Raw genomic sequence first — 113,303 nt, 5'->3', positions numbered from 1 at the left:
TGGGCGCGCGGGGGCAGGCGAACTACGCCGCCGCCAAGGCCGGCATCCAGGGCCTGACCGCCACCCTGGCGATCGAGCTGGGCCCGTACAACATCAACGTCAACGCGGTGGCGCCCGGCTACATCGCCACCTCGATGACCGCGGCCACCGCCGAGCGGGTGGGCTCCACGCCCGAGGACCACCAGGCGGAGGTCTCGGCCCGGACGCCGCTGCGCCGGGTCGGGCAGCCGGAGGAGATCGCCGCGGTGGTGGCCTTCCTGGCGAGCGAGGACGCCTCGTACGTGAGCGGCCAGACCCTGTACGTCAACGGCGGGGCGCGCTGACAGCCGCACGGAAGGCCCGGCGGCAGGGGGATGTGACTACTTGTCGACATGACCGTGCGTCGGCCTGACTGTCACACAAATGGCTGGTCCCGGTGGTCCATGACCGAACCCGGGGCCAGCCTTTACCTAGTCCGGTGGCCTGGAGCGGTCATGCCAGGAGTACCAAATGACTATGGCATGATCATGTTCTGATCGATGGGATGGCCGGACCGACCCCAGCAGGCCGGACCCTCCGTCCCAAGGAGTTCCATGGGCACCTCCCCCGCCACCGCGGGCACCCGCCGCTCCGCCACCGTTCGCGCCCTCGCGCTGCTCGCCGTCGGGGCCACCGCCCTCGGTACCGGCGGCGCCGGAGCGACCGGCCTCGCCGCCGGCCCGGCCGCCGGGAGCCGGCAGCCCTCCCCGCACGTCCGCCCCGCCTCCAGCGGCCACATCACCGCCGCCGGCCGGGTCGCCCCGCTGCCGACCTCGCAATGCGTCACCGAGATCGGCATCCACTGCTACTCCCCGCTGCAGTACCGCACCGCGTACAACCTCGAGCCGCTCTACCGGCAGGGGATCACCGGCAAGGGCCGGACGATCGTGATCGTGGACTCCTTCGGCTCGCCGACCATCCAGCACGACCTGGAGGTCTTCGACCAGCAGTGGGGCATCCCCGACACCCAGGTCGAGGTGGTGAAGTGGGGTGAGGTCCCGCCGTTCGACCCCACCAACCCCGACCACACCGGCTGGGCCGGCGAGAGCACCCTGGACGTCGAGTACGCCCACGCCGTCGCCCCCGACGCCCACATCATCCTGGTGGAGACCGGCGTCGCCGAGACCGAGGGCGTCACCGGCCTGCCCGAGATGATGGACGCCGAGAAGGCGCTCATCAAGGCCGGGAAGGCCGATGTCGTCTCGCAGAGCTTCGGCGCCACCGAGAACACCTTCCCCGGGTACGACAAGGGCGACTTCAAGTCGCTCACCGACCTGCGGTACGCCTTCCAGTACGCCGCCGCGCACGACGTCACCGTGCTGGCCGCCTCCGGCGACGCCGGCGCCACCGACTACCAGGCCAACGGCCAGGACCTCTACCCCTACAAGGTCAACTCCTGGCCGTCCTCGGACCCGCTGGTCACCTCGGTCGGCGGCACCCAGCTGACCCTGGACGACACCGGGAAGCGCACCGCACCCGACAAGGTCTGGCACGACGACTACGGCGCGGCCGGCGGCGGCGTGTCCGGCGTCTTCTCGCGCCCCTGGTACCAGACCGGCGTCGCCAAGGTCACCGGCAACCACCGGGGCACGCCCGACATCAGCATGAGCGCCGCCGTCGACGGCGCGGCCTGGACCTACGAGTCCTACGACCCGACGCGGGTCGGCTGGCACCTCACCGGCGGCACCAGCGAGGCCACCCCGATCTTCTCCGGCGTGGTCGCCCTGGCCGCCCAGCTGGCCGGGCACCGGCTCGGGCAGCTCAACCCGCGGCTGTACGGGCTGGCGCTCGCCCCGCAGCAGTTCAGCGGCATCGTCGACGTGGCGGCGGGTGACAACTCCTGGGACACCGTCACCGGGTACCAGGCCGCCAAGGGCTACGACCTCGCCTCGGGGCTCGGCACCGTCGACGCCACGCGCTTCGTGCACGCCCTCGCGGGGCGCTGACCACGCCCGTCGCGGGACGGCACCCCGTCCGACGGTACGGCACACCGTACGACCGGCCCGGCCGGGTGGCTCCGCGCCGCCCGGCCGGGCCCTCGTGCTGCGCGGCCGGGCTGCCGGCCGGTGAGGCCGCCCGCCTGTCACTCGGCGGGCGACGCCGCCAGCTGGGCCAGGTAGCGCTCGGCGGCGCGCAGCTTGCGGCCGTCCGGGCCCGGCAGGTAGGCCCGGAGCTCGATGATCTCCGGTGCCACTTCGAGAGCCTCGGCACGGTCCGGGATCGCCCGCCAGCAGGCTTCGGCGTTGGTCGCGGCCTGCTGGGTCTCGGGGTGGTCAGCGCCCTGGGACCGCAGCAGCACCAGCGCGACCGCCCGGTACAGTTCGGCCGCCTCGCCCGGACGGCCCGCCAGCCGGGACACGTGCGCCCGTACCTGACGGACCTGCAGCACCGGCGCCGCGGTCGGCCCGTGGGCCACCACCGTCCGCTCCTCCAGGGCCAGGGCGAGTTCGGCCGCGGCCGCGTGCTCGCCGGCCTCGGCGCTGCGGACGATCCGACCGATCGCCTCGCGGTAGTCGTCCGGCAGGGCCGGGCGGTCCTCGGCGGGGGCCTCCGGTGCGGGGGCCTCCGGTGCGGAAGCCTGCGGTGCGGAAGCCTGCGGTGCGAGGGCCTCCGGTGCGGCGGGTTCGGCCGGCGCCGGGGCCACGACCGGCGCGGCGGGGGGCGCGGGGGCGGCCTCGGGCGCCGGCGTGCCCCAGAGCGAGTTCTGCGGCGCCGCCACGGGCTCCGGCGGGGGCACGGCCAGCCCGGTCAGGGTCGGCTGAGCGGTCGCCGCCGGGTCGACGGCCGCGGCTGCCCAGGGCGAGGCGGTCTCGGACACCGGCTCGGCCGCCGCCGACAGTGCCTCCAGCAGGACGGCGCCGGGCCCGCGCTTCGCCAGGGTGACCGGCCGGGCGGCGGGTTCGGGGGCCTCGTCCACCGAGAGCGGGACCTCGGCGGGGACGGCGGCCACCGGCTCGGACTCGGCCGGCTCGGGCTCCGTAGCAGCTTCGGGGGCCGCTTCCGTGACCCGTTCCGGCACGACGGCCGGCGGCGCGGTGGCTTCCGTGGCCGGGACATCGGCCACCGGGGCATCCGCGGCGGGAAGCTCCGGGGCGGGACCGGCCTGCGCCGGGGCGTCCTCGGGCGTCCAGGTGGTCCTCTTCCGGAGCGTCACCGGCCGGGTCCCGGCGGGGGCCACCGGTGAGCCGTCCCCCTTGCTGAGGCTGACCGGCGGCGCGTCCGTCGGCACGCGACCGGCCGCCCCGCCGGGGCCGGGCACGTCAGCCGTGGCCCCGGGCGGACCGGCGACGTCGTCCGGCGGGCCGGGCCGGGTGCCGGGCTTGTCCAGCACGACCCGCGGGGTGTCCGCGGGCACCCCGGCCTGCTCGGGGAGCGGCTTGTCGAGCCGGACCCGCACGTTCGGCGCGGGCGGCGGCGCGGACGGCGCCGCCTCGGGGGACGTCCCGCCGCCGGGCGGCACGGGGGCGTCCCGGCGGGCCGCCGGGCGCGGCTGGACGGCGGCCGGGCGCGGGCCCTCGTAGGCCACCGCGTCGATCGCCGGGGCGTTCTCCGTCCGGCGGGCGGTGTTGCGGAACACCGGCCGGTCGGGGGCGTGCGAGCTGAGGATCACCACGTCCGGGCGCAGCACCGAGTAGACCTGCTGGCGCAGTTGCTCGGGGGCCAGCACCGCGTCGGCGCCGGGCCGGCCGCCGTGCAGGGCCTCGATCAGGGCCCGGGTGAAGGTACCGATCTGCTCCGGGTCGGGGCTGACCACCGCCCACAGCGGAATGCCGTCGGTGAGCGGCGAGATCTGGGTCTGCAGCTGCGGCCAGGCCTGCTGGTCGGCGCTCAGGTCGGCGATGACCAGGGTCTGCCAGTCACGCGGACGGTGCTGCAGCTCGGTGGCCACGGCCTGCCAGGACAGGCCGTCCTGCCGCACCGAGCCCGGCTTGGAGTCACGCAGCGTCAGGTAGAGCTGGCCGCCGCGCTTGTCGGCCACCAGATGGCCGCCGAGGTGCACCAGGAGCGGGCCGGGGTGCCGCGAGGCGGCGCGCAGGTGGGCGAGCACGGTCTGCGGGTCGTTGGCCCCCGGCAGGTGCACGGCGTCCACGGCGTCGGCGGCGAGCAGAATCTGCGGGGACACGGCGGCCAGCATCGCCGACAGGACGGGTGCCTGGTTGGCCCCACCACGTCCCCAAGGGCGTCGGCCTGACGTGCCGTAGCCGCCCTCGACGACCAGGATCCGGCCACGCGGCGCGGCGCCCAGGCCGCCGGGCGCCGGCGCGGGCCCGTTCGACCAGGGGGCCGGGCCGGACACCGGCCCGCCCGCCGGAGCGGGCGCGGGGGCGCCGCCCACCGGCCCGGGCGCGGGAACGGGCGCCGGTACGGGACCGGGCGCGGCCACCGGTCCCGGCGGCGAGGCCGGGTTGATGACCGGCATGGTCACCGTCCAACCGGTGGAGGGCTGGGCGGGCGGCGCGGCCGGGGGCGGCGGGGCCTGCCCCGGCAGGCCCGGCTGGTGGGCCTGGGCGGGACCGGCCGGGGCCGGCTGCGGCTGCGGCTGGAACTGCCCGGGTACGCCAGCCGACTCCGGCGCCTGGTCGAACGGGCCCGGCCGGGCCGTCCGGCCGGGCCCGTCGAACGGACCCGGTGCATCGAAGGGCCCCGGTGCGTCGAAAGGGCCGGGTGCGTCGAAGGGCCCGGGAGCGTCGTGGGGGCCGGCCGACGCGGCCGCCGGCACCCCGGCGGTCTCCCGCCCGGCAGCGCCGATCCGGGGCAGCCGGGCCGTGCGCTCCGCCTCAGGATCGTCGTCCGTGAACGCGGGCATCCTCGTGGTCTCCTCCACGGAGGCCGGGCCGCCGGCCCACGGGCCACCGCCTCCCGGACCGTCCGGACCGCCGGGCATCACTGTTGCGTCCGACACCGCTGGTCACCACCCCGCCCCGCCGCTGCCGCGGCGTCAGCCCGTCCACCGTGGTGCCGGTCGTCCACCACTCCCGTTGCGCCACCCTACGGCGTCCGGGCTCGACCGATCCAGGCCGGGTCGGCGATGGCGCAGGCCGGGCCCGGTCACGGTGCCCCGAGTCCCGCCGGCCCGCGCCCTGAAGGGCCGGAAGGGCCCGCACGGAGTCACCCCGCCGCGGACCCGTCGGCCGTCCGGTAGTGCAGCAGCACGACGCCGTTGCCGAAGGCCTTGGTGTCGATCAGCCGGAGCCCGATCCGGTGGCCCGGGTCGTGGATGAACCGCCGGCCCTGCCCGATGACGACCGGGTGGACGTAGATCCGGTACTCGTCGACCAGGCCCAGCCGGACGAACTCGGCGGCGAGGTCGGCGCCGCCGAGCACCAGGTCCCCGCCCGGTTCGGCCTTGAGCACCCTGATCTGCTCGGCCGTCACCTCCCGGCGGATGGTGGTGTTCCAGGCGGCCTGTTGCAGCGTCCGGGAGAACACGATCTTGGGCATGTCCCGCCAGATCGCGGCGAACTCGGCCGTCGGGGCGCTCACCGACGGGTCGGCGTCCGCGGTCGGCCAGTAGCCGGCCATCAGTTCGTGGGTGACGCGCCCCTCCAGGAAGCCGCCCATCACCTTGAGCTGCTCGTTGAAGTGCCGGTGCAGCTCGTCGTCGACCAGGTGCCAGTCGATCTCCCGGTCGGGCCCCTCGAAGTAGCCGTCGAGGGAGACCGAGACGAACAGGACGATCTTTCTCATCGCGGTCCTCACCGGGGGGTCTGGGGTCGTGGGACGTACCGGCTCGCGGGTACCGGCTGCGGAACGTACCGACTGCGGGACGGGCCGGCTCGCGACCCGCAACCCCGCGGCCGACCGGCTCCCTCGCGCCGCGACCGGCTCGCGCGGTCGGTACCGGGCCACGGCCGCGACGATACGCCGGGCCGGCCGGCGTGACCGGCAGGGAGCAGGTCCGACACGCCAGGCCGGGGCCGGACGCGCCGTCAGAGCATCCCGACCACGGCGGCGGCCGCCGCGCCGAGCCCCGCGCCGGCCGCGGTCTGCGCCACCGTGTGGTATTCCAGCGCCACCCTGGTCCAGCAGACGACGGCGACCACGGCGTACCCGGCGAGCCACCAGGGCGAGTGGACGACGGCCAGCATCCCGACCACGGCGGCGGCCACCGCGCAGTCCACGCTGATCTTCCAGACGGTGTTCACCGCCAGCAGCACGACGGTCATCGCCCAGAGCGCCAGCATCGCGGCCCGGATCCCGCCGGGCGCGCCACCGGCCGTCATCAGCGCCGTCCCGCTGCCGATCGAGCCCAGGACGACCAGGAAGATCGGCGCCCGCTGGGTCCGGTCGACCACGTGGCGGTCGCCCCAGGTGCCGCGTCGGCGCTCCCACTCGATGTAGGACGCCGGCACGATCCCGGCGCACAGCGCGCCGAGCAAACCCCACGGGACGCCCGTCCAGTCCCCGGCCGCGGCCAGACCGACGGCGGGCATCCCGGCGAGCAGGACGTTCCGGGGCTGGAGCACGTCGGTGACGACGCGCGCGGTGGTGGTGTCGGTCATGGGCAGGACCATCTCAGAACCGGACCGCCCACCGGCCGCGAGGGTGGGGTCCAGGACTTCCCGTGGCGCGGGCGAGGCCGGCCCGGCGCCGGGGAGCGGTCACCGCTCCCCGGCGCCGGGGCGTCACGAGCCGGAGAGCAGGTCCCGGAGCAGCGCCACGGTGTCGGCGTCGAGCTCGCGGCCGGTGCGGCGGCTGAGGGCGTCGAGGCGGTTGACGGCGCGGACCAGCTGGTCCCGGGCGCCGGCCGAGGCGTACGCGTAGAACAGGTCCCGGTGCAGGAGTTCGACGTCCGGGGCGACCGCCAGGCCCCGGAAGACGGCTGCCTCGGCACTGCGGTGGTCGCCGTACTGGAGCCGGCGGGCGGCGAGTTCGTGCGCGGTGTCGACGATCGCGGCGATCATGTCCTGGCGCTCGGCCTCCGCCCAGCCGAAGGCGGCCGGCGGTGCCTCGGCGAACGGCGCGCCCCGGACCAGGGCCAGCGCGTGGGCGAGCGCCGCGTCGGCGGTGGCGCTGGTGCTGCGCATCCCCCGGCGGTAGAGGCTGCGGAACTCGTCCCAGTCGCAGGTGACGGTCGGGGCGAAGGCGTACCCCTCGGCGGTGTCCGTCCGCAGGAAGGCCCGGCCGTCCTGCGAGCTGCCGAACCAGGCCGCCAGGTCGGCGAGTTTGGCCGGCAGCGGGGTGCTCGGGCCGTCGCCGTGGCCGCCCGCGGGGTGCGGTTCGAGGTGGGCGGCGCCCGGGTGCAGGTCGTGGTCGAGGGCGGTGTGGTCGGCACCCGGACGCAGCGCCAGGTAGGCGGCCAGCTCGGTGAGCCGCAGCAGCGCGGCGGGCTCGGCGGGGCCGGCCGCGCCGATGACGTCGGCCGGGCCGAGCAGGCGGATCCGGGGCGCGGTGCGGGTGGCGTGCGCCTCCGGCGAGCGGAGGATGGCCAGCAGGTCGTCCGCGTCGGAGCGGACCGAACCGGGCCCCGGACGGGCCGGGGTGTGCGGCTCGGAGGCGGCGGGTGCGGGCGCCGGGTCGTGCGTGGGCGCGGGCTCGGGCTCGGGCTCGGCCGGGGCGGCGCCCGGATCGGCGGGGGCTGTCTGCCCCATGGGCAGCGGAGCGGTGGGGGGCAGCGCGGCCGTGGGCGGCAGAGCGGCGGTGGGCGGAGCGGCGGCCGGGAACGTCCCGGGGCCGGGCGGTTGCGGCGAGGGCGCGGGAGCTTCGGGCGCCGCCGGCGGCACCGGGAGGACCGGCTGGACGGGAGGCGTCTTGTCGAAGCTGGGCCCGGCGGCGGGTACCGGGTTCGTGCCCTGGGCGGGCACCGGTGCGCCGGCGGTCGAGGGTCCGGCGTTGCTCACCCGGCGGCCCCGGCCGTTGATCCCGGCGCGGCCGCCCTGCGCCGGGGGGACGGTCCCGGGCTCGCCGGGTGCGAAGGCCTGGCCGGGGCCGGGCGGCGCGAAGGCTCGACCGGGCCCGGGCGGGACGACGGGCAGCGAGGCGCCGGTGGCGAGCGGCGCGGCCGGGTCGGTGCCGGCGAACGGGCTGACGCCGGTGCCGATCACCCGGGCCAGCAGCCGCGGGCCGGCGGCGGCCTCGCCGGAGCCGGAACCGGCCCCGACGGCGACCAGCACCGGTACCGGCAGCGGCAGTTCGGTCGGTTCGAGGTCGACGCCGGGGCCGTCGATGGTCCAGGCGGGCGCCGGGTGCTGGGTCTCGTCGCAGGAGGAGCGCAGGAGTTCCGCGACCTGGTCGTACTGCCGGCCGGTCAGGCGCTGGAGTTCCAGGCCGAGGTGCAGCCCCGGCAGGGTGGTCTGGCCGGTGCTCGGCAAGGTCCAGCGGGCGACCGGGCCGGTGCCGCGCTCGGGCGCCCGGGTGATCACCGCGACGCAGGTCCGCGGCCGGGCGTCGAGCAGCCGGCCCAGCTCGGCGGGGATGTTGCCGCCGGGCTGCTGGGCGCAGAGCACGATCTCCGGGATCCAGGACTCGTCGGCGGCGCCGCGGCTGCGGGCGTCCCGGGGGCTGGTGGCGTCGGCCGCCACCAGGGTGGCGCGGGCCTTGGCGGTCCGCGGGCCCAGGGCCGTCAGCGCGGCCTCCAGGCTCGGGTGCCGGTGGATCCGCTCCGCGGCCGGGCCGGCGATCGGCAACTCCTCCGCGAGGTCGACGAGATGGAGGTGGAGGCGGTCGGCGAGCGGGCTGTGGGCCAGTTCGAGCGCGAGGGTCCGCAGCACGTCGCGGGCGTCGTCGGGGTGGCCCGAGAGGTGCAGCAGCCGGACGGTCTCCAGATCCGCCAGCACCACCGACCCGTCCGGGGAGGTGCCGAGGGTGACCAGCGCCGGGTACGGCGAGGCGGTCTTGCCGGCCTGGCCGGCCGAGAGCAGGTCGGAGGCGTCCTCCGGGCACCACCAGACGTTGGCGGCGTGCGCGGCCCGGAACGGCGCGATGGGGGTGGCGGGGGCGGAGAGGTGCAGTTCGACGGTGCGTCCGGGGGTGACCCGGGCGGCGACCAGGGCGGGCAGCCGCTTGCCGGACCGGACGGTGTTGCGGGCCATGGTGCGCAGGGCGCGGTTGAGCAGGTCCAGCCCGGTGGCGTCCTGGCGGGCCTTCAGTTCGGCCTCGAAGGCCGCGGCGGGGGCCGCGGGCAGGGCGACCCGGTGGCGCGGGCGGCGGGCCCGCTGCTGGCCGCCACGGCGACGGGCCACCGTACCGATCATGATCGCGGCGAGCAGGACGCTGACCGTCGAGGTGGCGAGGGCGACGGTGTAGTCGTCGCTCGGGGCCGGCGCCTTCTTCGGGTCCGCGTCGGCCGCCGGGGCCTGGGCCGGGGCTCCCGGGGCCTCCGCGGCCGGGCTCGCGGTGGCGGGAGCCGGGGTCGCGGGGGCCGGGGCCGGCGGGGCCTCGGCCGCCGGGGTGGTCGGAGCCGGCGCGGCGGGGGCCGGCGTGACCGGGGCAGGGGGCGCCGGGGCGGGCGCCTGCGGGGTGGGTGCGGTCTCCAACTCCGGTGCCTGGGAAGGCGGCTGGACGGGCGCGGGCTCGGGTACGCCCGGCACCACCAGGACCATCCCCGGCACGACCTCGTCGGGGTCGCTCAGCCGCTCGCCGTCGGGAGCCTGGACGCCCTTGTTCGCCTCGAAGAGCTGCGGCCAGGCCTCGGCGCTCCCCAACTCCCTTTCCGCGATGGCGGAGAGGGTGTCCCCCTCGGCCACGGTCACCCTGGCGTGCCGCCCACCGCCCGGCTGCGCGCCCTCCGCCGCCGGCTGCGCGGGGGCCGGCGCGGCCGCGGGGGCCGGCGGGGACTGCTCGTCCGCTTTGGCGTCGGCCGGCATCAGCAGCTTCCAGCCGGGCTGGATCGGCCGGTCCGCGTCGAAGCGGAGCCCGGAATCGTCCATCACCCGGCCGTCGTTGAGCTTGGCGATCTCCGTCCAGCGCGAGCCGGAGCCGAGCTGGCGCTCGGCGATGGACCAGAGACTGTCGGCCGGCCGGCTGTCCCGCACGGTGTATCCGGCCTGCGGCTCGGCGGCCGGCGCCAGGGCCGGCGCGGCCTGCGCGGCCGGCAGCGCCGCGTACTGCGGCCCGGCCGTCAACTGCGGTGCGGAGACCACGGCCTGGGAGCGGTCGGGGGTGGCGGCGAAGGCCGAACCGGCCACCGGCAGCAGGGCGATCACCGAGCCCACGAGTCCGGCGGCGATCCGCTGGCTCCAGCCGAACGCCGGGATCCGGCGGGCGATCCGGCCGCGCAGCTGCGCCGGGATCTCCAGCAGCACGGAGAACGCGAAGCAGGCCCAGCCGAGCCAGCCGACCACGACCAGCAGCCAGAGGAACAACCGGCCGTCGTCGGGGCTGGTCAGCGCCTGCCCGAGGCCGTCGGGCGCGAGGTCGCCCATCCCGGCGACCGCCGTGGTGCCGTACAGCAGCACGGCCGGGAGGCCGAGCAGCAGGACGACCAGGGTGAGCAACGCCACGAGGGCGCCGGCCACCGCGCCGACGCCGCCCCGGCGCCGGCCGCGGGACGGGGGCGCCGGCCTTCGGCCGGGCGGTGCCTGGCGGTCCGTACGGGCGTGGTTCTTGGCACGTGGCGCGGCCATCAGCCGTTCTCCGCTTCCTTGACTCCGTGGACGAGGAGTGCGCTGCCCCTGCCCGTGATCCCCCAGCCGCCGGACGGCACCAGGTCGAGCAGGGCGGGTTCGTAGGTGGCGTTCACCGTGACCACCACCCTGGTTCCGCCGTCGGCGAGTTCGGCGTGTCCGCTGCCGCCGACCAGACGGCAGGTGCCGAGGTAGGCGTCGGCGGCCCGTTGGACGTACTCCTGGCGGACCTTGAACCCCTCGCCCTCAAGGACACCGGCCTCGTCCAGCTGCTGGCCGGCCGCCCGGGCCGCCTCCTGGGCACAGGCGTCGGTCCGCTCGACCGCGCGCAGCCGCCCCCCGGCGTCGACCACGATGCCGATGACGGTGACGAACCCCGTGGCGACCACGGCGACGAACAGCGAGATGCTGCCGACGTCCGGCCCTCCCCCGCGGCGGCCGCGCCACGGCCCGGTCCGCCGCTCGCGGCCCGGCACACCCTGACCCGCCTGCCCACCCGGTCTCCCCGGCTTCCTCGGTCTCTCCGGTCTGCGGAGCATCGTTTCCCCACCCCCACGTGCGCTACACACTTCTGCCTACTGTCCTCGGTACCGGTCGACGACCGAGGTGAACTCACCGCGCAGGGCCTTGGTGCCGGGCAGGCCCGGCACCAGCACGTCGCGCAGGCCGATCTCGCACGTCACGGTCGCCACCATGGTGGCGACCGGGCCGGCCGGCGTCTCCAGGACGCCCCGCTCCAGGTCGATCCCGAGCACCTGGCAGGACACGCCGTCCTGGCGCAGGACGCGGTCCGCCGCGGCCCGGGCGGCGGTGTCGACGCCCCCGGGCTCGCGGGTGATCGAGGCGGTCCGAGCCGCCGCGCGCGCCGCCGCCTCCACCGTGCTGCCGGCGGTCTGGATCCGTCCCGCCGCGATCGCCAGCAGGATGAAGGTGAGCAGCGCCGGGACGAGGATCGCCGCCTCGATGGCCGCGCTGCCCCCGTCCGGCCGGCGGCCGCTGCGGCCCGCCGGCCCGTACCGGAACGGCCGTGGGCCGCGGGGGCGGCTCACGAGGCACCCGGCCGCGGGACGAACCGCTCGCGCGGCGCGGAGGCGTGCTGGGTGAAGTCCGGCGTGGGGACGCCCGGGATCAGGAAGCGCGGCGTGACCACCACGGTGACCTGGATCAGCTCGGGCGAACTCCCGTCCGTGCTCACCGACCAGCTGCCGAGGACGCTCCCCTCCCGGCCGAGGAAGTCCCTCGCCTGGCGCACGGCCGCGTCGTTCTTCGCCTCGTCGGTGGCGGGGCCCTGCAGCCGCCCGGCGTCCACGCCCTCGCGGGCCGCGACCAGCGCGACCTGTCGGGCGTACCACCACATCGATCCCTGCACGACCAGCATGACAAGGAACAGCACGACCGGGAAGACGACGGCCAGACTGAGGCTCATCGCTCCCCGGTCCCGCTGCGGTGGGACGGACGGCGGGCGGCGCGGGCTTCGGATCACTTCACCGGGTCCGTGGTGGGGATCTTCTTGGTGACGTCGGAGGCGAGGGACTTGATGGCGACGATGACCCCGCCGGCGATCAGCATCAGGGCGATCACGGCCAGGGCCAGCTCGATGCTGATCGCGCCGCGGTCGCCCGCGGCCCGGGCCGCGCGCAGCCGGCCGGCCCGGTAGTGCAGCAGCATCGAGGCCAGTTGGAGGGGCAGCAGGAAGGGCAGGAGCAGGGCACCGGCCAGTAGGCGAAGTCGAGCGGTCATCGGGACTCCAGGTGTCGATCGGGGGACGTACCGGGATCGGATGCCTCCGCCGGTCCGTCAGGACGGGTTGAGCATCTGGTAGAGCGCGGGGAAGACGATCAGGGTGGTCATCAGCAGGGTGAGCGCGGAGCCGGGGGCGACCATCCGCTCGCTGTCGGTGTTGGCGCGGGCCAGGTCCTCGGCGAGGAGTTCGCCGCGCAGGCTCTTGGCGCGGGCCCGCAGCGTGTCGTACACCGCGGCCCCGTCCGTACCGGAGATCCGCATGATGTCGGCGACGTCCTGCAGGGGCGTCAGGCCGAGTTCGACGGAGAGCGCGTCCAGGCCGTCCCAGGGCGGCAGCCGGTCGGTCGCGGCTCGCTCCAGGGCGTCGCGGATGCGCCGGAAGACGGTGCCCCGGCCGACCGCGGCGGCCCTGCGCAGCGCCTCGGCCGGGCCGCAGTCGGCGGCGCGTTCCAGGGCGACGAGTTCCAGGTAGGTGGCGATACCGTGCAGGTACTCGGTCCTGGCCTCCTTGGCCTCACCGCGCACGATGCCGTCGGGGACGAACCAGAACAGCCCGGCGAGCAGCGGCCCGACGACGAACGGCACGGCCAGCGGCAGGCCGCTGTCCGCGAGCGCGGCCATCGCGGAGACGTAGGCCGGCAGCAGCAGGCCCAGGACGGCGAACAGCAGTTTGTGGGCCATGAACCGGGCGGGGGTGCGGCCGATCAGCGCGAGTTCGCGCTGCGGGATCCGCAGTCCGGGCAGGCCGATCGCACCGGCACCGAGCCGGTCGAACCAGCGCGGGGCCTCCTGCGGGTCCTCGGACAGGCCTCCGCTGGGGGTGCGGTGGAGCCGGTCCAGGGCCTGGCCCAGATCCGGTGCGGCCGGCCGTAGTTCGGAGACGAGCAGGGCGATTCCACCGGCTGCGACGGCGCCGGCCAGGACCGACCAGGGCGAGATCACCGGACCTCCTTGGACAGCGGGTCGAGGGGTTCGGCGCCCTGCTCGTCGGGGTCGCGGTCGGTGGCGAGCCGGCCGGCCTTGCTGCGCCGGTCGGGCTCCAGGACGCGGGCCAGCGGCGGGTGCGCCGCCAGCGCGCGCATCCAGGCGATCACCGCCACGAACAGCGCCGCGAGCACGCCGAGCACGACCTGCCCGACGAAGGTGCTGTAGGGCGCGGTGTAACCGGTGTTGAACGAGCCGACCACGACGACCAGCAGGATGATGCCCACCAGCCAGCGGATGGTGGTGCGGTGCTTGGCCCGGTCCGCCTCGATGGAACGGCGCTGGCGGACCTCCTCGCGGACCGACTCGGCGAGGTCCGCGAGGGCCCGGGCCAGGCCGGGGCCGCTGTCGCCGGCGCGCAGCAGCAGCGCGCCGAGCACCTTGTCGGCGGTGGCGTCGGCGAGGGCGTCCGCGAAGGCCCGCAGGGCGTCCTCGGGCCGCCAGCGGGACTGCAGCCGGGCGGCGAGTTCGGCGATCTCCGGCTCCAGCGCGGCGGGCGCGGTCCGGCGGCTGGTGACGATGGCCTGGTTGAGGCCGACGCCGAGCAGCAGCACGTCCGCGATCCGCTGGGTCCACTCGGCGAGCGCCTCCAGCTGCTCGACCCGGTGGGTGTCGGAGCGGGTGGAGTCGAAGAGCCACGGCAGGCCGAACACGGCGAGCGGGACCATCAGGGCGACCAGCGGGATGCCGGTGAACAGCCAGCCGAGCGGGGCGCCGGCGAGGGCCAGCGGGAGCTGGACCCGGCGCTGGCGCGCCACCCGGGGGGAGGCGGCGCCGGGGCCGCCGTGCCAGAGGACGTGCAGGCGGCCCGGCGGCGGGTCGCCGGCGGGCTCCTCGGCGGGCTCGCTGCCGCGCAGGCCGACCACCAGGGCGGCCAGGCCGCCGGCCACCAGCAGGCCGCAGAGGGCGTAGAGCAGCATCATCGGGCGCCGCCGATCCGCAGGTGCAGGGGCGCGGCCCAGGTGCCGTACCGGGACTGCAGGAGGGAGGCGTCGAAGCCGGCCCGGCGCAGGTCGTCCAGGCAGTTCGGCTGGGTGTGCGGGACGGCCCGGGGCTCTCCCTGCTCGGTGCGCGGCCCGAACACGGTGTTCAGGGCCGGCCGGCCGTGCTCGCCGAGGCCGGCGACCTCCAGGACGTGCGAGACGAACCGGTGCCGCCGGCCGCCGACGGCGGTCTCGTCGACCATGGTGACATGCACGATCAGGTCGATCGCGTTGGCGGTCAGGCGGTACGCCAGGCTGTCGGTCATGTGGGAGCCGTACTCCAGGCACAGTTCGGCGATCCGGTCGACCACCATGTGGGGGCCGCGGGCGTGCAGGGTGCACATCGAGCCGCCCTCGCCGTTCGTCATCACCCGGAGCATCGGGACGACCTCGCCGGAGCGGACCTCGCCGACGATGATCCGCGACAGGGTCATCCGCAGCGCGGCGGGGATCAGTTCACCGATCGTCAGTTCGCCGGCCATCCTGCCCTCGACGCGCTCCCCGTTGCCCTCGCGGGCCTCCATCGGGACGACCTGGCGCAGGTGCCCGAGGGTGTGCAGCCAGAGCTCGAACTCCGACTCCAGGGTGCCGATCCGCTCGTCCGGCGGGATCTCGGCGGCCATCGCGCGCAGCAGGCTGGTCTTGCCGACGCCCTGGGTGCCGGTGATCATCACGTTCTTCCTGGCCCGGATCGCGGCGGCCAGGAAGGCGGCCAGGGTCGGGTCCACCGTGCCGAGCTGGACCAGGTCCGAGAGGGTCGCGGAGGCCACCCGGTGGCGGCGGATCGCGACGTAGGGGCGCGGGGTGACCTCGGTCATCGCCTGGAGGCGCATCCCGCCCTCCAGCCGCAGCGCCAGGGTCGGGCTGGCGGTGGAGAGGCTGCGCTCGCCGCCGCCGTGCTGGCGGGCCAGGTCCTGCAGCAGTTCGATGAGTTCCTCGTCGCTGTCGGCCACCGGCGGCACCTGGCGCAGCGGCTGGTGGACCCGCGAGATCCAGACGTCGTCGCAGCCGTTGATCAGGATGTTCTCGATGTCCGGGTCGTCGAGGTAGGGCTGCAGCCGCCCGGCCCGGAACAGCAGGTCGAAGACGGCTTCCGAGAGCGCGCGGTCCTGCTCCCGGGTGGGCGGGATGCCGTGGGTCTGCGCGTACGCGTCGGACCACCGGGCGACGGCCTCCTCGATCAGCGCCCGGCCGCGCTGGCGCCGGGTGGCCCGGTCCGCGTCGGTGCCTGAGGTGGCCGCCAGGCGGGTGAGCTGCTGGTGCAGTTCGGCCGCGACCTGGCGCTTGAGTTCCCGGGCGACCTGCGGGTCCACGGCGGGCCGGGTCGCCGAGCCCCGCTTGTCGAGCGAGGGCAGCGCCGAGGGGACGGCGGTGGGCGCGGTCGCCGCCGGGTGGGCGCCGGCCGGCACCGGGCCGGGCCGGACGGGACCGGTCGCGGCCGGGCCGGGCACGCCGGGGCCGCCCGGGCCGGGCAGCGGCGCCGCCCACGGCGGGGCGGCGGGGTCGGCGGCGGGCCGCTGGTTCAGGGGGCTACCGCGCACGGAGCACCTGCCCGTACTTGATCTGCGGGGTCTGCGACTGCGGGGTCTGCGGGTCGTCGGGGCTCCCGGTGCCGGGCTCGCCGGCGTCGGCCGGCCCGCCCCGGTCCACCCGGCCGGCGCCCGCCCCGCCCGCGGCGGACGGCGTCACGGCGGACGGCGTCAGCGGGGACGGCGTCTGCGTGGACGGCGTCTGCGGCGGCCGGGCCCCATCCGGCTCCTGCGACCAGTACCCCGGCGCGGGCTGGGGCCAGGACGGCTGCCCGGTCTGCGGGTACGCCTGCGACCCCGGGGGCCGGGCCCCGGACGACTGCGGAGCGGACGGCTGCGGACCGCCGTACCCCTGGGCCGCGCCGGACTGCGGTGCGGCCCAGGTCTGCTGGGGGTGGGCCTGCGGCGGCGGCTGCTGCCCGGGGAACGGCGCGGGGGCGGCCGGCTGCGGGGCGAGCCCGGCCAGCGGCGCCGTCCCGTACGAGGACGTGGTTCCGTGCGCGGGAGCGGCGCCGTACGCGGGCGCCGTCCCGTACCCGGGCGGCCCGGGCTGCTGCGGGTAGGCCAGGGGATGGCCGGTGGGGCCGGACTGCCAGGAACCGCGCGGCGGCTGGTGTTCCACCGGGAGGCCACCTGGCACCGGGAGGCCCTGCCCGGGCGGCACCGGCGCGGCCGGCGGCCGGACCTGCGCGGGCCGGGCGTCGGCGGACCGGTCCTGGACGGGCTGGTCCTGAACCGGGCGCGCGTACGCCGCCTGCCCGTACGGGACGTGCTGGGCGTGAGGAACCTGCGGGACGGGCGGGGCCTGCGGGCCGGCCGGCTCCGGCGCCCCGCCCGCGGCGAGCGGTGCGGCCGCGGCCTGCGCGGGCGACCCCCCGGGTGCCAGCCGGCGCCGGCGGCTGCGGGTGAGCAACTGGATCTGGTCGGCGGCCGAGCGGGCCGTGCGCATCAGCTCGGAGCGGATGAACCGGCGGTCGGTGCTGTCCCCGCCGTCCGACAGCACCCGCGCCGTCCGCGGCGCGTGCGGCAGCAGGCCCAGGGTGGGCAGGCCGAACTCGCGCGAGACCTCGGAGGCGGAGTAGGGGCCTTCGGCGACCAGCAGCAGCCCGAGGGCGTCCGCGCCGCTGCCGGCGTTGTCGAGGTCCTCGCGCAGGGCGGCCAGCCGCGGCCGGGCGGCGCTGAGCCCGCGCAGGGTGGTCCGCAGGGTGGCCACGACCACGTCGGCGCGGCGGGCCAGCACCGCGCTCGGCCCGGTGGCGCCGGAGCGTCCGAGGTCCAGGAGCACGTCGTAGCCCTGCTGTTCGAGCCCGTGCAGGGTCTCGACCAGCGGCTCCCAGGTGTACGCCAGCCCGGGGGCCTGGGTGGGGTCGGTGAGGCCGGGCAGCAGCAGCCGCTCGGTGGTGCCCTCCGGGGAGAGGTCGATCAGCTGGTCCCAGAGGGTCTGGGCGAGCAGTCCCCGCCGGTCCGCGACGGCCAGGTTGCGCAGCCCGTAGACCGCCTCCACCCGGCCCTCCAGGGCGCCCGCGAGGACGGCTCCGCCGTCCGGGTCGCACTCGACCAGCAGGATCTTGCGTCCGGGCTCCAACGGCCAGGCGAGCAGCAGGGCGAGGGCCGCCGTGGTGGCGCCCGGCGCCCCCGGACCGCCGACGACCGCGATCACCGCCATCAGGTGCCGCTCCTCTGCGTCGCGCTCCCCGACGGCGCGGGCCCGGAGGCACCGGTGGCCGGTGCGCCGCCGGTGGCGGGGGCGGACGGTGCCGCCCCGGACGGTGCGGCGGCCGGGGCCTCGCCGCGCGGGGCCAGCACCACCTGGAACTTGGTGCTCGCCACCCAGGCCGCCAGCCGCACGCCCTCGGCCGCGGCGACCGCCACGTCGATCACCTGGCTGCCGTCCGTGTCGGCCTTGCCGACGGCCGTGACCACGGCCGCCAGCGCCTCCGGTGTCCGGGTGGTTCCGCCGCCCTGACCGGAGCCCGGGTCGGGGGTGGAGACGACGATCACCGCCACCCCCGGCTGCAGCTTGGTGGCCGGCAACTGGGTGCGCTTGGCCGCGATGCCGACGACCAGCTGGCCCGGCTGCAGGGTGAGGCCCTGCGCGATGTCCGCCTTGACCAGCAGCGCGCCCTGCTTGAGGTCGGTGGCGGCGCGCATCCCGACGACCCGCGCCTGGTCGGCGGCGGACAACGGCTTGATCGCGGGGTCGCCGGCGATCCTGGCCACCACCAGGTCGTTCGCCGTCAGCACCTGGCCGAACGGGACGTCATGGGCAAGTGCCAGCACGGCGATCCGCTGACCGGTGCTGTTGTAGAGCACCGCGCCGCCCAGCCCGCCGGCCGCGATCAGGGCCACCGCCATGGCCAGCACGGCCGGCCGGCGCCGCCGGGCCCGCAGGGTGCGGGGCGGGGTGTGCGGGGTGCCGCGGGCGGGCTCCGGCACGAGCGTGGCCGTGCCGGTACCCGGCGTCGGATAGGTTCGGTTCTCCACCGGGTTTCGGCCTTTCGTGCGGGTCGGTACTGGTACGGGAGGGGTGGGCGGCGGCGGTCAGTTCAGGACCTGGACCTCGCCGACCTTCAGTTCGAACGGCGCGCTGGTGGTCGACAGCAGGATCGGCTGCCCGACCTTCGTGCCCGCGCCGACGATCACCGAGTCGGTCTGCCACACCACCGTGACCGTCACCGAGAACGAGCCGTTGGCCCTGAGCGCGGAGCTGGCCGTGAAGACGTAGGGGCAGTCGGGGGACGGCCCGGTGGCGCCGGGCGGGTACGGCGTGCCCGGTCCCTTGCACTCCACGGTGTGACCGTCGCCGAGGTCCCAGATCACCTTGCGGACCGAGGGCGTGGCGGTGACCGAGATGTAGTTGCCCTTCACCGTCACGGGCTGCGGCGGCTTCGCCGCGCCGCTCCAGTCGTACCAGAGCCAGACCGGCAGGCCGACCAGGGCCTTCTCGGCCGGGGCGATGTGCGGCTGCGGGGCGGTGAAGACGATCCGGTCGCGGGCGTCCTTGGCGAGGGTGGCCGGGTTGTCCGGCGGCGGGCCGCCGGGGGCCTGGGCGAGGAAGACCGGGTCCTGCGGCAGCAGACCGCCGGCGGTCTGCCGGCAGTTGACCTCGTAGACGGCGCCGTCCGCCGGGTCGTGGCCGGCCCAGTCCTTGCTGCCGGCGGGCGGCTGCGGGCTGGAGCGGTGGTAGTAGCAGCCGTTCGAACTGTCGAACCAGCCCAGGTCGTTGTCCCAGCACGGCCACTGCTGGCCGTTCCAGGTGCAGGTCTGGACGCCGCCGCCGTTGTTCGTACCGGTGCCTCCGGTGGTTCCCGGTGTCGGTGTCGTCCCCGGTTCGTGCACATCGGTGCAGATGGTGGTCACCTCGCACTGGTGCACATCACCGTCCGGGCCCTCCGCCCAGGCGGGGCCCGCGGGGGTGAGCAGCAGCCCGGCCGCCAGCATCACCCGAATCGTCAATCGCCCAATAGACTTCAGCACGTTCGGTCCACCTCGCGTTTGAACTCGACGATCAGCCAGCGTGCATCGGACTTGCGCAGGGAAACGGTCGCGATGTACCGCGTCAGGCGCTTCTGTGGATCCTTTGTCGCACGGGTGGTGGCATCCGCCTGATGCCAGTCGGTCACATCCAGGCAGTCCTCGACGACGGCGGTCTGCGGATCCGCCTTCAGATCAATGACCTTCACCACCGGGGAATTGCGTGGACTTCCGATCATCACCAACTTCGCCTCGTGCAACTGGTGGAGGTTGGCGACCGCTTCGGTGAGGGCCTTCCCGCTCGAGTAGGCCTGAAGCTGGGAAGCGTCGGAATCGGACCGGCCGAAGGCGTCCGTCTGCGCGGCCCACCAGTCCTGATACGTCCTCAGGGCGGCCCGGCCGATGGCTCCTTCCGGGCCCTCGGTCGGCGCGATCCCGTCCGTGCCGGAACCACCCGAAGGTGTTACCGGAGTCACTGCCGCAACACTGGGTGCGGAAGTCCCGAGCCGATCAGCAGAACCGGCTCCACCACTGGCCCCACAGGAGCTCAGCAGCATCACCAATACCGCCCCACCAACCCCAACCGCCCCAGGACGCAACACATTTCCGCGCTGCCGCATCGCCCCACCTCGTCGCGACCGACCCCGTCCGTGGTCACTGGCCGCCGATAAAAATCCGCTGTCCCCGCCGTGTCTGCCGCCAGAGCATCGATTCTTCGCCAAACCGGCCCATCTCGGCAACACCTCGGGCCCCCTGACCTTACGCGGACGGCGGATCCGTCGGGGCATTTTCTCGCCACAGAACGGCCAACAGTTCTTCGGAAAGCGACAATCCGGCCAATGCGCCCCGCACCGCCGCCCGATTGCGCATCAACAACCTTCCGCCCTGCGGCGGTACGAGCACCCGGGCGGCGGCCGGGCCGGCCGCCGCCTCCGCCTGCTCCACCTGCGCGAGGACGGCCGGCTGCAGCTCCAGCGGGCCGACCGCGGCCGGCCCGCCCGGCACCCCGTGCTCCAGCACCCGGACCAGCGAGCGGCTGAACGAGCCCTCGCCGCCCGGCAGGACGTCCGTCCGGCCGCGTCTGCCGCCCGAGTGCCGTGCGACCCGGCCCCACAAGGGCACCCGGGAGTAGCTGAGCAGCTCTCCCACCCCGTCCTCGCCGCCCCCGCGTTCGAGTGCCGTCCAGGTGTCCCGGTCGGTGACCGCGTCGACCAGCAGCAAGGTCTCCTCCTGGTCGCCGTGGACCATCGCGCTGACCACCCAGTCCCAGGCCAGCCCGCGCCGGTAGGCGTTGTCGGGCGTACTGCCGCCCGTCACCAGGGCCAGCCGGCGGCCCTTCGGGTCGGTCACCAGCTGGCCGATCAGGCAGACCACCAGCCAGCGCCCGCCGCGCCCCGCCGCCTCGCGCAGGGCGGTCAGCATCCGGTTGGCGTCCGCCTCCGGCTCCAGCAGGGTGACCCGGCAGCCCGCGGCCCCGGCGTCGAAGCACATCCCGGGCAGCACCTCGGCCAGCAGCCGCGCCCCCTGCGCCGCCATGGCCGAGCCGCCGTAGCTGCGCTCCGGCCCCCCGTCCGCCCCGATCACGACCAGATCGACTCCACCGACCATCCGCGCACCCCTCCTTGCCGGCCCCGCCGTACCAGGGACCGCTGCGCCGTACCGCGTACGGAACGCCCCGTACCGCCGCCAAGCTACCGCCGCGGGGGCCGCCGGAAGGACGGCGTCCGGAATCCGACCCCTAATCGCTCCCGGGCGCCTTTCGGCCGGCGGGCGCGGCGCCGCCGCCGGGGCCGCCCGTCCGGACCGCCCCGCCGGCCCGGCCCGGCCGTCCGTCCCGGCGGTCCGGGACCATGGGCCCTATGGCGCGGCCGCCCGGAGGGGGACCATTCACCACATGGACCGTGACAACCGTGTGGAGTCGCTGAGCGAGGAGGAGTGCCTCCACCTGCTCGGCACCGTGCCCGTCGGGCGGGTGGTGTACACCGCCCACGCGCTGCCCGCCGTGCTGCCGGTGGCGTTCGAGGTCACGGCGGACGGCCCGCTGGTGCTGGCCCTGCGGCAGGGCGTGACCGTCCGGCGGGCCCTGGACGACACCGTGGCCGCCTTCCAGGCCGACGTCCTGGACGCCGCCACCCGGACGGGGTGGAGCGTCCTGGTGCACGGACGGGCCCAGGTGGTGTCCGACCCGGCGCTGCACGAGCGGCTGCTGCGGACCGGCCCGCGCCCCTGGGAGGACTGCGCCGGGGCCGCCGAGCCGATGTTCGTGCTGATCCTCCCGGAGCTGGTCAGCGGCGAGCGGCAGCTGCCGCTCGGCCGTTCGCTGCAGAAGAGCTGAGCAACCGGGCGGCCGAGGGCCGGGGCGGGAGCGCCGGGGCCCGGCGGACCGGCCGCGGGGAGTGCCGCTGACAGGTGACCGGTGAGTAGGCATACTCTGCGGAGGCACCGGCGGCCCGCGTCCCGCGCACCCCGGGCCGCCCCACCACCCCGGAGCATCCCCGCCCCCTGGAGCGCACCTTGACGATCTTCGCCTCCCTCGCCGACCTGACCGCGGCCGTCGGCACCGTGCTGGGCACCAGCGAGTGGCACACCGTCGACCAGGCCAGGATCGACCTGTTCGCGGAGGCCACCGGCGACCACCAGTGGATCCACGTCGACCCGGCGCGCGCCAAGGAGAGCCCGTTCGGCTCGACCATCGCGCACGGCTACCTGACGCTCTCGCTGATCCCGGTGCTGGCCAAGGAGTGCTACGGCGTCGAGGGCGTCCGGATGGCGCTGAACTACGGCTCGGAGAAGGTCCGGTTCCCGGCGCCCGTCCCGGTCGGCACGGCGCTGCGGGCGACGGCCGAGCTGGTCTCCGCCACCGAGGTGCCGGGCGGGGTGCAGGCGGTGGTGCGGTTCACCGTCGTCAGCGAGGAGAGCGCCAAGCCGCACTGCGTCGCGGAGACCATCACCCGCTTCTACCTCTGACACCTCCGAGGCCTCCGAGGCCTCCGAGGCCCCTGCCGCCTCGGGGAGCCGGGGCACCGCCGCGGGGCCCGGCCCGTCCGGCCCCGGCGGGCGGTACGCCGAACGGCGTCCCGCGGGCGGTTCCACCGGGTCGGGGCCGCCCCCGGCCGGTATGGTCCGACGAGATGGTTGTCGTACGGCAAGGGCTCCCGCGTCGCTGTCGTGCGGCCCTCGGCATGCCGGTATTCGAACCGCAACAGTTGGGCAATAGACGCTCGTACGACGGCCGTACGACGGCAACCCCGCCGGTGCGGCCCGGATGCTCCCGTCCTTGGAGGTACCGTGCCCAGCTCCCTCCCGTGGTACGCCCGCGTCACCGGTCTGACCTCGCAGTTCTCCTCCCCTCCTCGGTTGTCCGGGCTGCCGCGCACCGCCTGGCACCAGATCCGGACGGAGGCCTTCGGCGCCGATCCGCGCGGTGAGCGGCTGGCCCGGATCCACCGCTCACCCCAGTTCGTGGACGGTGCGTTCCGTAATCCGGTGCCGACCCGGCGCCTGGTCTACGAGAGGTCACCGCTGGAGGTCACCCACGCCCAGCTGACCGCCGACCGGGTCCGCCGGATGCCCGCCGCGGCCGTGCCGCTGCACCGGCTGCTGCCGGGCGAGCTGGCCGAGCCACCGGCCTCCGGACTACGGCTGACCTGGCTGGGCCACGCGACCGTGCTGGCCGAGCTGGACGGCCGGCGGGTGCTGTTCGACCCGGTCTGGGGCGAGCGCTGCTCACCGTTCGGCTGGACCGGGCCCAAGCGGCTGCACCCCGTCCCGATCCCGCTCGCCGAGCTGGGACCCGTCGACGTGGTGGTGGTCTCGCACGACCACTACGACCACCTGGACATGGCGACCGTCCGAGGCCTGATCGGCACCGGCGCCACGTTCGCGGTACCGCTCGGCGTCGGCGCGCACCTGGAGCACTGGGGGGTCCCGGCCCGGCGGATCGTCGAACTGGACTGGTGGGAGTCGGCGGAGGTCGCCGGGCTCACCCTGACCGCCACCCCCGCGCGGCACTACTGCAGCCGGGGGCCGCGCACCAGCCCGCTGTTCCTCTGGGCGTCCTGGGTGGTGGCCGGCCCGCGGCACCGGGTGTTCCACAGCGGCGACACCGGCTACTTCCCCGGCTTCGCCGAGATCGGCCGGCGGCTCGGGCCCTTCGACGCCACCATGATGCAGGTCGGCGCCTACAGCGACTTCTGGCCCGAGGTGCACATGACGCCGGAGGAGGGCGTCCGGGCGCACCTGGACCTCCGCGGCGAGGTGATGCTGCCGATCCACTGGTGCACCTTCAACCTCGCGCCGCACCCCTGGGAGGAGCCGCCGGAGCGCAGCGTCGCGGCCGCCGAGGCGCTGGGCGCGACGCTGGCGGTGCCGCGGCCCGGCAAGCCCTTCGAGCCGGCCGACCCGCCCCCGCTCAAGCTGTGGTGGCGGGCCGTCGCCTCGATGCCCGCCGGCGCCGACCTGGTCGTCCCGGACTCGCTGGCCGGCGAGGAGCCGGCCGCCGAGGTCACCGGGGCCGCAGCGGCCGCCCAGGCCGGGCCGGGCACCCGGGCCACGCAGGCTGGGCAGTCCGGGCAGGCCGCGCACGGCTCGCAGGGCGCACCCGCGGTCGCCGCCGGACCGCAGGTCGCGGCGGCGGAGGGCGACGGCGTCACCGTCTGATCCGCCGCCGCGACCGGCCGGCCCCCGTCCCCCGGCAGCCCCGGCGGGACGGGACGACCGGGGCCGGCGACCCCGTCCGGCCGGCCGTGGTTCAGCCGCCGGCGCCGGGCCGCACGGCCGCGCCGCCCCGACGCCGGGTCAGCCACCAGGCGCCCCGCTGGACCGTCAGGGTCAGCATCCCCGCCAGCAGGATGCCGGCCGTGTTGAGGGCCAGCTGGGTGCTCGAACCCCAGAACTGCCCCAGATCGTCGTAGGCGAGCGCGACGGCGGCGTTGGCGGCCGCGGGCACCGTGGTCACCGAGATGGCGACGCCGACCAGCATCCCGGCCTTGGCCGAGGTCAGTGAGAGCAGGCCGGCGATGCCGGCCAGGAAGGCCACCACGAAGGACGTCGCGTCCGGCTTCCAGATGAAGGAGGTGTTGGGCCGCGCGGCCTCGAAGGCCTCGTGACTGAACAGGCCGAGGGCGTCCATCAGCAGCGTGAAACCGGCGGTCAGGGCCATCGCCACCGCGAACCCCACCACCAGCGCCAGGAGCGAGCGCAGGGCGGGCCGGGCCCGCCGCTGGACGAGCGCGACGCAGAGTCCGGCCAGCGGGCCGAACTCGGGCCCGACGGCCATCGCGCCGACCACCAGGATCGCGCTGTCCAGCACCGCGCCGCAGGCGGCCAGCATGGTGGCGACGGCCAGAAAGGCCAGGTAGACGCCGGTGAGGGTGGACTCCTCATGGGTGATCTCGGAGACCTCCTCCCAGACCAGGGCGTCGGCGCCCTCCCCCGGTGCCAGCCGCTCGGCCTCGTCGGCGGCGGCCGAGAGGGTCAGCTCGACCTGCTCGACGCCGATGGCGCCGCGCTCGGTGATCCCGGTCGCGCGGAGCGCCCCGAGCACCTCGTCGGCGGCCTCGCGGGCCACGTCGCACAGCACCACGTCACCCGCGGGCCGGACGGCCGCGTCGGGCAGCGTGATCAGGTGGGTCACGCCGACCGAGCCGTCGAGCAGATCGCGCACGGTCTCGCGCAGGTCGGCGGGCACGATCAGTCGCAGGTGCAGCACAGGTGCTCCGGGCGGGGTTCGGCGGCGGGGACGGCCCACTCTAGAGGCCCGCGTCCCCCGCCCCGACCGCGCCCCCGGGGGCGACCCGGGCGCCCGGCGGGCCGTCAAAACGGGGGTGGTCCTCGCGCCGAGCGGGGCCTCCGGACGGGGACCGCTCGGGCCGGACGCCGGCTCAGGCCGGGCGCTTGGCCTGCTCGATCAGCCGGACGGTCGCCCGCGGGTCGGCGACCTCCAGGATCAGGCGGGTGTAGTTCTCGTCGGCGAGTTCGACGACGATCGCACCCGCCGGGTTCTTGACGTCCCAGAAGACCCGGTCGCCGTGGGAGCGGAAGGTGCCGGCGGTGATCAGCCCGGGCATGTGGGTGCCCAGCAGCTTGATGCCCCTGGACTCGTGGGCCATCCCGGGGTCGATCGTCGCCCCGCGGACGTTGGCCAGCGGGATCTCCAGCCGGCTCTTGAGGGCCCAGAGCTTGTCGATCCCCTCGACCTCGACCACCAGGGTGCCGTCGGTGACGCTGACACGGGCCATGGAACGCTCCTCTGCTGTTGCTTAGCTACGGGTGGTACGCGGTGGGTGGTACGGGGTGGGTGGTGCGGTGCGCCGTGCTGACGACGTGCGGTGGCGCCGGGCCTAGGCCCGTCGAGGCGGCTGCGGCAGGGTGGCCGCGAGCCGGCCGGCGAAGGCCACGACGGCTTCGGCGGGCGGCGGGGTGCCGGCGGCCCGGGCCCGCAGGCGCAGTCCGAGGACGGTCGCGCCGAGGATCCCGGCCAGGCCGTCGGCCGGCTCCCCGGGCGGCGGCTCCTCCGCCCCGAGGACGGTGGCGACCGCCACGTCCAGGGCGGCCAGCCCCTCCTCCACCAGCGCGGCCACCTCGGGGTCGACCGGGGCCCGCTCGGCGGCGGCCAGCAGCAGGAACCCGCCGGCGGGCCCGCCGTCGTAGGCGGCGACGGCCCGGGTCAGCAGGACGGCCGGGTCGGGAGCGGCGGCGAGGGCGGCGGCCACCGGGAGGACCTCCTGGTCCAGGTGCCTGCGCAGGGCGGCCAGGTAGAGGCCGCGCTTGCTGCCGAACACCTTGTAGAGGCTGCCCCGGTGCACGCCGAGCCCGGTGACCAGGTCGTCCACCGAGGTGCCCTCGTACCCCTGGGCGGCGAACAGTCCGGCTGCGGCCTGGACGGCCTCGTCCTCGTCGAAAGCGCGTGGTCTTCCCATGCCTCAGACCGTAGAGGTTCAGGAACGATCAGTCAAGAACGATCGTTCCTGAACCCGTGCGGCCGACACCTGCTCCCACCGGCGGGCCTGCGGCCTCGTCACTCCGGACGGCTCCCGTCACCTCTCCCCCGGCGCCTCACCCCGTGCCTCCCCCAGCGCCTCCCGCAGGGCCCTCGCCTCGCGCACCAGCCGGCTCGACCCGCCCCGGGCGGCCAGCGCCGTCACCTCCGCGACAGCGCCGCTCGCACCGGAGCGCCGCGCACAGTCCGCCGCCACCGCGAGCAGTTCCCCGCTCCCCCGGGGCGCCCCGACCGGCGCGAGCCCGGCCAGCAGGCCCGGCAACGCGCCGGCCAGCACCGACCAGAGCGTCCCGTACGCGCCCGTCCCGGCCGCCGAAGCCAGCGCCGGCGCCAGCCGGCTCAGCTTCAGCGCGCCGACACCCGCGAGCTCCGCCAGCTCCGCACCGAGCAGGCCCCCGTCCAGGTCACCCCGGGCCGCCAGGACGAGCAGTGCGTCCACGGCCGCCGCCCGGTCCTCCTCGTGACGCGCCGCCAGCCCGTAGGCCAGCGCCAGGTGCACCGCCGGCCCGGCCGGGCCGTCCGCCTCGGCGAGGTACGGGAGCAGCTGCGGGGCGCCCCGCTCGTCCCGGTCGGCGGCCCCCGCGAAGCCGTCCAGCAGGCGGGCCGCCAACTCCTCGCGGTGGTTCGGCAGTGCGGCGAGCCAGTGCGGGGTCGGGCTCCAGGTCCACTCGGTCTGGCTCCTGGCCCGCTCCACGCCGGGCCCGGTCGCGGCGAGCAGGTCCAGGCACTCCTGGACCAGGCCCTCGCCGCCCGGCCCCTCGGGCACCCGCGGCCCCGGTTGGGCGACCTCGTACCGGACCAGGCCCTCCCACCAGCGCTCCTGGTAGCGGTGATCGGGCCTTCCGCCCCGGCCCGGCGCGAACCGGACCCGCTCGGACGGCTGCGCCGGCAGTCCGCCCGCCCGCAGCCAGCCGGCCACCCGCAGGCCCGCCGGGGAGGTCAGCCGGCCGGCCGCGGCCAGCACCCCGGCGTCGCCGGTCGGCACCACCCGCAGGAGTGCGCAGGACAGGTCCACCTCGCCGGGCCGGGCGCCCGCGGCCTCGTAGGCGGCCACCCTGGCCACCAGCTCGGCCGCGTCCAGCGCGCCGCTCGCCACCGACGGAACGGCCAGCAGCAGCGGCGGCCGGGTGGCCGTGACCTGCCAGGCGGCCTCCTCCAGCCGGGCCGCGAACCAGCGCCCGAACACGGTGGTGTTCCCGTGGGCGCGCAGCGGGGAGCGGCCCTTCCCGTGCAGTCCGTCCCAGAGGCGCTGGGGCGGGAGCAGCCCGGCGACGGCCGAGGCCACGTACAGGACGTCCGACGGCCCGCAGTCCGTCCACCGCTGCCCGCCGTGCCACTGATGGACCCGCAGCACCGGTTGCAGGGCCTCGACCAGGGCCTCGCGGTCCCGGTGGGTGTGCCGGACCAGGCCGTCCAGGACGCGTTCGAAGGCGGCCACGTCGGCGCCGCCGGCCAGCACCGCGGAAAGCTCCTCGGCGACCTCGGCGGGGGTGGCGAGCGGCGCGGCCAGCGGCTGCGGCCGCGGGGCGGGCGGCAGCAGGTCGGCCGGGATGCCGACCGGCGCCGGGGCGGCCATGCCGAGCAGTTCGGCGGCCCGCCGGTGGTGGACGGGGTTGAGGCCCTCGGCGGCCAGGCGCAGGTCGGGCAGCACGGCCGGGCCGGCCGCCGGAAGGTGCCGGGCCACCACGTTGAGGGCGCGCTCCTGGAGCGCGGTGTCCGGGTGCCCGAAGGCCCCGGCGGTCGCCAGCACCACCGGCCCGGCCCGGTCCGGGTCGCGGCGGGCGGTCCTGTCCAGCCAGGTCAACTGGGCCCGGACGAGCTTCTTCTCGGTGCGGAACAGCACCACCTCGGAGGCCTCGGTGAGCAGGTCGGGTGCCAGCAGGCCGGCGTCGTCCAGGCCGGCCAGCACCTGCTGGGCCCGGGCCGCGACCGTCGACAGCCCGTCGAGCATCGCCACCTGGTCGCGGGCGTGCCGGAGGTTCTCGTCCGCCGTCGGCGCGAGCGCCTCCAGCACGGCGAGGAAGGCCCGTTGGTCGTTCGGCCGGCCGCCGCGCACCAGCCGGGCCAGGCAGAGCGCGAGCAGTTCGGCGCGGTCCAGCACGCCGGAACGGGCCAGCTCCGCCAGCGCCCCGGGCCAGGTGTCCGGCGGCGTGCGGTTCGGGGCCGGGGCGAGACTGCCGGCCACTTCGGCGAGTTCGAACAGCCTGGGCAGCAGGGCCGGCAGCAGGTCGTCCTCGCGCAGGACGCCGAGCAGCGAACCCCGGCGCCGCCTGCCGTCGGCGCCCCGCGTGCGGTCCCGCAGCCAGCCCTCGACGAAGGCGTCCGAGGTCGGCACCGGGCAGCCGGAGCTGCGGACCATCCGCTCGATCGCCGGGTAGTCGTTCCACCCCCAGGCCGTGGAGCGGCGGGCGGCCAGCCTGGCGACCACGCCGGCCTGCCACTCGGCCGGCTGCCGCTCGATCACGGTGACCAGGGCGGGGGTGTCCAGGCCGGCCCAGCCGGCGAGGTCGCCGGCGCCGATCCAGGACGCGGCCGCCGCCGGCGCGGTGTGACAGCCGGCGCCGGCCACCTGGAGGGCCTCCCGGACCGGGCGGCTGCTGCTGGACCAGTCCTCGCGCACCTGCTTGCGCAGTTCCTTGAGCTCGGGCAGGCAGGCCCGGCGCTCGGCCGGTGTCATGCCGTCCAGCAGCCCGGGGAGCAGGGAGGGCTTCCCCCTCCGGCAGGCGTCCACGACCTTCTCGCCGCTGGTCCGGGTGTCCCGCAGGGCCACCTTGAGCCGCAGCTCCTCGCCCCGGTTCACCGGGTCGCCCCGGTCGCCGCCGTGGTCGCCGGCCCGTGTCCGGCCGGCCCGCTCGCCGCCTCGCGCGCCAGCCCGACGGCCAACACGTGCTTGCAGGGCCCGCGCCCACCCCGGTACCTGGCCCACCAGAGGCATGTGCAACTCGCCTGTCCCTTCTCGTCCGTCCTGACCCGCTGGAGGTGGTCGTCGACCGTCACGGTGGCCAGCGTCCCGCCGGGCTCGACCCGGACGGCGCCGGCGGCGGCGAGCGCCCGCGCCGCGCGCAGCCGGGGGTTGTGCGCCTCGGCGCGGCCCGAGTCGTAGGGCAGCTGCCGGTGGAAGTAGGCGGCCTCGGCGCTGTCGTAGCCGATCTGCCCGGCGGTGCCGAGCCGGGCGAGCGCGGCCCGCACCCGGTCGACCGGCAGGCCGGACTGCTCGGCGAGGTCGGCCGGCTCGATCCGGGGCTCCCAGGCGAGCAGTTCGGCGATCCGGTCGGCGTCCTGCTCGGTGCCGGCGGCGAGCGCGCCGAGCACGCCGCCCTCGCCGGAGAAACCGCGGGAGGCGTCCGGGGAGAGCGTCAGGGTGAGGCGCATGCCGGGCAGCACCACCTCCCAGGCGGCCGCCGCGGCCTCCCGGACGCCGGACGGGCCGTAGACCCGCAGGGCACGCGCGTGGCGCAGCACCCGCTGCAGCGCGACCAGCCGCTCGGGGCCGGGCAGGCAGACGGCGCCGGGCACCGGTCGGCTGGTGGGGCGCAAGGTCCGCCCGGCTGGCACCACCCAGCGGACGGCCCGGGACTGCGCGCCGCCGGCGGCGGTGCGGGGCAGCGTCCGGAGGAAGGCCACCGCCTCGGCGGCGGGGAGTTCGGCGCGCAGGTCGAGGCCGGCCGCGATCACCTGGGTCTCGGCGAAGCCCCGCAGCCAGCGGTCCGGCAGCGGGACCTTCTTCTCGACCAGCGGCCCGTCGAGGGTGGTGACCTCCAGGGCGTCGGGGCCGACGGCCAGGTGCAGCGGATCGGCGGCGCCGATCCGGCCGAGCGAGTCGCGCAGCGGGTTGTTCACGTCGACGTTGGTGGTGCCGTGGCCGATCTCGTCGCCGTCCAGGCCGTCGGCCAGCACGTCCAGGCGGGCGTAGACGCCGCAGCAGCCGGAGAAGGACTCGAAGCGCAGCCGGTCGCCGTTGGCGGTGACCACCGGGTCGAGCGAGGCGTGCAGCCGGGGCCGGTGATAGCGGGCGGCGGCGACGTCGGCGACGGCCAGCAGGGCGGCGGCGGCCGGTGCGGGGGCGGTCAGGAACCCGGCGAAGAAGCGCGGGTTGGCGGCCGCCCCGAGCGGTGTGGTGCCGCCCGAGGTCTCCAGGGCGAGGCGGCGCCCGGCCTGGTCCTCGTGGACGGCGGAGGGGCGGAGGTAGGCGTACGCCTGTACGGCTTGCGTCATGGCCGGAACGTTAGGGGCAGGCTCTGACAAGGCGTCCGACGAGAACGCGTTCTACTCGCTTCGGCGGTGTCCAGGTAATCCAGGTCACATCGCCGGAAGGCCCGCTTCTGCCACTATGAGCGGGTGAGCGAGCCCACTGAGCAGCAGACGCAGGCAACCGGCGGCATCGGTCCCTTCGCCGCGCTGCTGCAGATCGAAGAGCTGGACAAGAACCTGTTCCGCGGCTGGTGCCACGCGGGCGCGCCGATGCGCGCCTTCGGCGGCCAGGTCGCCGCGCAGGCGCTCACCGCCGCCGGGCGGACCATCGACCGCGGGCGCGCGGTGCACTCCCTGCACAGCTACTTCCTGCGGCCGGGCGACCCGACCCGGCCGATCGACTACGAGGTGGACCGGGTCCGCGACGGCATGTCGTACGCCACCCGCCGGGTGACGGCCCTGCAGAGCGGCCAGGCGATCTTCACGCTCTCCGCGTCCTTCAAGCACCCCGAGCCGGCCGAGAGCCGCCAGCGCACCATGCCGGCGGTGCCCGCGCCCGAGGACCTGCCGGACCCGTTCCTGGTCTGGGAGCGGGCCGACCCGGAGGACTACGCCCGGGCCGACGGGTTCCGCACCCTGCAGATGCGGTTCATCCCGCCGGACGCGCCCGGGCTGCCGGCCGCCGTCCCCGGCGTGCCGCAGCAGTTCGTCTGGCTCAGGGCCGGCACCCCGCTGCCGCCGGACGACCAGCTGCTGCAGGTCTGCGCGCTGACCTACCTGTCGGACCTCACGCTCGCCTCGACCGCCACCCTGCACCTGCAGCCGCACCGGTTCCAGCGCACCGAACCGCCCGAGGTGATCCTCGCCTCGCTGGACCACGCGATGTGGTTCCACCGGCCGTTCCGCGCCGACGAGTGGCTGCTGTTCGCCCAGCGCAGTCCCTCGGCCTCCGACGGGCGCGGCCTGGCCCACGGCGAGTTCTACAGCCGGGACGGGATGCTGGTCGCCTCGGCCGTCCAGGAGGCACTGGTCCGCGACCGCCGCGGCCCGCGGTAGCACGCGGGGCTTCCACGCGTCATACTCCGGCAACGCCCCGGCCCGTATGATGGTGCGGGTGACCAAGGTTGACCTGTCACCACGGCCGGTGGAGGCGATGTCTCCACGCCAACTCGAACGCCGCGAGAGCCTGATCGCCGCTGCGCTCGCCCTGGTGAACGAGATCGGCGTCGAGCGGTTGCAGATGAAGCAGGTCTGCGAGCGGTCCGGAGTCGCCCTCGGCACGGCGTACCGCTACTTCTCCTCCAAGGACCACCTGCTGGCCGCCGCCATCGCGGAGTGGCACCGGCTGCTGCTGGCCGATCTGGTGGCGGAGCTGCGCGGGCCACGGGGCGGGCTGGGGACGACGGACCGGGTGGTGCGCTTCGTCCGGCACGGCATGCGCGCCTACCAGCGCCAACCGCAGCTGGCCCGGCTGCGGGTGGCCGTCGCGGCGTCCACCGATCCGTTCGCCAGCGAGGCCCTGCAGGGCATGGCCCGGGCCGACAGCGCCGCCCTGCAGGCGGTGATGGCGGAGGTGCCCACGGCCGCGAGCGATCTCGTCCGGCACATCGTGGGCCACGCCTGGCAGGGCGAGCTGACGGCCTGGGTGACCGGCCGGACGACCCTGGGGGACGCCCGGCGCCGGCTGGAGGACGTGGTGCGGCTGGTGCTCACCCCGTACGACACGCCGTGAGCGCCTCGGCGGCCGCCGCCGTACGGGACGCGCCGGCGGGCGCCGGCCGCCCGGGGTAACCGGGGACGCGGGCACCCCGGCCCCGGACGCGGGGTGCGTCCGGGGCCGGGGTGGCGCACCGCGCCGGTCAGCCCCCGGCGGGGGAGACGATGGCGTACGCGCCCCGGGCGGCCGGGGAGAAGTGGTGCCGGATCACCTGGTCGCCGGAGTTGCCCTCGATGGTGTCGACGGTGCCGTCCGCGTTGGCCTTCTCGATGATGCCGACGTGCACGCTGGTGCTGGTGTTCTGCGGACCGCTGCCGAAGACGATGGCGTCACCGGGCTGCGGGTCGCTCAGACCGCTGTGCAGGGTGCCGTGGTTGCGGCCGTAGTAGTAGAAGTCCCCGCTGAAGGCGGTGCTGAAGTTGACGCCGGCCTGCCGCCAGGCCCAGCTGGCGAACAGGGCGCACCAGGCCTCGCAGGGGCCGTACGGGTTGCAGTTGTTGCCCCACTCGTGCACGCCGAGCTGCGAGCGGGCCGCCTGGACGATCCTGTCGCGGACGCTGCCGTCCAGCGGGGGCACGGTGGGGGTGCCGCCGCTCTCGCCGCCCGGGCTGCCGCCGCCGAGCTCGCGGGCGATCCCCATCGACGCCATGGTCCGCGGGCCGGCTATGCCGTCGACCTCCAGGCCGTGGGCGCTCTGGTAGGTCCGCACCGCGGTGGTGGTGGCGGGGCCGTAGTCGCCGTCGGCGGGCGTGCTCGCCTTGCCCTGCACCTGCTTCACCTTCGCGGTCAGCGCCGCGTTGGTCTGCGGGCCGGCGATGCCGTCGACCGCCAGGTCGTTGTCGCTCTGGAAGGACAGCACGGCGTTCTTGGTGGCCGGGCCGTAGACCCCGTCCACGCCGCCGGCGGCCAGGTAGCCGAGGCCGGCCAGGTTGCGCTGGAGCAGGCGGGTGTCGCTGCTGGTGCCGGTGCCGCTGGAGGTGATGCGGTCGATGTTCATCGCGCCCATGGTCTGCGGGCCGGCGATGCCGTCCACGTCCAGGTGGTGGGCGCTCTGGTAGGTCCGCACCGCGCCGATCGTGCCGGGGCCGTAGTCCCCGTCGGCGGCGGCGCCCGCCTTGGCCTGCACCTGCTTGACCTTCGCGGTCAGCGCGGCCATCGTGTTCGCCCCGGCGTCGCCGTCCACGGCCAGGCCGTTGTCCCGCTGGAAGTGCCGCACCGAGTCGGTGGTCTGCGGGCCGTAGACGCCGTCGACACCGCTGAGCGGGGCGTAGCTGAGCCCCGCCAGGTCGCGCTGGAGGAGCCGGACGTCCACCGCGTGGGCCTGGCCCGCGGTGGGGCCGAGCAGCAGGCCGAACAGGAGCACGGCCAGCGCGAGCGCCACCGAGGTGAGGCGGGCGCCGGGCGCCCGGGTGGGTGGGCGGAGGGTCGCTGTGGACATGGGGTTCTCTCTCTTCCTCGTTCTCCCGGCGGTTCCGGGACGGGTGGGTGCGGGCGTGCGGCGGCGCACCGGTCGGGCGCGAGGGCGCGACGGCGCGACGGCGCGACGGCAGAGGCCCGGGAGCGCGGACCGGACTGGGCGCGGGTCGGAGCGCGTGCGGGTCGGAGTCGGGGCGGCGCCCCCGCGCGTCTCAGCCGGCCGCGAGGACCGAGCGGGCCAGCGCCGTCATGGCGTCGTTGCCGGCCTTGACCGCCGTCAGCTCCGCCTGGTGGCGGCGGATCAGCTCGCCCTCGTAGGCCGCCTCGACGGTGAACCAGACGCCGACCACATTGGTGCGGGCCTTGCAGTCGACGTCGGCGGTGGCGGTGGCGATCTCCTCGGCGGACGGCCCGGCGGCGGCCCCCCATCGGGCGTCCTTCAGGGCGTCGCCGGGCGTGGGGTAGGAGTAGCCGCGCTCCTTCATGCAGGCCGACCAGGCCTGGAAGACCTCCTTGACCCGGGGGTCGGCCATCGAGCGTTCGAAGCCCTCGAAGTTCACCGCCACCGCCACATCGGCGTCCCGGCCCGTCCCGCCCTGCGCGGTCAGCCGCTGCTGGGCGCCCCCGAGGCAGCCGCCCGCCGGGAGCGGCTTGCCGTGGAACTCGGTCGGGGCCCCTTGGGCGGACCTGCCGTCCGGGCCCAGACCGCTGCCGAGCACGGTCAGCACGTCCGGGTCGATCGAGGGGGCGCCGGAGGGCTTGGTCCCGGCCGCGGGATCGGGCGAGTGGTACCCGTTGACCGCCACGTCGGCGGGATCGACCGGGTCGTACCGGTGGGTGGTCTGGGTCTCGGCCGCCGTGGCGGACCCGGGCGCCCGGGTGTAGGCCAGCCCGTACTCCCGCAGGCAGCCGGTGGCCAGCTTGCTCTGCGCCGCGTCGAAGCTCCGGAACTGCTCCCCCGTGAGCAGGTACGCCTCGACCGGCAGGCTCCGGTCGTCGACCCGGGTCAACCGGGGGACGTCGCCGATCGGCGGAGGGTCCATCGGCGACAGCGTGGTGGCGGACGGACGGGCCTGCGGAGCGCCGGGGCCGGCGGAGCACCCGGCGGCCGCGAGGGCGAGGAGGGTCAGCAGCAGGGCCGGTGCCGAACGGGCCCGGCGGGGGGACGTCATCTGGAACTCCTTGTGCGCCGGCTCGCCGGTCGAACGGCGACCGCAACTGGTCCTGACGGGGCCGGGCGGGTGCCGCGCCGCCCGCCGCTCGACGCGGACGGCGCGGCACCCGGTCAGGGCCGGACTACTCCCAGCTCTGGGAGTGGTTGTTGTTGCGCATGTTGACCGAGCCGCCGTTCCACGGGACGGCGCCCAGGTTGGCCCACTGGTTGCGCGGGATGTACTGGTTGGGGCCGGAGTTGCGGATGCTGTACTCGCGGTAGTGGACCCGCAGGTTGAAGTTCGGGTCCATGTTCCAGACCGAGGCGGCGTTGTTCAGCACGGCCTGGCCGTTGCCGGCGCCCCCGCCACCGAACACACCGCTGTAGTTGCCGGCCTCGCCCTTGCCGAACTTGGCCCCGCCGAGACCCGGGCTGTAGTAGAGGCAGGCGTCACCGGAGACGCAGCCGCCACTGCTCGCGAGGGCCGGCGTGGCCGTCCCGAGAATCACGACACCAAGGGTCGCCGCAGCCAGAACAGCAGCCGCCTTCTTCATGTTCATTGTGATGCCTTTCGGTTCGGAATTCGGAGTCGTCCGCATTTGTCAGGAGCGCGGAACGACTTCGATGCCATGTGCCCGGGCCGTTCCCTGCCCGACGGCGACAACTCTGGCCCAGCGGTGAACCGGAGTTCGAGGGGGCACGGGATCTTTGAGACTTCGCGGAGCGTCTCAAGCCCCTGATCTGTATGTTGAGACGCAGTCGGCCCGATATTGAGACGCTCGTATCCCGAAGTGCGCAGGCATTTTGACGGAGCGTCAGCATCCGCTTTCCGATTTCGACTGGAGTGTGACATTCCCGATGAGTTCCACCTGGAGACCGCTTCCCGACGAGATGTCCGAATCGACGCGTTTGCTCGTCCGGGCTCTCAGGGAGATCAAGGACGCGAACGGCTGGTCACTCGCCGAGACGGCCCGGCGCACGCATTTCAGCAAAGCGTCGTGGGAACGGTGGCTGAACGGAAAGCGGCTGATAACCAGGCAGGCGCTGGACAGCCTCGTGAAGGCCTCGGGCACGGATTCCGCCCTCCTCACGACCCTGTACGAGAAGGCGCTGGCCGAGGAGTCGTCCTCCTCGCCGCCCGGGGCGTCCGACCTGGAGCCGGCCGCGCCCCACCGGCCGGGAGCGGCGGAGCCGGGAGCGGACGTGCCTGCGGGGCCGGCTGTGGGGGTGGCCGCGGAGCCGGCGGAGGCCGGGGAGGCCGGGGAGGCCACCGCAGTCGAAGGCCCGGCGGCGCCGGAACCCACCGGTCCGCTCCGGCCCCCCGAGGGGGAGGACAGCCCAGCGAAGGCCGCGAAGGCCGGGCCCGAGCCCGGGCGGCCGGGCCGGCGCCCGCGCCGCCGGCTGCGGTACGCGCTGGTGGCGGTCGGCGCCCTCGCCGCCCTCCTGGTCGCCCTCCTGCTCAGGGACACGCCGCCGTGGAGCACCTCGGCCGGGCACGACGCGACACCGTCCGCCACCGCCACCGGCCACCCGGCACCGGCCGTGGCACCGCCCTGCCAGGGGGTCGGCTGCGTCGGCAAGGACCCGCAGGCCAGCGGCTGCGCCGTGGACGCCCGCACCCTGCTGACCGGCAACATCGGCGAGCGGATCATCTACCTCCGCTACAGCCAGCGATGTCTGGCCGCCTGGGCGGCCATCAAGCAGGGGGCGCCGAAGGACACGGCGACCATCACCACCAACAGCGGCCAGCAGCAGACCGCCGAGATCCACTGGGGGTACGACAACTACTCGGCGATGGTCGACGCCAGCGGCTCGGACACCACCCTGCAGGTCTGCGGGGTCCAGCCGGGCGGGCGCGGCTGCACCGGCGTCTACAACGACCCGGCCCACCAGCCCTGGCCGGACCCGACCGACACCGGCACGCCGTCCGGGAGCGGCACTCCCCCGGCGGCTTCCACGGGCTCACCGGCAGCCGGCCCGTCGGCGGACGCCGCACCGGCAGCGGGTCCGCCGACGGCCGGCCCGACCGGCTGACGCCCTGCCCGATCGGCCGCCCGGACAGGCAGGACGGCCCGTCCGGGCGGGTGGGGCCGTCCGGGCGAGTGAGGCCGTCCGGGCGAGTGAGGCCGGCCGAGCGGGAGGAGCCGCGTCAGGCCGGCCGGGTCCCCGTCACGACCACGGCGTAGCGCTCCTCGCACTCGGCCACCTCCGCGACCAGTCCGCCGGCCTCCACGGTGCGCACCGCGCCGGGCACCTGGTGCTCACCGGTCTCGAAGAGCAGGTGGCCGCCCGGGGCCAGCCAGCGCGCCGCCTCGGCGGTCACCCTGCGCAGCACGTCGAGCCCGTCGGCGCCGCCGTCGAGCGCCACCCGTGCCTCGTGCAACCGGGCCTCGGCGGGCAGCAGTTCCACCTCCTCGGTGGGCACGTACGGCACGTTGGCGAGCAGGAGGTCGACCCGGCCGCGCAGGGCGCCGGGCAGCGGGTCGAAGAGGTCGCCCTGGTAGGCCCGGCCGCCGGCCGCCGCGATGTTGCGCCGGGCGCAGCGCACCGCGGCCGGGTCGATGTCGGCGGCGTGGAGTTCGACCATGCCGCCGAGCGCGGCGGCCAGCGCGGCGCCCAGCGCGCCGGAGCCGCAGCAGAGGTCGACGACCAGGGCGCCGGGGCGGGCGAGCGCCACCGCCCGTTCGATCAGGAACTCGGTACGGCGGCGGGGGACGAAGACACCGCCGTCCACGGCGATCCGCAGGCCGTAGAACTCCGCCCAGCCGATGACGTGTTCGAGCGGAAGGCCGGAGGCACGGCGCTCCACCATCGCGGCGAGTTCGCCCGGGGTGGTGGCGGCGGAGCGGAGCAGGCGCGCCTCGTCCTCGGCGAAGACGCAGCCGGCGGCACGGAGCCTGGTGACGAGGGCGGAGAAGGCGGGGAAGGAAGCTGGAGCCGACACGAGAAACCTTTCGGAACGCCGATGGGCGCTCCCGCGGTCACCTGTACGGTCGGACCGCCCGGTCGCGGGAGGGGAGCACCCGACCTGACACAGCGGTGATGGGTCCCACCTCCTTCGTCCGTTCGCTCCGTGGACCGGAGCAGGTGCCGGGTGACTCCCGGCTGCCGCCACACTACCCGATCACCGGTGACCGTACGGGGTGTACGACGGAACCCCGGCGGGGGCGGACGCGGGGGCCGCCGCGACCCCTGCCGGGGCGGACGGCCGCCGTCCGGGTGACCGCACTGCACCGACGTCCGGCCCCCGTCCAGACTTCACCCGCGTGTAGTCATGGTTTAACGGTGCGCTGGAATGCTTTCTGACATGAACGCCCAGCCTCTGTCCACCACTCAGGACCAGCGCTTCCCGCTGCCCAAGCGCCACCGCCGGTTCCTCGCCTGCGCCGCGGTCGCCGCCTCGGTCGCACTCGGCGCCCTGGGGGTCGGCGCCACCGTCGAGACCGTCCGCCACGACTCGGTCGCCACCGCCGCGCGGTGAGCCCGCGGCCGGTCCGCGGCCCGGCCGCGGCCCGCAAGTCGGCGCGGGCCCGCGGTCACCGCTCGCCCGCCCGGGGCCGGACGTCCTGCGGTCTGGCTCAGGCCGGGAGCTCCTGCGGCCGCTCCGAAGGCCCGCGGGCCGGCGGGACGACGGCCTGCGCCTGACCCGTCCGGGCCGGCCGCTCCGCCCGGCCCGGAGCGGGGAACGCCGCCGCGTCCCCGTACGGTGCCTGGTCCTCGTACCCGCTCATCCCGTCGTACCCGCCCGGATCCCCGCCCGGGTCGTCGTCGTCGGCGCAGTCCTCGCCGTCCCGGCGGGAGTGCCGGCCGGTGCCCGGCGCGGGCAGCAGCTCCGCCTCCGGGGCGTAGCGGGCCGCGGGGGCGCGCAGCAGCCAGCCGGGCGGATAGGTGCCGCGCGGGGTGGGCGCGATCAGGCCCATCCGGGCCAGCAGGTCGAGCGCGTCGCGGCGCAGCGCCGTCCGGTCGGCGAGGTAGTCGCGGCGCCAGCCGGCCCGCAGGCCGTACTCGTCGGCGATGTCGCCGAGGGCCCCGTCTATCAGGGCGTCGGGTATCGGCACCGCGGGCGCCGTGGGCTCGCCGGGCAGCGGGCGCAGCTCCTCGACCAGGCGTTCCACCAGCAGCAGGGCCGCCCGGGCGAGGGTGCCGGTGCCGGGCAGCGCGAGGTCGGTGAGCTCGTCGGCGGGGTCGAGCAGGGCCACGCCCTCGGTGCGGAGTTCGGCCTCCAGCCCGAGGAAGTCGGCGAAGGTCCCGGCCACCGTGTGCCACTGCCCGGCCAGCCAGGCCCGCTCGGCCCCGGGCAGGTCGTCGTGGAGCACCACGGGGGTCTCGGCGAGCCGGCGGCGGACGGCGGTGCCGGGGTCGGCGGTCTCGGCCGCCCGGCGGACCAGGTCCTCGGCGTCGGCGGCGAGCGCGGGCGGCCCGGCCGGCAGCGCGCGCGCCAGCTCCTGGTCGACGGTCAGCTCGGCGGTCGGGTCGAGCGTGTCCAGGCCGCTGCCGGTGGCGCTGAGCACCTGCCAGTCGGTCAGCACCCGCAACGCCCCGGCCAGGTCGGCCTCGGGGCCGGGACCGCGCCCGGCGCCCGGCAGCGGGGAGGCCGCCCGGACCGCCGCGACCAGCCGCCCCAGCGGCAGCCGCTCGGGGGCGTCGACCAGGACGGACAGCGCGACGGCGAGCTGGGCGTACTCGCCGGGGGTGAACGGCGTGCCGCTGCCGGGGTGCTCCAGCCGGCGGCCACCGCCCGGTCCGAGCCCGGCCTTGCCGAGGCGGGCGTGCCAGGGGCCCACCACCAGGCGGTAGCCCAGCAGGGTGTCGAACCGTTCGGTCAGCCAGTCGCGGTGACGGCGGATCAGCGGGAAGCCCTCGCCGTGCGGGCCGGCCGCCGTGATCAGCGGGTGGGCGAGCAGCAGCCGGGCGGCGATCCGGCGCTCGGCCGCGGCCGAGCGCTCCTGCGGACCGGCGGGGGCCGGGGCGGGCTCCGGCTTGCGGTGCTTGCCGCGGCGGCCGCCGCCGGCCGGGACGGCGGCCTGCACCGCGCCCCCGGCGGTGCGGCGCGCCCGGCGCAGGCCGGGCAACGGCCGGGCCTCGCGGACCAGCCGGGCGACGGGGGCGTGCGCGCTGGGACCGTGCCACCAGCTGACGGTGCCGGTGGCTCCCGGCGCGTCGGAGGCGAGCGCATCGGAGGCGGGCGCATCGGAGGCGGGCGCATCGGAGGCGGGCGCATCGGGTGCGGCGACGGGCGGGCGCGGGCCGGGTGCCTGCGGGCCGCCGGCGGCGCCGTGCCGGGCGCCGAAGTGCCGGGCGCCGTAGAGGCCGAAGGCGGCGGTGAAGAGGTCGTGGGCGCTCTCGTCGGAGGCCTCGGCGAACCAGCCGGCCAGCCGGAGCAGGCCGGGGTCGGGGGTGCCGTCCAGGCCCGCCGGGCCCGGGGCCCGGCCGGCCGCCGGCCGCTCGCCGGGGAGCCCGCCCGGTACGCCGTCAGGACGGCTGTCGCGCACGGCGACGCAGGCGTCGGTGGCGCCCAGCCCCGCCCCGCCCGTGCGCCCGTCCGACGTGCCGCCGGGCACCCTGACGGTGCCGGCCCCGTGCTCCTGCTGATCCATGTCGTGGACCAGATTAGTCGGTGGGCACGGCGGCCGGTGGCAGCAACCGGGTGACGCCGCGAATTGTCCGGCGGACGCCCCTCGGGCTACGCGCCGGTAACAACCCCTTCCGCCCGGCACCCGGCGTCGCCTATGGTGCCGGACATGCCGAACCTGCCCGACGTGGTGCTGTGGTCGATACCCGCCTTTGTGCTGCTCACCGTCCTGGAGATCGTCTCCTACCGGTTCCGTCCGGACGAGGACGAGCAGGGCTACAGCCCGCGGGACACCACGACCAGCCTCACCATGGGCCTCGGCAGCCTGGTCTTCGACGCGCTCTGGAAGATCCCGATCCTGGCGGCCTACGCGGCCCTGTACGAGCTGACCCCGCTCCGGGTGCCGGTCCTGTGGTGGACGGTGCCGCTGATGCTGCTGGCGCAGGACTTCTGCTACTACTGGTCGCACCGCGGCCACCACATGATCCGGGTCCTCTGGGCCTGCCACGTGGTGCACCACTCCAGCAAGCACTACAACCTGTCCACGGCGCTCCGCCAGCCCTGGACCAGCGCCACCAGCTGGGTCTTCTACGTCCCGATGATCCTGGCCGGCGTGCACCCCGCCGCGCTGGCCTTCTGCTCCTCGGCCAACCTGGTCTACCAGTTCTGGATCCACACCGAGCGGATCGGCCGGCTGCCGCGCCCCGTCGAGTTCGTCTTCAACACGCCGTCCCACCACCGGGTGCACCACGCCTCGCAGGGCGGTTACCTGGACCGCAACTTCGGCGGCATCCTGATCCTCTTCGACCGCGCGTTCGGCTCCTTCGCGGCGGAGACCACCAGACCGGTCTACGGCCTGACGAAGAATCTGGACACCTTCAACCCGCTGCGGGTGGCCACCCACGAGTACGCCTCGATCGCCAGGGACCTCGCCGCCGCGGACAACTGGCGGGACCGCCTGCACCACCTCACCAAGGGCCCCGGCTGGCAGCCGGTCCGCCCCGACCGCCCGGAGGGCAACGCCGCATGAGCCTCAGCACCACGACCCGTGCCGCCGTCGGCGGGCGCCTGCGCGCCGCCCGCGGCCTGCTCACCGGCTTCGCCGCGACCTCGGTCGCGCACCTGGGCGCGATCCTCACCCACACCCCCGGTCTCCAGCACGCCACCAAGCCGGCGCTGATGCCGCTGCTGGCGGCGCACAGCCTGGCGAGCACCGAGCGCGCGCCCAAGCTGCTCGCGCCCGCGCTGATGCTGAGCGCCGGGGGCGACATCCTGCTGCAGGCGGGCGGCGACACCGCCTTCCTGGCCGGCATGGGCTCGTTCGCGGCCGCGCACGTCTGCTACGTGACCATGTTCGTGCGGCGCGGCGCGCTGGACGACCGGCGGCGGACCGCCGTGGTGGCGGCGGCCTACGCGGCGGCGTGGGCGGTCATGATCAGCCAGCTCTGGCCGGGCCTCGGCGACCTCAGGATCCCGGTGGCGGTGTACAGCCTGCTGCTCACCTCGACCGCCGTCACCTCGGCCCGGCTAGGCCTGCGGACCGGCCTGGGCGGGGCACTGTTCCTGCTCTCCGACACTCTGATCGCCACCCAGCTGGCCGACTGGCGGGAGCTGCCGGGCCACCAGTTCTGGGTGATGGCGACGTACATCGTCGCCCAGTACCTGCTGGCGAGCGGCACCCTGCGCGCCCACCGGGAGGACGGACCGGACGGGACCGACGGCATCGCCGACCCGGACGGCCCGGACGGGACCGGCCTGCGGGAGGAGCCGGGCCGGGAACCGCGGCCGGCCACGGCCTGACGCACCGGCCGCCGCCCGCGCCGGCGCCGCGCCCCGAGGCACGACCGCGCCCCCGGACCGCTGGTCCGGGGGCGCGCGCACGAGCGTGCCGGTGGGGGGACGCCGGGGCCGCGTCGCCTCAGACCGAGTCGGAGCCGGAGCGGCGGCGCAGCAGCAGGAACCCGCCCACCCCGCCGGCCACCAGGGCCGCTCCCCCGGCCAGCTCGGCCGGGTTGCTGCCCACCGATCCGCCCAGGCCGGTGTTCACGGACCCGTGCGGCTCCTCGACCAGCCCGTTGTGGCCGGTCTCGGAGGTGACCCAGTCGGTGACCGCCTGACTGGCGGCGTGGGTCGGGGTGGTGGTGGTCACCGTGGTGACCGTGACCGTGGTGGAGAAGGCCGCGCCGTCCGGGCACTTGCCGTCGACCTTGGCGTCACCGCCGGGCTTGTTCGCCAACTTGGCCGAGCCGGTGTGCCGGCCGTCCGAACCGAGGGTGAGGGTGACCGGGCCGCCCTCGAAAGCGGTGGACTCGGCGGTGATGGTCTTGGTGGTGCTCTTCTCGCAGGACACGGTGACGGTGACGCTCTGACCGGGCGCCGCCTGGGCCGGGCTGACCGATGCCCGGTCGCCGTCCTTGGCCAGCGCCGCCGGGGCCGCGAGGGCGAGAAGCAGGGTGGCGCCTGTCAGAGCTGCGGCGGCCGTACGCGTGGGGCGCATACCGGAACCTCCAGGATTCTCGGGCGCAGTCGGGGACTCCTGTGTCCACGTGAACGGACAACTACACCCAGTTACCCCACACGGTAGGCAGCGGCCCCCGGAGCGGCCACCGCACGGGACCGTTCGGGGGCCACCGGTACGCTCCGCGACCGGGCCCGGCGGCCCCCGGGCCCGCTCAGAGGTCCAGGTCGACCACGACCGGCGCGTGGTCCGACGTCCCCTTGCCCTTGCGCGCCTCGCGGTCGACGTAGCTGTCCGTCACCGCGTCCGCGAAGGCCTTGTTGCCGTACGTGAGGTCGATCCGCATGCCGCGGTTCTTGGGGAAGGCCAGCTGGCGGTAGTCCCAGTAGGTGTACGGGTGGTCGTACTTCAGCGGGCGCGGCACCACGTCCTGCAGGCCGGCCTCGCGCAGGTTGCCCAGGCTGGCGCGCTCCGGCGGGGTCACGTGCGTCAGTCCGGCGAAGGCCGCGACGTCGTAGACGTCCTCGTCGGTGGGGGCGATGTTGAAGTCGCCGAGGACGGCGAAGGGGCGCGCGCCGGCCGCGTCCTCGACGACGGCCCGGCGCAGCGACTCCAGCCAGTCCAGCTTGTAGCGGTAGTGCGCGTGGTCGACCTCGCGGCCGTTGGGCACGTACACCGACCAGACCCGCACCGGCCCGCAGGTGGCGGCGATCGCCCGGGGCTCCACGTCGGCCAGCAGCGCGTCGTCGGCGAGGTAGCCGGGCTGCTCGGGCAGTCCGCGCACGACGTCCTCCAGGCCGATCCGGGAGAGGATCGCGACGCCGTTCCAGCGGCCGGTGCCGTGCGCGGCCGTGTCGTAGCCGAGCTCCTTGACCGCCTCGTGCGGGAAGGCCTCGGTGGAGCACTTGAGCTCCTGGAGGCAGAGCACGTCGGGTTCGGCGCTCTCCAGCCACTCCAGCAGCTTGGGCAGCCGCGCGGTGACGGAGTTGATGTTCCAGGTGGCGATGCGGACGGTCACGGCTGGCGGCCTTCCCGGGTGGGGCGGACAAAGGCCCGGACGGCGGCCCGGGCGAGGGGCGGGCGTCGTCGCGGACGCCCACCCCGAATCTACCGGCAGCCACCGACAGCGGGCCGCAGCCCGGAGGCGGGCGCCGTCCCCGGGCAGGGCCGGCCCGAGCCGCGGCCCCGCGCGACGTGGGGCTACCGCGCGGGCCGGACCACGGCCGCCGCGCCGCCGCCGCGCCGGACCGGCTCGGCCGCCGCCACCCAGCGCCCGTCCGCCAGCCGCTCGACGCCGGTGGCGGCGCCGATCTCGGGGGTGACCGCGAAGACGTGCCCGAGCGCCTCCAGCCGGGCCCGCTCGGGCAGCGCCAGGAAGGCCGGCTCGGCCTGGGTCGCGGCGCTGTTGCGCTGGCTGGCCCGGGGCGCGGCGATCGCCTGCTCCAGGCTGAGGCCGCGGTCCAGCCGGCCCAGCAGCACCTGCAGGACGGTGGTGATGATGGTGGCGCCGCCCGGCGAGCCGGCCGCCAGCAGGGGCTCGCCGTCGCGCAGCACGATCGTCGGCGAGATGGAGGAGCGCGGCCGCTTGCCGGGGCCGGGGAGGTTCGGGTCCGGCACGCCCGGGGTGTTGGGGGTGAAGGAGAAGTCGGTCAGCTCGTTGTTCAGCAGGAAGCCGCGCCCGGGCACGGTGATGCCGCTGCCGCCGGTCTGCTCGATCGTCAGGGTGTAGGAGACCACGTTGCCCCACCGGTCGGCGACGGTGAGGTGGGTGGTGCTCGGGCCCTCGTACGTCTCGGTGACGGCCGGGCCGGCGCTCGCGCAGGCGGCCGGACGGCGCGGGTCGCCCGGGGCCAGCGGGCTGGTCAGCGCGTGGTCGGGGCTGATGAGGCAGGCCCGGGCCGCCGCGAAGCGCGGCGAGAGCAGTTCCTCGGCGGGCACGTCGGAGAAGCGCGGGTCGCCGACCCAGCGGTTGCGGTCGGCGAAGGCGATCCGGCTGGCCTCCAGGTAGTGGTGGTAGTACTGGGTGGCGTCCGCGTCGGGGGCCCCGATGTCCTCCAGGATGCCGAGGGCCTCGCCGGTGGTGGTGCCGCCGGAGCTGGACGGCGCGATCCCGTACACGTCGTAGTCGCGGTAGGGGACGTGGGTGGGCCGCTGTCGGGCGACCTGGTAGGCCGCCAGGTCGGCGGCGTCCACCCGGCCGGGCCTGGCCACCCGCCCGGACGCCGGGTCGACCGGCGGGTGCTGCAGCGCCTGGACGATGTCGGCGCCGATCGGGCCCCGGTAGAGCGCCTTGGTGCCCTCCCTGCCGAGCGTGCGGTAGGTGGCGGCGAGGTCGGGGTTGCGCAGGGTGGAGCCGACCACCGGGAGGCTGCCGCCGGGCAGGAAGAGCCGGCTGCTCTCGGGGAAGTCCCGGAACCGGGCCTCGTTGCCGGCCGTCTGGTCCCGGAAGGTCTGGTCGACGGTGAAGCCCTGTTCGGCGATCCGCTCGGCCGGCTTCAGCACCTCGCCGAGCGAGCGGCTGCCCCAGAGCTGGAGGGCCTTCTCCCAGGTGGCCGAGGTGCCGGGGACCCCTACGGAGAGGCCGCTGGTGACGGCGTCGGCGAAGGCCAGCGGCTTGCCGTCCTCCAGGAAGAGCGATTCGTCGGCGGTGCGGGAGGCCGTCTCGCGGCCGTCCAGGGTGGAGACCCGGCCGGTGGCGGCGTCGTAGTGGACGAAGTAGCCGCCCCCGCCGATCCCGGCCGAGTACGGCTCGGTGACGCCCAGGGCGGCGGCGGTCGCGACCGCCGCGTCCACGGCGTTGCCGCCCTTGCGGAGGACCTCGATGCCGGCCGCCGTGGCGTCCGCGTCCACGCTGGCCACCGCGCCGCCGTAGCCCACGGCCTCCGGCACCTTGGCCGGCGGGGCGGCGGCCCCGGCCGGCGCCACCGTGGCACCGACCAGTGCGGTGGCGAGCAGCAGCGGCGGGGCGATGCGGGCCAGGGCTCTCATACGGACCTCCTGAGACGACGTCAGGTCCGTTCTTTCACAGTCGGGGTGTACCGGACAACAGGGCCTCGGCGAGCCGGCCGGGCCGGGCCGCGCGGGCGGGCGGCGGGCCGGGGCGGGCCGGCGGCGGGCCGGCACGGTCGGGGCAGCTCCAGGGCGGGCCGGGCCCGGGGCGGGCCGGGCCTGGGGGCGGGAGGGGCCAACCGCACGGGGACGGCCGGACGGGGACGGCCGGACGGGGTGGCCGGATCCAGGCGCCCGGTCTCGGCCAGTAGCCCGCGTCACACTCATCACGCATTGCATGTGTGGCGGCACGCCTGGTAGTCATTGTCATGGCATGAACACATCGAAAGGATGCGCGATGACGACCAGAAGACCCTGGGCCCGACCGAGCACGCCCCCCACGACCCACCCGTCCCGCCGGACGGCCGAGCCGACCCCGGGGATGTGGCGCCCCGCCAGATGAGCCGGCCCCGGCCCGGCCGCCGCCAGGGCTGCCGGGCCGCCGGGCCCGCCCGCACCACCGGCACGAACCGTACGACCGGCACGAACCACCCGGCTCGACCACCACGACCAGCACCGTCCGGCCGGCCCGGACGACCGGCCGTCACCACGCCGTCCGCCCGACCACGAGGCCGCCGGGACCGCCCGACCGGCGGGGCCGGCCCGCTCAGGCCCCCGCGCCCCGCTCGACCCGGTGGCGCTTGATGGTCCGGAACCGCCGCGCCACCTGCCGCGCGAGGTCGGCCGCGCCGACCAGCCCGGCCTCGTTGCCGAGAGCCGCGTGCACGACGATCGCCTCCGGCCGGAACCCCCGGCCGGTCAGGGTGCGCTTGAAGGCCTCCCGGGCCGGGCCGAGCAGCAGGTCACCGGCCTCCGAGACGCCGCCGCCGATGACGAAGCGTCCGGGGTCCAGCGCGGCCGCCAGGTTCGCGATCCCGACGCCCAGCCAGGTGCCCACCTCGTAGAGCAGCTCGATGGCGACCGGGTCACCCGCCCGGGCGGCCTCGGTGACCAGCGGGCCGGTGATGCCCTCCATCGCCCCGCCGGCCAGCGCGAGCAGCGGCTCGACCACCGGCGACTCCTCGGCGACCAGCTCGCGGGCGTCCCGCACCAGCGCGTTGCCGGAGGAGTACTGCTCCCAGCACCCCCGGTTCCCGCACGGGCAGCGGTGCCCGCCGGGCACCACCTGCATGTGGCCGAACTCGCCGGCCAGCCCGTACTTGCCGCGGTCCACGTAGCCGTCCCGGACCACGGCGCCGCCGATGCCCGTCCCCAGCGTGAGCATCACCATGTGGTCCTCGCCGCGCCCGGCGCCGAACCGCCACTCCGCCCAGGCGGCGGCGTTGGCGTCGTTCTCCACCACCACCGGGAACCGCAAGCGCTCGCTGAGCGCCTCCTGGAGCGGCTCGTTGCGCCAGTTCAGGTGCGGCGCGAAGAGCACCCGCGAGCGCTCGGCGTCGACCCAGCCGGCGGCGCCGATGCCCACCGCGTGCACGTCGTGCCGGTCGGCGAGCCGCAGCACCAGGTCGACGATGACGTCCTCGACCACCTTGGCGCTCTTGGTCTTGTCGGGGGTGTCGGCGCGCAGCTTCTCCAGGACCTTGCCCTCGCCGTCCACCACGCCCGCGACCACCTTGGTGCCGCCGATGTCGATCCCGATGGTGGGCAGGCGCAGGATGCCGGGCGGCAGGGCACGGCGGCGGCGCTCGGCACGCGGGCCGAGGCCGAGCAGGGTGGGCAGGACCGCCTGCCGGGTGGGGCCGTTGGGGCTGGTCACTGCGGCGGACGCTCCTTCGGGTCGGTGCGGGCCAGCTCGTGGCTGAGCTCCGCGAGGTCGGAGCCGCCCGCCATCTCGGTGGTGAGCTGTTCGAGGCCGATCTCGGCCCGTGGGTGGCTGCCGGCCGTCCTGCCCCGTTTGAGCAGGGTGAAGTGGTCGCCGACCAGGTAGGCGTGGTGCGGGTTGTGGGTGATCAGCACGACGCCGAGGCCGGCGTCCCGGGCCGCCGTCACGTATTTCAGCACCACCCCGGACTGCTTGACGCCCAGCGCGGCCGTCGGCTCGTCCAGGATCAGCACCTTCGCACCGAAGTGGACGGCGCGGGCGATCGCCACGCACTGGCGCTGGCCGCCGGAGAGGGTGCCGATCGGCTGGTCGACGTCGTGCAGGTCGATGCCCATCCGCAGCAGCGCCTCGCGGGTGGTGGCCCGCATCGCGGCGGTGTCCAGCCGGAACCGGCCGAGCTCCGAGCCGAGGAAGAAGTTGCGCCACACCGGCATCAGCGGGACGACGGCGAGGTCCTGGTAGACGGTGGCGATGCCGCGGTCCAGGGCCTGCCGGGGGGAGTCGAGGCGGACCTCCTCCCCCGCGATGGTGTAGCTGCCCTCGTCGTGCTGGTGCAGCCCGGCGATGATCTTGATCAGGGTGGACTTGCCGGCGCCGTTGTCGCCGAGCACGCAGCTGATCTCGCCCTCGCGCAGGGTCAGCGAGACGTCCTGGAGAGCGCGGACGGAGCCGTAGGTCTTGCCCACGGCGGTCAGCGCCAGCAGTTCACGGCCGGTCATCGGCTCGTCCCCCGTTCGACCCGGCGGCGGACCCAGGCGTTCAGCAGGGCGGCCAGCAGCAGCATCGCACCGAGGAAGAACTTGAACCAGTCGGGGTTCCACTCGGCGTACACGATGCCCTTGCTGGTCATCCCGAAGATCAGCGCGCCGAGCGCCGAGCCGGCCACCGAGCCGTAGCCGCCGGTGATCAGGCAGCCGCCGATGACGGCCGCCACGATGTAGATCAGCTCGTTGCCGACCCCTTCGCCGGACTGCACGGTGTCGAAGGAGAACAGCAGGTGCTGACCCAGCACCCAGGCGCAGAAGCCGACCCCGAGGTAGAGCACGGTCCTGGTGCGGGCGACCGGCACGCCGACGGCGCGGGCGGCGGCGGCGTCGCCGCCCACCGCGAAGATCCAGTTGCCGAAGGCGGTGCGCAGCAGCACCCAGCTGCCGACCAGCAGCAGGCCCAGCCACCACCAGACGGTGGCCTTGACGGTCAGCCCGCCGACGGTGATCTCGGAGGCGAACAGCCACCGGCAGGAGGCGAAGCCCTCCATGTCCGAGATCGGCTTGGTGGTGACCGTCCCGGTCACCAGCTTGGTGACGCCGAGGTTGGCGCCGGTCAGCATCAGGAAGGTGCCGAGGGTGACGATGAAGCTGGGCAGCCGGGTGCGGCTCAGCATCCAGCCGTTGAAGGCGCTGACGGCCAGCACGACCAGCAGCGAGACCAGCACCCCGACCCAGGTCACGGCGGTGAGCTGGTAGGAGACCATCGAGGAGGTCAGCGCGGCGGTGGTGACCAGCACCCCGGCCGACAGGTCGAACTCACCGCCGATCATCAGCAGCGAGACCGGCACCGCCATGATCCCGATGGTGGAGGCGGCGTACAGCACGGTGCCGAAGGAGGAGGTCCGCAGGAAGCTGTCGGCGACGGCGGAGAAGACCAGGAACACCGCCACCGCCGCGATCAGCGCGCCGATCTCGGGGCGGCCCAGCAGCCGGCGGACGGCCGGCGGGCGTTCGGTGGCCAGCACGTCGGCGGGCGGCGCCGGGGTGCTCATCGGGTGCCCCTCGCGACGTACTGGGCGAGCGCGGCCGCGTCGTCCTTGGTCAGCACCTGCGGGCCGGTCAGCACCGGCTTGCCGCCGCCGAGGACGTCCAGGTTGTAGCGGTACAGCCAGAGCAGGTCGACGCCCTCGTAGCCCTGCAGGTAGGGCTGCTGGTCGACGGCGAATCCCACGGTGCCGGCCTGCAGGCCGGCCACCACCTGGGTGCCCAGGTCGAAGGTGTCCAGCTCGACCGGGCGGCGGGCGTCCTGGATCGCCTGCAGGCCGGTGGCGGCCACCGGGGCGCTGAGGGTCAGCACGGTGTCCAGCGCCGGGTCGGCCTGGAGCTTGGCGGACATGGCGGCTCTGGCGTCGGGCATGTTGACGCCGTCCACGTACAGGGTCTGGAACTGCCCGCCGAACTTCGACCGCGCGCCGTCGCAGCGCTGCTCCTGGCCGACGTTGCCCTGCTCGTGGATGACGCAGAGGACGTCCTTGCGGCCCCGGGCGTCCAGGGTGGCGCCGGCCGCCTGGCCGGCGACGGTCTCGTCCTGGCCGATGTGGGTGAGCGCGCCGAACCGGGCGGAGAACTCCTGGCCGGAGTTGATGCTGATCACCGGGATGCCCGCGGCCTTCGCCTTGGCCAGCACCGGGCCGAGCGCGTCCCCCTTGGCGAGCGTGACCAGGAGGCCGTCCACGCGTTGGTCGATGGCGGCCTGCACCAGCTGGACCTGGTTCTGGGTCTGCGCGTCGTTCGAGTAGAGGAGGGTGATGTTGTCCTTGGCCGCGGCCTGCTCGGCGCCCTTGCGCACGATGTCCCAGAAGGCGTCGCCGGCCCCGGCGTGGGTGACCATCGCGACCCGCCACCGGGGGGTGTCCACCGCGCCGCCGGCCGTCCTGGCCCGCTCGCGGGCCTGCTCGGCACGTCTGCCGCCGGTGCTGCTGCAGCCCGTGAGGGCCACCGTCAGCACGAGCGCCGCGCAGAACGGGCGGAGGGGGAATCGGGTCATCGGTGCGTCTCTCCTGCTTCGCCGGCCGGGCCGCCTGATCCCCCAGTCTGGGATGCCAGGTGTCCGAATGCCGGGACCGCCTCGCCCGGTCCCGTCTCGCCCGAACGGTATCGTGCCTGCTCCGGGGCTTTCCTTGGAGATCCCTGGGCGAATCGGGTGACTGGTCCCGCGTGGATGGCAGACTGTGTGCGGGCTCAGTGCCGATCATCAGGAAAATGTGATGTTCCTCTCAGGTTTTCCACAGATTCGCCGGCAACCGATCTTCTGTTCCACGCCGTCCCATCCCATTGGAGAGCGCACCGGGCAAGCGGGGCCCGGGCGGCTTGCAACCCGGATAACGAGAACTTGATGCAACTGCTCGGTACACCGTTCCTCATCTGCACGATCATCCTCGTGCCGGTCTCCATCGCGCTGGCGCTGCTGTTCTGGGGGAAGGTCCGCGGACCTCGCCCGCTGCGGATCCTGAGCAGACTCGCGATGCTGCTCTTCTGCCAGTTCACGGCCGTGACGATGGTCTTCGTCATGGTCAACAACGCCAACCTGATCTACGGCAGCTGGGACGACCTGCTCGGCACCGGGCACCACGTCCGCGCGGTGCCCTCGGTGCCCCCGCTGGACACGTCCGGCACCTCCGCACCGGGTCAGGACGCGGCGAAGCCGCCGGCCAAGGTGGTCCAGTCCTTCAAGAACGTGGACGACCCCAAGGTGCCGGGCGACGTGCAGCGCACCGAGCTGAAGGGGCAGCTGTCCGGGATCGACGGCGAGGTGCTGGTCTGGCTGCCGCCCCAGTACAACGACCCCGCCCACAAGGACAAGAAGTTCCCGGTGGTCGAGCTGATCCCGGGCTGGCCGGGCTCCTCCAGCACCTGGTACGGCACGCTCAAGGTCTCCGAGCAGCTGAAGCCGCTGATGGCGCAGGGCAAGGTGGCGCCGTTCATCCTGGTCTCGCCGCGGACCCTGCTCCTGGGCAACCAGGTCGACGCGGGCTGCACCGACGTGCCGGGCAAGGCGAACGCCGAGACCTGGCTGTCCCGGGACGTACCGCAGATGATCATGGACAACTTCCGGGTGGACCCGTCCCCCGACCGCTGGGCGGTGGCCGGCTACTCCGCCGGGGCGCACTGCGCCACCAAGCTGGCCGTCGCGCACCCCAACCGCTACCGGGCCGGGGTGAGCCTCTCCGGCTACAACGACCCCGCCGCCGAGAAGGCGTCGCTGGCCGGCCAGGACCCGAAGCTGCGCGAGGCCAACAACCCGGTCAACATCCTGAAGGCGGCCGCCCAGCCCCCCAAGGTCGCGCTGTACCTGAGCGGCAACAAGGGCGACGGCTTCGAGGACGCCCTCGCGCTCCGGGACGCCGCGAAGGCGCCGACCACCGTGCAGCCCGTGGAGACCACCGGCCCGCACGCCAGCGACGTCTGGAAGCCGATGGTCCCGGGCGTCTTCGAATGGCTGACCAGCGTGATCCCCGTCCAGCCCTGAGCCGTCCCCCGCACCCGCCCGGGCCGCCCGCCCGGAACGCCGTGGGGCCCCCGCGCCGGGGGCCCTACGGCGTTCGCGCGACCGCGGCCGCCCGGCCGACGGCCGGTCAGGCCAGTTCCAGCGCCAGGTAGAAGTCGACCCGGTCCTCCAGCCGGGACAGGTCACGGCCGGTCAGCTCCTCGATCCGGCCGATCCGGTACCGCAGGGTGTTCACGTGCACGTGCAGCTGGGCGGCGCAGCGCGTCCAGGAGCCGTCCGAGCGCAGGAAGGCCTCCAGGGTGCGGACCAGGTCCGCCTGGTGCTCGATGTCGTAGGCGATGACCTTGTCCAGCAGGCGGCTGCGGAAGGCCCGGCGGACCTCGTCCGGGACGGCGGCCAGCAGCAGGACGTGCGAGGCCAGCTCCTCCGGCCCGGCCACGCAGACCCGGCCGACCCGGGCGGCGGCGATCCGGCGGGCGTGCCGGGCCTCCTCCAGGGCGCCGCGCAGTCCGCCGGCCTCCTGGGCGGGGGCGGAGACGCCGAGGGTGATCCGGCCCTCGGAGCCGAGGCCGGCCTCCAGCGGGGCGAGCAGTTCGCGCAGCGCGTCGGCGGGGACGGCGGTGTCCGGGGCGGGCAGCACGACCACCGCTCCCGTTCCGCCGCCGGCCACCAGCGCCCGGTCGGAGGTCTCGGTGAGAGCTTCCTCCAGGATCGAGCGGACCGCGCCGTCCGGCAGCCCGGTGCCCTCGGCGCTGACCACCAGCCAGGAGCCCTCGGGAGCCTGCGGCTTGGGCTCGCGGCCCTCGTAGCGGGCGGCCATCGCCGAGGAGGCGTACAGGGTGCGGCTGATCTCGGAGGGGTCGGCGTCGCGCTGGAGCAGGGCCAGCACCTCGTCGGCGAGGCGGCGGCGCAGCCGGCGGCCCTCGTCGCGGCGGGTGCGCTCGGCGGCCACCAACCGGGCGAGGTTCTCGGCGAGCTGCTGGCGCTTGGCGGTCCACTCGGTGACGTCGCCGGCCACGGCGAGCACCCAGTCGGCGAGCGGGGCCTCGGCGCCGGGGACGGCGGGCGCCGGGATCAGCGAGTACGAGCCGGAGGCGATCCGGGCCCGGTGCGGGGGCCGGCGGCGCTGGCGCTGGGCACCGAGGTGGGCCCGGACGAGCTGGTCGCGGTCCTCCGCGCTGAGCCGGTCGGCGGGGCCCGCGATCACCGCGCCGGTGGGGGTGAGCACCCAGCAGTCCAGGTCCAGGTCGCCGCCGAGCAGGTCGAGGACGGCGTCCAGGCCGCCGCCGCCGGCCGCCGAGACCAGCAGCCGGTGTCGGTCCACCAGGGCGGACAGGTCGGCGGCGCGGTCGGCGGAGACCTGCCGGCCGATGAACTCGGCGACGGCTCCGAAGGCGATGTCGTCGGGCACGGCGAGCAGCGGCATGCGGTGCCGGCGACAGGCCTCGACGAGGTCCTCGGGCACCGGGCCGACCTCGGCCTCGCCGGCGGCCAGGGCGACGGCGCCGCCGGCCGCCAGGGTGCGCACGAAGCGCTCGGAGTCCTCGGGGGCGGTGCGCCAGAGCATGCCGGTGAGCACCAGTTCGCCGCCGTGCAGGTAGCGGCCGGGGTCGTGCAGGTCCGTGGTCATGACGCCGCTGACCTGGCGGTCGAGCTCGTCCTCGCCGGCGAGCAGCCGCAGTCTCGGGGCTCCGGGGGCGAGCAGGTCACGGACACGCATCCGCAGACTCCTTCGGCTGGGGGTGGGGGCATGAGCAGGGTGGGGGCGCGACTGGCGGACTCGCCTGCGGGGCTCACAGTGTGCCCGAACACCAGTGCTCGGCGTTACGCATCAACACGCCCGTGGGTCACGGGGCCGTAGCTTCGCAATCACGGCCGGATTACGGTCGTAAGCAGCGGCCTTGCGACCGCTGGGCTGGGCGATTGTCCACCTTAGAGGAACGTACAGGATGCCGGGCGGCAGCACCGCGAAGGCTTCATGCCATCGGTGACTGCCTCCGGGTGGTCCGTCGGCGGTTCACTGGCCACACGCCGCCGGACACACCCCGGTGACCAGGACTCAACGCTTCGGCAACGAGACGGTAGCAAGGTCCGACACACCAGGGGTTTCGAGACCCGTCCGGACGCGCCCATCTGGGCGGGTCGGGAGGGATCTCGGGCACAGTGCCCAGTTGTTCGAGCTGGCAACGACTTGAGGAGACACCCGCATGGAGTTCCTTCGGCCCGCTACCTGGGACGAGGCACTCGCGGCGAAGGCTGAGTACCCGACCGCGCTGCCCATCTCGGGCGGTACGGACGTCATGGTCGAGATGAACTTCGACGTGCACCGGCCATCCGCGATTCTCGACCTCAACCGCATCACCGAGCTCACCGAATGGGAGATCACGGGGGACGTGGTCCGGCTCGGCGCCTCGGTGCCGTACACCCGGATCATCAACGAGCTGTCCGGACCGCTCCCCGGACTCGCGCTGGCGGCCCACACCGTCGGCTCGCCGCAGATCCGCAACCGCGGCGGGGTGGGCGGCAACCTGGGCGGGGCCTCCCCGGCCGGTGACGCCCACCCCGCGCTGCTGGCCGCCGGCCGCGACGTCTTCGTCGAGGTCGCCTCGCACGCCCGGGGCACCCGGCTGATCGCGATCGACGACTTCTACGTCGGCGTGAAGCGGAACTCCATGGAGCAGGACGAGCTGATCCGCCGCGTCCACATCCCCGTGGCGGACGGCCCGCAGCAGTTCTCGAAGATCGGCACCCGCAACGCGATGGTCATCGCGGTCTGCGCCTTCGGCTTCGCGCTGCACCCCAAGAACGGCACGGTCGGCACCGGCATCGGTTCGGCCGCGCCCACCCCGCGCCGCGCGGTGGAGGCCGAGGAGTACCTGCAGGGCGTGCTCGCCGAGCGCGGCCTGTGGGAGTCGGGCGACCTGCTCGGCGCCGAGGTCACCCAGCGCTTCGGCGAGCTGGTCAAGGCCGCCGCCTCCCCGATCGACGATGTCCGGGGCACCGCCGACTACCGCCGGCACTCGCTGGCCGTGATGGCCCGGCGGACCCTCACCTGGACGTGGAACGACTACAGCAAGCAGATCAGGAGCGCGGCATGAGGGTCACTTTCACCGCCAACGGCAAGCCCGTGGAGGCGGACGACGTCTGGGAGGGCGAGAGCCTTCTCTACGTGCTGCGCGAGCGGGTCGGCCTGCCGGGCTCCAAGAACGCCTGCGAGCAGGGCGAGTGCGGTTCCTGCACGGTCTACCTGGACGGCACCCCGGTCTGTTCCTGTCTGGTCGCGGCCGGCCAGGTGCAGGGCCGCGAGGTCCGCACCGTCGAGGGCCTGACCGACGAGAACGGCGAGCTGGGCCTCGTCCAGCAGGCGTTCATCGACGCCGGCGCCGTCCAGTGCGGCTTCTGCACCCCCGGCCTGCTTGTGCAGACCGACGCGCTGCTCGACAACGACGCGCAGCCCAGCGACACGGACATCCGTGAGGCACTCTCCGGGAACCTGTGCCGTTGCACCGGCTACGAGAAGATCATGGACGCGGTGCGGCTCGCTTCCGCCCGCAAGTGCGCGAAGGCGGCCTCCGAATGAGTACTCGTACCATCCAGGGTCAGAAGAACCTTCAGGACATCCGGCAGGCGAGCAAGGACGGCATCGGCGGCTCGCCGCTGCGCCCGGACGGCACGCTCAAGGTCAAGGGCGAGTTCGCCTACTCGTCCGACATGTGGCACGAGGACATGCTCTGGGGCATGGCGCTGCGCTCGCCGCACCCCCGGGCCAACATCCTCTCGGTGGACATCTCCGAGGCCCTGAAGCTCCCCGGCGTCTACGCGGTGCTGACCCACGACGACATCCCGGGCAGCAAGTTCTACGGCCTGGAGATCCAGGACCAGCCGGCGCTGGCCATCGACAAGGTCCGCTACCACGGCGAGGCGATCGCGATCGTCGCGGCCGACCACCCGGAGACGGCCCGCCGCGCGGTGAAGAAGATCAAGGTCGAGTACGAGGTACTGACCCCGATCGTCACCGAGGAGCAGTGCCTCGACCCCGAGGTGCACGGCTACGTCCACGAGCCGCACGAGTTCAAGTCGCACGGGTACGGCAACATCTGCCACAGCCAGAAGCTGGTGCACGGCGGCGGCGTCACGGACGAGATCCGCGCGCTGGCCGACGTCATCGTGAAGTCCGACTACGAGGTCGGCATGCAGGACCAGGCCTTCCTCGGTCCCGAGTCCGGCCTGGCCGTGCCCGCCGAGGACGGCGGCATCGACCTCTACGTCGCCACCCAGTGGCTGCACGTGGACCGCCAGCAGATGGCCCCCGTGCTGGGCCTGCCGGAGGAGAAGGTCCGCCTCACGCTGGCCGGCGTCGGCGGCGCCTTCGGCGGCCGCGAGGACCTGTCGATGCAGATCCACGCGAGCCTGCTCGCCCAGCGCACCGGCAAGCCCGTCAAGATCGTCTACGCCCGTGACGAGTCCTTCTTCGGCCACGTGCACCGCCACCCGGCGAGGATGACCTACGAGCACGGCGCCACCCGCGACGGCAAGCTGGTCTTCGCCGACGCCCGGATCGTGCTGGACGGCGGGGCCTACGCCTCCGCCTCCCCCGCCGTCGTCGGCAACGCCGCCTCGCTGGGCCACGGCCCTTACAACATCCCGAACGTGCGGATGGAGGCCATCGCCCTCTACAGCAACAACCCGTCCTGCGGCGCGATGCGCGGCTTCGGCGCCGTCCAGGCGGCGTTCGCGTACGAGTCGCAGATGGACAAGCTCGCCGCCGAGCTGGGGATGGACCCGGTCGAGCTGCGCCAGCTCAACGCGATGTCCGAGGGCGACTCCATGCCCACCGGCCAGGTCATCGACTCGCCGGCCCCGGTCGCCGAGCTGCTGCAGCGGGTCAAGGACATGCCGCTCCCGCCGCCGCTGGACCTGGAGAACATCGACGTCCGCACCCTGCCGGGCGCGCTGTCCAACACCTCGCACGGCGAGGGCATCGTCCGCGGCATCGGCTACTCGGTCGGCATCAAGAACGTCGGCTTCTCCGAGGGCTTCGACGACTACTCCACCGCCCGGGTCCGCCTGGAGGTCATCGGCGGCGAGCCGGTCGCCATGGTGCACACCGCGATGGCCGAGGTCGGCCAGGGCGGCGTCACCGTGCACGCCCAGATCGCCCGCACCGAGCTCGGGGTCGAGCAGGTGACCATCCACCCGGCGAACACCGAGGTCGGCTCGGCCGGCTCCACCTCCGCCTCGCGTCAGACGTACATGACCGGCGGCGCCGTGAAGCTCGCCGCCGAGGCGGTCAAGCAGGCGGTGATCGAGAAGGGCCGCCGGCGCTACGGCTGGACCCAGACCGACCTCACGCTGGCCGGCGGCAAGGTGGTCTCCGAGTCCCAGGGCGCGCTGATCCCGCTGGTCGACCTGCTCGGCGACGAGGCGATCGACCTGACCCGCGAGCACCACCACCGCCCGACCGTCCCCTTCGACAAGGAGACCGGGCAGGGCTTCGGCCACGTCCAGTACACCTTCTGCGCCAACCGCGCGGTGGTCGACGTGGACGTCGAGCTGGGCCTGGTCAAGGTGGTCGAGCTGACCGCGGCCCAGGACGTCGGCAAGGCGCTGAACCCGCTGTCCGTGATCGGCCAGATCCAGGGCGGCTGCACCCAGGCCCTGGGCCTCGCCGTGATGGAGGAGATCATCGTCCGGGACGGCAAGGTCCGCAACGCCTCCTTCACCGACTACCTGATCCCGACCATCCTGGACACCCCGCCGATCCCGGTGGACATCCTGGAGCTCCCGGACCCCAACGCCCCGTACGGGCTGCGCGGGGTCGGCGAGGCCCCGACCGTCTCGGCCACGCCGTGCATCGTCGCGGCGATCCGCCAGGCGACCGGCAAGGCGCTCAACCGGATCCCGGTCCGGCCCGAGCACATCACCGGGACGCTGTAGCCCGGTACCGAGACCTCCCCGGGGCGGCGACCGTCTTCCCCGCCGCCCCGGGGCAGCAACACCCGGCACCCACGGCGCCGGCCAGCACCGAAGAGCAACGCCATGCACGACCTGAAGCACAGCATTCTCCCGCTGCCTCTCCCACGCCGGGGTTCTGCAGCGGTGCGCACCACCACAGCGTGCGCCAGTGAGTCGAACAGTCCCCCTGCACCAGCTCTGACTGGTCACCAGGTCGGCTCGCCCACCCCAACCCCCTATGAACCTTGGGAGTGGACATGACCCGGATCCCGACGGAGCCAGGTACCACTGAGGAAAGACCCGCCGAGGACGACGCCACCACGCCGCCCCCGGCAGCACAGCCGAAGAACGCCATGGACGCCTACTTCAAGATATCGGCCCGGGGCTCGACCTTCGGGAACGAGCTCCGCGGTGGCCTCACCACCTTCATGGCGATGGCCTACATCCTGCTGCTGAACCCGATCCTGCTCGGCGGGGCCGACAAGAACGGCATGCACCTGGATCACGCGCAGCTGACCACCGCCACCGCGCTGGCCGCCGCCGTCACCACGATCCTGATGGGTGTGGTCGGCAACGTCCCGCTGGCCCTCGCCGCCGGCCTCTCGGTCTCCGGTGCGCTCTCCACCATCGTCGCGCCGCACACCACCTGGCCACAGGCCTTCGGCCTCTGCGTGATCTACGGCCTGATGATCGTGCTGCTGGTCGTCTCCGGCCTCCGCGAGAAGATCATGAACGGCATTCCGCTGCCGCTCAAGCACGCGATCACCATCGGCATCGGCCTCTTCGTCGCGCTGATCGGCCTGGTGAAGTCCGGCTTCATCCACCACGGCCCGGACCCGTACGGCCCGCCCGTCTCGCTCGGCCCGGCCGGCGAACTGGCCGGCTGGCCCGTCCTGATCTTCTCGGTCACCCTGATCGCGATCTTCATCCTGCTGGCCCGCAACGTCCGCGGCGCGATCCTGCTCGGCATCGCCGGCGGCACCGTGGTGGCCTTCATCGTGAACGCGACGGTGAACCTCCCGGAGCACACCTGGAGCAGCTCGGTCCCCGAGTGGCCCGGCAGCCCGGTCGCGGCACCCAACTTCGGCCTCTTCGGCGACATCGACCTCTTCGGCGCCTTCGGCGGCCAGGGCATGGGCGCCATCAGCGCCTCGGTCGCGGTCTTCACCCTCGTCCTGGCGGGCTTCTTCGACGCGATGGCCACCATCATCGGCGTCGGCACCGAGGCCGGTCTCGCCGACCGGCAGGGCCGGATGCCCGGCCTGTCCAAGGCCCTGTTCATCGACGGCGCCGGCGGCGCGGTCGGTGGCGTGGCGGGCGCCGGCGGCCAGACCGTCTTCGTCGAGTCGGCCACCGGCGTCGGCGACGGCGCCCGGACCGGCCTCGCCTCGCTGGTCACCGGAAGCTTCTTCGCGCTGATGCTCTTCTTCTCCCCGATCGCCGGCATCGTGCCGGTCGAGGTCGCCTCCGCCGCGCTGGTCGTCATCGGCTCGATGATGATGAGCCAGGCCCGGCACATCGACTGGTCGGACCGCGAGGTCGCCATCCCGGCGTTCCTCACTTGCGTCCTGATGCCGTTCACGTACAACATCACCGCGGGTGTCGCCGCGGGCGTCATCTCCTACGTCGCCATCAAGACCGGCACCGGCAAGTGGCGCGAGCCCGGGCCGCTGATGTGGATCCTGACCGCCGTCTTCGTGATCTACTTCGCGCTCGGCCCGGTCAAGGAACTGCTCGGCGTCCATTAGCACCACAGCCGCCGGACGGGGACGGCGTCCCCGTCCGGCGGCCCCCTCATCAGCCCCCTGCACCGCGTAAGGAGCCTCCGACATGCAAGACATCGCCGAGCAGCTGCAGGCCTGGCACGCGTCCGGGCGCTCCTTCGCCGTGGCCACGGTCGTCGGTGTCTCCGGCAGCGCGCCGCGCGACCCGGGGGCCGCGCTGGCCGTCGACGCCGCCGGCGAGGCGGTCGGCAGCGTGTCCGGCGGGTGCGTCGAGGGGGCCGTGTACGAGCTGTGCCAGGAGGCCGTCACCAGCGGCCGGCCGGTGCTGGAGCGCTTCGGGTACAGCGACGAGGACGCCTTCGCGGTGGGTCTCACCTGCGGCGGCGTCCTGGACGTGTTCGTCCAGCCGATCACCCCGGGCGCCGACCCCGCGATGGACGCCGGCATCGCCTACATCGCCTCCGGCACCCCGGTCGCCCTGGCCCGGGTGATCGAGGGCCCCGCCGCGCTGGTCGGCGCCACCGTCGCCGTCACCGCGGACAGCCACCACGGCCGGCTCTCCCCCGCGCCGACCACCACCGGCGCCCTGGAGCGCGCCGCCGTCGCCGAGGCCCGGGCCATGCTGGACGCCGGCCGCACCGGCAAGGTCGTCCTCGGCCTGGACGGCCGCCCCTGCGACGAGGAGGAACTGGGCACCGTCACGTTCTTCGTCGAGTCGTACGTCCCCGCGCCCCGGATGCTGGTCTTCGGCGCCATCGACTTCGCCGCCGCCGTGGTGCGGATCGGCAAGTTCCTCGGCTACCACGTCACCGTCTGCGACGCCCGCCCGGTCTTCGCCACCGCCCGCCGGTTCCCGGACGCCGACGAGGTCGTGGTCGACTGGCCGCACCGCTACCTGGACTCCCAGCTCGACCGGATCGACGGCCGCACCGTGCTGTGCGTGCTCACCCACGACGCCAAGTTCGACATCCCGCTGCTGGAGCGCGCCCTGCGCCTGCCGGTCGGCTTCGTCGGCGCGATGGGCTCGCGCCGCACCCACCGCGACCGCAACGCCCGGCTGCGCGAGGTCGGCCTGACCGACACCGAGATCGGCCGGCTGCGCTCGCCGATCGGCCTGGACCTCGGCGCCCGCACCCCCGAGGAGACCGCCGTCTCGGTCGCCGCCGAGATCGTCGCCCACCGGCGCGGCGGCAGCTGCCTCCCGCTCTCCGCCGGGGACGGCCCGATCCACCACGACCTGGCCCGCGCGCAGGAGGACAAGGCGCGCTCGCACGCGGCCTGAACCGCCCGCCCGGCCACCGCCGGACCGCCCTGCCGGTCCCGGTGGCCGTCGGCACGCTTCAGAGCAGCCGGACGTGCTCCGCGACCGGACGGCCTTCCTCCACGGCGGCCTCGTAGCTCACCCGCTGTCCGACCGTCAGCACCCGGCCGTGCTGGTCGACGCCCGGCTCGGCGACGGCCGTACGGACCACGGAGTCGTAGTAGAGGGTCACGTCCGGCCCCCCGTCGTCGGGGGTGATCAGGCCGTAGCCGTGCTCCGCCTCGTACGACTTCACAGTGCCGGTGGCCATGGGGTCCTCCTTCGGGCGTGCTGACAGTGCCCATCAGGAGTAACAGACCGCCGGCCCGCGAGCGCGCCCTGACACGCGCCGGGCCGGCGATCTCAGTCGGCCGTACCCGCCGGCCCGACCCGTCGGGCGGGCCGGCCCGTGCCGGCCGTGATCGTGTCGTGGTCGCGTCGTGGTGCCGCACCGCGACGCCGGCGAACGCGACGGGTCCGGTACGGGCGGGCGGCCCGCCCCTGGCCGGCCGGTCCAGGAACGAGGCCCGCTCGCGACGCTTGACCACATCCGTCCGCCGTAGGCCGCCGCCGCCCGGCTCCCGGCCCGACCGCTCAGCCCACGTTCAGCCGGGCCGCCAGTCGCAGCAGCCCCGGCGAGAGGCGGCCCAGCAGGCGGGCGGCCTTGGCCTCGAAGGTGACCGGGACGACCGGCTTGCCGGTGCGCACGGCCCGGACGATCTCGGCCGCGACCTTCTCGGGCGGGAACCCGCGGCGGGCGTAGAGCTTGGACGCGCGCTGCTGCTTGGCCGCCTGCTGGTCCGCGGTCACGCCGGAGAAGGTGGTGGTGCGGGTGATGTTGGTGTTGACGATGCCCGGGCAGATCGCGCTGACGCCGATGCCGGCCGGGGCGAGTTCGGCGCGCAGGCAGTCCGAGAGCATCAGCACCGCGGCCTTGCTGGTGGCGTACGCGGCCAGCAGCTTGGACGGCAGGTAGGCGGCCGCCGAGGCGAGGTTGACGATGTGGCCGCCCTCGCCGCGCTCGGTCATCAGGGTGCCGAAGGCGCGGCAGCCGTGGATGACGCCCCACAGGTTGACGTCCAGGACGCGCTGCCACTCCTGCTCGGTGGTCTGCAGGAAGGTGCCCGAGTGGCCGATGCCGGCGTTGTTCACCAGCACGTCGGGCACCCCGTGGTCGGCGGCGACCTGCTTGGCGAAGGCGTCGACGGCCGCGCCGTCGCTGACGTCCACCCGGTAGGCGTGCGCGGGCGGGCCGATCAGCGAGGCCAGTTCGGCGGTGCGGGTCGCGGCTTCGAGGTCCAGGTCGCAGACCACCACCCGGGAGCCCTGCTCGGCGAAGGCCAGCGCGGTGGCCCGGCCGATGCCGCTGCCGGCCCCTGTGACGACCACCAGCCGGCCGTCCTCGGGCGGCCCGGCCTTCTGCCCGGCCCCGGTGCGGGCGGTGAACTCACGGACCAGACCGGCCACGACGGACCCCTTCTCCAGCAGTGCGGACCAGTGCGAGGCGTTCAGCGAGCGGCGGGTCAGGTTCGGCACCCAGCGCTCCAGGCCCTCCGAGAGCGCGACCCCGACATAGCGGTCCCGGGTCAGGGTGACCAGCTGGACCGGTACCTCGGTGGGCCGCTCGCGGGGCGCCCGCAGGGTGGGGCGCATGTTGGCCCGGTACAACTCGATCCCACGCACGGCGTCCTGACGCAGGGTCGGCTGCGGGTGGCCGGGGCGCGGGGCGACGCCCTCCAGGTCGCGCAGCACCCGCGGCCAGGCCCGGGCCAGCCCGAACCGCCAGGTGGCGGGGGCCAGCACCGGCAGGTGGAAGGCGGTGATGTACCAGGAGTGCAGGCCCTGCGAGAGCAGCTGCCGCAGGTGCCTGGGGGTGGGCCGGCGGAACCGGGCGCGCAGCCAGAAGCCCATGTGGTCCAGGCACGGGCCGGACAGTGTGGTGTACGAGGCGATCCGCCGCTCGGCACCGGGCTCGGTGACGGCCTCCCAGGACTGCAGCGAGCCCCAGTCGTGGGCGACCACGTGCACCGGACGGTCCGGGCTGACCGCTTCGGCGACCGCGAAGAGGTCGGCGGCGAGGTGCTCCAGGCGGTAGCCGTCCCGGCCGGCCGGGACACCGGAGGCCCCCGCGCCGCGGACGTCGTAGCGCACCACGTGGTGGTCGGCGGCGAGGTCGTCGGCGACGTCGTCCCAGACCGCGTGGGTGTCGGGGTAGCCGTGCACCATCAGGACGGTCGGCGCGGCCGGGTCGCCCTGCTCGAAGACGGCGAGCGGCAGTCCGTCGGCGGAGTGCACGGTGCGGCGGCGGGGGGTCATCGGGAGGCCTCCTCGGCAGTGGTGCTCCAGCGCCGCACGTGCGGCAGGTCGTCGTCGAGCCAGTAGGCGTCGTCCTCGGTGACCACCAGCAGCTCCTCGAACTTGATGCCGACGTCGCGGAAGCCGATGTGCGGCTCCACCGCCCACAGACCCGGCGTGGGCGCGTGCCGGGAGGCCCGGCCGTCCGCCCAGAGCGGGGAGCGGCCGTGCAGGCGTTCGCTGATCAGCTCGCGTCCGAGCGTCTGGAGTGTACGCACCCCGAAGCCGAACAGGTTCACGCCGGCCGGTCCGCGGGCGGTGGTCCGGGTCACCTGGTGGCCGATCACCCGGCCCGGGTAGACCCGGTGGCGGTTGTCGTAGCCGTGCGCGGCGATCTGCGCGTCCACCGCCGCGTACACCTCGTCCAGCGGCTTGCGGGCCTTCACCTCGCGCAGGATCAGCTCGCGGTAGACCCGCAGGTCGGCGGCGAGGCGGTCCCAGAGCGGGTTCTCGCCGACCTTGCCGCCGTAGCCGATGTCGGCGGTGTAGCCGTCGACCACGGGCGCGCAGTCCAGCACGTACGGCATGCCCTCCTGGAGCTTGCGGCCGCCGGCGAAGAACTGCAGCGGGGTGTGGAAGTGCCGGAAGGCGGTGCGGTCGCCGAACCAGGCGAACGGGACGTGGAAGAAGTCCTCGACGCCGGCGGCGACCAGGCGGCGGCGCAGCTCGGCGGTGGCCTGGCGCTCGGTGACGCCGGGTTCGATCCAGGCGGCGACCTGTTCGGCGCAGTGGTAGGCGAGCTGCTGGGTCTCCCGGAAGCGGCCGAGGTCGGCCTCGGTGAAGGGGAAGGCGGGCAGGGGTGCGGTGGCAAGGGCCATGAGGGTTCCTTCGGGGCCGTCGGGGGGCGCCTGCTGCGGTGCCGGACCGGCCCGGGCCGGCCCCGGACCGGGCGGTCGGGCGGTCGGGCGTCGGCACGAACCGGGCGGTCGCGGCGGTCGGGCGGTCGCGGCGGTCGGGCGGTCGTGGTGCTAGAGGTCCAGCACGAGGGTCTCGCCCTCGGCGGCCCGCGAGACGCACGGGAGCAGGGCGCCGGCCGCGCGCTCCTCGGCGGTCAGCCGGCGGTCGCGGTGCTCGGGGGTGCCGGACAGCACCTGGACCCGGCAGGTGCCGCAGAAGCCCTGGTGGCAGGAGTACGGCAGGTCGGGGCGGGCCTCCAGGGCGACGTCCAGCGCCGACCGGTCGGCGGGGACGTCCAGCGCCGGGCCGTCGGCGCCGAGCCGCACGGTGAACGGCCGGCCGTCCCGGACGGGGGCCGCGCCGAAGCGTTCGAAGTGCAGGGCGCGGGCGGCCGAGGCCTCCAGCGCGCCCTGGACGGCGGCCAGCATCGGCGCCGGGCCGCAGCAGTACACGGCGGCGCCCCGGGCGGCCCGGGCGAGCAGTCCGGCACCGGTGGGGACGCCGTGCCGGTCGTCGTCGAGGATCGCCACCCGGCTCGGGTCGAGGGCGAGCAGCTCCTCGGTGAACGGCATGGTGGCGGCGCTGCGGCCGGTGTGCACCAGCCGCCAGTCCAGACCGAGGCGCTGCGCCTCGCGGGCCATCGGCAGCAGCGGGGTGATGCCCACACCGCCGGCCAGCAGCAGCACCCTGGGCTCGGCGCAGAAGGCGAAGCCGTTGCGGGGCCGGCGCACGGTCACCCGGGCGCCGGGGCCGAGCTCGTCGTGGATCTCGACCGAACCGCCGCCGCCCCCGGGCAGCCGGCGCACCGCGATCCGGTAGCCGGTGCGGTCGGCCGGGTCGCCGCAGAGCGAGTAGTGCCGCTCGCGGCCGGAGGGCAGCCGTAGCCGGACGTGGGCGCCGGGCTGCCAGGCGGGCAGTTCGTCACCGCCGGGGTCGCCCAGCCGCAGCTCGACGACGTCCTCGGCGACCGTCCGGCGGGCGGTGACGGCCAGGCGCAGCGGCGGGGTGGGGCGGGCCGGCGGGCGGCGCGGGTTGCGGCGCAGCAGGGGGCTGCCCAGGGCGGGGGTGTAGCGGTCGCCGAAGGCGGTGACGCGCTGCATGAAGCGGTCCGCGCGCGGGCGGCCGTACAGGTCCGGGGGCGGGGTGGTGAGGTCCATCCGGGGCGGCTCTCCTGGCTCCTGGCGGCGGGTCAGTGGTGGGCGGCGGCGGCGCGGGCCGCCGGGGAGGTGGCCAGGTAGCTGAGCGCCTGGCTGGACGAGCCCTCCTGGGTGGGGTGGTAGCCGGGCTTGAGGTAGCGCAGGCCGGAGCGCAGCGAGCGGATCGGGTCGGGCAGCATCCCGCGGCCCGCGATCTGCCGGGCCTCGCGCCAGGTCGGGCGGATCCGCCCGTCCAGGGTGGGGTCGGCGGCGAGCAGGAAGCGGACGCCCCGCACCCAGAGGTGGACCAGCAGCGGCCCGGAGACCGCCATCCCGCGCACCCGGCGCAGGTAGCCCGGGTCGAGGTGGACCATCAGGTCGTACGCCACGCTGCGGTGCTCGACCTCCTCGGCACCGTGCCAGCGCAGCAGGTCGAGCATGGTCGGGTCGGCCTTGGCGCGGTCCAGGCCCGGGGAGTTGAGCGCCCAGTCGCCGAGGAAGGCGGTGAAGTGCTCGATGGCGGCGACGAACGCCACCCGCTCGATGATGTTCTCGCGCCGCCGGCGCGGGTCCAGCCCGCTGCGCTCGCCGAGGATCCGCCGGAACAGCCAGGAGATCTGCCGGACGTACGGGCGCGGGTCCAGCCCCTGGGCGAGCAGGTGGTCGAGCACCTCCTGGTGGGCCTCGGCGTGGATGGACTCCTGGCCGATGAAGCCGAGCACCTCCTCGCGCAGCTGCTCGTCGGTGATCAGCGGCAGCGCCTCCTTGAACACCTCGACGAACCAGCGCTCGCCCTCGGGCAGCAGCAGGTGCAGCACGTTGATGGTGTGGGTGGCCATCGGCTCGTCCGGGATCCAGTGCAGCGGCAGCCGGGACCAGTCGAAGCGGACGTCCCGGGGTTCGAGGACGAGGTTCTCGTGGATCGTGGGCGCGGCGGCTGCGCGCAGGACGGGGGCCGCGGCGGTGCGGGCGGCGGGGGCGGGTGCTGCGGGGACGGCAGCGGCGGCACGGGTGGCACGGGGCATGAGGGGCCCTCCTGACCTGCGGGTGGCGGCTCGACTCTGGGCAACTTACTCGCGGGTAGAGCGGGCGACAAGGGTTTCGACCACTCTTATCGACATCGAGTCTAATAAGCCGGCCGGGCCGCCACCGAGAGTCTTCGAGGCCGGAGCACCGCCGAAACCCCGGCGGAGCGGCGCGCTGCGGCGCCGGCTCCGCCGGGGTTCCGACCGGGCCGGGGCCGGCTACGCCAGCGTGGCCGGGTCGGTGTTCGCCCCGCAGAGCACCACCGCGACCCGCTCCCCGCGCTCCGGGCGGTACGCCTCGCTGCGCAGAGCGGCCAGCGCGGTGGCGCCGCCGTGCTCCACCGCCAGGCGGTGGCCGTCCCAGAGCCCCTGGCGGGCCGCCACGATCGCGGCGTCCTCCACCAGCACCGACCGGGCCCGCACCCGCCCGGCCCAGTGCAGGGCCGTCTCGGAGACCCGGCGGGCCCCGAGCGAGTCCGCCGCGACGGAGTCCACCGGCACGTCGACCGGCCTCCCGGCCGCGACGGCGGCGTGCAGCGCGCGGGAGCCGGCCGGCTCGACCGCGACCACCCGTACCCCGTGCTCCGCGGCCGCCACGGCCAGGCCGGTGAACAGACCGCCGCCGCCCACCGCCACCACCACCGTGTCCAGCCCGGGCGCGGCGGCCAGGATCTCGGGCAGCAGGGTGCCGGCCCCCGCGGCGATGTACGGGTCGTCGTAGGCGTGCGAGGCGAGCGCGCCCGACTCGGCCGCGAACAGCCGGGCGGCCTCGAGCGCGTCCGCGTACTCGCTGCCCGTCAGCCGGACGTCCGCCCCGTACCCGCGGAGCTTGCGGATCTTGACCGGCGGTGCGGTGGCGGGCAGGAAGACGGTGGCCGGCACGCCCTGCGCCTTGGCGGCCCAGGCACAGGCCAGCCCGGCGTTGCCGCCGGAGGCGATCACCACGCCCGCCGCCGGCATGCTGCCGTCGGCCAGGTGCGCGGCGACGAAGTTCGCCGCGCCGCGGTCCTTGAAGCTGCCGCTGTGCTGGATGAAGTCGAGCGCGAGGAAGACCTCGGCGCCGCCGACGCCGCCCGGGTCGGCGGGCAGCACCAGGGCGGTCCGGGTGAGGCCGGCGATCCGCTCGGCGGCCGCCTTGACGTCGTCGTACGTGGGCTGGGACAAGCGGTGCTCCAGGGCTCGGGCCGGACGGTCTGCACCGGGACGCGGCCGGCGCGGCGGCGGCCCGGGCGGGCCGGCGGGCCGGCCCGTGACCATTCTCGGACGGCGGCCCCGGCGCAGCGGCCCCCGGGTCGGGCGCCGGGGCCGGATCCGGACCGGGCGCCCGCCGTCAGGCCGGCGGGTAGCGCCGGTTGAGCTTGCCCACGTCCCCCTTGCTCAGCCCCGTCCGCGCATAGGGGTCGGTGAGCAGGCCGCCGTCCGGCCGGGTCATGGTCGGCCGGCCGTTCCGGCTGAAGGACTTCGAGCCGTAGATCATGATCGAGTCGTAGTCGAAGGGGCCGAGGGTGGCCTCGTTCTCGGACCTGACCTTGCCGAACTGGGCCGCCAGCGAGGGATCGACGTTCTCCAGGTGGAGGACGAGGTGCTGGTCGCGGTCACCGCGCATGTGCTCGTGGAAGAACCCGAGGGCGTGCATCAGCTCGTGCAGGACCGTCCCGTGCCAGTCGCAGCCCTCGCCGAGCGAGAAGTTCTGCCGGCCGCCGACCATCCCCACGTACGAGTAGCAGCCCTCCCCGCGGACGAACTGGATCCAGTTCTGCTGCTGCTCGGCCCGGACGAAGCGCACGCAGGAGTTGCCCTCGATCTCGCGCATCGCCCCGCGGAGGGCCTTCGCCAGCGACTTCGCGCCGGCGCCCACCCGGTAGGGGACGACACCGCCGGGCCAGCGGGTGGCACCCGCCCCGCCGCCCGCGTCCGGGGCCGCCGCGCCGCCGTCCCCCGGCCCGACGGCGCAGCCCCTCCCGGCCGCCGCCGCGCCCGGCGCCAGCGGCGCGGCCACCGACCAGACGGCGCTCAGCCCGACCAGCAGCGCGAGGACGGCGGCGCGGCGGGTCGGGCTGGTCATGGCTGCTCCTCGGCTCGTCACGCTCCGTCGGTCACAGATGACGTGTCAGCGCGACCCTAGCGAGCCCGCCGCCGCACCGACGGCGAACGCACGGGACTTCACACGCCGGAGTGACGGCCGCCGGGTGGCCGTACGAGGTCACCGCGGTGACCCGGCCGTGTCCTCGGGGGTGGCCATCAGCAGGGTGGGCACCATCAGGCCCTCGGAGGCCGAACTGCGCGGCAGCGGCACCCAGCTGAGGCCGATCATCCGGGGGCAGTCGCAGTCGCGCCCGGGATCCACCCCGAGGCGCGGTTCGCCCGGCGCCACCTCCACCGCGAAGCAGGCCGTCCAGCCCGACGGGTAGGGCGTGTCGTAGAGGTGGCGCACCGAGCGGGTCACCAGGCCGACCTCCTCGGCCACCTCGCGGACCACCGCCTGCTCGGCGGACTCGCCCGGCTCGATGCCACCGCCCGGCAGCGTCCAGTACTCGTGCCCGTCGTGCCGGCCGGACGGGCCCCGGCCCCGCTCCCGCACCATGAGGACGTGCCCGTCCCGGATGATCACCGCCGCTGCCCGCCGCCTGTCCACCATGGGTCGATCATGCCGGACGCCACCGACAGGCCCGGGGCGCGCGGACGGGCGGACTGGCGGACGGGCGCGACGCACGCACGGACGGGCGTGCCGCGTCCGGGGCACCGTCGGAATCGCGGGCGCGCCCCCGCGGTCAAGGGCGGTGCCGTCGCGGTGCGCCGTCGCGGGGGCGGGGTCGGGGACGTCGGCCGGCGGGGGCCCGCTCAGACCGCCATGGCGAGCATCAGCGGGGCCGCGCGGTGCGCGAGGAGTTCGGCGGCGGCCTTGAGGCGGTGCACGTTGTCCACCGGCATGGAGGTGGCCAGGCAGCCGACCGTGCTGCCGGCGATCACGGGCACGGCGGCGCAGACCGTGCCGAGGGCGTACTCCTGGATGTCCAGCACCGGCACGGTGGCCGGCTGGCGCTCCAGACGGTGCATCAGCTGGTCGGCGTCGACGACGGTCCTGGAGGTCAGGCGGGCCACCGGGTGCCGGGACAGGTGGTCCCGGCGGGAGTCGTGGTCCAGCTGGCTGAGCAGGCACTTGCCGATCGCACTGGCGTGCGCGGTCGCCCGGAAGTCCACCCACTCCTGGACGGCGGGCGCGTGGTCGGCGGCGGAGACCGCCTCCACCGACAGCTCGCCCTCGTGGTAGCGACTGAAGTAGACCGCCGCACCCAACTCGTCCCGCAGTTCGGCCAGTTTGTGGTTGAGCCGGACCCTGACCAGCTGCTCGCGGTTGTACTGGCCGAGCAGGGCGAAGGTGCCGCCGAGCACCCAGGCCTCCTCCTGGTACTGCAGGTAGCCCTCGGTCTCCAGGAACTCGGTCAGCCGGCGGACCTCACCCGGCGGGAGCGAGGTCTCGCGGGCGAGGCCGGCGGTGGTGACCCCGCCGGGGTGGCGGTCGACCGCCTCCAGCAGCCTCAGCGCGTGTTGCAGGGAGCCGAACGGACCAGGGACACCCTGGTCCAGCGTGGCCTGACGACCCCGGGCTGGTGTCGGCATGACGTCCCCTTCCGATGTCCCCGCGCGGACCGGCCGCGACAGCTCCAGCCTATCCACCGGGGGCCGCCGCTAACGGCCGGTCGGCAGATATTTGCGCAGGTGATACGCACAACTTGTGTGGCATATGCCACACAAGAGCGCGTCACCCCCACGGCTGCCACCGGCCCCCGGCGGCCGGGCCGCCGGCTCAGTAGGTCACGGTGATCCGCCTCGCCGGCCCGTCCACCCGGACCAGACCGCCGTACGGGATCACCAACTGCGGGTCGGTGTGGCCGAGATCGACGTCGAACACCGCCATGGTGTCCGGCGCGTACTCCGCCAGCGCCCGCAGCACCGCCGCGCGCTGCGCGTCCCGGTAGGCCGCCCCCGCCGCCGGGTCCAGCGGCCGCTCGTGGGACCAGGCCTTCGCCCGTCCCATCAGCAGCGCCGGGAACTGCCGCAGCAGGCCCCGCTCCCCCATGTTGCGCAGGACCCGGTACACCTCCACGGCGGCAGGCTGCTCCTCCGAGGTCTCCAGGAAGAGCACGCAGCCCGCGTACGCCTCCGGCGCCAGGATGCCGCGGTCGGCCATCAGCAGCCAGCCGAGGATCTCCAGGTTGCCGCCCCAGCTGACACCCTCCACCACCTGGTCCGGCCGGTGCCAGAACCAGCCCTCACCGGGTGTCAGTTCGGGCTCAGCGTCGAAGGTGCGCGGGTCCTCCCAGCGGCCGCCCCGGTCGGTGAAGGCCGCGGCGGGGCGGAGCTCGTACGGGCCCGAGGTGAACAGCGCGGCCCGCAGCGAGTCGGCGGTCGGGCCGGCCAGCGCGCCCGGGCGGCCGAACTCGACCATCACCGTGCCGCCGTGGTACCCGACGATGCCAAGGTTCCAGAGGTGGGCCAGCAGGTTGGTGTTGTCGCTGTACCCGAAGAAGGGCTTGGGGTTCGCCCGGATCAACTCCGCGTCGAGGTGCGGGATCACGGTGATCTGGTCGTCGCCGCCGATGCTGGCGATCACCGCCTTGACGTCCGGGTCGGCGAAGGCCGCGTGGATGTCGGCGGCCCGCTCGCGCGCGGTGGCGCCCATCCTCCGGGTGCTGGGGTACTCCACGGGCACCAGCCCGAACTCCTCGCGCAGCCGGCGCAGGCCCAACTCGTAGGGCAGTGGGAGGATCCCGGGCAGTCCGGCGGCGGGCGAGATCACCGCGACCCGGTCGCCGGGGCGGGGCTTGGCGGGGTAGGAGGGTGGCGTCGTCGTCATCGGCCGAGGATATCCGCGCAGGTGAGCGGCGTTCGATCGGTTTTCGGCAGCCGCCGCCGGCGGGCCGCCCGGACGGATGGCGCGGGCGGATGGCGCGGGCGGCCCGCCGCGGGCGGATCGCGGGCAGGCGAAAGGCCTCTCCTCCACTGCCCGGGGAGGAGAGGCCTGTCACCGGTCACCCGGGTGCGGGCCCGGGTGGCCTGGGAGGGTTGGTCGGTGGGGCCGGGATCAGCCCTCGTCGCCCGCGCGGAGCTTGGCGACGGCGGCCTCCAGGCGGGCGCCGTACTCCTCGTCGGCCGCGTGGAAGTGGGCGAGGTTCTTCTCGACGATGTCGTCGCGGGTGACCTGCGCCAGGAAGCCCGCGATGTTGTTGATCAGGCGGGTCTTCTCGCCGGCCGACATCAGCCGGTAGAGCTCGCCGGCCTGGAAGAAGTCGTCGTCCTTGGTGTGGGCCGGCGTGGTGTACGTGCCGGTCCAGCCGTTCAGCGCGACCGGCGCGGCGAGCGCGTTGTCGCTCTGGGCCGGGCCGTCGTACGAGTTGGGCTCGTAGTTCTTGCCGCGGCCGGACTTGTTGACGGCGGAGAGGCCGTCACGGCCGTAGTTGTTCGCCTCGGTCGCCTTGGGGGCGTTCACGGCGAGCAGGGTGTGGTTGACGCCGAGGCGGTAGCGCTGGGCGTCGGCGTAGGCGAACAGGCGGCCCTGGAGCATCTTGTCCGGGGAGGGACCGATGCCGGGGACGAAGTTGTTCGGCGAGAACGCGGACTGCTCGACGTCGGCGAAGACGTTCTCCGGGTTCTTGTTCAGCACCAGGCGGCCGACCTTCTGCAGCGGGTAGTCCGCGTGCGGCCACACCTTGGTGAGGTCGAAGGGGTTGAACCGGTAGTCGGCTGCCTCGGCGACCGGCATCAGCTGGACGTACAGCGTCCAGGACGGGAACACGCCCCGCTCGATGGCCTGGTGCAGGTCGCGCTGGTGGCTGTCGGCGTCCGAGCCGAGCACCTCGGCGGACTGGTCGCCGTCCAACGAGCGGATGCCCTGGTTGGTCTTGAAGTGGTACTTCACCCAGAACGCCTCGCCGGCCTCGTTGACCCACTGGTAGGTGTGCGAGCCGTAGCCGTTCATGTGGCGGTAGGAGGCCGGGATGCCGCGGTCGCCGAAGAGCCAGGTGATCTGGTGGGTCGAGGCGGGCGAGTGGGCCCAGAAGTCCCAGACGTTGTCCGCCTCCTGCACGCCGGTGAACGGGTCGCGCTTCTGCGAGTGGATGAAGTCGGGGAACTTGATCGGGTCCTTGATGAAGAACACCGGGGTGTTGTTGCCGACCAGGTCGTAGTTGCCCTCGGCGGTGTAGAACTTCAGCGCGAAGCCGCGCGGGTCACGCACCGCGTCGGAGGAGCCCAGGTTGCCTGCCACGGTCGAGAAGCGCAGGAAGACCTCGGTGCGCTTGCCGATCCCGGAGAGGAAGTCGGCGCGGGTGAACTGCGAGACCTCGTCCGTCACCTCGAAGTAGCCGTAGGCGCCGGAGCCGCGGGCGTGCACCACGCGCTCCGGGATGCGCTCGCGGTTGAAGCGGGCGAGCTTCTCCAGGAGCTGCTGGTCCTGGATGAGCAGCGGGCCGTACTCGCCGGCCGAGGCCGAGTTCTGGTTGTCGGCGACCGGGGCGCCGGACTCCGTGGTCAGGATCTTGGACATGAGAGGGTCCTTCAGGTCGTTAAAGGCGTTGCGTGGAGAAGGCGGAGACGGTCGGTCGGGCGGGCCCGCCCGGGTCCGAAACCCCGGGCCGGGCAGGGCGTCAGACGCCGAGCAGCCGCCAGATCGCCGAACGGCGGCGCGAGGACTGCTCGCCGTCGGGGCCGTCGGCCGGCTGGAGCGCGGACACGGCGGCGGTGGTCGCGGCGGCGTCCGCGAGCGGGCGGGCGGCGGTCAGCGCGCTGGCCTCCTCCGCCTCAAGACCGGCCTCGACGAGGGCCGTACGGGCCTCGTCGGCCGGAAGTGCGTTGAACCAGCGCAGCGCGAGGGCGGCGCGGCCGGCCCCGGTGAGCCTCCCGGTCAGGCGCAGCCGGGCGAGGCCGCCGTCCGGGTAGACGTTGATCCGTACGTGGGTCACCGGACGGCCGGCGTCCAGCCGCAGGCGGTGCCGGGTGTCGGGCTGCAGCCGGGTGCGCGGCAGGACCGGGAACCAGCCGTCGGTGTCGGTGGAGGGGTCGCCGCCGGTGGAGGCGTCGTAGCCCACCAGGTCGGCCCAGCCGGGGGCGTTGGCGACGAAGTGGGTGGTGTCCACCTCGGCGGCCAGGACCTCGCCGCCCCCGGCCAGGGCGATCCGGACCCAGTCGTTGGCCTTGTCGCGCCGACGCCGGGTCTCCCAGCCCTCGCCCATGACGGAGGCGCGACCGGGAGCGTTCAGGTTGTGCGGGGAGGAGAAGTAGCGGTCCGAGGCGGCCTCGGCGACGCCGCCGTACTCCTGCGCGGCGAGGTCGAAGGTCAGGCCGTCCAGCTCGCGCGGGTCGGGGAGCACCTCGCCGTGCACCCGCAGGCGGGCCACGCCGCCGTCCGGCCAGATGTTCAGCCGTACGTGGGTGTACCGCGTCCCGTCGGTGACCTCGAACTCGTGGGCGGTGTCGCCGCGGAGCGCGGTGCGGGGCACCAGGTCGGTCCACCCGGCGTCGTCGAGCTCCTCGACGGACGGGTGGCCGGGGATCGAGGCGGCCTGGACGGAGGCGGTCTCGGGGTAGTTGCCGGTGAAGTGAGCGGTGTCCACGATCACGCCGCGGATCACACCGCCGACGCCGAGCCGGACGACCGCCCAGTCGTGGTCCTCGTCGGTCGGGTGCGGCTGCTCGGCGCTGACGCCGCGGCGGCGCTTGCTCTCCCAGCCGTCCATGATCTGGCCCTTGTGGCCGAAGGTGTGCGCGCGGAACTCGGCGGGCTTGGCGACCAGCAGGTTCTCCGCGTCGGCGAAGGTGTCCTCGTTGGTGGCGACCAAGCCGGCGCCGAGCAGACGGGAGGCCAGGTTGACCAGCTCGGTGAAAGGAGCGCTCGGGGTCCGGTCGGTGCTCATCGGTGGAGTCTCCAGGGTTCAGGAACGGGTGATCTGACGGCCGAACGGCTCGCCGTCCACGTCCACCACCCGGCCGCGGAGCCAGGTGGTGCGGACGGCGCCGGTCAGCGTCCGGCCCGCGTACGGGGTCACGGGGTTGCGGTGGTGCAGCGCGGCGGCCTGCACGGCGAACTCGCCGTCCGGGTCGAAGGCCACCAGGTCGGCGTCGTTCCCGACGGCGATGGCGCCCTTGGTGCCGGTGAGGCCGACCAGCGAGGCGGGCCCGGCGGACATCCAGCGGACCACGTCGGAGAGGCTGTGGCCGCGCCGGCGGGCCTCGGTCCAGATGGCCGGCAGGCCGAGCTGGAGGGAGGCGATGCCGCCCCAGGCGGCGGCGAAGTCGCCGCTGCCGCCGTACTCCTTGAGCAGCTTGAGGTCCGGCGTGGACGGCGAGTGGTCGGAGACGACGGCGATGAACTCGCCGGCGGCCAGGGCGGCCCAGAGCGCGTCGCGGTTGGACTCGTCGCGGATCGGCGGGCAGCACTTGAAGGCGGTGTCGCCGTCCGGCACCTCCTCGGCCGCGAGGGTGAGGTAGTGCGGGCAGGTCTCGGCGGTCACCCGGACGCCGTCCGCGCGGGCCTGGCGCAGCAGCGGGAGGACGGCGGCGGAGGAGACGTGCAGGATGTGCACCCGGGCGCCGGTGCGGCGGGCGGTGTCGAGCAGCCGGGCGACGGCGGCGGTCTCCGCGTCGTCGGGGCGGGAGGCCAGGAAGTCGCGGTAGTGCACGCCGGGCTGCTGCGGGGCGGCCTCCAGGACGGCGGGGTCCTCGGCGTGGATGATCGCCAGCGCGCCGATCCTGGCCTGCTCGGCGAGCGCGCTCTCCAGGTCGGCCTGCTCGACGTGCGGGAACTCGTCCACGCCGGAGGGGGCCAGGAAGCTCTTGAAGCCGAAGACGCCGGCGGTGTGCAGCGGCTCCAGGTCGCCGGTGTTGCCGGGGATCGCGCCGCCCCAGAAGCCGAGGTCGACCCAGGCCTGGCCCTCGGCGGTCTTCCGCTTGGCGTCCAGGCCGTCGACCGTGGTGGTCGGCGGGACGGAGTTCAGCGGCATGTCGATGACGGTGGTGACGCCGCCGGCGGCGGCGGCCCGGGTGGCGGTGGCGAAGCCCTCCCACTCGGTACGGCCGGGTTCGTTGACGTGCACGTGGGTGTCGACCAGGCCGGGGAGGAGGACGGTGTCACCGAGGTCGGTGAGGTGCCGGTCGCCGGCGAGCAGGGAGCCGTGGGCGGCGATCTGCTCGATCCGGCCGCCCTGGATCAGCACGTCAGCGGGACGCTCGCCGTCGGGGAGGACGACGCGGCGGGAGCGGATCACCGCGGGGCCGTCGGGGTGCGGCGTCTCGCTGAGGGGCATCGGGACCTCCGGGTGGACCGTCTTCGGGGCGAAGGGGGGAACGGTGGTGAACGAGGGGGTGAAGGGGCCGCTGAGGGCGGGCGGGGGCCGTGGAGGCGGCAGTTGAAGTCTGCTCATCACACCGCTGGCTGCGATTGCTCGGAGCCTAGGCCCGCCTTCAACAAAACGTCAATGTAGGAAACCACGAGGAAACCGGGAATCAACCGGCGAGCAACGCGGCGGCCAGCCGCTCGCCCGCGACCTCGGACAGCTCGGCCGCCTTGGTCATGCTGTCGCCGGGCTGCTCGGCCAGCGCGGTGAGCGCGTAGGCCGCGACGAAACCCGCCGCCCGCCACTCGTTCTCCGCCAGCTCCAGACGCCCTGCCACGGCGGCCACCCGAACCCCCGCCCGAGTGGCCGCCGCGGCAACGCCGGCGGGGGCCTTGCCATGGAGCGTCTGCGCGTCCAGGCAGCCCTCACCTGTCACGACGAGGCGTGCCCCACGCACGGCCTCGTCGAAGCCCAGCAGTTCGAGCATCAGCTCGATGCCGGGCCGCATGGTGGCGCCGAGCAGGGCGAGGGCGGCGTAGCCGACCCCGCCTGCGGCCCCGGCGCCGGGGGCGGTGCGGAAGTCCCGGCCGGTGCTCCCGCCGACGACGTCGGCGAAGCGGGTCAGGCCTTCCTCCAGGATCAGCAGGTCCTCGACGTCGGCGCCCTTCTGCGGGCCGTAGACGGCCGTCGCGCCGCGGGGGCCGAGCAGCGGGTTGTCGACGTCGCAGGCGACCACGACCTCCACGCCGCTCAGCGCGTCGGCGAGCGGGCCGAGGTCGATCCGGGCCAGCCGGCGCAGCGCGGCGCCGCCCGGCGCCAGCTCGGCGCCCTCGGTGTCGTACAGCCCTACGCCGAGCGCCTGGACCATGCCGGCGCCGCCGTCGGTGCAGGCGCTGCCGCCGAGGCCCAGCACGATCCGCTTCGCGCCCAGCGAGACGGCCCGGCCGATCAGCTGGCCGACCCCGTAGGAGCCGGCGGCGAGCGGCGCGGTCCGGCCGCCGGGGAGCCGGGCGAGCCCGGAGGCCTGGGCCAGCTCGACCACGGCGGTGTCGCCCTTGACGGCGATCGCGGCGTCCACCGGCAGGCCGGTCGGACCGGCCACCTTGGCCGGGACGCGGGTGAAGCCGGCCGCCAGCGCGGCGGCCAGGGTGCCCTCGCCGCCGTCGGCGACGGGCAGCTCGCGGACCTCGACGCCGGGGGCGCCGCGGCGGATGCCGGCCGCGATGCGGGCCGCGACCTCGGCGCCCTCCAGCGTGCCCTTGAACTTGTCGGGGGCGACGACGACATGGCCCTGGGTGGGGGTGGCGGGCATGGCGTGGGCCTCACTTCCGGGTCGGGCTGCTGATCCGCGGGCGGACCGGATGGTCCGAGTCTGCGCCCGTCTGGTGCTTCGGTGCCTTGCGTGGTTTCCGGGGCCTGGGCCGTGCGGGGCACGGCCGGGGTGCGACCCCCTCCCCGCCGTTCCACTCGTCCCGCTTCCGACGTACGAGTGGCTCCCCTCGGCGAGGGAGGGGGCCGGGCGGCGCGCACAGGCACGACCGAAGTGCCCCCGACAGGGAGGCGCGCCACCGGCTTGGGACGATCGGCAGGGGGCGGATGAGCCCCGGCCCTCCTGCCGACCGGACCTGGCCTCCTGATGGCGCGGGCACGACCGGATAGGTACACGCCACCAGGAGGAGTCTGTGGGGCCCGGGGGTTCGCACCCCCGGGCCGGGGTACTGCTGCCGAGCGCGGGGCTCAGCGGTGGATCACCGCGGTTCAGGCCACCGTGCGGCCGGAGAGGCGCTCGACGCCGCGCAGCAGCGCGGAGTGGTCGAGCGAGCCGTCGCCGTTGGCCCGGGCGGACGCGACCAGCTGGGCGACGACCGCGCCGACCGGCAGCGCCGCGCCCACGGCGCGGGCCGCGTCGGTGACGATGCCCATGTCCTTGTGGTGCAGGTCGATGCGGAAGCCGGGAGCGAACTCGCGGTTCAGCATGTTGCCCTTCTTGCGGTTCAGCACGGTCGAGCCGGCCAGGCCGCCGCCGAGGACGTCCAGCGCCGCGGCGAGGTCGACGCCGGCGTTCTCCAGGAAGACCACGGCCTCGGCCAGGACCTGGATGTTGACGGCCACGATGAGCTGGTTGGCGGCCTTGACGGTCTGGCCGGCGCCGGCCGGGCCGACGTGGACCACGGTGGTGCCCAGCGCGTCGAAGATCGGCTTGGCCTCGGCGAAGTCCGCGGCGTCGTCGCCACCGACCATGATCGAGAGGACCGCCTCGACGGCACCGGCCTCGCCGCCGGAGACCGGGGCGTCCAGCGTGCGGACGCCCTTCTCCTTGGCGGCGGCCGCGACCTTGATGGAGGTCTGCGGGGTGATGCTGGACATGTCGATCAGCAGGGTGCCGGCCTTGACGTTCTCCAGCACCCCGCCCTCGCCGAGGACGACCTGGAGGACGTGCGGGTCGGCGGGGACCATCGTGATGACGACCTCGGCGTCGGCCACGGCCTCGGCGATGCTCGTCGCACCGTGGCCGCCGGCCGCCACCAGGGCGTCGATCGCGGGCTGCTGGAGGTTGTAGCCGGTGACGTGGTGGCCGGCCTTGACCAGGTTGGCGGCCATCGGGCTGCCCATGATGCCGAGGCCGATGAAGGCGATCTTGCGGGAGGCGCTCATGCGTCGCGTTCCTTCGTACGTGGGAGGGTGGGAGGAGGAGGGCTTAGTTCGCGGCGCGCAGCTCGCGGGGCAGCCACTCGAAGCTGTCGGCGCTGACGCCGGTCGAGGGGCGGTACTCCAGACCGACGCGGCCGGTGTAGCCGGCGGCGGCGAGGCGGGCGAAGAGGTCCTCGAAGTCGAGGTCGCCGGTGCCGGGCTCGTTCCGGCCCGGGTTGTCGGCGATCTGCACGTGGCCGAAGCGGTCGGCGTAGGCGTCGATGACGGCGGCGAAGTCCTCGCCGTTCCTGGCCAGGTGGTAGAAGTCCGCGAGGAACCTGGCGTTGCCGAGGCCGGTGGCGGCGTTCACCTTGTCGACGACCTCGACCGCGGCGGCCGCGGTGACCAGCGGGTAGTCCGGCGACTCGGGCTTGTTGAGGGCCTCGATCAGCAGGACGGCGCCGATGCCGTGGGCGGCCCGGGCCGCGAGCACCAGGTTCTCCAGGGCGAGCTCGTCCTGCTCGGCCGGGTCCACACCCTCGACCCGGTTGCCGTAGAGGGCGTTCAGCGCCTTGGTACCGAGCGACTCGGCGAGCGAGACGCTCACCGCGATGTTCTCGCGGAAGCGCTCCTTCTCGGCCGGGACGGAGACGGTGCCGCGGGCGCCCTTGGTGAGGTCGTCCAGGAAGTTCAGGCCGGTGAGCTGCACACCCGCGTCGGTGAAGGCCTTGCGGAGCGCGTCCAGCTCGGCCTCGGCGGGGGTGTGCTCCTCGCCGAAGGGCCACCAGAGCTCGGCGGCGGTGAAGCCGGCGGCAGCGGCGGCGGCCGGGCGCTCCAGCAGCGGAAGCTCGCTGAACAGGATCGACAGGTTGACCGTGGCGCGTCCGTTCAGGAATGCGTGCTGGGAGGCGGCAGTCACGTCAATCACCTTTCGCTTTCTTCCGTGTCTCCCCCGGCCTTCCACCGGCCGCCGGGGTGATGTCCCTACTTCCACGATCCGGAAGAAGGATTCTGCTTGGTGGAAGCATGTCCGCCGCAGCGAGCGAGTGTCAAGGCCGTCGCAACAATTTGTTGAAGTGGACCGGAGCGGCCCGCCCCGCGGGTCGCCGACTGTTCGATCGACCAGCCCCTCCCGTTCGTCGCACCGCTCGCTACAGTGAGCAGGTGCGATTGATGGTGGAGTTCACGACAGAACCGTTCGAGCTGGACACGTTTCCCGAGCACGCGGTGGCGGCCCGGCGAGTGGTCGACGAGGCCGGCCTGGCCGTGGCCGTCGGCCCCTTCGGCACCGGCGCCGAGGGCGAGGCCCAGCAGGTGCTGGACGCCGTCACCAAGCTGCTGCGGGAGACGCTGGACGCCGGGGCGACCCGGATCTCCGTCCAGCTGAGCGTGCTCGACGACGACAAGACCCCGGAAGGAGTGGGTACGCAGTGAGCAACGCACTGGAACACCCGCTCGCCGCGGCGATAAAGCCGCTGCTCGACGCGGTCGGCGCGACGCCGGTACCGGTCGACGAGGCCAAGTCCGACGACGTCCTGCTGGAGTGGGACGGCGCGCCGGCCATCGCCGTACGGCTGCCCCACCTGAGCAGTGCGCTGGACCGCCTGCTGGCCGAGATGACCCGCCAGTTCGACGGCCGCCCGCTGGACGAGCTGGACCGCTGGGAGAAGCAGCGGGTCGTCGCCCTGTTGGAGGAACGCGGCGCGTTCACCGTCCGACACGGTGTGGAGACCGTTGCCGCCGCGCTCGGCGTGAGCCGCTTCACGGTGTACAACTACCTCAACCGCCAGGACGGTTCGAAGTCCGGCTGAGCGAACGCACAGGCCGGCCCGAACACCGGCTGACCAGTCGAGTCCCGCCGGTTGACCCAGTTTGTCCACCGGGCGCTCCGGGCGCACTTGGCGAATCGCACACGAAACGGGCCGGTAACCGGGCGCGGATCAAAACGTAACCACCAACCGTTCAACAAAGTGTTGACGCCCGGGGGTGGTGGATCTAGTTTTTGCGGGTGGCACCACTCTTCAGGAGGTCCACCCGTGACCAACCACCCCCCAGCGTCCCGCCCTCCGGCACCGGACGAAGCCGCCGGCGCCCTCCGGGCACTGGCGGCCGCCCCGGCCGCCGAGCTGGAGAAGACCCTGCTGGAGATCTGCTCCAGCCCCCGATGGGCCGCCGCCGTCGCCTCGGCACGGCCCTGGTCCGACCGTGCGGCGCTGCTCGCCGCCAACGCGGCGGCCATGGCCGCACTGTCCGCCCCCGACCTCGCCGACGCGATGGCGGGCCACGCCCGGATCGGCAAGCCCAAGGCGGGCGACGCCACCTCCGAGCGCGAGCAGGCCGGCATCCAGGGAGTCGACAGCACCCTCCTGGCCGACCTGCAGGAGGCCAACGACGCCTACGAGGCGAAGTTCGGCCACGTGTTCCTGATCTGCGCGACCGGCCGCACCGCGGCCACCATGCTCGCCTCCCTCCGCGAGCGCTTCCCCAACGACGCCGCCACCGAGGCGGAGATCGTCCGGGGCGAACTGCGCAAGATCAACGACATCCGGATCAACCGCCTGTTGGACGAATCACCCGTCTGACCGCATGTCACTCCTGCCATCAGTAAGGTCAATTCACCCATGACTGGCATCTCCACGCATGTGCTCGACACCAGCCTCGGCCGCCCGGCCGAGGGTGTCCCGGTCGAGCTCGCACTGCACACCGAGGGTGGCTGGAAGGTGCTCGGCACCTCCGCCACGGACTCCGACGGCCGGGCCAAGGACCTGCCGGCCGTGGAGGCGGGCTCGGTCGTCCGGCTCCTCTTCGACACCGCCGCCTACTACGCGGCCGGGTCGGACGAGGCGCCGTTCTTCCCCGAGGTCTCGATCGTCTTCACGGTCGCGCCCGCGCAGCACCACTACCACGTGCCGCTGCTGCTCAACCCGTTCGGATACTCGGTCTACCGCGGAAGCTAGACCGCTTGATTGATTGGGAGCCACGTCATGGCCCACGTGCTCGGTCAGAACCAGTACGGCAAGGCGGAGAACCGCATCGTCCGCGTCTACCGTGACAGCACCCGTCACGAGATCAAGGACCTGAACGTCTCGGTCGCCCTCTCCGGGGACCTCGACGACGTCCACCTCACCGGCTCCAACGCCAACTGCCTGCCCACCGACACCACCAAGAACACCGTCTTCGCCTTCGCGAAGGAGTACGGGATCGAGTCGGCGGAGCAGTTCGGCATCACGCTGGCGAAGCACTTCGTGGACAACAACGAGCCGATCCACCGCGCCCGGATCCGGATCGAGGAGTACACCTGGGACCGGATCAAGACCCCGGACAACTCCGCCCGGTTCATCGGCTCGGAGGAGGTCGGCCACTCGTTCGTCCGCAACGGCGGCGAGACCCGGACCTCCGAGATCGTCTACGACGGTGAGTCCGTCCAGGTGATCTCGGGCCTCAAGGACCTCGTCGTGATGAACTCCACCAACTCGGAGTTCTGGGGCTACATCAAGGACAAGTACACCACTCTGCAGGAGGCGTACGACCGGATCCTCGCCACCCAGGTGACGGCCCGCTGGAAGTACGGCTTCACCGGCAAGGACGACGAGGCCCAGCCCAACTGGAACCGCTCCTACACCCACGTACGGCGGCACCTGCTGGAGGCGTTCGCGGAGACCTACTCCTACTCGCTGCAGCAGACCCTGCACTCGATGGGCACCCGGGTCCTCAACAACCGCTCCGAGGTGGACGAGGTCCGCCTGGAGCTGCCCAACAAGCACCACTTCCTGGTCGACCTGGAGCCCTTCGGCCTCAAGAACGACAACGAGGTGTACTACGCCGCGGACCGCATGTACGGCCTGATCGAAGGCACCGTGCACCGCGAGGGCGTCGTCCCGGTCATCCCGGTCGCCTGACCCCGCCCGCACCGACGGTACCGACGTCATGACCCCCGCCCAGCACCGCCGCACCCTCCGGCCCCGGCCGGCCGGGCGGTACCGGGCGGCGGACCAGGACACCGGCTGCCACCGCGCCACCGCAGGGCCAGGCAGTACCGCATGTCAGCGCAACACCCCGCTCAACCGCACCAGTTGTTTCTCCACCCCCACCAACCGGAGATCGTGCTCGCCTCACGGCGGCCGGCCCGGGGAACTGGAGAGACCGGCCGAGGGATCCTTGTACCGCCGTCCCACCCTCGGCCCAGGCGAGTTCAGCCGGTCTCCAGCGCCACGGGCGCGCCGGGAGCCATGAGCACAAGAGGGGCTCGACATGGCATTCCGCACCAACAGCACCGCAGACGGCGGTTCCACCCCTGACGGACCGAAGGGTCCGGACGGTGTGCCGCACACCCACTCCGGCACACCGTCCGGCCCGGCGGTCCATCCCGTGGACGAGCTGCTGCCCCCGGTGAAACTCCTCTCCACCGGACTCCAGCACGTCGCCGCGATGTACGCGGGCGTAGTCGCGCCCCCGCTCATCGTCGGCGCCGGCGTGGGACTCTCCCCCGCCGAGCTCGCCCTGCTCATCTCGGCCAGTCTGTTCACCGCCGGACTGGCCACCCTGCTCCAGACCCTGGGCTTCTGGAAGATCGGCGCCCGGATGCCGTTCGTGAACGGCGTCTCGTTCGCCGGCGTCGCACCCATGATCGCGATAGCCGAGGAGCACGGCCCGAAGGACGCCCTTCCGGTGATCTTCGGGGCGGTGATCGTCGCGGGGCTCCTGTGCTTCCTCGCGGCGCCGTACTTCTGCAAGCTGATCAGATTCTTCCCACCGGTCGTGCAAGGCACCGTGATCACCCTCATCGGGGTCTCGCTGCTGCCGGTGGCGGTGAACTGGGCCCGCGGCGGCGCCCCCGGCGCCCCTGGATTCGGTTCGATGCGGGCCATCGGCCTCGCCGCGTTCACCCTCGTCGCGGTGGTCCTCTGCAACCGGCTGCTCCGGGGCTTCTGGCAGCAGCTCTCGCTGCTCGTCGGACTGGCGATCGGCACCCTGCTCGCCTTCCCGCTGGGCCTGGCCGACTTCGGCGCGGTCAGGGACGCGAAGGTCTTCGCGCTCCCCTCCCCGTTCCACTTCGGCGCCCCCGTGTTCGACGCGGCGGCGATCGTCTCGCTCTGCATCGTGATGGTGGTCTCGATGACCGAGTCCACCGCGGACATGCTGGCCCTCGGGAAGATCGTCGACCGCGAGGCCGACGAGAAGACCCTGGCCGCCGGCCTGCGCGCGGACGGCCTGGCCACCGCGATCAGCCCGGTCTTCAACGGCTTCGCGGCCAGCGCCTTCGCCCAGAACATCGGGCTGGTCGCGCTGACCAGGATCCGCAGTCGCTTCGTGGTCGCGGCCGGCGGCGGGATCCTCATCCTGCTGGGGCTCTTCCCGGTGCTCGGATCGCTGGTCTCCCTCGTCCCGCAGCCCGTCCTGGGCGGCGCCGGGATCGTGCTCTTCGGCACGGTCGCGGCGAGCGGCATCCGCACCCTCGCGGAGGCCGGGATGGAGTCCAGCGCCAACACCGTCCTGGTGTCCGTCTCGCTCGGGGTCGGGATCGTCCCGATCGCGGCGCCCACGTTCTACGACGCCTTCCCGGAGGCCGTCCGGACCCTGATGCACTCGGGGATCTCGGCCGGCTGCGTGATGGCCGTCCTGCTCAACCTGCTCTTCCACCACGCCGGAGCGGCCCGCCGCTCCACCACCGGCGACACGCCCGGAGCGACCGTGCCGACGGCGACACCGTCCTGACCGGCGGGGGGAGCGGTACAACCGCCACGGCGCGTAACGCTCCCCCTCCCCCTCCCCCCATAGGAGTCCCACCATGGCAGTCCAGCCCCCGCCCGCCGACCAGCGGATCGTCATCGAGAACGTCGCGATCGCCACGGTCGACGCCAACGACACCGAGTACGCCCGCGGGCACGTCGTCGTCCTCGGCAACAAGATCGAGTCGGTCGGCGACGGCCCGGCCCCGCAGTGGCTGGACAACGTGGTGCGCCGGGTCAACGGCGAGGGCCACCTGATCACCCCGGGCCTGGTCAACACCCACCACCACTTCTACCAGTGGATCACCCGTGGCCTGGCCCAGGACAACATCCTGTTCGACTGGCTGGTCGCGCTGTACCCGACCTGGGCCCGGATCGACGACAAGCTCGTGCACGCAGCCGCCCAGGGCTCGGCCGCCGCGCTGCTCAAGTCCGGCTGCACCACCGCCTCGGACCACCACTACGTGTTCCCGAAGGACGGCGGCGACATCCTCGGCGCCGAGATCGAGGCCGTCCAGGAGCTCGGCATGCGCTTCACCGCGCTGCGCGGCTCGATGGACCGCAGCAAGAAGGACGGCGGCCTCCCGCCGGACCACGCGGTCGAGAAGACCGAGGACATCCTGATCGCCTCCGAGGCCGCCGTGGACCGCTACCACGACTCCTCCTTCGACTCGATGCTGCAGATCGCCATCGCGCCCTGTTCGCCGTTCTCGGTCTCCACCGAGCTGATGCGCGAGGCCGCGGTGCTGGCCCGCCGCAAGGGCGTGCGCCTGCACACCCACGGTTCGGAGACCGCCGAGGAGGAGCAGTTCTGCAAGGAGCTGTTCGGCATGGGCCCGACCGACTACTTCGAGTCGACGGGCTGGCTCGGCGAGGACGTCTGGATGGCGCACTGCGTCCACATGAACGACTCCGACATCGCCAAGTTCGCCGAGACCGGTACCGGCGTGGCGCACTGCCCGTCCTCCAACGCCCGTCTGGCGGCCGGCATCGCCCGCGTCCCGGACATGCTGAAGGCCGGCGTGCCGGTCGGCCTCGGCGTCGACGGCACCGCCTCCAACGAGTCCGGCGAACTCGGCACCGAGCTGCGCAACGCCCTGCTGATCAACCGGCTGCACGGCCGCCCGGACGCGCTCACCGCCCGCAGCTCGCTGCGCCTGGGCACCATGGGCGGCGCCCGGGTGCTCGGCCGGCAGGGCGAGATCGGCTCGATCGAGGTCGGCAAGCTCGCCGACCTGGCGCTCTGGAAGATCGACGGCATCATGCACTCCTCGATCGCCGACCCGGTGGCCGCCCTCGCCCTGGGCGCCCTCCCGCCGCTGGCGCTGCTGCTGGTCAACGGCAACCCGGTGGTCGAGAAGGGCATCCTGACCACCGTCAACGAGGACCGGATCGCCCAGGCCTGCGCCCGCGCGGCCAAGGACCTCGCGGCCCGCGGCTGAGCCGGCCTCCCCTCGCGGCCGCCGCCCGGCGGCGGCCGCGACCCCGCAACTCCGGGTCCGCCCAGGGACGGTGCGTGACCCGGACTCCGTGAGCCCCCCTCGGGCGCGCGGAACGCAGCCCCGGACCCACGGCGAGGGTCCGGGGCTGCGGCGTGCCCGGGAGCGGGCGGGCGCTGCCGAACCGGGTGGCCGGGCAGCAGCTCAGCCCGGCGGCCGGTCAGCCGAAGCGGGCCGAGAGCTTCGGCAGCAGGTCCGCGAGGTCCTCCTCCTCCCACGGCTCACCGGCCGGAGCGGCCTGCGCGGTGCCGGCGGTGACCGCGGGGCGGGGCAGTTCGGCGCCGGTGACGCGCTCGTAGGCCTTGGCCGCCGCGTACCCGACCGACTCGGCCTCGGCGAGTTCGCCCTCGGCCCAGAACATGTCCGCCAGCCCGTCCGGGTCCGCCAGCGCCTGCTCGTAGCAGGCCCGGCCGCGGGCGATCAGCCAGTCGCGGAAGTAGTGGAACCCGTCGTCGCTGCAGCCGCCGTTGATGACGTACCCGGCCCCCCAGAGCCTCCAGGTGTACGCGTGGTCGTGGTGCCCGGAGTAGAGCCGCTCGAAGGCGACGATCTCCTCGGGCGGCAGTGCCGCCAGCAGGCCGGTGAGGTTCTCGGCCTGCTGCTCGTCGTCGTACGCCTGGGCACGGGCGTCGCCGAGGAGGCGCCAGAAGGTGTCGTCGTCCATGCCCGGCATCCTGCCCGGGGGGACCGACAACGGGACGGCCGCAGGCGCCGGACCCGTGCCGGGAAGGCCCTGCGGGCGGGTGACCTCACCACGCCGCTGCCGGGCGCCGGGAGCCGCAGCCGAGCCCGCTCCGGCAGCCGCTCCGGCCTGCCGGCGGCCGTGCGGCCGCTCCCCCGCGGGTGTCCGGGCACGGACTTGTCCCCGCCGCCCCCGGACACCCTCGTGGGCGGGGTCTCAGGCGGTGCGGCCCAGCGTGGCCAGGTAGGCGCGCCAGCCGCCGTACTCGGTGATCTCCTTGTGGGCGCCCTTCTCCAGCTCGCCGCGGGCCAGCAGCATCGACAGGCAGGCGCTGCCGTCGGCCAGCTCGATGACTCCCAGCTCCAGCTCGCGCGGCTCGCCGGGCAGGATCACGTCCCGCAGGTGCTCCAGGGTGATGTCGTACAGCTCGCCTTCGATCGCGGTGCCGGTGCCCGGGGCCGGGAGCAGGCCGGGGCAGACGTCGCCGATCGAGAAGAAGCGGTAGCCGGGCGCGGTGCGGACCGGGCCGATCAGACCGTCCGCCACCGAGGCGTGGAACGGGCCGCCCGCCATCGCCTGGCCGTTGAAGAAGATACGGGCCATCAGGGCCTCCTCCTGGCTCCGCCGCGGTGGCGGGGCCGGACATGCCGGACGGCCCGGCCGGGGTGGACCACGGAGGTCCCCCGGCCGGGCCGCCGGCAACGGACGCGCCGGCACCTCCGAGGGCGGTGCCGGACGCGGTGGCGCGAAGGATCCGCGCGCCGTACGGAACGGAGCAATGCCCGCGACCGGTGCTACAACATGGAAGGCGGCAGCCCGGTCGCGGCTGGATAGATTGGGGCTCAGCCCAGCAGGGGCAGCGCGGGCAGGGTGAGGAAGTCCGCGAAGTCCTCCGCGAGGGAGACCTGCTCGAAGAGCCTGGCGGCCTCGTTCCAGCGCCCACCGGCGTAGGCCTCGTCGCCCAGCTCGGCACGGAGCTCCGCGAGCTCCTCGGCCACCAGCCGGCGGACCAGCTCGGCGGTCGCCTTCTCGCCGGTGTCCGCGAGCACCACGCCGTTGTGGATCCACTGCCAGATCTGCGAGCGCGAGATCTCGGCGGTGGCGGCGTCCTCCATCATGTTGAAGATCGCGACCGCGCCGAGACCGCGCAGCCAGGCCTCGATGTAGCGGATCCCGACCTGGACGGCGTTGTGCAGGCCGGCGTGGGTGCAGGTGCCGCCGGCGCCGGCGATGTCGAGCAGCTCGGCCGGGGTGACCGCCTCGGGGGAGCCGGGGTTGTCCTTCTGGTTGGGGCGCTCGCCCAGCACGGCGTCGAAGGAGGCGCGGGCGACCGGGACGAGGTCCGGGTGGGCCACCCAGGAGCCGTCGAAGCCGTTGCCGGCCTCGCGGTCCTTGTCGGCCTTGACCTTCTCCAGGGCCGCGGCGTTGACCTCGGGGTCGCGGCGGGACGGGATGAAGGCGGCCATGCCGCCGATGGCGTGCGCGCCGCGCTTGTGGCAGGTCTGCACCAGCAGGCGGGTGTAGGCGGCCATGAAGGGCGAGGTCATCCCGACGCTGTTGCGGTCCGGCAGGATGTAGTGCTCGCCGGCGTCGCGGAAGTTCTTGACGATGGAGAACAGGTAGTCCCAGCGGCCCGCGTTGAGGCCGGCGGCGTGGTCGCGCAGCTCGTAGAGGATCTCGTCCATCTCGAACGCGGCGGTGATCGTCTCGATCAGCACCGTGGCGCGGACGGTGCCGTACGGGATGCCGAGGGCGGCCTGCGCGTGCGTGAAGACGTCGTTCCAGAGCCGGGCCTCCAGGTGGCTCTCGGTCTTCGGCAGGTAGAAGTACGGGCCGGAGTTCGGGTCCTCGGCGCCGCGGGCCAGCAGCCGGGCGGCGTTGTGGAAGAAGTACAGGCCGAAGTCGAGGAAGGCTCCGGCGACCGGGGTCCCGTCGACCAGCAGGTGGTTCTCGTCGAGGTGCCAGCCGCGGGGGCGGACCACGACGGTGGCCAGTTCGGCGGCCGGCTTCAGGGTGTACGACTTGCCGGCCTCGGTGCCGAAGTCGATCCGGCCCTCGAAGGCGTCGATCAGGTTGACCTGGCCGCTGACCACGTTCTCCCAGGTCGGGGAGGTGGCGTCCTCGAAGTCGGCGAGCCAGATCCGGGCGCCCGAGTTGAGGGCGTTGATGACCATCTTGCGGTCGGTGGGGCCGGTGATCTCGACCCGGCGGTCCTGCAGCGCGCGGGGAGCCTCGGCGACCTTCCAGTCGCCGGCCCGGACCTCGGCCGTCCCGGGCAGGAAGTCGAGGGTGCCCGCCTTCGCGATCTCGGCCCGGCGGCTCTTTCGTCGGGTCAGGAGCTCCTGGCGGCGACCTTCGAAGGCGCGGTGAAGGCCGACCACGAAGGCGACCGCCTCCGGGGTGAGCACCTCCTCGGCGCGGGCGACGCGCGGACCGGCGACAGTGACGACCGGAGCGGCGGTGGAAACGCCGGCGGGTCCCTGATCTGTAGCCATGGGCAGGACACTCCTTGGACGGTTGAGCCTGGCGAAGGGAGCTCCGGTGGGAACTTCCTTGATCTGAACCCGCGTGGTAGCGGGTTTGATTCTGTAAGGTGGAGACTAGTTTCCGCGATACAGAATTTCAACGGTTTGTTGAGGTGATCGCTGGGACTCTACTCCTCCCCCGACAGCGAAGGGAACGCCGGTGGTTGCGACCCCCGACACAGCATCGACGACAGGCACCGACCGCGCGAGCGGCGGCGTGCAGTCCGTCGAACGCGCCTTTCAGCTGCTGGAGGCGCTGGCGGACGCGGGCGGGGTGGCGACGCTCAGCGAACTCTCGGCCTCCTCGGGCCTGCCCATGCCCACCATCCACCGCCTGGTTCGTACCCTCGTCCAGCAGGGATATGTCCGCCAGGACACCGCCCGCCGGTACACCCTCGGCCCACGGCTGATCCGGCTGGGCGAGACCGCCGGCCGGCTGCTCGGCAGCTGGGCCCGCCCCTACCTGGCCGAGCTGATGGAGGCCACCGACGAGACCGCCAACCTGGCCGTTCTGGAGGGCGGCGAGGTGGTCTACGTCGGGCAGGTCCAGTCCCGCCGCTCGATGCGGATGTTCACCGAGGTCGGACGGCGCGTCCAGCCGCACTGCACCGGCGTCGGCAAGGCACTGCTGGCGCAGTTGCCGGAGGACGAGGCCCGGGCCGTGCTCGGCCCGAACCCCCTCCCCGCGCACACCTCGTACACCCTGACGGACCCGCGGCTGCTGCTGGCCCACCTGGCCGAGGCACGCGAGCGCGGCTACGTGGTGGACGACCAGGAGCAGGAGATCGGCGTCCGCTGCATCGCGGTGGCCGTTCCCGGCGCGCCGACCCCCACCGCCCTGTCGGTCTCCGGGCCGGAGGCGCGGATCCGGGCGCTGGAGGAGCAGGCCGGCAGTGCCTCGCTGGTACCGGTGATGCGGCACATCGCGGCGAGGCTCGGCCAGGTCCTGGCCCCCTGAGCCGCCCTGACGCCCCGTCGGCGGCGCCGGGGCGGCGGTCCGGCCGGGCCCGCGGAGCGCCGGGGCGGGGTGCGGCAGCTGCCGGACACCGGCGTTCACTCGTTCGAGCAGCGCCGGAGTGTTTCCCGGGCTGCCGCCACCGGGCGGTTCACTCTTGTGCCGAGGCGGCGCGCGCGGTGACGGGCCGGTGAGGCAATAGGCGGGTGAGGGCGTTGTCCCGAGGCTTGGTACGCAGACTCCTGGTGGCCGCCTGCGCCGTGCTGGCGCTCGGCACGGGCGCCGGCTCACCGTCGGCGGCGGGCCTCGCGGACACCGGCGCCGGCGACCCGGGCGACGCGGCCGGCCGGCCGGCGACGGACACCCCCGCCGGACACGGCCGGACGGCGCACGGCCCGGCCGGACACGACCTGACCCGTAACAGCCTCACCGGGGACACCCCGGACGGGACGGCGCCGGACGACGCGGGGCAGCAGGGGCGGGCGGTGTCCGACCTCCACGTGGGGCGGGCCGACCCGGAGGCCGTCCATCCCGGCGGCAGCACCACCGTGCACGCCTTCGTGACCAACGGCGGACCGGACCGGACGGCCTCCGGCTTCACCGTGCTGGTCGTCCTGCCGGCCGGGACCCGGGCCGAGGGGCCGTTCTTCCCCGAGTCGTGCCAGGTCTCCGAGGACGGCCGCCGGGTGCGTTGCTCGTTCCCGCCCGGCCTGTCCTCGCTGCGCAGCGCCACCGCCCTGGTGCCCGTCCGGGTCGCGGCGGACACTCCGGCCCCCAGCACCCTGTCCGGGGGCCGGGTCGTGGTGGTCGGACCGGACGACCCGGACATGTCCGACAACCGGCAGCCGTTCGAGGTCGCGATCGTCCCCGAGTGACCGGCCGGGCCGGCCGCCGGCGACGCGTCGCGGTTGCCGTCAGCCCCGGCCGGAGCGGTACAGCGCGAGGGTCGGGGCGAGCTGCGAGTGCTGCGGGGAGGGCAGCGCGTCCGGCGTGAACCAGCCCAGTTCGTCGAACTTGTGCGGCTCGCCGATCGCCACCCGGGCCGGGTCCACCTCGACCGCGAAGACCACCGCGACCCAGTGCGAGGCCGGGTCGGGGCGCAGGATGTTGCGCACCCCGATCGTCTCGATCGCCAGGGGCGGGGCGGTGTACTCCTCCTGGACCTCGCGGGCCACGGCGGCCTCGAAGGTCTCGCCGAATTCGAGCGCCCCCGCGCCGGTGTCCCAGGTGCCCGGCTCGTCCCGGGCACCGGCGCCGCGCCGGGCCAGCAGCACCCGACCCGCGCCGTCGTGGCAGACGAAGACACAGGAGACGGTGGGCGCGGGGGCGGGCGCGGGGGCGGCCGCCTCGGTGGGGGCGGGGTCGGTCATCGGGTCGGGCCTTCCGTCGGCGGGTGTCCGGGTTCGCGCCCCGGGCTCAGAAGTGGTCCAGGAGCTCGGTGAGACTGCGCAGGTGCAGCACGCCGGGGTCGGCCGGGTCCAGCTCGGTGTGCTCCAGCACCCAGGTGTTGTCGTTGGGGATGAAGACGGCGTTCAGGCCGGCCCGGCGGGCAGGCAGGATGTCCGACTTCGGGGAGTTGCCGATCATCCACCCGTCGGCGGGGACGATCCCGTGCGAGGAGACGAATCGCCGGTAGGTGGCCTCGTCCTTCTCCGGGACGATCTCCATTGCCCGGAAGTACCGCGCCAGACCGGACGATTCGATCTTCCGCCGCTGCTCCTCGGCGTCACCCTTGGTGAGCAGCAGCAGGGTGTGGCGCTCACCCAGGCGGGCCAGCGTCTCGGCCGCCCCGGGCACCGGCTCGACCTGAAAATCGGTCAGCACGGCTGCCAGGGAATCGATCTCGGCGGTCTCGGAGGCCGTGGCGGGCCGGCCCCGCAGCCGCCCGACGCAGTCGCGGAGGCTGCGGACCAGCATCCGGCTGCCGTAGCCGTGGGTGACCGCGTTGGCCGACTGGACCTCGTCGAGCACGGCCCGCAGTTCGGCCCGGCCGAGGGCCGGATGCGCCAGCCAGTCCAGGAAGTCGGCGATCACCCGCTCGAAGACCACGTTGTTCTCCCACAACGTGTCGTCGGCGTCGAACACCAGCACCTGATCGGGCCTCAACTCCGGCCTCCCGCTCCTCGCGCTCCGGCCCCTGGACGGGGATGCCCTCACGCTAACCCGGGGGCGGGGCGACCCGCAGGTGGTTATCCGGCGGCCGGGCGGCCACCGGCAGCCCCCGGCGAGCGGGCCGGACGGAGTGTCGTCCGGGTGTGCGCCCGGTGTGCGCGGGGTGCCCGCCGGGCCGGTCGGCGGACGGTTGAAGTCGCCCGGGTTTTAGGGCAGTTACGCGTACATGAAGAGTCGCCGCCGGGCCTTCGGATGCCTTCCGCGGGCGCCCGGGCGGGCTTCAGACTGCTGCCATGCGAAACACTCTACGCGCGTTGAAGACCCGCGCCGCCTCCGTCGCCGCCGTCGGCCTGCTCACACTGGCCCCGACCGCCGTGTTCGCCGCCGACGCCCACGCCACCGTCAGTGGCACCGTCTGTCTCACCGCCCTGCCGAGCCAGGCCAGGGACACCCTGAACCTGATCGCGACGAACGGGCCGTTCCCGTACTCGCAGGACGGGATCGTGTTCCAGAACCGCGAGGGCGTGCTGCCCTCGCAGAGCACCGGCTACTACCACGAGTACACCGTCAAGACGCCCGGCTCCTCGACCAGAGGCGCGCGCCGGATGGTCACCGGCAAGGTCTACCACGAGGACTACTACACGGCCGATCACTACGCGACCTTCCGCAAGGTCAACTTCGGCTGCTGACAGGACCGTACCGCCCGCCGGCGACCCGACGCACCGCAGCCGCCCGCACCCCGCACCGGGGGTGCGGGCGGCTTCGTCACCCCCGGCGCCGGCCACGACCACAGTCCCGGCGCCGGCGGGCCGACCCGACCGCGCGAACACCGGCCCGGCGGCGCGCCCGGCGGAGCCGGTGGCCGCGAACCTCTTTACGTCGGATTTACGGACGAGTACGCTCCTGAAACATCTTGCAGAGCTTTGCGCAAGACAGGATCGCGGCACCGCAAGCCCTCCCCACCCCCAGGGCAGCGGTGAAGAGCCCCAACGGCGCAGCGCCTGCAAGATCTTGCGGCGCTCGACGCTGCCCACGGGCCGTGCGCTCCTCCCCCACCCGACCGGCCGCCCCACCCGGCGGCCCGCCCCGAGGAGTCCCGTCGTGGACCTCATTCGCCATGCGCCCCGGCGCAGCGGACCCCACCGGCACCGCAGACCACTGGCCGCCGTGGTGGCCGTGCTCGCCGGTCTGCTCGCCACTCTGATCCCCGCCCTCAGCGCCCACGCGGCCACCACCGCCACGGTCTACTACAAGCCGACGGCCGGCTGGTCCACCGTCGACCTCCACTACGCCCCCACCGGCGGCAGTTGGACCACCTCGCCCGGCGTCCCGATGGACGCGGCCTGCGACGGCTGGTTCAAGAAGACCGTCGACCTGGGCGCCGCCACCGGCCTGGCCGCCACCTTCAACAACGGCGCCGGCAGCTGGGACAACCACAACGGCGCCAACTACGCCCTGGGCAGCGGCGTCAGCGCGGTGACCGGCGGCGCGGTGAGCTCCACCGACCCGTGCGCGAACGCCACCCCCACCTCGGCCACCGTCTTCTACTCCACCGCGACCACCAACTGGTCGGCCTACTACCTGCACTGGGCACCGGCCGGGGGCAGCTGGACGACCGCCCCGGGTACCCGGATGGCGGCCGCCTGCACCGGCTGGGTGAAGCTGACCGTCGCGCTCGGCACCGCCACCAGCTGGCAGGCCACCTTCAACAACGGCTCCGGCACCTGGGACAGCAACGGCGGCGCCAACTACCAACTGGGCACCGGCGCCGTCACCGTCAAGGCCGGCGCGGTCGCGCACAGCGACCCGTGCGGCAGCACCGACCCGACCCCGTCGCCGTCCCCCTCCACGAGCGCCGGCGCCTCGCCCTCCGCGACGGCCACGGCCACCCCGACGGCCACGGCCACGGCCAGCCCCAGCGCGACCGCGACCACGCCGCCCACCGGCACCTCGGCCACCGTCTGGTACTCCACCACCAGCGTCGGCTGGAGCACCGTCAACCTGCACTGGGCACCTACCGGCGGCAGCTGGACCACCGCCCCCGGCATCGGCATGGACGCCGCCTGCGCCGGCTGGGTCAAGAAGACGGTCGGCCTGGGCACCGCCACCGGCTGGCAGGCGGCCTTCAACAACGGCAACGGCGTCTGGGACAACAACAACGGCGTCAACTACGTGCTCACCGGCGGGAACAACACGGTCAAGGACCGGAAGGTGACCACCGCCGCCACCGACCCGTGCGCCGCCGTGGTGCCGGACACCACCGCCCCGACCGTGCCGGCCGCCGTCACCGCGAGCGCCACCGCCACGGCGGTCGTACTGACCTGGAACGCCTCCACCGACAACACCGCCGTCACCGGCTACCAGATCACCCGCACCGGCGGCACCAAGGGCACCTCCGTGATCAACACCGGCTCCACGGTGTACTCGGAGGCCGGCCTGGAGGCGACCACCTACTACTGCTACACCGTGAAGGCGCTGGACGCGGCCGGCAACCTGTCGGCGGCGAGCGCGCCCGGCTGCGCCACCACCGGCACCGCGCCGCCGCCCGCCGCCGGCGGCATCCCGCTCGGCGGGGACCCGCGCAAGGACCCGATCTACTTCCTGCTCACCGCCCGCTTCTACGACGGTGACACCAGCAACGACCGGGGCGGCAGCCAGGACGTCAAGTCGGGCAACGCGGCCGACAACGACCCGATGTTCCGCGGCGACTTCAAGGGCGTCGTCCAGAAGCTGGACTACATCAAGGCGCTCGGCTTCTCCGCCATGTGGATCACGCCGGTGGTGCTGAACCGCTCGGACTACGACTACCACGGCTACCACGGCTACGACTTCTACAAGGTCGACCCGCGGCTGGAGTCGGCCGGTGCCTCGTACCAGGACCTGATCAACGCCGCGCACGCCAAGGGCATCAAGATCTACCAGGACGTGGTCTACAACCACAGCTCCCGCTGGGGTGCCAAGGGCCTGTTCACGCCCACCGTCTACGGCGTCCGCGACGCGCAGTGGAGCTGGTACTACGACGCCCCGAACGCGGGCTTCGAGTACGACGGTCTGACCGTCGACCCGGTGTCGGGCAAGTCGTACTACAACGGCGACCTGTGGTCGACCGCCGCGCCGGCCGGCAACACCTGCGTCAACTGGGGCGTGCCGACCGGGGGTCGCAGCGCCGAGGGGTACACGGTCTACAACTGCCAGTGGCCCAACCCGACCTCGGGGATGTTCCCGAAGGCGCTGTACCACCAGTGCTGGATCGGCAACTGGGAGGGCGAGGACTCGCGTTCCTGCTGGCTGCACGAGGACCTGGCCGACTTCAACACCGAGAACCCGGTCGTCCAGCAGTACCTGATCGGCGCCTACAACAAGTACATCGACATGGGCGTGGACGGGTTCCGGATCGACACCGCCGTGCACATCCCCCGGGTGACCTGGAACCGTCGCTTCCTGCCGGCCATCTACAGCGAGGTCAACCAGAAGTTCGGGGCGGCCAAGGCGGCGAGCTTCTTCGTCTTCGGCGAGGTCGGCGCGTTCGTCAACGACAAGTGGAACCGCGGTTCGGTGAACCACTCGGCGCAGTTCTTCACCTGGAAGGAGCGCAAGGAGTACACCTCAGACGACGTGCAGGCGGCGCTCGACCAGTTCACCTACGAGAACACCATGGGCACCGCCAACCAGCCGACGTCCAGCAACGCCTTCCTCGACGGGAACAGCTACCACACGCCGGACAAGAGCCAGTTCAGCGGCATGAACATCATCGACATGCGCATGCACATGAACTTCGGTGACGCTTCGAACGCCTTCAACAACGGCAAGGACTCGGACGACTCCACCAACGACGCCACGTACAACGTGGTCTACGTCGACAGCCACGACTTCGGGCCGAACAAGTCGAGCACCCGGTACGCGGGCGGAACCGACGCGTGGGCCGAGAACATGGCGCTGATGTGGACCTTCCGCGGGATCCCGACGCTGTACTACGGCTCCGAGATCGAGTTCCAGGCCGGGAAGCAGATCGACTGCGGCCCGACCTGCCCGCTGGCCACCACCGGGCGGGCCTACTACGGCGACAAGATCGCGGGCGAGGTGACCGCCTCGGACTTCTCGGTGGTCTCCGGCGCCTCCGGCGCGGTCGCCGGCACGCTGGCCCAGCCGCTGGTCAAGCAGGTGCAGCGGCTCAACCAGATCCGCCGGGCGGTGCCGGCCCTGCAGATGGGGCAGTACTCGACCACCGGCGTGTCGGGCGACATGGCCTTCAAGCGCCGCTACACCGACGCGGCCGGCGGCACCGACTCGTTCGCGCTGGTCGCGGTGACCAACGCGGCGACGTACACCGGGATCCCGAACGGCACCTACAAGGACGCCGTCAGCGGTGACGTCCGCACCGTCACCAACGGCACCCTGTCGGTGGCCGCCCCCGGCAAGGGCAACCTGCGGGTGTACGTGCTGGACCTGGGCGGCGCCAACGCGGCTCCGGGCAAGGTCGGCACGGACGGCCCGTACCTGAAGTAGGGCCGAAAGCCCGACACCGTCGGATAGGTTGGTGGGGCGCGCCCGGGTGACCGGTCGCGTCCCACCGACACGAGACGACGAGGACAGCCCAGCCATGACCGCGCCCCTGCCCGCCTTCGCCGGCCGTACCTACCTCTTCCAGGTCGACAACGGCGCCGAGTTCCGCAACGCCTACTCGGCCGACGGGAAGCGCCTGCGCTGGGAGGGCCTCGGCGAGTCGGCCGGGCAGTGGGAGGACGTCGCCCTGCACGTCGCGCAGGTCGGCCCCGAGCAGTACTTCGTCAGCTGGACCGAGCAGAGCGGCATCACCGTCAGCCATGTGATGGACCTCGCCGAGCTGACCGTCCGGGCCTTCTGGACGTACGAGGGCGAGGGCGGCCGGGTCGGCGAGCTGCACACCGGGACCCTGGCGCCGATCGCACCGTAGCCGGCCCGGCCCGCGTCACGTCCCGGCCGGGACCTTCAGCTGCCGGGAGAGCCACTCCAGCGAGGAGGGCAGCAGCCGCTCCCAGGTCTGGAAGTTGTGCCCGCCGCTCTTCAGCATGCTGGACGACACCTTCATCGGGGCCCGGACGGCGGCCGCGAACTCCTCCGTCTGGCGACGGTAGTCGCCGTCCCCCTCGCGGGTTCCGGCCAGCAGCACGGCGATCTTCGGGTGCGGCGGGTGGTTCAGCCGCCGGATCAGGTCGGCGTCGTCCCGGCGCTGCGGGCTGCCCCGGAAGAGGTCGCCGGTGGTGGCGTCCTCGGCGGCGCGGTAGTAGCCGGAGAGCGAGACCGCCGTCGGGAACACGTCCGGGTGGCGCATGGCCAGCTTCAGGGAGCAGTAGCCACCGGTGGAGTTGCCCATCAGGCCCCAGGCCTGCGGGTCGGCGGAGACCCGGTAGCTGCCGCGCACGGCCCGGGGGACGTCCTCGGTGAAGTACCGGTCGGACTGCGGGCCGCCCGGGACGTCCTCGCACTCGGTGTCCGCGGGCATCGCCGGCGACGGGCGCATCATCACCAGCACGGTCGGCTGCATCCGGCCGCTCTGCAGCAGCCGGAGCGCGGCCCCGGGGTAGTTGAGCCTGGTCACCAGGTTCCTGGCGTCCCCGGGGAAGCCGGTGGTGACGATCACGACCGGGAACGTCCGGTGCGCGTACTCCGGCCGGAAGTACTGCGGCGGCAGGTAGACGTAGCCCTCGGTGCTGAGCCCGGTGGTGGCGCCCGGGATCCGCACCTGCTGGATCTCCCCGGCCTGCCCGGGCTCGCGGCCGACCGCCCCGCCGCCCTTGACCGGGACCCGCCCGAGCGGCTCCACCCGGTCGCCGTGGCCGGCGTCCAGCTTCGTCCGAATCTCGACCGGGCCGTCGTCCCCCGAACCCAGCAGGTCGTCCCAGCTGCTGTAGAAGGCGAAGTAGTTGTTGGCGAGCAGGCCGATCACCGCCAGCAGGGCGAGCTGGGTCGCCATGATCGTCCCGATCCGGCCGAGCACGGCCGTCCAGGTGGGCCGGGCGAATCTCGGCCAGATCCGGACCGTCCCGGCCGTCACCAGGACGGCGAACAGCACGGTCAGTGCCAGTACCTTGTGGCTCGTCAGGCCCATGTCCTACTTGCTCCCCGATCGAATGCGCGCCCCCGCCCCTACGACACCCCCGGGGCCGGCCCGGTTCCACGGGCCGGCCCGACCGGGCCGGGCACGATGATCGAGTTTATCCCCCGGCCGGGGAGGAACCCGCAGGTGGCGCACTGTGCCGCCCGGCCGATGACGGCGGCCGGGCGGCACGGGGCGGGACGGGTCGGGCGGGGAAGGCGTCGTGCGGGGAAGGTGGGTCGTGCGGGCCCGGCCGGGGGGGGAAGCCCGGCAGGGGGGGCAGCCGGGCGGGCGGCCCGGCGCCGGGATCAGACGGCCAGGCGGCGGGCCCGGTCCGCGTCGATCTTGCCCTGCAGGGCGGTCAGCACGTCCTGCAGGAGCGAGACGGAGAGCTCGTCCGTGAGGTTGCCCTCCTCGTCGAAGCGCTCGTGCGAGCGGAAGACCAGCACCTCGGGCTTGACCACGACGTCGGTGTCCGTCCCGGCGAGCACCTGGCGCAGGGCCAGCTGGGCGCGGACCGAGCCGAAGTTGGCGGGCGCGGCGCCGACGATGGCGGCCGGCTTGCGGGACAGCGGACGGCCCTCGGTGCCGCTCCAGTCGGTGCTGAGCCAGTCGATCGCGTTCTTGAGCACGCCGGGAACGGAGTAGTTGTACTCCGGGGTGGCGATCAGCAGGCCGTCGGCCTCGTGCACCCGGCGGCGCAGCTCGTTGACGACGGCCGGGCGCGCCTCGGGGGTGTCCAGGTCACGGTCGTACGGGGGGATCTCGCGCAGGCCGTCGAAGATCTCGATCTCCATGTCGCCCGGGGTGAACTTCTGGGCGGCGCGCAGCAGGTGGGTGTTGTGCGAGCCGGCGCGGAGCGAGCCGGAGATGGCGAAGACCTTGGAGACGCTCATGGTGATGCTCCTTCAGAAACCTCTGGACGGCCGGTCCGTGGGCGGATCGGCCTCGACACGGAGAAAACTAAACCACTCGGTTCAGTACAGTCAACCGTACGGTTCAGTATGGTCAGGAGGTCGATTCGTGTAGTCTGTCCCCTCCCCCACCTGCGGACACAGAGGAAGTACCACCATGGGAGTCGAGCCCGCGGGCCCGCTGGACGAGTACGGGATCCCCGTCATCCCGGCCCCCGTCGACGTGTCGCAGCGCAAGCGGCAGGCGATCATCGACGCCGCCTTGGTGGAGTTCCTCCGCGAGGGCTACTCGGCCGCCTCGATGGACGCCATCACCAACCGCTCCGGGGTCTCCAAGGCCACCATCTACAAGCACTTCGGCAACAAGGAGCGGCTCTTCCTCGCCGTCGTCGGCGGGATACTGCCGCAGACCTACGCCCGTCTGGAGTGCGGCGCCGCCGGCATCGCCGACGCCCCGGACCTGCGCACCGCGCTGATCGACCTCGCCGTCGACTGGGCGCACATCCTGCTCCGGCCCGACATCATGTCGCTGCGCCGGCTGGTCATCGGGGAGATCGACCGGTTCCCGCAGCTCGGCCAGCTCTGGTACCGGGTCACCTTCGACATGTACAACGAGCCGCTGATCACCGCGTTCACCGAACTCCGCGCGCGCGGCGAACTCGACGCCCCCGACCCGGCGCTCGCCGTCCAGCAGTTCGTGGCCGCCACCGTCGGCGTGCCGCAGCTCGTCCACACCTTCCGGGCCGACGCCGAGACCTCCGAGGACGAACTGGCGCGGATCATCGGTTCCGGCGTGGACCTGGTGCTGGCCCGGTACGCGACGAAGGCGTGACCTGCGGCTGCGGGCCTCCCCCGCAGGGACGGCGCCGGCCGGCCGGGCGTAGCGGAAACCCGTTGGCGCGAGGCCGCCCGGGCCCGGCAGGGTGAGGGGCATGACTGCTCCAGGACTCGACCAGGACGGCTGCATCGCCCGCGAGGGCGCCCTCGACCGGGTGCCGCCCGCCTTCGCTGCGGTGGTGGCCGACTCCCGGGCCCGCGTCACGGCGCTGTTCGGCCCGGAGCGGCTGCACAGCGCCTACCTCTACGGCAGCGTCCCGCGCGGCACCGCCACCCCCGGGGTCTCCGACCTCGACCTGCTGCTCGCCCTGCGCCGGCCCCCCACCGCCGCCGACCGGGCCGACGCCGCGGTTCTGGAGGCCGGACTGGACGCCGCCCACCCCGTGATCGACGGCGCCGGGATCCTGCTCCTCGACGTGGACACCCTGCTCGGCGAACGCGAACGCCACGACCTCGGCTGGTTCGTCGCCTGCCTCTGCACCCCGCTGCTGGGCGAGGACCTCGCCGCCCGGCTGCCGCGCTACCGCCCGACCTCGCTGCTCGCCCGGGAGACCAACGGCGACCTGGGCGGCCTCCTCCCCCGCTGGCGCGAGCGGCTGGCCGCCGCCCGCACCGACGCCGAGGTCCGGGCGCTCGCCAGGGCCGTCGGCCGCCGCACGGTACGCACCGGCCTCACCCTGGTGATGCCGCGCTGGGGCGGCTGGACCAGCGATCTCGACACCTCCGCGGAGGTGTTCGGCCGCTACTACCCCGAGCGCGCCGGGCACCTGCGGCTGGCCGCCGACCTCGGCCGCCGCCCCTCGGCCGACCGAGCCGCGCTCGCCGTACTGATCGAGGACCTCGGGCCCTGGCTGGCGGCCGAGTACACCGCCGTCCACGGGGTGAAGGCCCCGCGGCCCGCCGGCCCCTGAGGGGGCGCCGGCCGGCGGCCCGTCAGGCCCAGTCGGCCGCGAAGGCCCGGGCCGGGTTGGCCACCAGCAGCAGCCCGGCCAGATCCGCGCCGAACTCCCGGGTGATCCGGGCCGCCAGGCCGCCGACCAGGAAGGACAGGCCGGGCGCCCCCCGGGCCGCCCGGGTGGTGGTGTCACCGCCGAGCAGCAGCTGACCGGCGTGGCCCGCCTCGACCAGGGCGGCCAGGGTGTCGAAGAGGTGGTGGTCGGTGGCGTGGTTGGCCCGGGACGGGCCGTCGAGCGCGATGAAGGCGCCCGACTCCGCCACCTGCCGGTGCAGCCGCAGGTCGGGGAACCGGTTGAGGTGTCCGAGGATCACCCGCTCGGGCGGCACGCCGAGGCCGTCGACCAGCAGGTCCAGCACGTCGGGGGCGCCGGTGCCGAGCTCGTGGTGCACGCCGATCGGCGCACCGGTGGCGTGGTGGGCCTCGGCGGCGGCCGTCATCACCCGGCGGGCGTGCCCGTCCAGGCCGTGGAACCCGCCGGCCACCTTGACCAGGCCGGCCCGCACGCCGGACGGCTCCCCCGCCGGCTCCCCGCCCGGCCGGGCGCCGTCCTCGCGCAGACCCGTCGTCAGCTCCTCGACGAACAGCCGGGCCAGGGCGCCGGGCCCGGACAGTCCCCGCAGCACGGCCGGGTCGTAGTGCACGTCCTGGTGCAGGCCTGTGGCCGCGACCAGGTGGACGCCGCTGGCGCGGGAGAGACCGGCGAGCCGGTCGCCGCCGCGGCCCATCCCGTACGGCGTCCACTGCACCAGGGCCCGGCCGCCGGCGGCGGCGAAGGCCCGCAGTTCGACCCCGGCCGCCTCCGGGTCGTCCAGTTCCTGGCCGGGCAGCCGGGGGGAGGCGAGGAAGAGGTGGTCGTGGGCGTCGCAGACGCCGAGCAGCGCCGGGTCGACGTCCCCGAGCACGGTGCGGACGGCGCTCACGCGCCGGCCCCGGCGTCCGGCACCTCTTCCGCGAGGGTGGCGGCGACCACCCGCAGGCCGGCCAGCGCCTTGGGCACCCCGACGTACGGCGCCAGGTGGACCATCACTTCGACGACCTGCTCCCGGGTCAGCCCGATCCGCAGGCTGTTGCGGACGTGGTCGGCGAGCTGCGGCTCCACCCCGCCGAGGGTGGCCAGCGCGGCGAGGTTGACCAGCTGGCGGTCCCGCAGTTCGAGGCCGGGGCGCTGGTAGGTGCCGCCGAAGAGACTGGTGACGATCCAGTCCGGAAAGCCGGGCGCCAGCTCGTCCAGGCCGCGCAGGGTCGTGTCCTGGGTCTCCTGGCCGGCCAGCTCGTCCAGCAGCCGGTAGCCGGCCTCGCGGTCGGGCGGGGCGGGGGTGAGGTCGGGCAGTGCCATCGGGTCAGGTCCTTTCACCAGTGCCGGCCGGCCGGCAGGTCGTGGAGTCCCGGGCGGGACAGGTGGAGCAGCTGGTACCGGGTGCCGGACCGCTCCGGCGGGCCGCCGCGCCACAGGGCGGTGCGCAGCAGCTCCCAGCGGCCGGGGTCGACGGCGACGGCCGCGCTGTGCAGCGCCTCGTCCTCGGGCAGTTCGGCGAACGCCCGTTCGACCGCCTCGGCGGGGTCGGTGCCCTCCGGGATGCGCTCGGTGCGGCGGGTGGCGCTGAGCGGCACGGCGTCCACGGCCGGGCCGGGCCGGAACCCGGCCCCCAGCCAGTGCCGGACCACCGGGCGGCCGAAGTCGGTGACGACGCCCCGGAAGCCGGGCCCCCAGAGGAAGCCGTTCATCCCCTCGACGGTGTTCCAGAGGTAGAACGGCGCGTACTGGTTCACCGGTGAGCCGCTCGCGTCGCCGCGTTCCCGGATCAGGTAGGCCTTCAGGCCGAGCCCCGGGTGGTCGTCCATCAGGTGGCCGCGGGTGGCGACCCGCTTGCGGATGATCTCCATGTCGTAGTCGGCGGGCAGGGTGATCTCGTACTGCATCGCGTGCACGGTGGTCCTCTCCGTCGGGAGGGTGCTGGCCTGCGGGGGTGCGACGGGCCGGCGGCTCAGGCGCCGACCGGGGCGCGACGGACCGGCGGCTCAGGCGCCGGCCCGGGTGTTCAGGCCGGCGAGCAGACCGAGGGCTCCGCGTACGGCCTGCCGGAACGGCTCCACGCTGTCGGCGGCCCGGGCCAGCACGTAGCCGCCCTGGACGACCGCGACCACGGCGGCCGCGGTGTCCGCCGGGTCGGCCCCGGGGGCGAACTCGCCGGCCGCCCGGCCCTCGGCGATCACCTCGGCGATCCGGCCGCGCAGCCAGTCGAAGGTCTCCTCGACGGGGGCCCGCAGCCGCGGGTCGGCGACCACCTCCGGGTCCTGCGCCATCCGGCCGATCCGGCAGCCGCGCAGCACCTCGCGCTCGCGCAGCAGGTACGCCTCGATCCGCTGGTAGGCGGTGCCGGGCCCGGCCAGCCGCTCCTCGGCGACGGCGCGCATCTCCTCGGCGCTGCGCCGCAGCGCGGCGGCCGCGAGGTCGGGCTTGCCGTCGAAGTGGTGGTACATGCTGCCCTGCCCGACGCCGGCCCGCTGCTGGATCGCCTTGGGGCTGGTGCCGACGTAGCCGCGTTCCCAGAGGAGTTCCTGGGTGCTCTCGATCAGCCGGTCCTGGGTTGCCATGGCTTCACTGTACATACCAGTAGGTACAGAATCCACCCTCCCGCTCCCGGCGACGCGGAGGGGGCCGCCGGCCAAGGGCCGGCGACCCCCTCGGGCCGAACAGGCGGCGCGGTCAGACCGGCCGGAGCGGCCGGACGGCGCCGGGCGTCACGCCGTCGGACGGCACGGACGGGCGGGACTCAGACACCGACCCGCTCGCGCTCCCTGGCGGCGGGCGCCGGACCGTCCCCGTGCTCGATCCTCAGCTCGGGCAGCAGGCGGTCCAGCCAGGCCGGCAGCCACCAGTTGGCGCGGCCGAGCAGGGTCATCGTGGCCGGGACGAGGACCAGCCGGACGATCGTCGCGTCCACCAGGACGGCGGCCGCCATGCCGACCCCCATCATCTTGACGGTCACGTCCGGGTCGATCGCGAACCCGATGAAGACCGCCACCATGATCGCCGCCGCGCTGCTGATCACCCGGCCGGTCGCGGAGAGCCCGCGCTCCACGCTGCCGCGGGCGTCCCCGGTGGCCAGCCAGTCCTCGCGGACCCGGGACAGCAGGAAGACCTCGTAGTCCATCGAGAGGCCGAACAGCACCGTGAACATCAGGATCGGCACCCAGGAGGACACCGGCACCGAGTGCGGCAGGCCGAGCAGCCCGGCCCCCGCGTCGGTCTGGAAGACCGCCGTCATCACGCCGTACGCGGCGGCCACCGAGAGCAGGTTCATCGCGGCCGCCTTCAGCGCGATCACCGGCGCCCGGAAGAGCAGGGTCAGCAGGATCAGGGACAGCGCCACCACGAACGGGACCACCACCCAGAGCCGGGACGCCAGCCGGTCCGAGATGTCGGCGAAGACCGCCACCACACCGGTCACCTCGGCGCCCTGCGGCAGCAGGCCGGCGCGCATCCGGTCCAGCAGGTGCCGGGTCTCGGTGTCCTGAGGGCCGGTCCGCGGCTGGACGGCGACCACGGCCGCGTCCCCCGCACCGTTCAGCAGCGCCGGGGCCACCGCGGCGACACCCGGGTCGGCCTGCAACCGGGCCGCGATCGCCGGGAGTTCGGCGGCGGCCACCTTGCGCAGGTCGACCGTGACCAGCAGCGGTCCGTTCGCCCCCGGCCCGTACCCGGCGGTCACCAGGTCGTACGCCTTGCGGGTGGTGTTGGACTCCGCCTGGATGCCGGCGTCCTGCGGCCAGGTGCGCATCGCCAGCATCGGCGCCGCCAGCGCCAGCATCACCACCAGCGAGGTCAGCGCCGCGGCCACCGGCCGGCGGCCGATCAGCCGGGCCCAGCGCTCGGTGCGGGTCGGGCCGGCCGGCCCGGCGGCGGGCTTCCCGGCCCCGCGCCGCTCGGCCCGGCGCAGCAGCCGCGGCCCGGCCAGCGAGCAGAGCGCCGGGACGAGGGTGAGCGAGGCCAGCATCACCGCGCCGACCACCACGAAGGTCGCGTAGCCGAAGGAGGAGTAGGTGGCCAGGCCGGCGAGCTTCAGGCCCAGCAGCGAGACCAGGACGGTGGAGCCGGCCACCACCACCGAGGAGCCGGCCGTGGCGGTCGCCTCGGCTGCGGCCCGCTGCGGTGTCAGCCCCTTGCGCAGGCCCTCGACATGGCGGCTGACCAGCAGCAACGCGTAGTCGATGCCGACCCCGAGGCCGACCATGGTGGCGACGGTGGGCGCGGTGGCGCTGATGTCGGTGACCGCGGCGAGCAGGTACACCAGCGCGCTGCCCAGGCCCAGGCCGGCCAGCGCGACGATCAGCGGCAGGCCCGCCGAGACCACGGTGCCGAGCGCGAGCACCAGGATGATCAGCGCCGCGACGATGCCGATCGCCTCGGCGGTGCCCGAGGGGGCCGAGAAGTTCTCCGGCAGCTGGCCGCCGAACTCGACCTGCAGCCCGCTGCGTTCGACCGGCTCGGCGGCCGCGCGCAGCGCGTCCAGACCCTCGGAACCCTCGAAGGAGGTGACGGGTATCCGGTAGGTGAGGGCGATCAGCGCCGTGTCGCCGGACTGCGAGAACACCGGCGGCGCCACGATCGGGGTGCCGCGCAGCCCGGTCAGCCGGCCGGTCAGCTCGCCCAGCACGGCGTCGGGAACCCGGGCGCCGTCGCGGTCGTGCACGACCACCCGGGCCCCGGCGCCGGACATCTCGGGGAAGCGCTCGGCCAGCAGGTCGGCGCCGGCCTGCGAGGGGGTGCCGGGCACCCGGTACGAGTCGCGCGGTGTGCCGCCGACGGTGAGCGCGAGCGCGAAGGCCGCGGTGAGGAGCAGCAGCCAGGCGACCAGGGTGCGCCACGGTCTGGCCGCCGCGGCGCCGCCGAGGCGGCCGAGGAGGGAGGACATCAGGAGCCTTCCGGCAGGTTCGGGTTCGGGACGGTGCCGCGACGGGCACTGCCGCCACGGGCACTGCCACGATCGGCGGGGCACCGTGCGGAGTCCCGCCGATCGTGGCAGGGACGGCTTGGAGTCGGCTTGGGGTCCGGTTCCAAGCGGTCGCCGGTGCGCTTGGAACGAACGGTGCGCCCGAGCCGTGCACCGGCCGACGGCGGGGGACGGCAGCGGCGGAGGCGGAGGCGGCGGCAGGGGTCAGTCCAGCGGGCCGAGGTCGGCGAGCGCGCGTTCGGCCTCGGCCGTCCAGGCGGCGGACTCCCAGCGCCGGGCGACCGCGGCCGCCTGCCGGAAGTGCCCGGCGGCCTCCTCCGGCCGGCCCAGCATCAGGGCCAGCTCGCCGAGCGACTGGGCGACCGGCCGCAGGGCCATGGAGGTGCTGGCGCTGCCCGCCACCAGGTCGCGCAGCGGGAGCAGGTCCGCCATCAGCCCGGCCGCCTCCGCGTGCTCCTCCAGCGCGGTCACGGCCATCGCCCGCACGGTGAGGAAGAGCGACCGGTAGTAGTCCGGCGGCAGGGCGGTGGGCTCGGCGCGGGCCGCCCGGGCCTCGGCCGGCCGGCCCAGGGCGAGCAGGGCGAGCGCGTGGATGTCGGCGGCCAGCGAGCCGTAGACGTCGCGCATCCGCTCGATCAGCGGCAGCTGGGCGGCCAGCCGGCCCTCCTGCAGGGCCGTCACCACGGTGGCCAGCGCGGCGAACCCCTCGGCGTGCACCGAGCCGCGGGCCCGCAGGCCGGCCACCGTCAGGGCGTACAGCCGCTGGGCCTCCCCGGTGCGGCCGGCGGCGGAGGCCAGCATGGCCAGCTGCCCGTTGCCGACGTCGAGGAGTTCGGCCAGCCCGTAGGTCTCGGCGATCTCCCGGGCGGCCTCGACGTGGGCCCGCAGCGCGGGCAGGTCGCCCGCGGTCGCCGCCACCGAGGAGGCGAGGTACTCGGCGTGCCAGCGGTAGGCGGGCAGGTCGTGCTCGGTGGCCACCCGGGCGAGTTCGGCGGCCGTCGCCCCGCGCAGTTCGGAGGCCAGTTCGTAGTCGTGCACCCGGGCCTGCGCGGCCAGGGCCATCGCGAGCAGGCGCGGGTCGCCCTCGGCCCGGGCGATCGCCAGTGCCTCGGCGGCCGCCACCCACCCCTCCGGCCGGCCGGAGCAGTCGAGTTCGTAGGTGAGCGCGTCGAGCAGCCGGCAGCGGGTGGCGGCCGGCATGCCGGGGCGGTCCAGCAGCGCGGTGATCGAGTCGACGGCCGCCTGGTCGAAGCTGCCGTACGGGTGGGTGACCCAGGGGGTGGGCTCGGTCCAGGCCGTCCAGGCCTCGATCAGCAGGTCGTGGCGCCCGGCCTCGCGGGCGAGGCGCAGCGCGGTCGCCTTGGTCTCGGTGGCGGCGGCCACCGCGCCCATCCGGACCTGGGCGCGCAGCAGGTCGGCGAGCAGGGCGGTGCGCCGGGCCTCGCGGTCCCCGCCGTCCGGGGGGAGCCGGTCGAGCCCGTCCAGCGCCTGCCGGAGCAGGGCGGCGGAGGTCTCGTGGGCGTAGCGGCGCTCCGCGGCCTCGGCCGCGCGGACGCAGTAGTCGACGGCCAGATGGGCCGTGGCGCTGGTGGCGGCCTGGGTGTAGTGGTGGGCGAGGGCCTGGATCCGGTCCGGGCGCAGCTCGCGCAGCGCCTCGGCGACCCTGCCGTGCAGCCGGGCCCGGCGCAGCCCGCTGAGGTCGGCGTACAGGGTGTCGCGGACCAGGGCGTGGTTGAACCGGACGGTGCCGGGCCGGGGTTCGGTCAGCAGGCCGCCCTCGACGGCCGCCTCGAGGGCTTCGAGCAGCTCGTCCTCGTCGGCGTCCGAGGCGCGCAGCAGCACCTCGGCGTCCGCCTCGCGGCCGACCACGGCGGCCAGTCGCAGGGCGGCCACCGCGGTCGGCGGCAGCCGGTCGAAGCGCCGGCGCAGCACGTCCCGGACGCCCTGCGGCACCTCGTGGACGGCGACCAGGGCCCCTTCGCGGGCCAGCAGCCGGGCGCTCTCCAGCAGGTAGAACGGGTTGCCGCCGGTGCGGTCGGCCAGCGCGTGCACCGTCCGCCGGTCGACGGCGGCCGCGCAGACCGAGCCGATCAGGCGCCCCGCGTCGGCCTCCCCGAGCCCGGCCAGCGGGACCCGGTGCGGCGAGCGGCGGGCCAGGACGGCCAGCGCGTCGGTGAGGTCGCCCTCGCCGGGGCGGTGTGCCAGCACCAGCAGCAGTCCGGGGGTGGGCGGGCCGCCGGCCAGGTCGGCCAGCAGGTCGCGGGTCTCCCGGTCGGCGGCGTGCAGGTCGTCCAGCACGATCGCCACCGGCCGGTCGGCGGCGGCCCGGCGCAGCCAGTCGCCGACGGCCCGGTGCAGCCGGAACCGCCCGGCCAGGGCGTCGGAGCGGCTCCACGGGGTGCGGGCGTCCGGCGTACGGGCCTCCACCGGGCGGGAGTCGGCCGGCCGGGTGTCGGGCGGGCGGGTGCCGGAGGTCCGTGCCTCGGGCACCCGGCCGTCGGGTCTCCACGGGTCGGGCGTCCAGAGGCCGGGCGTACGGGCCTCGGGCGTGCGGGCCTCGGGCGTACGGGCCTCGGGCGTACGGGTGTCCGGTGCCCACGGGTCGAGGGTGCGGACGGCGTCCGGGCCCCGGCGCTCCGGGCGCGGCTCCCCGGGACGGGCGGCGAACAGGCCGCCCGGCGGGCGGAAGGCCACCGACCCACCGGGCTTGCGCAGGCCGTCGGCCCTGGTGTCACCCCGCCCGGTGGCGGTCGGCGTCGCCGACGCGAAGGCCTGGACGGTGCCCGAGGTGCGGTCCGGTTCCGGGCCCAGGCCGTGGTCCAGGACGGGCGCCAGGGCCACGGCCAGGTCCGCGTCCGGGGGCGCCTGACGGGCGAGGTCGCGCAGCGCCTCGGTCCAGGCCCAGGCGGGCGGGGCGCCCTCGCTCTCCGGGCAGCGGCCGCTCGCCGTCCGCCAGCCGGCGGCGGTCAGTTCGGCGTGCAGCCGGGCCAGCAGGGTGGACTTTCCGGCCCCGGCCTCGCCGGTGACGACGGCGACGGACGGACCGCCCGCGGCGGCCTCGGCGGCGGCCCGGCGCAGCGTCAGCAGTTCGGCCTCGCGGCCGACGAAGAGCGGCCCGGCCGGCGTCTGCGCGGGCGGGGCCGACGGCCCGGGCCGCTCGCCGGGAACCCGCCGGTCCGGCGTCCACCGGACGACCGGCCCGCCGGGGGCCGGCCCCGCGACAGCGCTGCGGTCCGCCGGGGAGGCGGCCGGCCGCCGTGCGGTCGACGACGGCCGGCACCGGGACCGGGGCGGGCGGGCCTGCGTCGAGCAGTTCGGTGCGCTGCTGGAGGATCGCCGACTCCAGGCCGGCCAGCGCCGGGCCCGGGTCCAGGCCCAGCTCCTCGGCCAGGACGGCCCTGGCCCGGCGCAGCACGTCCAGCGCCTCGGCCTGCCGTCCGGTGTTCCAGAGGGCGAGCGCGAGCAGGCGCCAGCCCTCCTCGCGCAGCGGGTGCTCGTCGGTGAGCGCCCGGGCCCCGGTGGCGGCCTCGTCGGGCCGGCCGAGCCGCAGGGCGAGGGCGGCGCGCCGCTCTCGGGCGGCGAGCCGCAGTTCGGTCAGCCGGGCGCTCTCGCCGACGGCCCACGGCTCGTCGGCGAACTCGGCGTAGGCGGCGCCCCGCCAGAGCGCGAGGGCCTCGTCCAGCAGCGCGAGCGCGGCGGCCGGCCCGGGCTCCGACCGGGCGGCGGCCAGCAGCTGCCCGAAGCGCCAGGCGTCCACCGCCTCGGACGGCAGCCGCAGGGCGTAGCCGGGCGGTTCGCTGACCAGCAGTCGGGCGGGCTGGCGGGGGCCCCGCCGGGGTTCGAGCAGGCGGCGCAGGTTGGAGACGTACGCCTGGACGGAGGCGGCGGCCTTGGCGGGCGGCCGGCCCTGCCAGAGGTCCTCGATGATCCGGTCGACGGGGACGACCTCGCCCCGGGCGGCCAGCAGTTGCGCGAGCACACCGCGCTGGCGCGGGCCACCGAGACCGACCCGGTCGCCGCCGGCCTCCGCAGCCAGGGACCCCAGCACCTTTATCCGCACCATCGTGGGAAGCAGCCTATGCGACGGCCCGCGGGTGGATCCCGGCGGATTCCGCGGCCGTGCCGGTCCGTTCGGGCGGCGCGGCCGGCTCCGGCGGGGGCCGCCGGACCGCCCTGCCCAGGGTCCCGCGGCCCGCTCGCCGATCACCGGGTGTACGGACGGGCCGCGACCCGTCCGGGCGGGCGGGCACCCGTAGGGCCGTGCGCCGCCCCCCGGCGGCCACGGCCCGGGGCCGGCCGCACGCAGGCGGCGGAACGGCCCCCTCCGGGATGCTTTGCCCACGTACACCGTCCGTCACTCCCGCCCCGGTGCGCTCGCGGTGAGGCGTACGTCACGTTCTGGCCCGGCGTCAGCCCCGGCGCCGGCCCTGCGCACCGTCGCCGGGGCACGGCCTCAGGCGGCCGGCCGGTCCGGGATCTCCTTGCGGATCACCGGGGCGACCTCGGTGGCGAACAGCTCCAGCTGCTGGTGCTGGAGGTCCTCGGTGAGGGTGTCGACACCGATGCCGACCACCTCGTTGCCGAAGGCCTGGTGGTAGCGGTGGATCTTCTCGATCACCTGCTGCGGGCTGCCGACCAGGGCGGAGCCCTGCTCCAGGGCGTCCTCCAGGGTGGCGAACGGCGAGTTGTTGTGCCGGCCGGCGGCCGAGTTGTACATGGCCTCCCAGTAGGGCCGGTAGCCCTCGACCGCGTCCTGCGAGCGCCGGGCGACGAACAGCCCGCCGAAGCCGGTGCCGACCCTGGCGTCCTTGGGGTCGCGGCCGTAGTGCACCCAGCGCTCGCGGTAGTGGTCCACCAGCGCCTTGTACTTGGCCAGCGGGTGGAAGGAGTTGGCCGAGAAGAGCGGGTCGCCGTGGCGGGCCGCCAGGTCGGTGGACTGCTCGCTGGTCGCGCTGCCGTGCCAGACCGGGACGGGGAACTGCAACGGCCGCGGCGCGGTGGTCACCTCGGTCAGCGGCGGCCGGGTGCTGCCCTCCCAGCTGACCTTCTCCTCCCGCCAGAGCCGGCGCAGCAGGCCGTAGTTCTCGGCGAGGGCGTCCCACTGGCGCTCCTCCGGGAGGCCGAAGAGGCCGAAGTGGCGGGGGTCGTTCCCCTTGCCGATGATCAGCTCCAGCCGCCCGCCGGAGAGCTGGTCGAGCATCGCGTAGTCCTCGGCGACCCGGACCGGGTCCAGGATGCTCAGCACCGTGACGGTGGTGAACAGGCGGATCGTCGAGGTGCGGGCGGCGATCGCGCTCAGCAGCACCGGCGGGGCCGGCGAGAGGAACGGTTCGCCGTGCCGCTCCCCCACCCCGTACCCCTCGTAGCCGAGCTGCTCCGCCGTGACGGCCTGGTCGATGACGTTGTGCAGCTTCTCGTGCGGCGTGCGCCGCACCCCGCTGACGGGGTCGGGGCCGTTGGAGACGAGGGACGAGACGGTGAACCGCATGGCGGTCTCCTTCAGGGGCGTTCGAAGGGTGCGGACGGCCGCCGCCGCGCACGGGCGCCCCGGGCACGGCTGCGCACGCGCGGGAGCAGCACCTGGGTGGGATCGCGCGGCGGGCGGTCGTACGGGCCGGCGTCAGCGCGTGGTGCTGCGGGGGCGACAACAGCGCAGGGGCACGGCGCGCTCGTTCACGACGCCTCCCCCTTCGACTCGTCCGGCCGGCGCGTCGCCGCGGTGGGGCCGGACCGCACACGATCCACCGTGAGCATAGGCAGCCCCGCGGAGGCCGGGCAAGGGCCCGCCGGGGCCGTCGGGCCGCCGGTCCGGGTGGAGGGTGGCGGGTCCCGGGTGCGGGTGGGCCGCCGGTCGCGGACGTCAGCCGCGCAGCAGTACCGCGGACAGCGGGACGAATCCCCCGCCGGCGCCGTCCGGGGCGTCGGTGGACCCGCCCGAGGTGCGGCGCAGCAGGTTCAAGGCGATCCGCTCGCCCTGGGCCTTGGCCCGCTCGGCCACCGGGCCGGCGTGCATGCCGTCCACGGCGGCGGTCCACAGCTGCACCCAGCGTCCGAAGTGCTCGGCGGTCATCGGTCGGCGCTCGTGCAGTGCGGCGTGCGGGGTGAAGGCGTTGCGGCGGTAGGAGGTGGTGCGCAGCAGCGCGCTCTCCCAGAAGTCGGTGATGTGCGGCAGGTGCGCGTCCAGGTCCAGCCCGGCGATCTCGGTGAAGTACGGGCCGATCAGCGGATCGGCGAAGGCCGCCAGGTAGAAGCGGCGCAGCAGCGCTTCGAGGTCGGCGCGGGCGGCGATGTCCGGCCGGGACGCGGCGCGGGCGCAGCCGGGGCCGCCGGGGCCGCCTGCGGGTTCGGCGGCGGCTCGGGCCGGGCGCGGCGGCGTCATGGCGGGTCCTCTCGGCGGGCTGGCTGCCACCGTACGGGCCCGGGCCCGGCGGGCGACAGGGCCGTTGGTCCCCCGCCCGGCCCCCGGCCCCGTGCGGACGGCCGCCACCACCGCGGACGTGCTCCCCGGCCGGGCCCCGGAGCTGGCAGGATGGCGCCATGACCTACCTCGCCGCGGACGACCGCTACACCTCGATGACCTACCGCCGTGCCGGGCGCAGCGGCGTGCAGCTGCCCGCCGTCTCGCTGGGGCTGTGGCACAACTTCGGTGACACCCAGCCGCTGGAGGTGCAGCGCGCGGTGCTGCGCCGGGCCTTCGACCGGGGCATCACGCACTTCGACCTGGCCAACAACTACGGCCCGCCGTACGGCAGCGCCGAGCGCAACTTCGGCTACCTGTTCGCCCAGGACTTCCGCCCGTACCGGGACGAGCTGTTCATCGCCTCCAAGGCCGGCTACGACATGTGGCCGGGCCCGTACGGTGACGGCGGCTCGCGCAAGTACCTGCTGGCCAGCCTCGACCAGTCGCTCGACCGGATGGGCCTCGACTACGTCGACGTCTTCTACTCCCACCGCTTCGACCCGGACACCCCGCTGGAAGAGACCATGGGGGCGCTCGACACCGCCGTGCGCTCGGGCCGGGCCCTGTACGCGGGCATCTCCAACTACCCGGCGCAGCAGCACCGGGAGGCGGTGGCGATCCTGCGCGGGCTGGGCACGCCGGTGCTGCTCAACCAGGCCAGCTACTCCATCCTGAACCGGGCCCCGGAGGACGGCGTGCTGGACGCCGTCGGCGACACGCAGACCAGCCTGATCGCCTACTCCCCGCTCGCCCAGGGGCTGCTGACCGACCGTTACCTCGGCGGCGAGGTGCCGGCCGGCTCCCGGATGTCGGTCGGCCACTTCCTCAAGGAGGAGGCGCTGACGGGCTCCAAGCTGGAGCAGCTGCGGGCGCTGAACAAGGTGGCCGAGGGCCGCGGGCAGAGCCTGGCGCAGCTGGCGCTGTCCTGGGTGCTGCGCGACCCGCGGGTGGTCTCGGTGATCATCGGCGCCAGCAGCGTCCGGCAGCTGGACCAGAACATCGACGCCCTCCAGGGCGGCCCGCTGTCGGCGGAGGACCTGGCCGAGATCGACCGCCTGAGCCGCTGAGGCGGGCAACGGACCGCGCCGGGCGGCCCGGACCGGCCGCCCGGCCCAGCGTCGTTCACAACCGGTCCGGGCCGGCACCGCGCCCTCGGGGAACGACGTGGCGAACCCCGGCCGGTCCAGGAAGTGGCGGGAGTGGATCCGGCGGCTCGCGAAGCGCCACCGGCCCTCCCGGTGCAGCAGCCCGTACCGGGCCACCGGGCCGGACAGTTCGGCCCTGGCCTCCGGACGGCGGATCCGGGCCGGCGGCGCAGCGTCCGCGGCACGGGTCGTCGCTCGGCTCCTCGTTCGGGTTCCTCGAGTCCCGGGGCCGACCGTCAACGGGGGCAG

Annotated in this window: 98 protein-coding genes and 2 pseudogenes (2 of these 100 only partly in view); 32 read left to right on the top strand and 68 right to left on the bottom strand. The window is 74.6% G+C overall.

The window, feature by feature from the left end; translation table 11 throughout:
- Both fabG and J2S46_RS31895 read left to right on the top strand, forming a co-directional pair.
- Window positions 1–323, top strand: partial view of a 3-oxoacyl-ACP reductase FabG gene (gene fabG, locus J2S46_RS31900; RefSeq protein WP_191288000.1) — the final stretch only. The gene continues 436 nt to the left of window position 1, outside the view; 323 of the gene's 759 nt are visible here — the last part of the coding sequence; its start codon lies off the left edge, out of view; it ends in the stop codon at window positions 321–323.
- Window positions 324–572: 249 nt separating this feature from the next.
- Complete coding sequence (locus tag J2S46_RS31895) at window positions 573–1,964, top strand: S53 family peptidase (protein WP_191287999.1); 1,392 nt, start codon at window positions 573–575, stop codon at window positions 1,962–1,964.
- Between the two features lie 137 nt (window positions 1,965–2,101).
- Here the strand turns inward: J2S46_RS31895 and J2S46_RS31890 are convergent, their stop codons facing one another.
- The 16 genes from J2S46_RS31890 to J2S46_RS31815 form a co-directional block, all read right to left on the bottom strand.
- Entirely contained in the window at window positions 2,102–4,825 is a 2,724-nt protein-coding gene (locus J2S46_RS31890) for a hypothetical protein (RefSeq protein ID WP_191287998.1), read from the bottom strand.
- Between the two features lie 302 nt (window positions 4,826–5,127).
- Window positions 5,128–5,706 (bottom strand): dihydrofolate reductase family protein, encoded by a 579-nt coding sequence (locus J2S46_RS31885; protein WP_191287997.1) that lies wholly within the window; start codon window positions 5,704–5,706, stop codon window positions 5,128–5,130.
- 242 nt (window positions 5,707–5,948) lie between these two features.
- Window positions 5,949–6,521, bottom strand: a complete 573-nt coding sequence (locus J2S46_RS31880; protein WP_191287996.1) for a hypothetical protein — start codon at window positions 6,519–6,521, stop codon at window positions 5,949–5,951.
- A gap of 123 nt (window positions 6,522–6,644) precedes the next feature.
- Window positions 6,645–10,583 (bottom strand): LysM peptidoglycan-binding domain-containing protein, encoded by a 3,939-nt coding sequence (locus J2S46_RS31875; protein ID WP_307351952.1) that lies wholly within the window; start codon window positions 10,581–10,583, stop codon window positions 6,645–6,647.
- On the bottom strand, window positions 10,583–11,059 hold the full coding sequence (locus J2S46_RS31870) for a hypothetical protein (protein WP_191287994.1): 477 nt from the start codon (window positions 11,057–11,059) through the stop codon (window positions 10,583–10,585). The genes J2S46_RS31875 and J2S46_RS31870 overlap by 1 nt, the downstream gene beginning before the upstream one ends.
- Before the next feature lie 99 nt (window positions 11,060–11,158).
- Window positions 11,159–11,632, bottom strand: a complete 474-nt coding sequence (locus tag J2S46_RS31865) for a TadE/TadG family type IV pilus assembly protein (protein ID WP_191287993.1) — start codon at window positions 11,630–11,632, stop codon at window positions 11,159–11,161.
- Complete coding sequence (locus J2S46_RS31860; RefSeq protein ID WP_191287992.1) at window positions 11,629–12,009, bottom strand: TadE/TadG family type IV pilus assembly protein; 381 nt, start codon at window positions 12,007–12,009, stop codon at window positions 11,629–11,631. The genes J2S46_RS31865 and J2S46_RS31860 overlap by 4 nt, the downstream gene beginning before the upstream one ends.
- A 53-nt stretch (window positions 12,010–12,062) precedes the next feature.
- Window positions 12,063–12,323 carry a hypothetical protein gene (locus J2S46_RS31855; protein WP_191287991.1) on the bottom strand — a complete coding sequence of 87 codons (261 nt, stop codon included), beginning with the start codon at window positions 12,321–12,323 and terminating at the stop codon, window positions 12,063–12,065.
- 57 nt (window positions 12,324–12,380) lie between these two features.
- Window positions 12,381–13,268: a hypothetical protein gene (locus J2S46_RS31850; RefSeq protein WP_191287990.1), complete on the bottom strand. Its 888-nt coding sequence runs from the start codon at window positions 13,266–13,268 to the stop codon at window positions 12,381–12,383.
- Complete coding sequence (locus J2S46_RS31845) at window positions 13,265–14,233, bottom strand: type II secretion system F family protein (RefSeq protein WP_191287989.1); 969 nt, start codon at window positions 14,231–14,233, stop codon at window positions 13,265–13,267. The genes J2S46_RS31850 and J2S46_RS31845 overlap by 4 nt, the downstream gene beginning before the upstream one ends.
- Window positions 14,230–15,834 carry a TadA family conjugal transfer-associated ATPase gene (locus tag J2S46_RS31840; RefSeq protein ID WP_229912002.1) on the bottom strand — a complete coding sequence of 535 codons (1,605 nt, stop codon included), beginning with the start codon at window positions 15,832–15,834 and terminating at the stop codon, window positions 14,230–14,232. Before J2S46_RS31840 ends, J2S46_RS31845 begins: the two co-directional genes overlap by 4 nt.
- Window positions 15,824–17,488 carry a hypothetical protein gene (locus tag J2S46_RS31835; RefSeq protein ID WP_191287988.1) on the bottom strand — a complete coding sequence of 555 codons (1,665 nt, stop codon included), beginning with the start codon at window positions 17,486–17,488 and terminating at the stop codon, window positions 15,824–15,826. The genes J2S46_RS31840 and J2S46_RS31835 overlap by 11 nt, the downstream gene beginning before the upstream one ends.
- On the bottom strand, window positions 17,488–18,306 hold the full coding sequence (locus J2S46_RS31830; protein WP_229912001.1) for an SAF domain-containing protein: 819 nt from the start codon (window positions 18,304–18,306) through the stop codon (window positions 17,488–17,490). Before J2S46_RS31830 ends, J2S46_RS31835 begins: the two co-directional genes overlap by 1 nt.
- 57 nt (window positions 18,307–18,363) lie before the next feature.
- Window positions 18,364–19,278, bottom strand: coding sequence for a hypothetical protein (locus J2S46_RS31825; RefSeq protein ID WP_191287987.1), 915 nt, complete (start codon window positions 19,276–19,278; stop codon window positions 18,364–18,366).
- 14 nt (window positions 19,279–19,292) lie between these two features.
- Window positions 19,293–19,772: a hypothetical protein gene (locus tag J2S46_RS31820; protein WP_191287986.1), complete on the bottom strand. Its 480-nt coding sequence runs from the start codon at window positions 19,770–19,772 to the stop codon at window positions 19,293–19,295.
- A gap of 283 nt (window positions 19,773–20,055) precedes the next feature.
- Complete coding sequence (locus J2S46_RS31815; protein ID WP_191287985.1) at window positions 20,056–20,904, bottom strand: hypothetical protein; 849 nt, start codon at window positions 20,902–20,904, stop codon at window positions 20,056–20,058.
- A gap of 286 nt (window positions 20,905–21,190) precedes the next feature.
- On the opposite strand from J2S46_RS31815, the gene J2S46_RS31810 reads away from it, so the two are divergent.
- The 3 genes from J2S46_RS31810 (at window position 21,191) to J2S46_RS31800 (ending at window position 23,955) form a co-directional block, all read left to right on the top strand.
- A complete protein-coding gene (locus tag J2S46_RS31810; RefSeq protein ID WP_191287984.1) occupies window positions 21,191–21,631 on the top strand; it encodes a pyridoxamine 5'-phosphate oxidase family protein in 441 nt (146 codons plus the stop codon).
- Window positions 21,632–21,810: 179 nt separating this feature from the next.
- Window positions 21,811–22,263, top strand: a complete 453-nt coding sequence (locus J2S46_RS31805; protein ID WP_191287983.1) for a MaoC family dehydratase — start codon at window positions 21,811–21,813, stop codon at window positions 22,261–22,263.
- Window positions 22,264–22,653: 390 nt separating this feature from the next.
- On the top strand, window positions 22,654–23,955 hold the full coding sequence (locus J2S46_RS31800; RefSeq protein ID WP_191288302.1) for an MBL fold metallo-hydrolase: 1,302 nt from the start codon (window positions 22,654–22,656) through the stop codon (window positions 23,953–23,955).
- Window positions 23,956–24,046: 91 nt separating this feature from the next.
- Here J2S46_RS31800 and J2S46_RS31795 read toward each other — a convergent pair whose 3' ends face one another.
- The 5 genes from J2S46_RS31795 to J2S46_RS31775 form a co-directional block, all read right to left on the bottom strand.
- On the bottom strand, window positions 24,047–25,006 hold the full coding sequence (locus J2S46_RS31795) for a DUF389 domain-containing protein (protein WP_191287982.1): 960 nt from the start codon (window positions 25,004–25,006) through the stop codon (window positions 24,047–24,049).
- Window positions 25,007–25,178: 172 nt separating this feature from the next.
- Window positions 25,179–25,535, bottom strand: a complete 357-nt coding sequence (locus J2S46_RS31790; protein ID WP_191287981.1) for a hypothetical protein — start codon at window positions 25,533–25,535, stop codon at window positions 25,179–25,181.
- A gap of 102 nt (window positions 25,536–25,637) precedes the next feature.
- Window positions 25,638–26,216: a TetR/AcrR family transcriptional regulator gene (locus J2S46_RS31785; protein ID WP_191287980.1), complete on the bottom strand. Its 579-nt coding sequence runs from the start codon at window positions 26,214–26,216 to the stop codon at window positions 25,638–25,640.
- A 117-nt stretch (window positions 26,217–26,333) separates the two neighbouring features.
- Window positions 26,334–29,096 carry a DUF7825 domain-containing protein gene (locus J2S46_RS31780; RefSeq protein ID WP_191287979.1) on the bottom strand — a complete coding sequence of 921 codons (2,763 nt, stop codon included), beginning with the start codon at window positions 29,094–29,096 and terminating at the stop codon, window positions 26,334–26,336.
- Window positions 29,093–30,511: a DprA-like winged helix domain-containing protein gene (locus J2S46_RS31775; RefSeq protein WP_191287978.1), complete on the bottom strand. Its 1,419-nt coding sequence runs from the start codon at window positions 30,509–30,511 to the stop codon at window positions 29,093–29,095. The genes J2S46_RS31780 and J2S46_RS31775 overlap by 4 nt, the downstream gene beginning before the upstream one ends.
- 123 nt (window positions 30,512–30,634) lie before the next feature.
- Here J2S46_RS31775 and J2S46_RS31770 point away from each other — a divergent pair, with 123 nt between their 5' ends.
- Together J2S46_RS31770 and J2S46_RS31765 are read left to right on the top strand one after the other, a co-directional pair.
- Entirely contained in the window at window positions 30,635–31,543 is a 909-nt protein-coding gene (locus tag J2S46_RS31770; RefSeq protein ID WP_229912000.1) for an acyl-CoA thioesterase, read from the top strand.
- A gap of 58 nt (window positions 31,544–31,601) precedes the next feature.
- On the top strand, window positions 31,602–32,219 hold the full coding sequence (locus J2S46_RS31765; RefSeq protein ID WP_229911997.1) for a TetR/AcrR family transcriptional regulator: 618 nt from the start codon (window positions 31,602–31,604) through the stop codon (window positions 32,217–32,219).
- Between the two features lie 127 nt (window positions 32,220–32,346).
- Here J2S46_RS31765 and J2S46_RS31760 read toward each other — a convergent pair whose 3' ends face one another.
- From J2S46_RS31760 to J2S46_RS31750, 3 genes are all read right to left on the bottom strand, one after another.
- Complete coding sequence (locus J2S46_RS31760) at window positions 32,347–33,642, bottom strand: peptidoglycan-binding protein (protein ID WP_191287977.1); 1,296 nt, start codon at window positions 33,640–33,642, stop codon at window positions 32,347–32,349.
- Between the two features lie 190 nt (window positions 33,643–33,832).
- Complete coding sequence (locus tag J2S46_RS31755) at window positions 33,833–34,792, bottom strand: hypothetical protein (protein ID WP_191287976.1); 960 nt, start codon at window positions 34,790–34,792, stop codon at window positions 33,833–33,835.
- A 124-nt stretch (window positions 34,793–34,916) separates the two neighbouring features.
- Window positions 34,917–35,282, bottom strand: coding sequence for a hypothetical protein (locus tag J2S46_RS31750; protein ID WP_191287975.1), 366 nt, complete (start codon window positions 35,280–35,282; stop codon window positions 34,917–34,919).
- 382 nt (window positions 35,283–35,664) lie between these two features.
- Between J2S46_RS31750 and J2S46_RS31745 the strand changes: the two genes are divergently transcribed.
- Complete coding sequence (locus J2S46_RS31745) at window positions 35,665–36,807, top strand: helix-turn-helix domain-containing protein (protein WP_191287974.1); 1,143 nt, start codon at window positions 35,665–35,667, stop codon at window positions 36,805–36,807.
- A gap of 115 nt (window positions 36,808–36,922) precedes the next feature.
- Here the strand turns inward: J2S46_RS31745 and J2S46_RS31740 are convergent, their stop codons facing one another.
- Window positions 36,923–37,717 (bottom strand): putative protein N(5)-glutamine methyltransferase, encoded by a 795-nt coding sequence (locus tag J2S46_RS31740; RefSeq protein ID WP_191287973.1) that lies wholly within the window; start codon window positions 37,715–37,717, stop codon window positions 36,923–36,925.
- A 363-nt stretch (window positions 37,718–38,080) separates the two neighbouring features.
- On the opposite strand from J2S46_RS31740, the gene J2S46_RS31735 reads away from it, so the two are divergent.
- The gene (locus J2S46_RS31735) at window positions 38,081–38,254 is read left to right on the top strand and encodes a hypothetical protein (protein WP_191287972.1); all 174 of its coding nucleotides are present in this window, start codon (window positions 38,081–38,083) and stop codon (window positions 38,252–38,254) included.
- 97 nt (window positions 38,255–38,351) lie between these two features.
- On the opposite strand, the gene J2S46_RS31730 is transcribed toward J2S46_RS31735, so the two are convergent.
- A complete protein-coding gene (locus J2S46_RS31730) occupies window positions 38,352–40,370 on the bottom strand; it encodes a TIGR02678 family protein (RefSeq protein ID WP_191287971.1) in 2,019 nt (672 codons plus the stop codon).
- A gap of 144 nt (window positions 40,371–40,514) precedes the next feature.
- Here J2S46_RS31730 and J2S46_RS31725 point away from each other — a divergent pair, with 144 nt between their 5' ends.
- On the top strand, window positions 40,515–41,375 hold the full coding sequence (locus J2S46_RS31725) for a sterol desaturase family protein (RefSeq protein ID WP_191287970.1): 861 nt from the start codon (window positions 40,515–40,517) through the stop codon (window positions 41,373–41,375).
- Complete coding sequence (locus J2S46_RS31720) at window positions 41,372–42,145, top strand: lysoplasmalogenase (RefSeq protein ID WP_191287969.1); 774 nt, start codon at window positions 41,372–41,374, stop codon at window positions 42,143–42,145. The genes J2S46_RS31725 and J2S46_RS31720 overlap by 4 nt, the downstream gene beginning before the upstream one ends.
- 118 nt (window positions 42,146–42,263) lie before the next feature.
- Here J2S46_RS31720 and J2S46_RS31715 read toward each other — a convergent pair whose 3' ends face one another.
- From J2S46_RS31715 to J2S46_RS31685, 7 genes are all read right to left on the bottom strand, one after another.
- Complete coding sequence (locus J2S46_RS31715; RefSeq protein ID WP_191287968.1) at window positions 42,264–42,842, bottom strand: hypothetical protein; 579 nt, start codon at window positions 42,840–42,842, stop codon at window positions 42,264–42,266.
- Window positions 42,843–43,017: 175 nt separating this feature from the next.
- Complete coding sequence (locus tag J2S46_RS31710) at window positions 43,018–43,821, bottom strand: exodeoxyribonuclease III (protein WP_191287967.1); 804 nt, start codon at window positions 43,819–43,821, stop codon at window positions 43,018–43,020.
- A 182-nt stretch (window positions 43,822–44,003) separates the two neighbouring features.
- Window positions 44,004–45,791 carry a gamma-glutamyltransferase gene (ggt, locus tag J2S46_RS31705; protein ID WP_191287966.1) on the bottom strand — a complete coding sequence of 596 codons (1,788 nt, stop codon included), beginning with the start codon at window positions 45,789–45,791 and terminating at the stop codon, window positions 44,004–44,006.
- Between the two features lie 667 nt (window positions 45,792–46,458).
- The gene (locus J2S46_RS31700; protein ID WP_370882267.1) at window positions 46,459–47,568 is read right to left on the bottom strand and encodes an ROK family glucokinase; all 1,110 of its coding nucleotides are present in this window, start codon (window positions 47,566–47,568) and stop codon (window positions 46,459–46,461) included.
- Window positions 47,565–48,353, bottom strand: a complete 789-nt coding sequence (locus J2S46_RS31695; protein ID WP_191287965.1) for an ATP-binding cassette domain-containing protein — start codon at window positions 48,351–48,353, stop codon at window positions 47,565–47,567. Before J2S46_RS31695 ends, J2S46_RS31700 begins: the two co-directional genes overlap by 4 nt.
- Complete coding sequence (locus J2S46_RS31690; RefSeq protein ID WP_191287964.1) at window positions 48,350–49,396, bottom strand: ABC transporter permease; 1,047 nt, start codon at window positions 49,394–49,396, stop codon at window positions 48,350–48,352. Before J2S46_RS31690 ends, J2S46_RS31695 begins: the two co-directional genes overlap by 4 nt.
- A complete protein-coding gene (locus tag J2S46_RS31685) occupies window positions 49,393–50,391 on the bottom strand; it encodes a substrate-binding domain-containing protein (protein WP_191287963.1) in 999 nt (332 codons plus the stop codon). Before J2S46_RS31685 ends, J2S46_RS31690 begins: the two co-directional genes overlap by 4 nt.
- Window positions 50,392–50,739: 348 nt before the next feature.
- Between J2S46_RS31685 and J2S46_RS31680 the strand changes: the two genes are divergently transcribed.
- Window positions 50,740–51,873, top strand: coding sequence for an alpha/beta hydrolase (locus J2S46_RS31680; RefSeq protein WP_191287962.1), 1,134 nt, complete (start codon window positions 50,740–50,742; stop codon window positions 51,871–51,873).
- Between the two features lie 106 nt (window positions 51,874–51,979).
- Here the strand turns inward: J2S46_RS31680 and J2S46_RS31675 are convergent, their stop codons facing one another.
- Window positions 51,980–53,572, bottom strand: a complete 1,593-nt coding sequence (locus J2S46_RS31675) for a PucR family transcriptional regulator (protein WP_191287961.1) — start codon at window positions 53,570–53,572, stop codon at window positions 51,980–51,982.
- 487 nt (window positions 53,573–54,059) lie between these two features.
- Here J2S46_RS31675 and J2S46_RS31670 point away from each other — a divergent pair, with 487 nt between their 5' ends.
- The 5 genes from J2S46_RS31670 (at window position 54,060) to J2S46_RS31650 (ending at window position 60,813) form a co-directional block, all read left to right on the top strand.
- Window positions 54,060–54,950 carry an FAD binding domain-containing protein gene (locus J2S46_RS31670; protein WP_191287960.1) on the top strand — a complete coding sequence of 297 codons (891 nt, stop codon included), beginning with the start codon at window positions 54,060–54,062 and terminating at the stop codon, window positions 54,948–54,950.
- Entirely contained in the window at window positions 54,947–55,432 is a 486-nt protein-coding gene (locus J2S46_RS31665) for a (2Fe-2S)-binding protein (RefSeq protein WP_191287959.1), read from the top strand. Before J2S46_RS31670 ends, J2S46_RS31665 begins: the two co-directional genes overlap by 4 nt.
- Window positions 55,429–57,789 carry a xanthine dehydrogenase subunit D gene (gene pucD / locus J2S46_RS31660; RefSeq protein WP_191287958.1) on the top strand — a complete coding sequence of 787 codons (2,361 nt, stop codon included), beginning with the start codon at window positions 55,429–55,431 and terminating at the stop codon, window positions 57,787–57,789. The genes J2S46_RS31665 and pucD overlap by 4 nt, the downstream gene beginning before the upstream one ends.
- Window positions 57,790–58,064: 275 nt before the next feature.
- Entirely contained in the window at window positions 58,065–59,555 is a 1,491-nt protein-coding gene (locus J2S46_RS31655; RefSeq protein ID WP_073921723.1) for an NCS2 family permease, read from the top strand.
- An 82-nt stretch (window positions 59,556–59,637) separates the two neighbouring features.
- Entirely contained in the window at window positions 59,638–60,813 is a 1,176-nt protein-coding gene (locus J2S46_RS31650) for an XdhC family protein (protein WP_191287957.1), read from the top strand.
- A 58-nt stretch (window positions 60,814–60,871) separates the two neighbouring features.
- Here the strand turns inward: J2S46_RS31650 and J2S46_RS31645 are convergent, their stop codons facing one another.
- The 16 genes from J2S46_RS31645 to J2S46_RS31570 form a co-directional block, all read right to left on the bottom strand.
- Window positions 60,872–61,102, bottom strand: coding sequence for a cold-shock protein (locus tag J2S46_RS31645; RefSeq protein ID WP_191287956.1), 231 nt, complete (start codon window positions 61,100–61,102; stop codon window positions 60,872–60,874).
- 323 nt (window positions 61,103–61,425) lie between these two features.
- A complete protein-coding gene (locus J2S46_RS31640) occupies window positions 61,426–63,147 on the bottom strand; it encodes an SDR family oxidoreductase (protein ID WP_191287955.1) in 1,722 nt (573 codons plus the stop codon).
- A complete protein-coding gene (locus J2S46_RS31635; protein WP_191287954.1) occupies window positions 63,144–64,004 on the bottom strand; it encodes a M24 family metallopeptidase in 861 nt (286 codons plus the stop codon). The genes J2S46_RS31640 and J2S46_RS31635 overlap by 4 nt, the downstream gene beginning before the upstream one ends.
- Before the next feature lie 150 nt (window positions 64,005–64,154).
- On the bottom strand, window positions 64,155–65,240 hold the full coding sequence (locus tag J2S46_RS31630; RefSeq protein WP_191287953.1) for a PDR/VanB family oxidoreductase: 1,086 nt from the start codon (window positions 65,238–65,240) through the stop codon (window positions 64,155–64,157).
- Between the two features lie 32 nt (window positions 65,241–65,272).
- Complete coding sequence (locus J2S46_RS31625; protein ID WP_191287952.1) at window positions 65,273–66,244, bottom strand: metal-dependent hydrolase; 972 nt, start codon at window positions 66,242–66,244, stop codon at window positions 65,273–65,275.
- Window positions 66,245–66,463: 219 nt separating this feature from the next.
- On the bottom strand, window positions 66,464–67,408 hold the full coding sequence (locus J2S46_RS31620) for a threonine/serine dehydratase (protein ID WP_307351927.1): 945 nt from the start codon (window positions 67,406–67,408) through the stop codon (window positions 66,464–66,466).
- Between the two features lie 166 nt (window positions 67,409–67,574).
- Complete coding sequence (locus J2S46_RS31615) at window positions 67,575–68,309, bottom strand: M12 family metallopeptidase (protein WP_191287950.1); 735 nt, start codon at window positions 68,307–68,309, stop codon at window positions 67,575–67,577.
- 138 nt (window positions 68,310–68,447) lie between these two features.
- Window positions 68,448–68,882, bottom strand: coding sequence for an NUDIX domain-containing protein (locus J2S46_RS31610; protein ID WP_191287949.1), 435 nt, complete (start codon window positions 68,880–68,882; stop codon window positions 68,448–68,450).
- Between the two features lie 203 nt (window positions 68,883–69,085).
- Window positions 69,086–69,865: an IclR family transcriptional regulator gene (locus J2S46_RS31605; RefSeq protein ID WP_191287948.1), complete on the bottom strand. Its 780-nt coding sequence runs from the start codon at window positions 69,863–69,865 to the stop codon at window positions 69,086–69,088.
- Between the two features lie 187 nt (window positions 69,866–70,052).
- On the bottom strand, window positions 70,053–71,102 hold the full coding sequence (locus tag J2S46_RS31600) for a S66 family peptidase (protein ID WP_191287947.1): 1,050 nt from the start codon (window positions 71,100–71,102) through the stop codon (window positions 70,053–70,055).
- A gap of 228 nt (window positions 71,103–71,330) precedes the next feature.
- A complete protein-coding gene (locus J2S46_RS31595) occupies window positions 71,331–72,791 on the bottom strand; it encodes a catalase (RefSeq protein WP_191287946.1) in 1,461 nt (486 codons plus the stop codon).
- Window positions 72,792–72,891: 100 nt separating this feature from the next.
- Window positions 72,892–74,157, bottom strand: coding sequence for an allantoicase (gene alc, locus J2S46_RS31590; RefSeq protein WP_191287945.1), 1,266 nt, complete (start codon window positions 74,155–74,157; stop codon window positions 72,892–72,894).
- An 18-nt stretch (window positions 74,158–74,175) separates the two neighbouring features.
- Window positions 74,176–75,546, bottom strand: a complete 1,371-nt coding sequence (gene allB / locus J2S46_RS31585; RefSeq protein WP_191288298.1) for an allantoinase AllB — start codon at window positions 75,544–75,546, stop codon at window positions 74,176–74,178.
- A gap of 199 nt (window positions 75,547–75,745) precedes the next feature.
- Window positions 75,746–76,888 carry a glycerate kinase gene (locus tag J2S46_RS31580; protein ID WP_191287944.1) on the bottom strand — a complete coding sequence of 381 codons (1,143 nt, stop codon included), beginning with the start codon at window positions 76,886–76,888 and terminating at the stop codon, window positions 75,746–75,748.
- Between the two features lie 446 nt (window positions 76,889–77,334).
- Entirely contained in the window at window positions 77,335–78,231 is an 897-nt protein-coding gene (locus tag J2S46_RS31575) for a 2-hydroxy-3-oxopropionate reductase (RefSeq protein WP_191287943.1), read from the bottom strand.
- A gap of 43 nt (window positions 78,232–78,274) precedes the next feature.
- The gene (locus J2S46_RS31570) at window positions 78,275–79,135 is read right to left on the bottom strand and encodes a TIM barrel protein (protein WP_191287942.1); all 861 of its coding nucleotides are present in this window, start codon (window positions 79,133–79,135) and stop codon (window positions 78,275–78,277) included.
- A 245-nt stretch (window positions 79,136–79,380) separates the two neighbouring features.
- Here J2S46_RS31570 and J2S46_RS31565 point away from each other — a divergent pair, with 245 nt between their 5' ends.
- The 7 genes from J2S46_RS31565 (at window position 79,381) to J2S46_RS31535 (ending at window position 85,378) form a co-directional block, all read left to right on the top strand.
- Window positions 79,381–79,641 carry a thiamine-binding protein gene (locus J2S46_RS31565; RefSeq protein ID WP_190209872.1) on the top strand — a complete coding sequence of 87 codons (261 nt, stop codon included), beginning with the start codon at window positions 79,381–79,383 and terminating at the stop codon, window positions 79,639–79,641.
- A complete protein-coding gene (locus tag J2S46_RS31560) occupies window positions 79,638–80,018 on the top strand; it encodes a helix-turn-helix domain-containing protein (RefSeq protein WP_073921740.1) in 381 nt (126 codons plus the stop codon). Before J2S46_RS31565 ends, J2S46_RS31560 begins: the two co-directional genes overlap by 4 nt.
- A gap of 225 nt (window positions 80,019–80,243) precedes the next feature.
- The gene (gene uraD, locus J2S46_RS31555; protein ID WP_191287941.1) at window positions 80,244–80,789 is read left to right on the top strand and encodes a 2-oxo-4-hydroxy-4-carboxy-5-ureidoimidazoline decarboxylase; all 546 of its coding nucleotides are present in this window, start codon (window positions 80,244–80,246) and stop codon (window positions 80,787–80,789) included.
- A gap of 39 nt (window positions 80,790–80,828) precedes the next feature.
- Window positions 80,829–81,164, top strand: a complete 336-nt coding sequence (gene uraH, locus J2S46_RS31550; RefSeq protein ID WP_191287940.1) for a hydroxyisourate hydrolase — start codon at window positions 80,829–80,831, stop codon at window positions 81,162–81,164.
- Window positions 81,165–81,191: 27 nt separating this feature from the next.
- Window positions 81,192–82,106: a factor-independent urate hydroxylase gene (pucL, locus tag J2S46_RS31545; RefSeq protein WP_073921742.1), complete on the top strand. Its 915-nt coding sequence runs from the start codon at window positions 81,192–81,194 to the stop codon at window positions 82,104–82,106.
- A 352-nt stretch (window positions 82,107–82,458) separates the two neighbouring features.
- Entirely contained in the window at window positions 82,459–83,922 is a 1,464-nt protein-coding gene (locus J2S46_RS31540; protein WP_191287939.1) for a nucleobase:cation symporter-2 family protein, read from the top strand.
- A gap of 73 nt (window positions 83,923–83,995) precedes the next feature.
- Window positions 83,996–85,378 (top strand): 8-oxoguanine deaminase, encoded by a 1,383-nt coding sequence (locus tag J2S46_RS31535; protein ID WP_191287938.1) that lies wholly within the window; start codon window positions 83,996–83,998, stop codon window positions 85,376–85,378.
- A 217-nt stretch (window positions 85,379–85,595) separates the two neighbouring features.
- On the opposite strand, the gene J2S46_RS31530 is transcribed toward J2S46_RS31535, so the two are convergent.
- The 3 genes from J2S46_RS31530 to aceB form a co-directional block, all read right to left on the bottom strand.
- On the bottom strand, window positions 85,596–86,099 hold the full coding sequence (locus J2S46_RS31530; RefSeq protein ID WP_191287937.1) for a DUF4240 domain-containing protein: 504 nt from the start codon (window positions 86,097–86,099) through the stop codon (window positions 85,596–85,598).
- A 234-nt stretch (window positions 86,100–86,333) separates the two neighbouring features.
- Window positions 86,334–86,720, bottom strand: coding sequence for an allophanate hydrolase-related protein (locus J2S46_RS31525; RefSeq protein ID WP_191287936.1), 387 nt, complete (start codon window positions 86,718–86,720; stop codon window positions 86,334–86,336).
- A gap of 239 nt (window positions 86,721–86,959) precedes the next feature.
- Window positions 86,960–88,612, bottom strand: a complete 1,653-nt coding sequence (aceB, locus tag J2S46_RS31520) for a malate synthase A (RefSeq protein ID WP_191287935.1) — start codon at window positions 88,610–88,612, stop codon at window positions 86,960–86,962.
- Between the two features lie 190 nt (window positions 88,613–88,802).
- Between aceB and J2S46_RS31515 the strand changes: the two genes are divergently transcribed.
- Both J2S46_RS31515 and J2S46_RS31510 read left to right on the top strand, forming a co-directional pair.
- Window positions 88,803–89,600 carry an IclR family transcriptional regulator gene (locus J2S46_RS31515; RefSeq protein WP_191287934.1) on the top strand — a complete coding sequence of 266 codons (798 nt, stop codon included), beginning with the start codon at window positions 88,803–88,805 and terminating at the stop codon, window positions 89,598–89,600.
- Window positions 89,601–89,824: 224 nt separating this feature from the next.
- The gene (locus J2S46_RS31510; protein ID WP_191287933.1) at window positions 89,825–90,472 is read left to right on the top strand and encodes a hypothetical protein; all 648 of its coding nucleotides are present in this window, start codon (window positions 89,825–89,827) and stop codon (window positions 90,470–90,472) included.
- 39 nt (window positions 90,473–90,511) lie between these two features.
- On the opposite strand, the gene J2S46_RS31505 is transcribed toward J2S46_RS31510, so the two are convergent.
- Both J2S46_RS31505 and J2S46_RS31500 read right to left on the bottom strand, forming a co-directional pair.
- Window positions 90,512–90,967: an NUDIX domain-containing protein gene (locus J2S46_RS31505; RefSeq protein WP_191287932.1), complete on the bottom strand. Its 456-nt coding sequence runs from the start codon at window positions 90,965–90,967 to the stop codon at window positions 90,512–90,514.
- A 46-nt stretch (window positions 90,968–91,013) separates the two neighbouring features.
- A complete protein-coding gene (locus J2S46_RS31500) occupies window positions 91,014–91,703 on the bottom strand; it encodes an HAD family hydrolase (RefSeq protein ID WP_191287931.1) in 690 nt (229 codons plus the stop codon).
- A 299-nt stretch (window positions 91,704–92,002) separates the two neighbouring features.
- Between J2S46_RS31500 and J2S46_RS31495 the strand changes: the two genes are divergently transcribed.
- From J2S46_RS31495 to J2S46_RS31485, 3 genes are all read left to right on the top strand, one after another.
- Window positions 92,003–92,398, top strand: a complete 396-nt coding sequence (locus tag J2S46_RS31495) for a guanyl-specific ribonuclease (RefSeq protein ID WP_191287930.1) — start codon at window positions 92,003–92,005, stop codon at window positions 92,396–92,398.
- Between the two features lie 412 nt (window positions 92,399–92,810).
- Window positions 92,811–96,215, top strand: a complete 3,405-nt coding sequence (locus J2S46_RS31490) for a carbohydrate binding domain-containing protein (protein WP_229911991.1) — start codon at window positions 92,811–92,813, stop codon at window positions 96,213–96,215.
- A gap of 94 nt (window positions 96,216–96,309) precedes the next feature.
- On the top strand, window positions 96,310–96,642 hold the full coding sequence (locus J2S46_RS31485) for a MoaF-related domain-containing protein (RefSeq protein WP_073921753.1): 333 nt from the start codon (window positions 96,310–96,312) through the stop codon (window positions 96,640–96,642).
- 15 nt (window positions 96,643–96,657) lie between these two features.
- On the opposite strand, the gene J2S46_RS31480 is transcribed toward J2S46_RS31485, so the two are convergent.
- Together J2S46_RS31480 and J2S46_RS31475 are read right to left on the bottom strand one after the other, a co-directional pair.
- The gene (locus tag J2S46_RS31480) at window positions 96,658–97,797 is read right to left on the bottom strand and encodes an alpha/beta hydrolase (protein ID WP_191287929.1); all 1,140 of its coding nucleotides are present in this window, start codon (window positions 97,795–97,797) and stop codon (window positions 96,658–96,660) included.
- Between the two features lie 296 nt (window positions 97,798–98,093).
- Window positions 98,094–98,681: an NADPH-dependent FMN reductase gene (locus J2S46_RS31475; protein ID WP_191287928.1), complete on the bottom strand. Its 588-nt coding sequence runs from the start codon at window positions 98,679–98,681 to the stop codon at window positions 98,094–98,096.
- Between the two features lie 175 nt (window positions 98,682–98,856).
- Here J2S46_RS31475 and J2S46_RS31470 point away from each other — a divergent pair, with 175 nt between their 5' ends.
- Entirely contained in the window at window positions 98,857–99,531 is a 675-nt protein-coding gene (locus tag J2S46_RS31470; RefSeq protein WP_191287927.1) for a TetR/AcrR family transcriptional regulator, read from the top strand.
- Window positions 99,532–99,631: 100 nt separating this feature from the next.
- On the top strand, window positions 99,632–100,447 hold the full coding sequence (locus J2S46_RS31465; protein WP_191287926.1) for a nucleotidyltransferase domain-containing protein: 816 nt from the start codon (window positions 99,632–99,634) through the stop codon (window positions 100,445–100,447).
- A gap of 22 nt (window positions 100,448–100,469) precedes the next feature.
- On the opposite strand, the gene J2S46_RS31460 is transcribed toward J2S46_RS31465, so the two are convergent.
- From J2S46_RS31460 to J2S46_RS31420, 10 genes and pseudogenes are all read right to left on the bottom strand, one after another.
- Entirely contained in the window at window positions 100,470–101,414 is a 945-nt protein-coding gene (locus J2S46_RS31460) for a phosphotriesterase family protein (protein WP_191287925.1), read from the bottom strand.
- Entirely contained in the window at window positions 101,411–101,830 is a 420-nt protein-coding gene (locus tag J2S46_RS31455; protein ID WP_191287924.1) for a carboxymuconolactone decarboxylase family protein, read from the bottom strand. Before J2S46_RS31455 ends, J2S46_RS31460 begins: the two co-directional genes overlap by 4 nt.
- Before the next feature lie 14 nt (window positions 101,831–101,844).
- Window positions 101,845–102,423, bottom strand: coding sequence for a DUF4865 family protein (locus tag J2S46_RS31450; RefSeq protein WP_191287923.1), 579 nt, complete (start codon window positions 102,421–102,423; stop codon window positions 101,845–101,847).
- Between the two features lie 90 nt (window positions 102,424–102,513).
- Complete coding sequence (locus J2S46_RS31445; protein ID WP_442358323.1) at window positions 102,514–103,089, bottom strand: TetR/AcrR family transcriptional regulator; 576 nt, start codon at window positions 103,087–103,089, stop codon at window positions 102,514–102,516.
- 179 nt (window positions 103,090–103,268) lie between these two features.
- Window positions 103,269–105,410: an MMPL family transporter gene (locus J2S46_RS31440; RefSeq protein ID WP_191287921.1), complete on the bottom strand. Its 2,142-nt coding sequence runs from the start codon at window positions 105,408–105,410 to the stop codon at window positions 103,269–103,271.
- Between the two features lie 243 nt (window positions 105,411–105,653).
- A complete protein-coding gene (locus J2S46_RS31435) occupies window positions 105,654–108,290 on the bottom strand; it encodes an ATP-binding protein (RefSeq protein ID WP_370882266.1) in 2,637 nt (878 codons plus the stop codon).
- Between the two features lie 24 nt (window positions 108,291–108,314).
- Window positions 108,315–108,527 (bottom strand): annotated as a pseudogene (locus J2S46_RS40935) (ATP-binding protein); the annotation flags it as partial.
- Between the two features lie 262 nt (window positions 108,528–108,789).
- Window positions 108,790–109,512, bottom strand: a pseudogene (locus J2S46_RS31430) (AfsR/SARP family transcriptional regulator); the annotation flags it as partial.
- Between the two features lie 390 nt (window positions 109,513–109,902).
- Window positions 109,903–110,937, bottom strand: a complete 1,035-nt coding sequence (locus tag J2S46_RS31425; RefSeq protein WP_191287920.1) for an LLM class flavin-dependent oxidoreductase — start codon at window positions 110,935–110,937, stop codon at window positions 109,903–109,905.
- Between the two features lie 372 nt (window positions 110,938–111,309).
- Window positions 111,310–111,828 (bottom strand): group III truncated hemoglobin, encoded by a 519-nt coding sequence (locus tag J2S46_RS31420; protein ID WP_229911989.1) that lies wholly within the window; start codon window positions 111,826–111,828, stop codon window positions 111,310–111,312.
- A gap of 158 nt (window positions 111,829–111,986) precedes the next feature.
- On the opposite strand from J2S46_RS31420, the gene J2S46_RS31415 reads away from it, so the two are divergent.
- The gene (locus J2S46_RS31415) at window positions 111,987–112,976 is read left to right on the top strand and encodes an aldo/keto reductase (RefSeq protein ID WP_191287919.1); all 990 of its coding nucleotides are present in this window, start codon (window positions 111,987–111,989) and stop codon (window positions 112,974–112,976) included.
- 314 nt (window positions 112,977–113,290) lie between these two features.
- Here the strand turns inward: J2S46_RS31415 and J2S46_RS31410 are convergent, their stop codons facing one another.
- Window positions 113,291–113,303: the 3' end of a M20 metallopeptidase family protein gene (locus tag J2S46_RS31410; protein ID WP_191287918.1), read on the bottom strand. It continues 1,274 nt past the right edge of the window; the window shows 13 of its 1,287 coding nt (coding positions 1,275–1,287); the start codon falls outside the window, past its right edge — the gene reads right to left on this strand; the stop codon is at window positions 113,291–113,293.

It is taken from the genome of Kitasatospora herbaricolor, assembly GCF_030813695.1.
Lineage (GTDB): Bacteria > Actinomycetota > Actinomycetes > Streptomycetales > Streptomycetaceae > Kitasatospora > Kitasatospora herbaricolor.
The sequence above is the reverse complement of the archived record's forward strand: the minus strand, read 5'-3'. Positions and strand labels throughout refer to the sequence as shown.

What these genes read in the sequence shown, in the direction of transcription:
- J2S46_RS31895 (WP_191287999.1), top strand. Translation starts at nt 573, where the DNA reads ATGGGCACCTCCCCCGCCACCGCGGGCACCCGCCGCTCCGCCACCGTT.
- J2S46_RS31890 (WP_191287998.1), bottom strand. Translation starts at nt 4,825, where the DNA reads ATGCCCGCGTTCACGGACGACGATCCTGAGGCGGAGCGCACGGCCCGG.
- J2S46_RS31885 (WP_191287997.1), bottom strand. Translation starts at nt 5,706, where the DNA reads ATGAGAAAGATCGTCCTGTTCGTCTCGGTCTCCCTCGACGGCTACTTC.
- J2S46_RS31880 (WP_191287996.1), bottom strand. Translation starts at nt 6,521, where the DNA reads ATGACCGACACCACCACCGCGCGCGTCGTCACCGACGTGCTCCAGCCC.
- J2S46_RS31875 (WP_307351952.1), bottom strand. Translation starts at nt 10,583, where the DNA reads ATGGCCGCGCCACGTGCCAAGAACCACGCCCGTACGGACCGCCAGGCA.
- J2S46_RS31860 (WP_191287992.1), bottom strand. Translation starts at nt 12,009, where the DNA reads ATGAGCCTCAGTCTGGCCGTCGTCTTCCCGGTCGTGCTGTTCCTTGTC.
- J2S46_RS31855 (WP_191287991.1), bottom strand. Translation starts at nt 12,323, where the DNA reads ATGACCGCTCGACTTCGCCTACTGGCCGGTGCCCTGCTCCTGCCCTTC.
- J2S46_RS31845 (WP_191287989.1), bottom strand. Translation starts at nt 14,233, where the DNA reads ATGATGCTGCTCTACGCCCTCTGCGGCCTGCTGGTGGCCGGCGGCCTG.
- J2S46_RS31835 (WP_191287988.1), bottom strand. Translation starts at nt 17,488, where the DNA reads ATGGCGGTGATCGCGGTCGTCGGCGGTCCGGGGGCGCCGGGCGCCACC.
- J2S46_RS31815 (WP_191287985.1), bottom strand. Translation starts at nt 20,904, where the DNA reads ATGGTCGGTGGAGTCGATCTGGTCGTGATCGGGGCGGACGGGGGGCCG.
- J2S46_RS31810 (WP_191287984.1), top strand. Translation starts at nt 21,191, where the DNA reads ATGGACCGTGACAACCGTGTGGAGTCGCTGAGCGAGGAGGAGTGCCTC.
- J2S46_RS31790 (WP_191287981.1), bottom strand. Translation starts at nt 25,535, where the DNA reads ATGGCCCGTGTCAGCGTCACCGACGGCACCCTGGTGGTCGAGGTCGAG.
- J2S46_RS31785 (WP_191287980.1), bottom strand. Translation starts at nt 26,216, where the DNA reads ATGGGAAGACCACGCGCTTTCGACGAGGACGAGGCCGTCCAGGCCGCA.
- J2S46_RS31775 (WP_191287978.1), bottom strand. Translation starts at nt 30,511, where the DNA reads ATGACGCAAGCCGTACAGGCGTACGCCTACCTCCGCCCCTCCGCCGTC.
- J2S46_RS31760 (WP_191287977.1), bottom strand. Translation starts at nt 33,642, where the DNA reads ATGTCCACAGCGACCCTCCGCCCACCCACCCGGGCGCCCGGCGCCCGC.
- J2S46_RS31755 (WP_191287976.1), bottom strand. Translation starts at nt 34,792, where the DNA reads ATGACGTCCCCCCGCCGGGCCCGTTCGGCACCGGCCCTGCTGCTGACC.
- J2S46_RS31745 (WP_191287974.1), top strand. Translation starts at nt 35,665, where the DNA reads ATGTCCGAATCGACGCGTTTGCTCGTCCGGGCTCTCAGGGAGATCAAG.
- J2S46_RS31735 (WP_191287972.1), top strand. Translation starts at nt 38,081, where the DNA reads ATGAACGCCCAGCCTCTGTCCACCACTCAGGACCAGCGCTTCCCGCTG.
- J2S46_RS31730 (WP_191287971.1), bottom strand. Translation starts at nt 40,370, where the DNA reads ATGGATCAGCAGGAGCACGGGGCCGGCACCGTCAGGGTGCCCGGCGGC.
- J2S46_RS31725 (WP_191287970.1), top strand. Translation starts at nt 40,515, where the DNA reads ATGCCGAACCTGCCCGACGTGGTGCTGTGGTCGATACCCGCCTTTGTG.
- J2S46_RS31720 (WP_191287969.1), top strand. Translation starts at nt 41,372, where the DNA reads ATGAGCCTCAGCACCACGACCCGTGCCGCCGTCGGCGGGCGCCTGCGC.
- J2S46_RS31715 (WP_191287968.1), bottom strand. Translation starts at nt 42,842, where the DNA reads ATGCGCCCCACGCGTACGGCCGCCGCAGCTCTGACAGGCGCCACCCTG.
- ggt (WP_191287966.1), bottom strand. Translation starts at nt 45,791, where the DNA reads ATGAGAGCCCTGGCCCGCATCGCCCCGCCGCTGCTGCTCGCCACCGCA.
- J2S46_RS31695 (WP_191287965.1), bottom strand. Translation starts at nt 48,353, where the DNA reads ATGACCGGCCGTGAACTGCTGGCGCTGACCGCCGTGGGCAAGACCTAC.
- J2S46_RS31690 (WP_191287964.1), bottom strand. Translation starts at nt 49,396, where the DNA reads ATGAGCACCCCGGCGCCGCCCGCCGACGTGCTGGCCACCGAACGCCCG.
- J2S46_RS31685 (WP_191287963.1), bottom strand. Translation starts at nt 50,391, where the DNA reads ATGACCCGATTCCCCCTCCGCCCGTTCTGCGCGGCGCTCGTGCTGACG.
- J2S46_RS31680 (WP_191287962.1), top strand. Translation starts at nt 50,740, where the DNA reads ATGCAACTGCTCGGTACACCGTTCCTCATCTGCACGATCATCCTCGTG.
- J2S46_RS31675 (WP_191287961.1), bottom strand. Translation starts at nt 53,572, where the DNA reads ATGCGTGTCCGTGACCTGCTCGCCCCCGGAGCCCCGAGACTGCGGCTG.
- J2S46_RS31670 (WP_191287960.1), top strand. Translation starts at nt 54,060, where the DNA reads ATGGAGTTCCTTCGGCCCGCTACCTGGGACGAGGCACTCGCGGCGAAG.
- J2S46_RS31665 (WP_191287959.1), top strand. Translation starts at nt 54,947, where the DNA reads ATGAGGGTCACTTTCACCGCCAACGGCAAGCCCGTGGAGGCGGACGAC.
- pucD (WP_191287958.1), top strand. Translation starts at nt 55,429, where the DNA reads ATGAGTACTCGTACCATCCAGGGTCAGAAGAACCTTCAGGACATCCGG.
- J2S46_RS31655 (WP_073921723.1), top strand. Translation starts at nt 58,065, where the DNA reads ATGACCCGGATCCCGACGGAGCCAGGTACCACTGAGGAAAGACCCGCC.
- J2S46_RS31650 (WP_191287957.1), top strand. Translation starts at nt 59,638, where the DNA reads ATGCAAGACATCGCCGAGCAGCTGCAGGCCTGGCACGCGTCCGGGCGC.
- J2S46_RS31645 (WP_191287956.1), bottom strand. Translation starts at nt 61,102, where the DNA reads ATGGCCACCGGCACTGTGAAGTCGTACGAGGCGGAGCACGGCTACGGC.
- J2S46_RS31640 (WP_191287955.1), bottom strand. Translation starts at nt 63,147, where the DNA reads ATGACCCCCCGCCGCCGCACCGTGCACTCCGCCGACGGACTGCCGCTC.
- J2S46_RS31635 (WP_191287954.1), bottom strand. Translation starts at nt 64,004, where the DNA reads ATGGCCCTTGCCACCGCACCCCTGCCCGCCTTCCCCTTCACCGAGGCC.
- J2S46_RS31630 (WP_191287953.1), bottom strand. Translation starts at nt 65,240, where the DNA reads ATGGACCTCACCACCCCGCCCCCGGACCTGTACGGCCGCCCGCGCGCG.
- J2S46_RS31625 (WP_191287952.1), bottom strand. Translation starts at nt 66,244, where the DNA reads ATGCCCCGTGCCACCCGTGCCGCCGCTGCCGTCCCCGCAGCACCCGCC.
- J2S46_RS31615 (WP_191287950.1), bottom strand. Translation starts at nt 68,309, where the DNA reads ATGACCAGCCCGACCCGCCGCGCCGCCGTCCTCGCGCTGCTGGTCGGG.
- J2S46_RS31610 (WP_191287949.1), bottom strand. Translation starts at nt 68,882, where the DNA reads ATGGTGGACAGGCGGCGGGCAGCGGCGGTGATCATCCGGGACGGGCAC.
- J2S46_RS31605 (WP_191287948.1), bottom strand. Translation starts at nt 69,865, where the DNA reads ATGCCGACACCAGCCCGGGGTCGTCAGGCCACGCTGGACCAGGGTGTC.
- J2S46_RS31600 (WP_191287947.1), bottom strand. Translation starts at nt 71,102, where the DNA reads ATGACGACGACGCCACCCTCCTACCCCGCCAAGCCCCGCCCCGGCGAC.
- J2S46_RS31595 (WP_191287946.1), bottom strand. Translation starts at nt 72,791, where the DNA reads ATGTCCAAGATCCTGACCACGGAGTCCGGCGCCCCGGTCGCCGACAAC.
- alc (WP_191287945.1), bottom strand. Translation starts at nt 74,157, where the DNA reads ATGAGCACCGACCGGACCCCGAGCGCTCCTTTCACCGAGCTGGTCAAC.
- allB (WP_191288298.1), bottom strand. Translation starts at nt 75,546, where the DNA reads ATGCCCCTCAGCGAGACGCCGCACCCCGACGGCCCCGCGGTGATCCGC.
- J2S46_RS31580 (WP_191287944.1), bottom strand. Translation starts at nt 76,888, where the DNA reads ATGCCCGCCACCCCCACCCAGGGCCATGTCGTCGTCGCCCCCGACAAG.
- J2S46_RS31575 (WP_191287943.1), bottom strand. Translation starts at nt 78,231, where the DNA reads ATGAGCGCCTCCCGCAAGATCGCCTTCATCGGCCTCGGCATCATGGGC.
- J2S46_RS31565 (WP_190209872.1), top strand. Translation starts at nt 79,381, where the DNA reads ATGGTGGAGTTCACGACAGAACCGTTCGAGCTGGACACGTTTCCCGAG.
- uraH (WP_191287940.1), top strand. Translation starts at nt 80,829, where the DNA reads ATGACTGGCATCTCCACGCATGTGCTCGACACCAGCCTCGGCCGCCCG.
- pucL (WP_073921742.1), top strand. Translation starts at nt 81,192, where the DNA reads ATGGCCCACGTGCTCGGTCAGAACCAGTACGGCAAGGCGGAGAACCGC.
- J2S46_RS31540 (WP_191287939.1), top strand. Translation starts at nt 82,459, where the DNA reads ATGGCATTCCGCACCAACAGCACCGCAGACGGCGGTTCCACCCCTGAC.
- J2S46_RS31535 (WP_191287938.1), top strand. Translation starts at nt 83,996, where the DNA reads ATGGCAGTCCAGCCCCCGCCCGCCGACCAGCGGATCGTCATCGAGAAC.
- J2S46_RS31530 (WP_191287937.1), bottom strand. Translation starts at nt 86,099, where the DNA reads ATGGACGACGACACCTTCTGGCGCCTCCTCGGCGACGCCCGTGCCCAG.
- J2S46_RS31525 (WP_191287936.1), bottom strand. Translation starts at nt 86,720, where the DNA reads ATGGCCCGTATCTTCTTCAACGGCCAGGCGATGGCGGGCGGCCCGTTC.
- aceB (WP_191287935.1), bottom strand. Translation starts at nt 88,612, where the DNA reads ATGGCTACAGATCAGGGACCCGCCGGCGTTTCCACCGCCGCTCCGGTC.
- J2S46_RS31505 (WP_191287932.1), bottom strand. Translation starts at nt 90,967, where the DNA reads ATGACCGACCCCGCCCCCACCGAGGCGGCCGCCCCCGCGCCCGCCCCC.
- J2S46_RS31495 (WP_191287930.1), top strand. Translation starts at nt 92,003, where the DNA reads ATGCGAAACACTCTACGCGCGTTGAAGACCCGCGCCGCCTCCGTCGCC.
- J2S46_RS31485 (WP_073921753.1), top strand. Translation starts at nt 96,310, where the DNA reads ATGACCGCGCCCCTGCCCGCCTTCGCCGGCCGTACCTACCTCTTCCAG.
- J2S46_RS31480 (WP_191287929.1), bottom strand. Translation starts at nt 97,797, where the DNA reads ATGGGCCTGACGAGCCACAAGGTACTGGCACTGACCGTGCTGTTCGCC.
- J2S46_RS31475 (WP_191287928.1), bottom strand. Translation starts at nt 98,681, where the DNA reads ATGAGCGTCTCCAAGGTCTTCGCCATCTCCGGCTCGCTCCGCGCCGGC.
- J2S46_RS31470 (WP_191287927.1), top strand. Translation starts at nt 98,857, where the DNA reads ATGGGAGTCGAGCCCGCGGGCCCGCTGGACGAGTACGGGATCCCCGTC.
- J2S46_RS31465 (WP_191287926.1), top strand. Translation starts at nt 99,632, where the DNA reads ATGACTGCTCCAGGACTCGACCAGGACGGCTGCATCGCCCGCGAGGGC.
- J2S46_RS31455 (WP_191287924.1), bottom strand. Translation starts at nt 101,830, where the DNA reads ATGGCACTGCCCGACCTCACCCCCGCCCCGCCCGACCGCGAGGCCGGC.
- J2S46_RS31445 (WP_442358323.1), bottom strand. Translation starts at nt 103,089, where the DNA reads ATGGCAACCCAGGACCGGCTGATCGAGAGCACCCAGGAACTCCTCTGG.
- J2S46_RS31440 (WP_191287921.1), bottom strand. Translation starts at nt 105,410, where the DNA reads ATGTCCTCCCTCCTCGGCCGCCTCGGCGGCGCCGCGGCGGCCAGACCG.
- J2S46_RS31425 (WP_191287920.1), bottom strand. Translation starts at nt 110,937, where the DNA reads ATGCGGTTCACCGTCTCGTCCCTCGTCTCCAACGGCCCCGACCCCGTC.
- J2S46_RS31420 (WP_229911989.1), bottom strand. Translation starts at nt 111,828, where the DNA reads ATGACGCCGCCGCGCCCGGCCCGAGCCGCCGCCGAACCCGCAGGCGGC.
- J2S46_RS31415 (WP_191287919.1), top strand. Translation starts at nt 111,987, where the DNA reads ATGACCTACCTCGCCGCGGACGACCGCTACACCTCGATGACCTACCGC.